At 67.5% G+C, this 114,167-nt stretch carries 103 protein-coding genes, 1 tRNA gene and 2 pseudogenes (2 of these 106 only partly in view); 56 read left to right on the forward strand and 50 right to left on the reverse strand.

The features are described from left to right. The 3 genes in view from V5F48_RS10700 to V5F48_RS10710 are tightly spaced (each overlapping or abutting the next) and all read right to left on the reverse strand, a layout consistent with a single transcriptional unit that may run on beyond the window. Window positions 1-94, reverse strand: partial view of a hypothetical protein gene (locus V5F48_RS10700; protein WP_394258690.1) — the start only. Its footprint begins 1,952 nt before the window's first position; the window shows 94 of its 2,046 coding nt (coding positions 1-94); its start codon is at window positions 92-94; its stop codon lies off the left edge, out of view. After that, window positions 94-555: a hypothetical protein gene (locus V5F48_RS10705; RefSeq protein ID WP_394258691.1), complete on the reverse strand. Its 462-nt coding sequence runs from the start codon at window positions 553-555 to the stop codon at window positions 94-96. The genes V5F48_RS10700 and V5F48_RS10705 overlap by 1 nt, the downstream gene beginning before the upstream one ends. Beyond that, window positions 524-757, reverse strand: a complete 234-nt coding sequence (locus tag V5F48_RS10710) for a hypothetical protein (protein ID WP_394258692.1) — start codon at window positions 755-757, stop codon at window positions 524-526. The genes V5F48_RS10705 and V5F48_RS10710 overlap by 32 nt, the downstream gene beginning before the upstream one ends. Window positions 758-889: 132 nt before the next feature. Between V5F48_RS10710 and V5F48_RS10715 the strand changes: the two genes are divergently transcribed. Together V5F48_RS10715 and V5F48_RS10720 are read left to right on the forward strand one after the other, a co-directional pair. Then, a complete protein-coding gene (locus V5F48_RS10715; protein ID WP_394258693.1) occupies window positions 890-1,186 on the forward strand; it encodes a type II toxin-antitoxin system RelE/ParE family toxin in 297 nt (98 codons plus the stop codon). 1 nt (window position 1,187) lies between these two features. Continuing rightward, on the forward strand, window positions 1,188-1,481 hold the full coding sequence (locus V5F48_RS10720; RefSeq protein ID WP_394258694.1) for an addiction module antidote protein: 294 nt from the start codon (window positions 1,188-1,190) through the stop codon (window positions 1,479-1,481). A gap of 83 nt (window positions 1,482-1,564) precedes the next feature. Here the strand turns inward: V5F48_RS10720 and V5F48_RS10725 are convergent, their stop codons facing one another. Further along, on the reverse strand, window positions 1,565-2,176 hold the full coding sequence (locus tag V5F48_RS10725) for a recombinase family protein (RefSeq protein WP_394258695.1): 612 nt from the start codon (window positions 2,174-2,176) through the stop codon (window positions 1,565-1,567). A 284-nt stretch (window positions 2,177-2,460) separates the two neighbouring features. On the opposite strand from V5F48_RS10725, the gene V5F48_RS10730 reads away from it, so the two are divergent. From V5F48_RS10730 to V5F48_RS10750, 5 genes are all read left to right on the forward strand, one after another. Further along, window positions 2,461-4,299 (forward strand): class I SAM-dependent DNA methyltransferase, encoded by a 1,839-nt coding sequence (locus tag V5F48_RS10730; protein WP_394258696.1) that lies wholly within the window; start codon window positions 2,461-2,463, stop codon window positions 4,297-4,299. Then, on the forward strand, window positions 4,292-5,509 hold the full coding sequence (locus V5F48_RS10735) for a restriction endonuclease subunit S (RefSeq protein ID WP_394258697.1): 1,218 nt from the start codon (window positions 4,292-4,294) through the stop codon (window positions 5,507-5,509). The genes V5F48_RS10730 and V5F48_RS10735 overlap by 8 nt, the downstream gene beginning before the upstream one ends. Then, complete coding sequence (locus tag V5F48_RS10740) at window positions 5,506-6,144, forward strand: hypothetical protein (RefSeq protein ID WP_394258698.1); 639 nt, start codon at window positions 5,506-5,508, stop codon at window positions 6,142-6,144. Before V5F48_RS10735 ends, V5F48_RS10740 begins: the two co-directional genes overlap by 4 nt. Next, window positions 6,144-9,353, forward strand: a complete 3,210-nt coding sequence (locus V5F48_RS10745) for a type I restriction endonuclease subunit R (RefSeq protein WP_394258699.1) — start codon at window positions 6,144-6,146, stop codon at window positions 9,351-9,353. Before V5F48_RS10740 ends, V5F48_RS10745 begins: the two co-directional genes overlap by 1 nt. 79 nt (window positions 9,354-9,432) lie before the next feature. Continuing rightward, window positions 9,433-9,612: a hypothetical protein gene (locus V5F48_RS10750; protein ID WP_394258700.1), complete on the forward strand. Its 180-nt coding sequence runs from the start codon at window positions 9,433-9,435 to the stop codon at window positions 9,610-9,612. Between the two features lie 231 nt (window positions 9,613-9,843). Here the strand turns inward: V5F48_RS10750 and V5F48_RS10755 are convergent, their stop codons facing one another. From V5F48_RS10755 to V5F48_RS10820, 14 genes are all read right to left on the reverse strand, one after another. After that, the gene (locus tag V5F48_RS10755; RefSeq protein WP_394258701.1) at window positions 9,844-11,052 is read right to left on the reverse strand and encodes a tyrosine-type recombinase/integrase; all 1,209 of its coding nucleotides are present in this window, start codon (window positions 11,050-11,052) and stop codon (window positions 9,844-9,846) included. 449 nt (window positions 11,053-11,501) lie between these two features. Next, window positions 11,502-13,754: a fibronectin type III domain-containing protein gene (locus V5F48_RS10760; protein WP_394258702.1), complete on the reverse strand. Its 2,253-nt coding sequence runs from the start codon at window positions 13,752-13,754 to the stop codon at window positions 11,502-11,504. Between the two features lie 395 nt (window positions 13,755-14,149). Then, window positions 14,150-14,872 (reverse strand): arsenical resistance protein ArsH, encoded by a 723-nt coding sequence (gene arsH / locus V5F48_RS10765; protein WP_394258703.1) that lies wholly within the window; start codon window positions 14,870-14,872, stop codon window positions 14,150-14,152. An 11-nt stretch (window positions 14,873-14,883) separates the two neighbouring features. Then, window positions 14,884-15,939, reverse strand: coding sequence for an ACR3 family arsenite efflux transporter (gene arsB, locus V5F48_RS10770; protein WP_394258704.1), 1,056 nt, complete (start codon window positions 15,937-15,939; stop codon window positions 14,884-14,886). 23 nt (window positions 15,940-15,962) lie between these two features. Continuing rightward, window positions 15,963-16,388, reverse strand: coding sequence for an arsenate reductase (glutaredoxin) (gene arsC, locus V5F48_RS10775; RefSeq protein ID WP_394109063.1), 426 nt, complete (start codon window positions 16,386-16,388; stop codon window positions 15,963-15,965). Window positions 16,389-16,396: 8 nt separating this feature from the next. Beyond that, window positions 16,397-16,939, reverse strand: a complete 543-nt coding sequence (locus V5F48_RS10780; RefSeq protein ID WP_394258705.1) for an arsenate reductase ArsC — start codon at window positions 16,937-16,939, stop codon at window positions 16,397-16,399. 34 nt (window positions 16,940-16,973) lie between these two features. Beyond that, window positions 16,974-17,333, reverse strand: a complete 360-nt coding sequence (locus tag V5F48_RS10785; protein WP_394258706.1) for an ArsR/SmtB family transcription factor — start codon at window positions 17,331-17,333, stop codon at window positions 16,974-16,976. A gap of 196 nt (window positions 17,334-17,529) precedes the next feature. After that, complete coding sequence (locus V5F48_RS10790; protein ID WP_394258707.1) at window positions 17,530-17,832, reverse strand: putative quinol monooxygenase; 303 nt, start codon at window positions 17,830-17,832, stop codon at window positions 17,530-17,532. A gap of 14 nt (window positions 17,833-17,846) precedes the next feature. Then, window positions 17,847-19,625 carry a BatD family protein gene (locus V5F48_RS10795; RefSeq protein WP_394258708.1) on the reverse strand — a complete coding sequence of 593 codons (1,779 nt, stop codon included), beginning with the start codon at window positions 19,623-19,625 and terminating at the stop codon, window positions 17,847-17,849. Further along, window positions 19,622-21,598, reverse strand: a complete 1,977-nt coding sequence (locus tag V5F48_RS10800) for a VWA domain-containing protein (RefSeq protein ID WP_394258709.1) — start codon at window positions 21,596-21,598, stop codon at window positions 19,622-19,624. Before V5F48_RS10800 ends, V5F48_RS10795 begins: the two co-directional genes overlap by 4 nt. Continuing rightward, window positions 21,598-22,635, reverse strand: coding sequence for a VWA domain-containing protein (locus tag V5F48_RS10805; RefSeq protein WP_394258710.1), 1,038 nt, complete (start codon window positions 22,633-22,635; stop codon window positions 21,598-21,600). The genes V5F48_RS10800 and V5F48_RS10805 overlap by 1 nt, the downstream gene beginning before the upstream one ends. Beyond that, a complete protein-coding gene (locus V5F48_RS10810) occupies window positions 22,632-23,219 on the reverse strand; it encodes a DUF4381 domain-containing protein (RefSeq protein WP_394258711.1) in 588 nt (195 codons plus the stop codon). Before V5F48_RS10810 ends, V5F48_RS10805 begins: the two co-directional genes overlap by 4 nt. After that, entirely contained in the window at window positions 23,216-24,163 is a 948-nt protein-coding gene (locus V5F48_RS10815) for a DUF58 domain-containing protein (RefSeq protein WP_394258712.1), read from the reverse strand. Before V5F48_RS10815 ends, V5F48_RS10810 begins: the two co-directional genes overlap by 4 nt. A gap of 44 nt (window positions 24,164-24,207) precedes the next feature. Then, window positions 24,208-25,128: an AAA family ATPase gene (locus tag V5F48_RS10820; RefSeq protein ID WP_282642789.1), complete on the reverse strand. Its 921-nt coding sequence runs from the start codon at window positions 25,126-25,128 to the stop codon at window positions 24,208-24,210. 362 nt (window positions 25,129-25,490) lie between these two features. Between V5F48_RS10820 and V5F48_RS10825 the strand changes: the two genes are divergently transcribed. From V5F48_RS10825 to V5F48_RS10850, 6 genes are all read left to right on the forward strand, one after another. Beyond that, window positions 25,491-26,138, forward strand: coding sequence for a DUF938 domain-containing protein (locus tag V5F48_RS10825; protein WP_394109055.1), 648 nt, complete (start codon window positions 25,491-25,493; stop codon window positions 26,136-26,138). Between the two features lie 111 nt (window positions 26,139-26,249). After that, complete coding sequence (locus tag V5F48_RS10830; RefSeq protein ID WP_394258713.1) at window positions 26,250-27,353, forward strand: flagellar motor protein MotA; 1,104 nt, start codon at window positions 26,250-26,252, stop codon at window positions 27,351-27,353. A gap of 68 nt (window positions 27,354-27,421) precedes the next feature. Further along, window positions 27,422-28,444, forward strand: a complete 1,023-nt coding sequence (locus tag V5F48_RS10835) for a peptidoglycan -binding protein (RefSeq protein ID WP_394258714.1) — start codon at window positions 27,422-27,424, stop codon at window positions 28,442-28,444. 23 nt (window positions 28,445-28,467) lie between these two features. Further along, window positions 28,468-28,695: a hypothetical protein gene (locus V5F48_RS10840; RefSeq protein ID WP_394258715.1), complete on the forward strand. Its 228-nt coding sequence runs from the start codon at window positions 28,468-28,470 to the stop codon at window positions 28,693-28,695. Then, entirely contained in the window at window positions 28,685-28,966 is a 282-nt protein-coding gene (locus V5F48_RS10845) for a type II toxin-antitoxin system RelE/ParE family toxin (RefSeq protein ID WP_394258716.1), read from the forward strand. Before V5F48_RS10840 ends, V5F48_RS10845 begins: the two co-directional genes overlap by 11 nt. Window positions 28,967-28,974: 8 nt before the next feature. Beyond that, complete coding sequence (locus tag V5F48_RS10850) at window positions 28,975-29,451, forward strand: GNAT family N-acetyltransferase (RefSeq protein ID WP_394258717.1); 477 nt, start codon at window positions 28,975-28,977, stop codon at window positions 29,449-29,451. Between the two features lie 39 nt (window positions 29,452-29,490). Here V5F48_RS10850 and V5F48_RS10855 read toward each other — a convergent pair whose 3' ends face one another. Then, complete coding sequence (locus tag V5F48_RS10855; RefSeq protein WP_394258718.1) at window positions 29,491-31,326, reverse strand: ABC transporter transmembrane domain-containing protein; 1,836 nt, start codon at window positions 31,324-31,326, stop codon at window positions 29,491-29,493. A 91-nt stretch (window positions 31,327-31,417) separates the two neighbouring features. On the opposite strand from V5F48_RS10855, the gene rpmE reads away from it, so the two are divergent. Then, window positions 31,418-31,642, forward strand: a complete 225-nt coding sequence (rpmE, locus tag V5F48_RS10860) for a 50S ribosomal protein L31 (protein WP_012112862.1) — start codon at window positions 31,418-31,420, stop codon at window positions 31,640-31,642. 108 nt (window positions 31,643-31,750) lie between these two features. Here the strand turns inward: rpmE and V5F48_RS10865 are convergent, their stop codons facing one another. Together V5F48_RS10865 and V5F48_RS10870 are read right to left on the reverse strand one after the other, a co-directional pair. Beyond that, window positions 31,751-32,164 carry a hypothetical protein gene (locus V5F48_RS10865; protein ID WP_394258719.1) on the reverse strand — a complete coding sequence of 138 codons (414 nt, stop codon included), beginning with the start codon at window positions 32,162-32,164 and terminating at the stop codon, window positions 31,751-31,753. Between the two features lie 302 nt (window positions 32,165-32,466). Further along, entirely contained in the window at window positions 32,467-32,649 is a 183-nt protein-coding gene (locus tag V5F48_RS10870; protein WP_394258720.1) for a DUF1192 domain-containing protein, read from the reverse strand. 282 nt (window positions 32,650-32,931) lie between these two features. Between V5F48_RS10870 and V5F48_RS10875 the strand changes: the two genes are divergently transcribed. Further along, window positions 32,932-33,942 carry an NAD(P)H-quinone oxidoreductase gene (locus V5F48_RS10875; protein WP_394258721.1) on the forward strand — a complete coding sequence of 337 codons (1,011 nt, stop codon included), beginning with the start codon at window positions 32,932-32,934 and terminating at the stop codon, window positions 33,940-33,942. 40 nt (window positions 33,943-33,982) lie between these two features. On the opposite strand, the gene V5F48_RS10880 is transcribed toward V5F48_RS10875, so the two are convergent. Next, window positions 33,983-34,234: a hypothetical protein gene (locus V5F48_RS10880; RefSeq protein WP_394258722.1), complete on the reverse strand. Its 252-nt coding sequence runs from the start codon at window positions 34,232-34,234 to the stop codon at window positions 33,983-33,985. A gap of 182 nt (window positions 34,235-34,416) precedes the next feature. On the opposite strand from V5F48_RS10880, the gene V5F48_RS10885 reads away from it, so the two are divergent. Beyond that, entirely contained in the window at window positions 34,417-35,856 is a 1,440-nt protein-coding gene (locus V5F48_RS10885) for an MFS transporter (protein WP_394258723.1), read from the forward strand. Here the strand turns inward: V5F48_RS10885 and V5F48_RS10890 are convergent. From V5F48_RS10890 to V5F48_RS10900, 3 genes are all read right to left on the reverse strand, one after another. Next, window positions 35,850-36,629: an RlmE family RNA methyltransferase gene (locus tag V5F48_RS10890; RefSeq protein ID WP_394258724.1), complete on the reverse strand. Its 780-nt coding sequence runs from the start codon at window positions 36,627-36,629 to the stop codon at window positions 35,850-35,852. The two genes, V5F48_RS10885 and V5F48_RS10890, sit on opposite strands and share 7 nt — an antisense overlap. Further along, window positions 36,626-37,972, reverse strand: a complete 1,347-nt coding sequence (locus V5F48_RS10895) for a Ppx/GppA phosphatase family protein (RefSeq protein ID WP_394258725.1) — start codon at window positions 37,970-37,972, stop codon at window positions 36,626-36,628. Before V5F48_RS10895 ends, V5F48_RS10890 begins: the two co-directional genes overlap by 4 nt. 147 nt (window positions 37,973-38,119) lie before the next feature. Beyond that, a complete protein-coding gene (locus V5F48_RS10900; protein ID WP_394258726.1) occupies window positions 38,120-38,869 on the reverse strand; it encodes a transaldolase family protein in 750 nt (249 codons plus the stop codon). Between the two features lie 272 nt (window positions 38,870-39,141). On the opposite strand from V5F48_RS10900, the gene V5F48_RS10905 reads away from it, so the two are divergent. After that, window positions 39,142-39,507 (forward strand): hypothetical protein, encoded by a 366-nt coding sequence (locus V5F48_RS10905; protein ID WP_138401642.1) that lies wholly within the window; start codon window positions 39,142-39,144, stop codon window positions 39,505-39,507. 33 nt (window positions 39,508-39,540) lie between these two features. Here V5F48_RS10905 and V5F48_RS10910 read toward each other — a convergent pair whose 3' ends face one another. The 8 genes from V5F48_RS10910 to V5F48_RS10945 all read right to left on the reverse strand — a co-directional run bounded on the left by V5F48_RS10910 (window position 39,541) and on the right by V5F48_RS10945 (window position 50,623). Then, window positions 39,541-40,014 (reverse strand): DUF2023 family protein, encoded by a 474-nt coding sequence (locus V5F48_RS10910; protein WP_394258727.1) that lies wholly within the window; start codon window positions 40,012-40,014, stop codon window positions 39,541-39,543. Beyond that, window positions 39,993-40,475, reverse strand: coding sequence for a flavodoxin FldA (gene fldA, locus V5F48_RS10915; RefSeq protein ID WP_138401643.1), 483 nt, complete (start codon window positions 40,473-40,475; stop codon window positions 39,993-39,995). The genes V5F48_RS10910 and fldA overlap by 22 nt, the downstream gene beginning before the upstream one ends. Before the next feature lie 410 nt (window positions 40,476-40,885). Beyond that, window positions 40,886-42,094, reverse strand: coding sequence for a sodium/glutamate symporter (gene gltS, locus V5F48_RS10920; RefSeq protein WP_394258728.1), 1,209 nt, complete (start codon window positions 42,092-42,094; stop codon window positions 40,886-40,888). A 171-nt stretch (window positions 42,095-42,265) separates the two neighbouring features. Next, on the reverse strand, window positions 42,266-43,729 hold the full coding sequence (locus V5F48_RS10925) for a GntP family permease (RefSeq protein WP_394258729.1): 1,464 nt from the start codon (window positions 43,727-43,729) through the stop codon (window positions 42,266-42,268). 3 nt (window positions 43,730-43,732) lie between these two features. Beyond that, the gene (locus V5F48_RS10930) at window positions 43,733-44,752 is read right to left on the reverse strand and encodes a patatin-like phospholipase family protein (RefSeq protein WP_394258730.1); all 1,020 of its coding nucleotides are present in this window, start codon (window positions 44,750-44,752) and stop codon (window positions 43,733-43,735) included. Between the two features lie 180 nt (window positions 44,753-44,932). Beyond that, window positions 44,933-47,965 carry an efflux RND transporter permease subunit gene (locus V5F48_RS10935; protein WP_394258815.1) on the reverse strand — a complete coding sequence of 1,011 codons (3,033 nt, stop codon included), beginning with the start codon at window positions 47,963-47,965 and terminating at the stop codon, window positions 44,933-44,935. Window positions 47,966-48,024: 59 nt separating this feature from the next. Then, window positions 48,025-49,104, reverse strand: coding sequence for an efflux RND transporter periplasmic adaptor subunit (locus V5F48_RS10940; protein ID WP_394109038.1), 1,080 nt, complete (start codon window positions 49,102-49,104; stop codon window positions 48,025-48,027). Window positions 49,105-49,288: 184 nt separating this feature from the next. Beyond that, the gene (locus V5F48_RS10945) at window positions 49,289-50,623 is read right to left on the reverse strand and encodes a sugar porter family MFS transporter (protein ID WP_394258731.1); all 1,335 of its coding nucleotides are present in this window, start codon (window positions 50,621-50,623) and stop codon (window positions 49,289-49,291) included. A gap of 158 nt (window positions 50,624-50,781) precedes the next feature. Here V5F48_RS10945 and V5F48_RS10950 point away from each other — a divergent pair, with 158 nt between their 5' ends. The 4 genes from V5F48_RS10950 to V5F48_RS10965 all read left to right on the forward strand — a co-directional run bounded on the left by V5F48_RS10950 (window position 50,782) and on the right by V5F48_RS10965 (window position 55,639). Next, on the forward strand, window positions 50,782-52,104 hold the full coding sequence (locus V5F48_RS10950; protein ID WP_394258732.1) for a DegT/DnrJ/EryC1/StrS family aminotransferase: 1,323 nt from the start codon (window positions 50,782-50,784) through the stop codon (window positions 52,102-52,104). Between the two features lie 173 nt (window positions 52,105-52,277). Next, window positions 52,278-53,648 (forward strand): sugar porter family MFS transporter, encoded by a 1,371-nt coding sequence (locus V5F48_RS10955; RefSeq protein WP_394258733.1) that lies wholly within the window; start codon window positions 52,278-52,280, stop codon window positions 53,646-53,648. A gap of 13 nt (window positions 53,649-53,661) precedes the next feature. Continuing rightward, on the forward strand, window positions 53,662-54,000 hold the full coding sequence (locus V5F48_RS10960) for a hypothetical protein (RefSeq protein ID WP_394258734.1): 339 nt from the start codon (window positions 53,662-53,664) through the stop codon (window positions 53,998-54,000). Further along, on the forward strand, window positions 53,993-55,639 hold the full coding sequence (locus V5F48_RS10965) for a GMC oxidoreductase (RefSeq protein WP_394258735.1): 1,647 nt from the start codon (window positions 53,993-53,995) through the stop codon (window positions 55,637-55,639). The genes V5F48_RS10960 and V5F48_RS10965 overlap by 8 nt, the downstream gene beginning before the upstream one ends. A gap of 60 nt (window positions 55,640-55,699) precedes the next feature. On the opposite strand, the gene V5F48_RS10970 is transcribed toward V5F48_RS10965, so the two are convergent. Both V5F48_RS10970 and V5F48_RS10975 read right to left on the reverse strand, forming a co-directional pair. Beyond that, on the reverse strand, window positions 55,700-56,020 hold the full coding sequence (locus V5F48_RS10970; protein ID WP_394258736.1) for a hypothetical protein: 321 nt from the start codon (window positions 56,018-56,020) through the stop codon (window positions 55,700-55,702). A gap of 174 nt (window positions 56,021-56,194) precedes the next feature. Beyond that, window positions 56,195-56,683, reverse strand: a complete 489-nt coding sequence (locus V5F48_RS10975; protein ID WP_394258737.1) for a VOC family protein — start codon at window positions 56,681-56,683, stop codon at window positions 56,195-56,197. 240 nt (window positions 56,684-56,923) lie between these two features. Between V5F48_RS10975 and V5F48_RS10980 the strand changes: the two genes are divergently transcribed. Both V5F48_RS10980 and V5F48_RS10985 read left to right on the forward strand, forming a co-directional pair. Beyond that, window positions 56,924-58,048 (forward strand): NAD(P)-dependent alcohol dehydrogenase, encoded by a 1,125-nt coding sequence (locus tag V5F48_RS10980; protein WP_394258738.1) that lies wholly within the window; start codon window positions 56,924-56,926, stop codon window positions 58,046-58,048. 56 nt (window positions 58,049-58,104) lie between these two features. Beyond that, a complete protein-coding gene (locus V5F48_RS10985) occupies window positions 58,105-59,739 on the forward strand; it encodes a bifunctional aminoglycoside phosphotransferase/ATP-binding protein (protein ID WP_394258739.1) in 1,635 nt (544 codons plus the stop codon). On the opposite strand, the gene V5F48_RS10990 is transcribed toward V5F48_RS10985, so the two are convergent. From V5F48_RS10990 to V5F48_RS11005, 4 genes are all read right to left on the reverse strand, one after another. Continuing rightward, window positions 59,693-60,091 (reverse strand): hypothetical protein, encoded by a 399-nt coding sequence (locus V5F48_RS10990; protein ID WP_394258740.1) that lies wholly within the window; start codon window positions 60,089-60,091, stop codon window positions 59,693-59,695. The genes V5F48_RS10985 and V5F48_RS10990 overlap by 47 nt on opposite strands. 102 nt (window positions 60,092-60,193) lie before the next feature. Beyond that, on the reverse strand, window positions 60,194-61,246 hold the full coding sequence (gene selD / locus V5F48_RS10995) for a selenide, water dikinase SelD (protein ID WP_394258741.1): 1,053 nt from the start codon (window positions 61,244-61,246) through the stop codon (window positions 60,194-60,196). Between the two features lie 208 nt (window positions 61,247-61,454). After that, complete coding sequence (locus V5F48_RS11000; protein WP_394258742.1) at window positions 61,455-62,570, reverse strand: transglutaminase-like domain-containing protein; 1,116 nt, start codon at window positions 62,568-62,570, stop codon at window positions 61,455-61,457. Window position 62,571: 1 nt separating this feature from the next. Beyond that, a complete protein-coding gene (locus V5F48_RS11005) occupies window positions 62,572-63,183 on the reverse strand; it encodes a TlpA family protein disulfide reductase (RefSeq protein WP_394258743.1) in 612 nt (203 codons plus the stop codon). Window positions 63,184-63,590: 407 nt separating this feature from the next. On the opposite strand from V5F48_RS11005, the gene fdnG reads away from it, so the two are divergent. From fdnG to V5F48_RS11055, 10 genes and pseudogenes are all read left to right on the forward strand, one after another. Beyond that, entirely contained in the window at window positions 63,591-66,677 is a 3,087-nt protein-coding gene (fdnG, locus tag V5F48_RS11010) for a formate dehydrogenase-N subunit alpha (protein WP_394258744.1), read from the forward strand. 18 nt (window positions 66,678-66,695) lie between these two features. After that, window positions 66,696-67,637, forward strand: a complete 942-nt coding sequence (fdxH, locus tag V5F48_RS11015) for a formate dehydrogenase subunit beta (RefSeq protein ID WP_394258745.1) — start codon at window positions 66,696-66,698, stop codon at window positions 67,635-67,637. Continuing rightward, a complete protein-coding gene (locus tag V5F48_RS11020) occupies window positions 67,634-68,341 on the forward strand; it encodes a formate dehydrogenase subunit gamma (protein WP_394258746.1) in 708 nt (235 codons plus the stop codon). Before fdxH ends, V5F48_RS11020 begins: the two co-directional genes overlap by 4 nt. Window positions 68,342-68,499: 158 nt before the next feature. Next, window positions 68,500-69,441, forward strand: a complete 942-nt coding sequence (gene fdhE / locus V5F48_RS11025; RefSeq protein ID WP_394258747.1) for a formate dehydrogenase accessory protein FdhE — start codon at window positions 68,500-68,502, stop codon at window positions 69,439-69,441. A 10-nt stretch (window positions 69,442-69,451) separates the two neighbouring features. Further along, a complete protein-coding gene (gene selA, locus V5F48_RS11030; protein WP_394258748.1) occupies window positions 69,452-70,912 on the forward strand; it encodes an L-seryl-tRNA(Sec) selenium transferase in 1,461 nt (486 codons plus the stop codon). 589 nt (window positions 70,913-71,501) lie between these two features. Further along, window positions 71,502-72,230: a tetratricopeptide repeat protein gene (locus V5F48_RS11035; protein WP_394258816.1), complete on the forward strand. Its 729-nt coding sequence runs from the start codon at window positions 71,502-71,504 to the stop codon at window positions 72,228-72,230. 1 nt (window position 72,231) lies between these two features. Further along, window positions 72,232-74,154, forward strand: a pseudogene (gene selB / locus V5F48_RS11040) (selenocysteine-specific translation elongation factor); the annotation flags it as partial. Window positions 74,155-74,247: 93 nt separating this feature from the next. Further along, window positions 74,248-74,343: transfer RNA gene (locus V5F48_RS11045), tRNA-Sec, on the forward strand. Window positions 74,344-74,372: 29 nt separating this feature from the next. Next, a complete protein-coding gene (locus V5F48_RS11050; protein ID WP_394258749.1) occupies window positions 74,373-74,876 on the forward strand; it encodes a hypothetical protein in 504 nt (167 codons plus the stop codon). A 19-nt stretch (window positions 74,877-74,895) separates the two neighbouring features. Then, complete coding sequence (locus tag V5F48_RS11055) at window positions 74,896-75,294, forward strand: hypothetical protein (protein ID WP_394258750.1); 399 nt, start codon at window positions 74,896-74,898, stop codon at window positions 75,292-75,294. Window positions 75,295-75,312: 18 nt separating this feature from the next. On the opposite strand, the gene V5F48_RS11060 is transcribed toward V5F48_RS11055, so the two are convergent. Continuing rightward, entirely contained in the window at window positions 75,313-76,014 is a 702-nt protein-coding gene (locus V5F48_RS11060; protein WP_394258751.1) for a M15 family metallopeptidase, read from the reverse strand. Window positions 76,015-76,270: 256 nt separating this feature from the next. Here V5F48_RS11060 and V5F48_RS11065 point away from each other — a divergent pair, with 256 nt between their 5' ends. Continuing rightward, the gene (locus V5F48_RS11065; protein WP_394109016.1) at window positions 76,271-77,035 is read left to right on the forward strand and encodes a sulfite exporter TauE/SafE family protein; all 765 of its coding nucleotides are present in this window, start codon (window positions 76,271-76,273) and stop codon (window positions 77,033-77,035) included. A gap of 120 nt (window positions 77,036-77,155) precedes the next feature. On the opposite strand, the gene V5F48_RS11070 is transcribed toward V5F48_RS11065, so the two are convergent. Beyond that, on the reverse strand, window positions 77,156-77,629 hold the full coding sequence (locus V5F48_RS11070; RefSeq protein WP_394258752.1) for a MarR family winged helix-turn-helix transcriptional regulator: 474 nt from the start codon (window positions 77,627-77,629) through the stop codon (window positions 77,156-77,158). 195 nt (window positions 77,630-77,824) lie between these two features. Between V5F48_RS11070 and V5F48_RS11075 the strand changes: the two genes are divergently transcribed. The 16 genes from V5F48_RS11075 (at window position 77,825) to V5F48_RS11150 (ending at window position 96,020) form a co-directional block, all read left to right on the forward strand. After that, window positions 77,825-79,102: an amidohydrolase/deacetylase family metallohydrolase gene (locus tag V5F48_RS11075; RefSeq protein ID WP_394258753.1), complete on the forward strand. Its 1,278-nt coding sequence runs from the start codon at window positions 77,825-77,827 to the stop codon at window positions 79,100-79,102. After that, the gene (locus V5F48_RS11080) at window positions 79,099-79,953 is read left to right on the forward strand and encodes an alpha/beta hydrolase (RefSeq protein ID WP_394258754.1); all 855 of its coding nucleotides are present in this window, start codon (window positions 79,099-79,101) and stop codon (window positions 79,951-79,953) included. Before V5F48_RS11075 ends, V5F48_RS11080 begins: the two co-directional genes overlap by 4 nt. Next, the gene (locus V5F48_RS11085) at window positions 79,950-82,307 is read left to right on the forward strand and encodes a xanthine dehydrogenase family protein molybdopterin-binding subunit (RefSeq protein ID WP_394258755.1); all 2,358 of its coding nucleotides are present in this window, start codon (window positions 79,950-79,952) and stop codon (window positions 82,305-82,307) included. Before V5F48_RS11080 ends, V5F48_RS11085 begins: the two co-directional genes overlap by 4 nt. Continuing rightward, window positions 82,304-83,167: an FAD binding domain-containing protein gene (locus V5F48_RS11090; RefSeq protein WP_394258756.1), complete on the forward strand. Its 864-nt coding sequence runs from the start codon at window positions 82,304-82,306 to the stop codon at window positions 83,165-83,167. The genes V5F48_RS11085 and V5F48_RS11090 overlap by 4 nt, the downstream gene beginning before the upstream one ends. Then, a complete protein-coding gene (locus V5F48_RS11095; protein WP_394258757.1) occupies window positions 83,164-84,375 on the forward strand; it encodes a xanthine dehydrogenase family Fe-S subunit in 1,212 nt (403 codons plus the stop codon). Before V5F48_RS11090 ends, V5F48_RS11095 begins: the two co-directional genes overlap by 4 nt. A gap of 32 nt (window positions 84,376-84,407) precedes the next feature. Next, entirely contained in the window at window positions 84,408-85,568 is a 1,161-nt protein-coding gene (locus V5F48_RS11100; RefSeq protein WP_394258758.1) for an ABC transporter substrate-binding protein, read from the forward strand. Window positions 85,569-85,736: 168 nt separating this feature from the next. Continuing rightward, the gene (locus V5F48_RS11105) at window positions 85,737-86,609 is read left to right on the forward strand and encodes a branched-chain amino acid ABC transporter permease (RefSeq protein WP_394258759.1); all 873 of its coding nucleotides are present in this window, start codon (window positions 85,737-85,739) and stop codon (window positions 86,607-86,609) included. Beyond that, on the forward strand, window positions 86,606-87,661 hold the full coding sequence (locus V5F48_RS11110; protein WP_394258760.1) for a branched-chain amino acid ABC transporter permease: 1,056 nt from the start codon (window positions 86,606-86,608) through the stop codon (window positions 87,659-87,661). The genes V5F48_RS11105 and V5F48_RS11110 overlap by 4 nt, the downstream gene beginning before the upstream one ends. Further along, on the forward strand, window positions 87,658-88,506 hold the full coding sequence (locus V5F48_RS11115; protein ID WP_394258761.1) for an ABC transporter ATP-binding protein: 849 nt from the start codon (window positions 87,658-87,660) through the stop codon (window positions 88,504-88,506). Before V5F48_RS11110 ends, V5F48_RS11115 begins: the two co-directional genes overlap by 4 nt. After that, the gene (locus V5F48_RS11120) at window positions 88,499-89,203 is read left to right on the forward strand and encodes an ABC transporter ATP-binding protein (RefSeq protein WP_394258762.1); all 705 of its coding nucleotides are present in this window, start codon (window positions 88,499-88,501) and stop codon (window positions 89,201-89,203) included. The genes V5F48_RS11115 and V5F48_RS11120 overlap by 8 nt, the downstream gene beginning before the upstream one ends. Window positions 89,204-89,333: 130 nt before the next feature. After that, window positions 89,334-91,691 carry an Orn/Lys/Arg family decarboxylase gene (locus tag V5F48_RS11125; protein WP_394258763.1) on the forward strand — a complete coding sequence of 786 codons (2,358 nt, stop codon included), beginning with the start codon at window positions 89,334-89,336 and terminating at the stop codon, window positions 91,689-91,691. Between the two features lie 33 nt (window positions 91,692-91,724). Continuing rightward, complete coding sequence (locus V5F48_RS11130) at window positions 91,725-92,285, forward strand: GNAT family N-acetyltransferase (protein WP_394258817.1); 561 nt, start codon at window positions 91,725-91,727, stop codon at window positions 92,283-92,285. 476 nt (window positions 92,286-92,761) lie between these two features. Then, window positions 92,762-93,574 (forward strand): amino acid kinase family protein, encoded by an 813-nt coding sequence (locus V5F48_RS11135; RefSeq protein WP_394258764.1) that lies wholly within the window; start codon window positions 92,762-92,764, stop codon window positions 93,572-93,574. 12 nt (window positions 93,575-93,586) lie between these two features. After that, complete coding sequence (locus V5F48_RS11140) at window positions 93,587-94,420, forward strand: amino acid kinase family protein (protein WP_394258765.1); 834 nt, start codon at window positions 93,587-93,589, stop codon at window positions 94,418-94,420. Between the two features lie 139 nt (window positions 94,421-94,559). Beyond that, entirely contained in the window at window positions 94,560-94,955 is a 396-nt protein-coding gene (locus tag V5F48_RS11145) for a hypothetical protein (protein ID WP_394258766.1), read from the forward strand. A gap of 258 nt (window positions 94,956-95,213) precedes the next feature. Further along, window positions 95,214-96,020: a response regulator gene (locus V5F48_RS11150; protein WP_394258767.1), complete on the forward strand. Its 807-nt coding sequence runs from the start codon at window positions 95,214-95,216 to the stop codon at window positions 96,018-96,020. Between the two features lie 123 nt (window positions 96,021-96,143). Here the strand turns inward: V5F48_RS11150 and V5F48_RS11155 are convergent, their stop codons facing one another. Both V5F48_RS11155 and V5F48_RS11160 read right to left on the reverse strand, forming a co-directional pair. Further along, the gene (locus V5F48_RS11155; protein WP_394108999.1) at window positions 96,144-96,635 is read right to left on the reverse strand and encodes a globin family protein; all 492 of its coding nucleotides are present in this window, start codon (window positions 96,633-96,635) and stop codon (window positions 96,144-96,146) included. Window positions 96,636-96,692: 57 nt separating this feature from the next. After that, a complete protein-coding gene (locus V5F48_RS11160) occupies window positions 96,693-98,777 on the reverse strand; it encodes a PAS domain S-box protein (protein WP_394258768.1) in 2,085 nt (694 codons plus the stop codon). 463 nt (window positions 98,778-99,240) lie between these two features. Here V5F48_RS11160 and V5F48_RS11165 point away from each other — a divergent pair, with 463 nt between their 5' ends. Continuing rightward, window positions 99,241-99,621 carry a response regulator gene (locus tag V5F48_RS11165; RefSeq protein ID WP_394258769.1) on the forward strand — a complete coding sequence of 127 codons (381 nt, stop codon included), beginning with the start codon at window positions 99,241-99,243 and terminating at the stop codon, window positions 99,619-99,621. Window positions 99,622-99,731: 110 nt separating this feature from the next. Here V5F48_RS11165 and V5F48_RS11170 read toward each other — a convergent pair whose 3' ends face one another. Both V5F48_RS11170 and V5F48_RS11175 read right to left on the reverse strand, forming a co-directional pair. Further along, window positions 99,732-99,908 carry a DUF3309 family protein gene (locus tag V5F48_RS11170; RefSeq protein ID WP_394108996.1) on the reverse strand — a complete coding sequence of 59 codons (177 nt, stop codon included), beginning with the start codon at window positions 99,906-99,908 and terminating at the stop codon, window positions 99,732-99,734. A 269-nt stretch (window positions 99,909-100,177) separates the two neighbouring features. Beyond that, window positions 100,178-104,542 (reverse strand): chemotaxis protein CheB, encoded by a 4,365-nt coding sequence (locus V5F48_RS11175; protein ID WP_394258770.1) that lies wholly within the window; start codon window positions 104,540-104,542, stop codon window positions 100,178-100,180. 679 nt (window positions 104,543-105,221) lie between these two features. Here V5F48_RS11175 and V5F48_RS11180 point away from each other — a divergent pair. After that, entirely contained in the window at window positions 105,222-105,923 is a 702-nt protein-coding gene (locus V5F48_RS11180; RefSeq protein ID WP_394258771.1) for a Crp/Fnr family transcriptional regulator, read from the forward strand. A 94-nt stretch (window positions 105,924-106,017) separates the two neighbouring features. Here the strand turns inward: V5F48_RS11180 and V5F48_RS11185 are convergent, their stop codons facing one another. The 3 genes from V5F48_RS11185 to V5F48_RS11195 all read right to left on the reverse strand — a co-directional run bounded on the left by V5F48_RS11185 (window position 106,018) and on the right by V5F48_RS11195 (window position 108,973). Next, window positions 106,018-107,787, reverse strand: a complete 1,770-nt coding sequence (locus V5F48_RS11185; protein ID WP_394258772.1) for a glycosyltransferase family protein — start codon at window positions 107,785-107,787, stop codon at window positions 106,018-106,020. Then, the gene (locus V5F48_RS11190) at window positions 107,672-108,541 is read right to left on the reverse strand and encodes a hypothetical protein (protein WP_394258773.1); all 870 of its coding nucleotides are present in this window, start codon (window positions 108,539-108,541) and stop codon (window positions 107,672-107,674) included. Before V5F48_RS11190 ends, V5F48_RS11185 begins: the two co-directional genes overlap by 116 nt. Window positions 108,542-108,640: 99 nt before the next feature. Further along, window positions 108,641-108,973 (reverse strand): hypothetical protein, encoded by a 333-nt coding sequence (locus V5F48_RS11195; RefSeq protein ID WP_394258774.1) that lies wholly within the window; start codon window positions 108,971-108,973, stop codon window positions 108,641-108,643. A gap of 409 nt (window positions 108,974-109,382) precedes the next feature. On the opposite strand from V5F48_RS11195, the pseudogene V5F48_RS11200 reads away from it, so the two are divergent. Together V5F48_RS11200 and V5F48_RS11205 are read left to right on the forward strand one after the other, a co-directional pair. Then, window positions 109,383-109,469 (forward strand): annotated as a pseudogene (locus tag V5F48_RS11200) (catalase); the annotation flags it as partial. A 61-nt stretch (window positions 109,470-109,530) separates the two neighbouring features. Then, the gene (locus V5F48_RS11205) at window positions 109,531-111,564 is read left to right on the forward strand and encodes a YgiQ family radical SAM protein (protein ID WP_394258775.1); all 2,034 of its coding nucleotides are present in this window, start codon (window positions 109,531-109,533) and stop codon (window positions 111,562-111,564) included. 23 nt (window positions 111,565-111,587) lie between these two features. Here V5F48_RS11205 and V5F48_RS11210 read toward each other — a convergent pair whose 3' ends face one another. Beyond that, window positions 111,588-112,751, reverse strand: coding sequence for an extracellular catalytic domain type 1 short-chain-length polyhydroxyalkanoate depolymerase (locus V5F48_RS11210; RefSeq protein WP_394258776.1), 1,164 nt, complete (start codon window positions 112,749-112,751; stop codon window positions 111,588-111,590). Window positions 112,752-112,964: 213 nt separating this feature from the next. Between V5F48_RS11210 and V5F48_RS11215 the strand changes: the two genes are divergently transcribed. Continuing rightward, window positions 112,965-113,390, forward strand: a complete 426-nt coding sequence (locus V5F48_RS11215) for a PAS domain-containing protein (RefSeq protein ID WP_394258777.1) — start codon at window positions 112,965-112,967, stop codon at window positions 113,388-113,390. Window positions 113,391-113,440: 50 nt separating this feature from the next. Next, on the forward strand, window positions 113,441-113,683 hold the full coding sequence (locus tag V5F48_RS11220; RefSeq protein WP_394258778.1) for a hypothetical protein: 243 nt from the start codon (window positions 113,441-113,443) through the stop codon (window positions 113,681-113,683). A 149-nt stretch (window positions 113,684-113,832) separates the two neighbouring features. Here V5F48_RS11220 and V5F48_RS11225 read toward each other — a convergent pair whose 3' ends face one another. After that, window positions 113,833-114,167, reverse strand: the 3' portion of a protein-coding gene (locus tag V5F48_RS11225; RefSeq protein WP_394258779.1) for a DUF1269 domain-containing protein. 151 nt of this gene lie beyond the right edge of the window; only the last 335 of its 486 coding nucleotides appear in the window; its start codon lies beyond the right edge, outside the window; the stop codon is at window positions 113,833-113,835.

Genomic DNA, 114,167 nt, shown 5'->3' on the forward strand with positions numbered 1-114,167 from the left:
GCTTGCGCTCGCGGTCTTCCTTCGAGGTCATCATCTTGTCCATGGTGGCAAAGCCGGTCATGAACGAACCAATTCCCAATCCGCCGCTGGCCATCACGCGTCCCCCTCAGTGTTGGTAGTGAGGGCGACGCTGGCCGTGGCCCCATTGAAAGCAGCTTTGATTTCCGCCATGCGCGCCAGAACATCGGGATGCAGCGCAGTCTCCACCGCGTCGCCGCGATCAATCGCACGGCGCAAGCGAGCAGCATTGGCCTCGATCTTGGATCGGCGCCGGTCGCCCTCCAGATCCGCAATGGCCATGAGCGCGATAGCCTGCACGTGGTGCAGGGCAGCGATCCGCTCCACATCAGCGTGTGAGGCGTCAGCTTCGGTGGCGCGGGATGTCGAGCGCAGGATGAAGATGTCCGCACCGCCCTCAGCGGCGGCGGCTTGCAGCGCGGAAAGGCGCCTGAAGGCCGTCAGCGGATCGAATACCGAAGGCTCGAACCCGATGAAGTAGCGGAGGATGAAGGCGGGAACCGGCTCAGCGCCGGGTGAAGACGGATTGCGGCGCATCGTGCGCTCCTGTGCGGTTGGCGGCGACCGGAGCATTGCCAACGGTCGTACCGTTCTTCTTCGTCAGCTCGAAACGCGTCCCATCCGGGAACTCGATGGCGAGACGCGCGTGGTGCCCCCCTGAAGTCCGGCGTTCGGCAAGCATCACCACGGCGTCGCCGATGCGGAGAACTTCGCCCATGTGGAGGGAAACGAGCTTCATGCGCCAACGATAGCGCGGCTCATAATATACTGCAATATCAAACAGTTATGAGGACAGGCGCGGACATTGGCGGACGACTGTGAACGTCCTCGGACGTTGACAAGCCGATCTTTTGTGAACTATAGTTTACACATGATCGAGGTGCGCCAGACCGACGAATTCATCGCCTGGATCAAAGCGCTTCGTGATGCCAATGCCCGAGCGCGGATCGTCAACCGTATGCGCCGCCTCGCTGCCGGCAATCCCGGCGATGTGAAGCCGATAGGCTCAGGCGTCAGTGAAATGCGGATCGACTACGGTCCCGGCTACCGGGTCTATTTCGTGCAACGCGGTGATGTTCTGGTGATCCTGCTGTGCGGCGGGGACAAGCGCACGCAGGAAAAGGACATCGCTATGGCCAAGGCGCTCGCCGAGGATCTGGAGGAATGACATGGCAACCAAGACCACCAAATTCGACGCGGCGGACTACATCGACACCACCGAGGATGTCATCGCCAACATCGAAGCCGCCTTCGAGGATGGCGACCCTACGGTCATCACCATGACGCTCGGCGACATCGCTCGCTCCAAGGGCATGACGGCGGTCGCGAAGGAGGCTGGCGTGACCCGCGAGGCGCTCTACAAGGCTCTGAGCGCTGATGGCGACCCGAAGCTGTCGACACTGCTGGGGGTGATGAAGGCGCTGGGCCTGCAGCTCACAGTGGTTCGGGGGCGGGCGGCATGAACAACACCGCCGCCGAGGAAGCCGTAGATGCTGCGGCCGTGCGCCGGTTCAAAGAGCAGGTCGCCAAGGGGGAGTAGGCGGCATCAAGCCGCCCGCCTCTTCGCCACCTTGGCGATGGTCGCGCGGCTGCATCCCGTCGCGGCCTGGATCTGCGACCAAGACACCCCCTTCTCCAGCATCGCGGTGATGCCGGCATTGCGTCCCACGTCCTCGGGGCGCCCGGTATAGCGGCCCTCGGCCTTCGCCCTGGTCTGCCCCTGTGCCTGACGGCGGCGCCGGTCCTCGTAATCCTTCCGGGCCACGGCAGCGAGCACGTCCAGCATCATGGCATTCACGGCCGCGAACATGCGCGAAGTGAATTCGTCGGCTGGTGCCGCCAGCATCCACGAGGTGGGCAGGTCGAGCGCCACGACGCGCACCTGCCGGGCGTCCAGCTCGGAGCGGAGGTGCTGCCAGTCGGCGGACGTGAGGCGGGACAGGCGATCCACCTGTTCGATCAGCAGCACGTCACCCGGCCGGCTATCGGCTAGCAGTCGGAACAGCTCCGGCCGCGCCAGCTTCGCGCCGCTCTCGTTCTCAACGTAAGTCGCCGCGATCCGCAGGCCCTTGTCGTTGGCGAAGGCCTCAAGATCGGCCCGAGCACGGGACGCATCCTGCTCATCAGTGGACGCTCTCAGATACAGGCGAACGAGCATGGATGCCCCCCGGACAGTTCACTTTGGATGGTTCATATATATCCAGTTCATTTTGAATGGTCAATAGGTGTTTAGTGAACCGCTCAAAGCGTGGTTCACTTTGGGCATACCCAAAGTGAACTCGATCGAGCAACTCCAGGCAATCCGCCGCATCTGAGGATAGGCCTCTCAGCGCAGGGGCGAACGAGTGGGCTCTTGCTCCTTCTACGGTGACGCTGAATATGGGCGAAGAGAGAGCTTTGAGTCGCTGCGGTGTAACGTGCGGTAGGATGGGGTGTGCGGCGATGGCGAGGCAGGTACTCAAGGATAAATTCACCGCCCTGCTTACAGAGCTGGGCGGGTCCGCTGGCAACGGACGCCTTCGGGAGGCGCTCGGGTGGGCGGAAGACACCTATGATGTCGTCAAGGCGGAGCTGATCGACGAGGGGGCCATTCTGCCCGGCCGGGGACGGGGCGGCTCGGTCCGGCTTGCGGACGCAACAGAGACGGAGGCGGAGGAGGCCCCCGCCGCGGTGGCCCCCGTCCCCGCAGCCCGGCCGAAGGCGCCCCGCGCGCCCACGAACGGCAACGGCAAGGGCGGCGATCTCGGCATCGAGGCGGAGCTGTTCAAGACCGCCGACAAGCTGCGCGGCAACATGGAGCCGTCGGACTACAAGCATGTCGCCCTCGGCCTCATCTTCCTGAAGCACATCTCGGACAGCTTCGAGGCCAAGCGCGCCGAGCTTCTGGCGGACTATCCAGAAGGCGCCGAGGACCGCGACGAATACGCCGCCGACAATGTGTTCTGGGTGCCGCCCGCGGCGCGCTGGTCTCACCTTCAGGCCAACGCCAAGCTGCCCGGCATCGGCAAGCTGATCGACGAGGCGATGCTCGCCATCGAGAAGGACAACGAGAACCTCAAGGGCGTTCTGCCCAAGGATTACGGCCGCCCCGCCCTCAACGCGGTGATGCTGGGCGAGCTGATCGACCTTGTCTCCAACATCGCCCTCGGGCAGGAGAAGGGCACGGCGCGCGACCTGCTGGGCCGGGTCTATGAATATTTCCTCGGCCAGTTCGCCGGCTCCGAGGGCAAGCGCGGCGGCGAGTTCTACACCCCGCGCTCGGTGGTGCGGGTGATGGTGGAGATGCTGGAGCCCTTCAAGGGGCGCATCTACGATCCCTGCTGCGGCTCGGGCGGCATGTTCGTGCAGTCGGAGCGCTTCGTGGAGGAGCACGGCGGGCGCATCGGCGACATCGCCATCTATGGGCAGGAGAGCAATTACACCACCTGGCGCCTCGCCAAGATGAACCTTGCGGTGCGCGGCATCGACGCCGACATCAAGTGGAACAATGACGGCAGCTTCCACAAGGATGAGCTGCGCGACCTGAAGGCGGACTTCATCCTCGCCAACCCGCCCTTCAACATCTCCGATTGGGGCGGCGACCGGCTCAAGGAGGATGCGCGCTGGCGCTATGGCGTGCCGCCCGCCGGCAATGCCAATTTCGCCTGGGTGCAGCATATCGTGCATCACCTCGCCCCGGCCGGGGTGGCAGGGGTGGTGCTGGCCAACGGCTCCATGTCCTCCACCCAGAATGGCGAGGGCGAGATTCGCCGGGCGCTGATCGAGGGGGTGAAGGGCGCGCCGGGCGTTGTGGATTGCATGGTGGCGCTGCCGGGGCAGCTCTTCTATTCCACCCAGATCCCCGCCTGCCTGTGGTTCCTGGCGCGCGACCGCTCCAACGGCATCGCCCGCAACGCCAAGCTGCGGGACCGGCGCGGCGAGGTGCTGTTCATCGATGCCCGCAAGCTCGGCCACATGGTGGACCGCACCCGCAAGGAACTCTCCGACGCCGACATCGAAAGGATCGCCCGCACCTACCACGCCTGGCGCGGCGAGGCCGACGCGGGGGCTTATGAAGACGTGCCCGGCTTCTGCAAGGCGGCGACGCTGGAGGAGATCAGGGCGCACGGATTTGTCCTGACGCCGGGGCGCTATGTAGGGGCAGCAGATGTCGAAGACGACAATCTACCATTTTCGGAGAAGTTCGCCGTTATGAGAGAAAAGCTCGAATCTCAGTTTGCAGCGGCGGACAAACTAACAATTGCAATCCGTGATCGGCTCTCTGAGGTCGCCAATGACTGATTGGCGAGACATAACGTTAGATCAGCTTGGTCGAGTTGTAACCGGAAAGACTCCGCCGACTGCCGATATTGAAAATTACGGTGGTACCATCCCATTCGTTACGCCATCCGACATGGACGGTCGCCGTTCAATCTCAGATACCTCACGCTGTCTGACAGAAAGAGGATTGCGTACAGTAGCCAATGCGAAAATCCCATCAGGGTCTGTAATGGTTTCATGCATCGGTTCAGATATGGGGAAGGCAGCAATCGCTCGGTCTGACTGCATTACTAATCAGCAAATTAATAGCATTGTTGTTAATGCTGACTTCGACCCATTATTCGTCTATTATAACCTAAGTGTTCGCAAGGAAGAGATCCGAAGCGCTGCGAGCGGATCAGCTCAACCGATTATGAATAAGTCGACCTTCGGGCGTATTCGCATTAGCGTCCCCGATAAGACGAAACAAACTGCTATCGCCTCCATCCTCGGCGCGCTAGATGACAAGATTGAACTCAACCGCCAGATGAACGAGACGCTGGAGGCGATGGCGCGGGCGATCTTCAAGGATTGGTTCGTCGATTTCGGCCCCACCCGCGCCAAGATAGAAGGCCGCGCACCCTACCTCGCCCCGGACATCTGGTCGCTGTTTCCCGACCGGCTGGATGAGGAGGGGAGGCCGGAGGGGTGGCAACATTGTCGCTTGTTGGATCTTTGCGAACTCAAGCGCGGTTATGACTTGCCGATTGCCCATAGAGGGGTGGGATCAGTTCCGATCATTTCCTCTTCCGGCCTTTCGGGCACACATAATCGATCGATGGCAAAGGCACCAGGCGTCGCAACAGGTCGATACGGCACGATCGGCGAAGTCTTCTTCATCGAAGAGGATTTTTGGCCGCTAAACACAGCGCTCTATGTCTGTGATTTCAAGGGATCGGCGCCGCGATTCATTTTTTATATTCTTGGATCTATCGATTTTATGATTTATTCCGATAAGGGAGCCGTTCCGGGGATAAATCGCAATCACTTACATGAGCACGTTGTCATCAGGCCCTCCCCCGAAGTTGAAATGCAATTTGCATCTATACTTGAACCCTTCTGGCAAAGACAACGTCTGAACAAGCTTGAAAATGCGTCACTCGCGGCCACCCGCGACCTCCTCCTCCCCATGCTCATGTCGGGCAAAATCCGGGTGAAGGACGCCGAGAAGCTCATCGAGGAGGTGGCATGATTTGGGATTTTTTGAAGAGCGGACCCTTCTGGGCGTTGATTGGCGTCATCGTCGGAAGTTTGCTTACGACCGTGAAAGACGTATTTCTCGATCGTCGAAATCAGACGCGCTTAGCGACCTACGCAGCGATCCGAATTGTTTGTGTTTTGGATCTCTTTACAGAAGGCTGCCTCAGCGTTGCGACCGACGGAGGAGAGGATCGGCCGCAACCTCACGGCCAAGCTGAGCGTGAACCCACCGTAGACGAGCCAGTCCTGGGGCCTTTTGCTAGTGACATCGATTGGAAATCACTCAGTCCAGAAATGGCTTATAAAATTCTTATCTTTCCCAGCAAAATTGATGAGGCAGAGCGATCAATACACTTTGCCTTTGATATGATTGGAGGGCCTCCGGATTATGCTGAAGGCTTTGAGGAGCGGCAGATTCAATATGCAGAGCTTGGCCTTGCCGCGATAGAAATCACAAATGAGCTCCGAGAAAGGTATAGTATAGCTCCTCTAAGCAATGAGAGTCCGGATTGGGGCCCAGCCAAGCGCCTTCCGGAGATCAAAAATAGAATCGATCAGTCACGTGAGGCTGAACGTCACCGGCGCGAAGCAATATTTGGCGAGCGCGCGAGCGCGGAGCTTAGTTGATGCCCTATCTCTCCGAAGCCGCCCTTGAACAGCTCGTGCTCCATCAGCTCGGAGCGCTCGGCTATGCCTGCGCTAGCGAGGCGGAGATCGGGCCGGACGGGACGGCGCCGGAGCGGGAGAGCAATTCCGACGTCCTCCTTCTCAAGCGCCTCGCCGCCGCCATCGACCGGCTCAACCCCATGATCCCCGCAGAAGCGCGGGGCGATGCCCTGCGCAAGGTGCTCGCCACCGAGATGCCGTCCCTCATCGAGGAGAACCGCCGTCTCAGCCGCCTGATGGTGGAGGGCGTTCCGGTGGAATATTATGCCGAGGACGGCACCATCCGCGGCGATACGGTGCGGCTGATCGATTTCGACACTGTGGACGCTAACGACTGGCTCGCCACCCGCCAGTTCCCCATCGTCGCGGGCGGCTTCAGCCGGCGGCCTGACGTGGTGGTGTTCGTCAACGGCCTGCCCCTCGGCGTCATCGAGCTGAAGGCGCCGGGCAGCGAGAATGCCACCCTCGCCGGCGCCTATACCCAGCTCCAGACCTACAAGGCGCAGATCCCCGCGCTGTTCCACACCAACGCCGTGCTCGTCACGTCCGACGGCCTTTCCGCCCGCATCGGCTCGCTCACCGCCGACCAGGAGCGCTTCATGCCCTGGCGCACCACGGACGGCGCCGCCATCGCCCCCAAGGGCCAGCCGGAACTTTCCGTGCTGATCGAAGGCGTGTTCGATCGCCGCCGCCTGCTCGATCTGGTGCGCGACTTCACCGTGTTCGGCGAAACCGGCTCTGGCCTCGCCAAGATCATCGCCGGCTATCACCAGTTCCACGCCGTCAAGCGCGCCGTCGCCTCCACCCTGCGCGCGCTGGCGCTGAACACGGGAAGCGAGCCCGACGGCTTCCACGAGGAGCCGGCCAAATACGGCCTTCCCGATGTTCAGGACCACGAGGCGGGCGACAAGCGCATCGGCGTCATCTGGCACACGCAGGGCTCCGGCAAGAGCCTGCTCATGGCCTTCTATGCCGGCCAGCTGGTGCGCCATCCCGGCATGGAGAACCCGACCATTGTCGTCGTCACCGACCGCAACGATCTCGACGAGCAGCTGTTCAACACCTTCGCTTTGTGCCGTGACCTGATCCGCCAGACGCCGGTGCGGGTGGACAGCCGCGAGGCGCTGCAAGCGGAGCTGCAACGCGCCTCCGGCGGCGTGATCTTCACCACCATCCAGAAATTCGCGCCCGGCATCGGCGAGACGAGCTACCCCAGCCTCACCACCCGCCGCAACGTGGTGGTGATCGCCGACGAGGCCCACCGCAGCCAATACGGCTTCGGCGCGCGGGTGGAGAAGTCCGGCGCCATGGCCTACGGCTTCGCCAAGCACCTGCGCGACGCACTGCCCAACGCCTCCTTCATCGGCTTCACCGGAACGCCCATCGAGAAGGACGACGTGAACACGCCGATGGTGTTCGGCGACTATATCGACATCTACGACATCTCCCGCGCGGTGGAGGACGGCGCCACGGTGCCGATCTATTACGAGAGCCGCCTCGCCCGCATCACGCTGCCGGAGGACGAGAAGCCTCGCATCGATGCCGAGATTGAGGAGCTGACTGAGGATCAGGCCGTCACCGAGCAGGAGGCCATCAAGCGCAAGTGGGCGACCATCGAAGCTCTCGTCGGCTCCCGCAAGCGACTGAAGATGGTCGCCGAGGATCTGGTGCAGCACTTGGAAAACCGCCTCGCCGCCCTCGATGGCAAGGCCATGGCGGTGTGCATGAGCCGGCGCATTTGCGTCGCGCTCTATGACGAGATCATCGCGCTTCGCCCGGCCTGGCACAGCGACGACGACGCGGCCGGCAAGATCAAGGTGGTGATGACCGGCTCGGCCTCCGATCCTCCCGACTGGCAGCAGCACATCGGCGGCAAGGCCCGGCGCGAAAAGCTCGCCTTGCGGGCGAAGGACGCGAACGATCCGCTCAAGCTGGTGATCGTGCGCGACATGTGGCTCACCGGCTTCGATGCTCCGTCCATGCACACCATGTATGTGGATAAGCCCATGAAGGGCCACGGCCTGATGCAGGCCATCGCCCGCGTGAACCGCGTGTTCCGCGACAAGCCCGCGGGCCTCGTTGTGGACTATATCGGCATCGCGCAGAACCTGAAGGCCGCGCTGGGCCAATATTCCGGCGCGGACCAGCGCCAGACCGGCATTAATGAGGCTGAAGCCGTCGCCGCCCTGCTTGAGGCTCATGAGGTCGTCGCGGCCATGTATCACGGCTTCGACTATCAGCGCGGCATCACCGGCACGCCCTATGAGCGTCTCGCCATGCTGGCCGAAGCCTTAGAATGGATCTTGGCGCGCCAGCAGGAGGCGGCAGCCCGCGTCACCAGCGAAGAGGACAAGAGGCGCGAGCATCGCCGCTATCAGGATGCGGTCCTCGCACTGTCAAAAGCCTTCGCCCTGGCCGCCGCCAGCGACGAGGCACGCGAGATCAGGGACGAGGTCGGCTTCTTCCAGGCGGTGCGCGCTGCACTCGTCAAGATGGCCGCGGTGGGCGGGGGTAGCGGCACGGGCCGCGAGTTCGCAATCCAGCAGATTCTCGACCGCGCGGTGGTCTCGACCGAGATCGTTGACATCCTCGGCGCCGCAGGGCTCCAGACGCCCGACATCTCGATCCTGTCGGACGCGTTTCTGGCCGAGGTGCAGCAGCTGGAGAAAAAGAACCTCGCCCTAGAGGCCCTGCGCAAGCTGCTGAACGATGAAATCCACTCGCGCACGCGGACGAACGTCGTCGAGACCAAGCGGTTCTCGGAACGCCTTGAAGCGGCAATCGCACGATACCATACGAATGCGGTCAGCACTGTGGAGGTGCTTCAGGAACTCATCGGCCTTGCCAGAGACGTGCGCGCTGCGCGCGAGCGCGGCGAGGAAGAAGGCTTGTCGCAGGACGAGATCGCCTTTTACGACGCGCTTTCGGAGAATGAGAGCGCCGTCGAGGTGATGGGCAATGATTCACTGAAAGTGATCGCCCATGAACTTCTCGTCGGATTGAAAGGGAGCGCATCGGTGGATTGGTCCCACCGGGATAGCGCGCGGGCGCGAATGCGGGTGTTGGTGAAGCGCATTCTCCGGAAGCATGGCTATCCACCCGACTTTCAGGACGACGCCGTGCAAACCGTGCTGCGCCAAGCCGAGGCATTGTCCGCGAGTTGGGCGTAGCAGGACTGGTGGGGCTCGCCTTCTTTCTAATCTCCGGAGCCCAACTTTCGGGGGTGTCCGGGCAGAGTCGGAGTAGATCATGGCCGAGCGATTTGAACGCCACCGCCAGCCTTGGACCCATGAGGAACTCGAAAAGCTCAAAGTGCTCGCCAAGAAGGGCATGGCACTCAAGGCGATCTCGAAAGCGATGACGCGCAGCGAGGAATCCATCAAAGACCGCGCGAAAATCGATGGTATCGGGATCGCCAAGCTCCGTTAGGCCCTGCTCACGGTACAGCCCCGAATGCGCGCCCCATGCCCCCCAGGCATTGGCTCTCACGGAGCGCCAAACCAATTTCTGGATTTTCTGGATTTCCAAGCATCCAGAAAGTGACACTCATAACGCATTGGAAATACTAAGATTCTTATTTTCTGGATTTTCTGATTTTCTGGCATAGAGACACATTTTTCTATAAGTAGTAGTATTATAGTATGGATATGCCTCTATGACCTATCCCACGGCCACTGCCTGGCAATGGGATGCCCATGCCATCATCAGCTCCCGGCGCTTCTCCAAGGCATCACCCCGGCGATAGGCCCGCTCTGTGGCATCCCCCACGACATGGGCAAGGGCGGCCTCGGCGATCTCCCGTGGGAAGCCCGTCTCCTCTGCGGCCCAGTCCCGGAAGGATGAGCGGAAGCCGTGGACGGTGATCTCCAGCTTCTGGCGGCGGAGCAGCATCTCCATGGCCATCCCGCTCAAGGGGCGGCCCTTCCGCTGCCCAGGGAAGATGTACGCCCCCTTGTCGTCATCCTCTGGGTGCAGGGCCTCCAGTGCCCTCAGGATCGCAATGGCGGGCGCCGTGAGAGGCACACGATGCTCACGGCCGGCCTTCATGCGAGCGGCCGGCACGGTCCATACCTCAGCCTTCAGATCGACCTCGCCCCACATCGCCCCCAGCACCTCACCCGACCGGGCGGCCGTCAGGATGGCGAACTCCAGCGCTCGCGCTGCCATGGCCTCTCGCATCCGCAGTTCGGTGAGGAAGGCTGGCACCTCGGCATAAGGCATGGCGGGGTGATGACCACGCTGGAGCTTCTGGCGCTTCGGCAGAAGGGTGTCGAGGTGGCCGCGCCAGCGGGCAGGGTTCTCCCCCGTGCGCAGCCCCTTGGCCTTGGCGGCATCCAGAACCCTTTCGATGCGACCTCGGAGCCGCGAGGCCGTTTCGTTCTTCTCCTGCCAGATGGGCTGAAGCACGGCGAGCACGTCATCAGTCGTGACCTCGCCCAGCTTCTTGTCGCGGATCTTCGCGCAGTAGGCCGGCCCGAGGGTCTGTTTCCACTGATAGACGTGCTTGTCGTTCCGGAACCCACCTTCGATGTTTTCGACGAGGGCATCCGCGAACGCGCCGAAGGAGGGAACCTCCTCAGCCTCCTTTTGGCGTGCCATGGAGGCTTTCCGGCTTTCCAGTGGGTCTTGCCGCTCTGCCGTGAGGCGACGGGCGTCCTCGGCCTTCTGACGAGCCTCAGCGAGCCCCACGTCCCTTGCCGAGCCCAGCCCCATCTCCCGGCGCTTCCCATCGCGGCGGAACATGAAGAGCCAGGCCTTGGTGCCGGTAGGGCCGACTTGGAGGTAGAGCCCACCACCGTCCGCATAGCGGCCCGGCTCCTTCAGGTTTGCCACGGTCCGTGCGGTGAGCCGGTTCGTTGCGCGTGCCACATACCCCTCCGATGGGAAGCCAACCCCACCGGGATCCTAAACATACTAACCCCACCTTCAACCCCACCGCAAAAGCCGGCTTTGGGCGGACGCTCTGGAATGGTCGCGGACAGGATGTAGGATAATTGATTGATAAACATGAAACTTAACGGACGGAGCCGGACGCTCACGGACGGGAGTTCGTCGGACCTCGGCTCCACCAGCCCGATCCACGATCGAACTGCATCCCATCCTGATCAGGACTGGCAGGAACAGACGCCCGGCGGACGCTCGGATAGCTTGCGATTTTAGGCTTCAGAGCAGTGTTCATGCCATCGGCCTCTCGTCTTCGACCGATGCCGCGTGGTTAGCGCTCACATGCCGCGCGGGCTCGGCCCATGGCCCATGAGACAAGCTCAATGGCCATTGCTGTCACACCATGGAAAAGCTGTCACACCATGGAAAAGCTGTCACACCATGGAAAAGACTTGGGCGAAGTCGTAATCCTGCTGGGCGACGCCGCTGTTGTTGTCGGTCAGGTGACCCACGTCGTCGCCATGGTCGCGCCCCAGGGACCACATGGCGATATAGGCGATGTGGTCGTTGCCCTCGGCATAGTCCACCAGCTGCTGGGCATCCTCCAGGGTGAAGACCTCGCCGGGAATGTCGTTCTGGCCGATCATGGGCGTGATCGCGACCTTGGCGTCGAGCCCCAGCTGCTGCAGCTGCGCGATGGTGGCCTCGGCCGCGTCGATGGCGTCCTGCCCCATGTCGCCGCTGTCGTAATAGTCGCCGTAGTTCATCACCATGATGTTGATGGTGTCGATGTCCACCCCGTCGGCCTTGGCCTGGGCCAGCAGGTCGAGCCCGTCCTGGGTCAGCCCCGTCGGCAGCACCGGCAGGGTGAAGGAGATCGAAAGGTCGGGGTTGGCCTGTTCCAGCGCCACCAGGGCCTCGTTGCGCAAGTGACTCGCCGCCGTGTTGGTCAGCGCGTCGGCCTCGATGTCGAAGTCGAGGGAGGTGACGTTGTACTTGTCGATCACCGATTGATAGGCGGCGGTCAGGTCCGCCACATTGGTGAAGGACAGCGCCGGTTCCTGGCCATAGCCGCCGCCGAAGGAGATGGTGACGTTCACGCCCATCTGCTGCAGCTGCTCCACCATGGAGGAGATGGTGGTGCCGTTGGCCAGCGTGTCGTCGTCGATGGAGCCGAGCCCGCCCCAGCCGATCTGGTCCGGTCCCGTGCCCAGCACGAAGGCGAGGGTGACCGAGGTCAGCCCCACATCCTCCACCGTCTGGACGAGGTTCTGGCTTTCGGGCAGCCACATCTCGAAATAGGGCGAGAAATACTGCTGGTCCGTGGCATCGGTGCCGGGGGCGTCGGTGGTTACCGCGATGGGCGTGGCCGCGGGGGAGGTGCCGGCCTCGTCGATGGCAACAACCGAGAATTGATAGGTGGTGTCCGCCACAAGGCCCGAGACCTTGAAGCTCAGGTCGGTGGTGGTGCCCACCAGCTCGCCGTCGCGATAGATGGCGTAGCCCGATACGGTGCCCACCCCCAGAACCTCCGCCGCGTCCCAGGTGAGGGTTGCCGAGGTCTCGGTGGTGGTCAGCAGGTGCAGGTCGTCGGGCGCGTCGGGGGCCACGGGCGTGAGATCGGCATAGCCGATGACGCTCCACACATGGCCGGTGCCCACGGCGCCGTGGTCGCTCGCAGGATCGGTGCCCAGCGTCCACCAATTGGCCTGGTAGACGAGGTGGCCGACGCTCACCTGATCGCCGGCCACATAGGCCTTGGCGTTCGTCCAGGCCGGCGCCTCGATGACGGTGAGGGCGCTGCCATCCGTCTCGCTCCCCTGCTCCGATCCGCTTGAGCCGGAGAGGAGCGTGGTCCATTCCTCGAGCACCACGGCGCTGCGCGCGGTGATGTTCGCCGTCGAAAGCGCCGCGAGGGTCACGCCCTCCAGCGTATAGCTCTGCTGCGCGGCGGGCATCAGGATCACCACCGAGCCGTTCACCTCGACGACGGAGAAGTCCTGCGGCGTCAGCCAGCCGAAATCGAGCTTGTCCGTGGCGGGATCGAAGGCCAGCACCGTCTGCGTGTTCCAGCTCCACGAGAGCGCCGTGGTGACGGCATCGCCGGTGCCGGTCGCGACCGTTCCGCGGCCCGCCGCCGGGCTCGCCAGCGCCTGGCTCCATTCGGCGAGCACGGCGCCGTCCTGGCTCGCGATGCTGGCCAACGAGAGCTGGGAGAGCGCCACGCCATCCAGGATGTAGGTCTGGCGCTCGGCGGCAAGGTAGATCACCACCGAGCCGTTGACCTCGGCAATGGAGAAGTCGGTCGCGGCAAGGCCGCTGAAATCAAGCTTGTCCGTGGCGGGATCGAAGCTCAGCACCGTGTCGGTGTCGCGCGCGAAGGCGAGCGTGGTGACGGTGCCGGCGGCTGGCGCGGTGGGGCTGCTGGCGGCGAGCGCGGCGCTCCATTCCGCGAAGACCGAGGCATCGAAGGCGCTGATGTTCACCAGCGAAAGATCAGAAAGACTGACGCCTTCGAGCGTGTAGCTGTGCGCATTGGCCGGAAGCGAGATGACCACCGAGCCGTTCACTTCGGAGATGGTGAAATCGTCTGCATTCAGCCAGCTGAAATCCAGGACATCCGCTGCGGGGTCGAATGTAACGACCTCATGCGCGCCCCATGACCATGTGATTGTTGTCGTTGCCATGTTGCCGTCCGCCCCGTCGGGAACACTACGGGATAGGGTGCACATGGCGAACGCGAGGGCAAGGGAAAGCTGCGCAATTCATCGCCGCATGGTCCTGTCAAACGCTGTATTCGCAATTTGCGAAATAGCGTTTTCTGGGTCATGCAGGGCATCTGGCCATCTTCAGGCGGTCCGGACAGGCGGGAAGACCGACTTTTTGCTGCGCAATGGCCGGGACGATGACATCCATGACCGCGCAGCACCCTGCATCCCGGTGGATCACACCCCGGCGGCAGCGGCTGATCCTGATCTCATCCCGAGCGGACCCGACAAGACCTTGAAACGCGCGCGTCAGGCGGCCCGTTCAGCGCGACCGCCAGAGCTGGCGCCGCGCCGGGCGCGACGATGATGCCCCGTCACCGCACCGCCGCGTCGAGCGCGAGGCGGGCGTCCAGCGCCTCGGCGGCTTCCTTGCGCTCGCTGTAGCGGTCGGTGAGATGGGGCGCCACGTCCCGGGTCAGCAGCGTGAACTTCACCAGCTCCTCCATCACGTCCACCACGCGGTCGTAATAGGGCGAGGGGTTCATCCGCCCCGCGGGATCGAACTCCGCATAGGCCTTGGCCACCGACGACTGGTTGGGGATGGTCAGCATGCGCATCCAGCGCCCCAGAATGCGCATCTGGTTGACCGCGTTGAAGGATTGGGAACCGCCGCAGACCTGCATCAGCGCCAGGGTGCGGCCCTGGGTGGGCCGGATGGCGCCGATGGCGAGCGGGATCCAGTCGATCTGCGCCTTCAATACCGCGCTCATGGCGCCGTGCCGCTCGGGGCTGCACCACACCTGCCCCTCGGACCACAGGGCCAGCTCGCGCAATTCCTGCACCTTGGGATGCTCCACCGGCGCCCCGTCCGGCAACGGCAGGTCGCGGGGGTCGAAGATGCGGGTTTCGGCGCCGAAGTGCTTGAGCAGCCGTTCGGCCTCCAGCGTCAAAAGGCGGCTGTAGGAGCGCTCCCGCAGCGAGCCGTAGAGCAGCAGGATGCGCGGCGGATGCCGGGACGGCGCGGCCGGCAGCAGCCGGTCGATGGAGGGGATGTGGAGGACGCGTGCGTCCACATTGGGCAGGATCTCGTCGCTCATGGTGTCCTGTGTCATGGCGTCTGGCGCGCGGGCTTGGCAGCCTGCCCCCCGCGCTCGTACCAGCCCTTGGAGCGGTTCACGATCCACACCACCGAGAGCATCACCGGCACCTCGATGAGCACGCCCACCACGGTGGCGAGCGCCGCCCCGGACTGGAAGCCGAACAGGCTGATGGCCGCCGCCACCGCCAGCTCGAAGAAGTTGGAGGCGCCGATGAGGGCGGACGGCCCCGCCACGCAATGTTCCTCTCCCGCCATGCGGTTGAGGATATAGGCGAGGCCCGAGTTGAAATAGACCTGGATCAGGATCGGCACCGCGAGAAGCGCAATCACCAGCGGCTGGGCGATGATCTGCTCACCCTGGAAGCCGAACAGCAGCACCAGCGTCGCCAGCAGCGCCACCAGCGAGACCGGGCCAAGGGTCGCCAGCACGCTCTCGAGCGCTTGCGGCCCGCCACGCGCCAGCAGGCTGCGACGCACCAGCTGGGCCACGATCACCGGAACGATGATGTAGAGCACCACCGACAGCACCAGCGTGCCCCACGGCACGGTGATGGCGGACAGCCCCAGCAGCAGGGCCACGATGGGGGCGAAGGCCACCACCATGATGGCATCGTTGAGCGCCACCTGGGACAGGGTGAAATGGGGCTCGCCCCGGGTCAGGTTCGACCACACGAACACCATGGCGGTGCAGGGCGCGGCGGCCAGGATGATGAGGCCGGCGATATAGCTGTCGATCTGGTCGGCCGGCAGCAGCGGCCGGAACAGCCAGCCGATGAACAGCCAGCCGAGCAGCGCCATGGAGAACGGCTTCACCGCCCAGTTCACCAGCAGCGTCACGCCGATGCCGCGCCAATGGCGCCCGACCTCGGTGAGGGCGGCGAAATCGATCCGCAGCAGCATGGGCACGATCATCAGCCAGATGAGCACCGCCACCGGAATATTGACGTTCGCCACCTCCACGGCGGCGATGGCCTGGAAGGCCGAGGGCGCCAGATGGCCCAGCGCGATGCCGGCGATGATGCACAGGCCGACCCACACGGTCAGGAACCGCTCGAAAATGGACATGATCGCAATCTCTCTGCCGGGCGTCAGCCGGCGGTGACAGGCAGGCCGGCGTCGTCCACCACACGCTCGCCGTCTTCCTTGGTGAAGGCACCCCGCTGGGGCGGCAAAAGGTCCAGCACCCGTTCGGACGGCCGGCACAGGCGCACGCCCTTGGGCGACACCACCAGCGGCCGGTTGATCAGGATAGGGTGAGCCATCATGGCGTCGAGCAGCGCGTCGTCGGTCAGCGCCGGATCGGCAAGGCCAAGCTCGGCGTAGGGCGTGCCCTTCTCCCGCAGGGCATCGCGCACCGTGAGGCCGGCGCGGGCGATGAGCTGCTGGAGCAGGGCACGGGCCGGCGGCGTCTTCAGATATTCGATCACATGCGGCTCGATGCCCGCGTTGCGGATCATGGCGAGGGTGTTGCGCGAGGTGCCGCAGGCGGGGTTGTGATAGATGATCACGTCCATGGCGGGCCTCACGCGACATCCTGCCGGGGCTGGGTTGCGCCGTCGAGCCGGCCGATCTCCCGCAGATGGGCGCCGAGGGTGAGCCGGTCGAGCTTCGCCATGGGCAGGGCGGTGAAGACCGAGATGCGGTTGCGCAGATAGCGGAAGGCGGCGACGAAGGCGGCCTCCTTCTGGATGTCGGTGCCCTCCACCGCGGCGGGGTCCGCGATGCCCCAATGGGCCGTCATGGGCTGGCCCGGCCAGAGCGGGCAGGCCTCGCCCGCGGCGTTGTCGCAGACGGTGAAGACGAAATCCATCACCGGTGCATCAGGGGCCGCGAACTCCGCCCAGCTCTTGGAGCGGAAGCCCTCGGCGGGATAGTCGAAGGCGCCCAGCACCTTCAGGGTGAAGGGGTTCACCTCGCCCTTGGGCTGGCTGCCGGCCGAAAAGGCGCGGAAGCGCCCGGCGCCATCCTTGGCCAGAATGCTCTCGGCGAGGATGGAGCGGGCGGAATTGCCGGTGCACAGAAACAGCACGTTGTAGACGTGCCCGGTGGCGGCGTCAGGCCTCATCGCTTCAGGCGTCATCGCTTCAGGCAACATCGCGTCAGGCATGGGGGTTCTCGTTCGGTTCGCAGGCGCAGGACAGGGCGGCAATGGCGGGGGCGCACACTTCGGGGTGGCCCTGGCAGCAGTCGCGCATCAGGAAGGCGACCAGCCCGGAGAGGGTCGGATAGACCGCGCTGTAGAGGATGGAGCGCCCCTCGCGCCGGGAGGCCACTAGCCCCGCCTGCTCCAGGTGGCTCAGATGAAACGACATGCGCGAGGACGAGGCCCCGTCCATGGCCGCGCCGATGGCGCCGGCGGGCAGGCCGTCCGGGCCGGCTTCCACCAGCAACCGGACGATGCGCAGCCGCGTCTCCTGGGAGAGGGCGCCAAAGGCGGCAAGGGCGCGGGCTTCATCCATTTCAATACCTCAAGATCAATTGAGATATTGATACAATGCGGCGCCGCTGGCAAGCGATTTGGTGCGGGGGGCGTGGCTCAATTCGAAAGGTCCCCTCTCCCGCATCGAAGCCGGATGTTTCCGGCCTGGGCTCTTGGAGAACCGAACTCGGCAACAGCCGAGTTGGGGCGGAAGGGTTCCAGAGCCTGCCCAGTCGCTATGCGCCGCGCAGTACGCCGAAACGCACCCTCTGCTCCGCGCGGATCAGGGCCGGAAAAGCATCGCGGAAACGGGCAAGGTGGGGCGTTTCCAGATGGGCGTCGAACGCGGCGCGATCGTCATAGACCTCGTAGAACACCACGGTGGAGGACCCCTCCAGCACAATCACCTCGAACTGCCGGCAGCCGGGCTCATCGGCCACCGAATGGGCGGCGTCATCGCGCGCAACGGCGAGGAAATCGTCGAGGCGGGCGGGCTCGACATCAAACTCCGCGATCACCACAAAAGGCGCCTTGGTCATGCTCTGCGGTCTCCTCAGGTTGCGCCCGGTCCGGCCGGATAGAGCGGCTGGAGGCCCCGGGCCTTGGCGGAGTTGCGCCCGCGCGCGGCGCGCCGTTCGGCGGCGAGCGCCTTGCGCAAGGCGCTCCCATCCCACCCCCCGACACCGCCCGCATACAGGTACTGGCTCAAGTCGCCCACCGCCTGCGCCATCTCGCGGGTGCGCGGCGCCGGTGCACCCATGCCGCCCATGCCGCCCATGGCACGACCGAGGACGAGCCAGGCGCGGTGGGCAGCGGCGGCATCATGGCTGCGACAGGCGGCATCGAGCGCCCGCGCCGCCGCCTCCACATCCAGGGGCGCCAGCGCCGGGCGCCCGGCCATGCGGCCACCACCGGCCACGACCGGACGGATGGCTCCGGGATGCAATGGGTCCGGCCGGGGCTCGGCCTCCGCCGGACGCCGCCGACGCCCGCTGTAATAGACGGTTCCCACCACCAGCACGACCACGACGAAAGCGGCCATCAGGTCGCGCCCGCTCCACCCGCCCTGCGCGCCATCGGCCACCGGCGATGGCGCCGGTGCGGCAACATGAGAAGCCGGCGCCCGCGCCGTACTGCCATCGGCAGACGCCGCCACGGTGAGGGTCACCGCCGGCAGGGTGGCCGTCTCGGCGCGGTTTGCCACCACGTTCCACCAGGGCACGGAGATGGCCGGCAGCGTCACCGTGCCGGCCCGTGTCGGAACCACGGAGACCCGCGTCTCCACCACGGCGCCCATACCGCCGTCCACGGATGAGGCCTCGGGCTTGCCCTCGTCGGCATATTGGCGCACGCCGTCCACCTCCGGCGCCGCCAGCGGCGGCAGCTGGCCCGGGCTCGCGCCCTTCACCTCCAGACGCAGGGTGCGCACCAGCGCGCCACCGACCTTGGCCTCGCCCGGCGGACGCGACCAGCTTTCCCGCAGCGTCACCGACCGGGCCGGCAGGAACCAGCCGGTAACGCCGGCGGGGCGTGGGCTGATCTCCACCTCCACCGGATTGGAAAAAACCGTGACCTGGCGGCCGGCATCAAACACGCCGCCGAGCCACGTCATGTCCGACCGGCCCAGCGTGCGGGCCTGCTCCTGCGCGCCCGGCGGCGACGTGGGGATCATGGCCTTGAGCGCCACCGAGGGGATCTGGATGGTTCCGGTGCGCTGGGGCCGCATGATGTAGCGCAGGTCCATCACGCGGTAGTTCTGCCGGCCGATGATGCGGGCAGAAGATTGCAGCTCCCCATCAGGAGTGAAGGAGGCGCCGTTGGCGGATGGCTCGGTGGACGACGCCTCCAGCGCACCGACGCGGTCAAACATGCGCACCGCCACCGGAATCTCGCTCTGCAGGAAGAACGGCGGGGTTGCTTGCACCTGGACTGCCAGGGCGATCGGCCCGTCGTCCGGTACCTCGATAGCAGCGATGTCCAGGTCGATGGGTGCGCTTGTCTCGCCGGCGAGGGACAGGGGCGGAATGGTGAGGCGACCGGCATGCTTGGCCATCAGCATCAGCCCCCATTCGTTCACCTCGACCCGTTGTCCGGCGACGGTCTCCACCCGGCTGATCTTGCGTCGGTCGAGAATCTCGAAGTCCTTCGTCAGCGGCGACACGTTCGGTGGTTCCAGGCTGTCGCGGCCGGCGAGGCTCAGAACCAGCTCGAAGGGTTCGCCCTGGTCGGTGGGCATACGCTCGATGCTCGCCTTGAAGGCGCCGGCGAAGAGCGGCGTCGCCGGCAACAGCACGGCGAGGAGCAAGACGAGGGCCAGAGCGCGGCGGATCATGGCTCGCCCTCCGCCGGAACGCTCACCGGCCCGCCAAAATAACGGGCGCGGATACGGGCACGCAGCAAGCTGCCCGGATCGTCCGGCACCTGCCGCAGTGCCTGCTCCCGATTCTGCTCGTCGTCCGCCGTGGAATTGACCACTGCCGTGCCGTCATTGCGGCTTGGGGGCGGCGGCGCGGCGGCCGCCGTCGGGGGCGGCGGGGACTGGGTGGGCGCGGCGGGCGGAGGCTCAAACGCCGTGTTCGCGTCGCCGCTGTCGGGGGGGGCGCCAGGCAGGCCCAACGGCAGCGGCGGTGGCAGCGACAGCGGCTGAGGCGCGAGGGGCTGCTGGGGCGGCGCACCGGCGATCGCGGAGGGCTTGCGCGGGGGCAGCGGCGCTGGCCTCTGTGGCGTTGCGGAGGTCGGCGGCGCTGCTGCGCCAGCCGCCTGCGGATCGGCCCTGGTCCCATCTGGCTTCGCAGCGGAAGGTTTGGTCGGATCGGGTTTCGCCGGATCAGACTTGGAAGGGTCCGCCTTGGACGGATCGGACTTGCTCGGATCTGGCTTGCTGGGATCGGATTTGCCGCCGGCATTCTGCTGGCCGCCGCCCCCACCGCCTCCGCCGGGCTTGCCCTTGTCGTCCTTTTTCTCGTCGTCCTTCTTCTTGCGGGCGTCGAGGATGGCCTGCACCAGATCCCGGTTGAACCTGGCGTCGGCGTCGGCGGGATCGGCCTTGAGGGCGGCGTCGTAGGCGGCGACGGCCTCCTCCAGCCGGTCGGAGCGGGCGAGGGCGTTTGCGCGATTATAGTCGGCGCCGGGAAGGCCCGTATAGGCCGCTGCCGCGCCCGCGTGATCGCCGGCCTTGTAGAGCGCGCCCGCCCGCCACGCCGGGTCCTCGAAGCGCTGGGCGGCAGCCCCATAGTCGCCCGCGCTGAAGGCGGAGGCGCCCTGCTGGTCCGGCCGCCACCACAGGTCGTCCCATGTTCCCGCCGCCGCCGGATGGGGCGCGAACACGGCCGGCAGGGCGGCGAGAAAGAGCACCGCGATCCACCCCCGGCGGAAAGCAAAAGGCGCCAGCAGCACGGCGATGACGAGCACGAACGGCCCCATGTCCGCCCACACATCCGCCGTGAAACCATCCTGTTCGATCGGCGGCGCCGTGGCGGAGTCGCTCGTCAGCGGCAGGGTGCTTTCCAGGTCGCTGTCGTCGGCGGTGAGGCGGGAGAAGGTGCCGCGCCCGGCAACCGCGAGGGCGGAGAGGCCCGCCGCATCCAAAGCCGGCGCCCCGTCCGCGCCGGAGGCCCCGACGCCGATCACATTGACCTTGAAGCCCGCCGCCGCCGCTGCCCTGGCCGCCGCCTGCGCCTTCGACGGGTCATCCCCCACACCGTCCGCCAGAATGAGGATGCGCCCGGAGGACGCGCCGGCACCCTTGAGAAGCTCCACCCCCTTCTCGATGGCGAGGTCGATGCGCGCCGGGCCGCCGCGCATCAAATTGGTGGCGAGGTCCGGCAGCATCTGGCCCACCAAGCGGGCATCCTGCGTGAGGGGCGCGGCGGTAAAAGGAATGTCGGCATAGACCACCAGCGCCACCTCGCCGCCGCGCATGCGCGACAGCACGTCCGCCACCTTGTAACGGGCGGCGGCAAGGCGGGTGGGGCTGGCGTCGCTGGCGCCCATGGAGCGGGTGAGGCTGAGCGCCACCACCACGGGTTCGAGCCGCCCGCCCGCCGGCTGCGGCAGCTTCTCCCATGTGGGCCCGGCCATGGCGAGGATGGCCGCGATCCAGCCCGCCAGCAGCAGCAGGATCGGCCAGCGGCCGGCCTGTCGTCCACCGGACGCGGCGAGATGGACGAGCAGATGGGGGTCCACCACCCGCGACCAGTCGTTTGCGCCCTGCCTGAGCCGGCGCCACAAAAGCGTTGCGAGCACAGCCGCAGGCAAAAGGGCCAGCAGCCATTCGGGCCGCAGCAAATGGAAGCTCGCCGGCATCAGGCGGGACCCTCCGCGCGCGCCAGCTCACCCCCGCCCGCGCGGCGGCGCAGGGGCAGATTCACCAGCAGCAGGGCCGAGAGGAGGAAGCTCAACAGCAGGGCCGCCCCGAGCGGCCAGTAGAACAGGGCGATGGTGGGGCGCACATATTGCGGGTCCCCCGCCACCGGCTCCAGCCGGTCGATATCGGCGTAGATGGCGGCGAGGCCCTTGTCGTTCCGGGCGCGGAAATACTGGCCGCCGGTCATCGCGGCGATCTTCTTCAGCGCGTTCTCGTCGAGGTCGCCGGACGAATTCAAGGCCATGCCGGGCTGAATGTCGATGGCATTGGTGTCGGCGCCAACGCCGATGGTGTGGATGCGCACATTCTCATTGGCCGCGATGGCCGCCGCCTCGATGGGATCAAGCACGCCGGAGGTATTGGCGCCGTCGGTGAGCAGGATCAGCACGCGATCCTTCGCCGACCGGTCGCGCAGGGTCTTCACCGCCAGGCCGATGGCGTCGCCGATGGAGGTTCTGCCCCCGGTCATGCCGATCGAGGCCTCGGCGAGGAGCTGGCGCACCACGGAGCGGTCTAGCGTCAGCGGCGCCTGCACATAGGCCCGCGTGCTGAACAGGATGAGGCCGATGCGGTCGCCGGTGCGACGGGCGATAAAGTCGTCCGCCACCCGTTTGACCACCTGGAGCCGGTTCGCCGGCACGCCGGACTGGGCCAGGTCCTGTGACGACATGGAGGCGGAGAGGTCCACCGCCAGCATCATCTCGCGCCCCTCCACGGGGATGGCGACGGGCGAGCCCACATAGACTGGCCGCGCGGCGGCGATGACCAGCAGGGTCCAGATGAAGGCGAGCGCCGCCAGCCGCAGGCGGCTGAAGCGGGGTCGGCCGTCGGTGACGAGGCCGGCGCGGGCCAGCTCGGCGAAGAACGGCAGGCGCAGGGCGCCGGCCCGCCGCTCCGGCGCGCGCGGCAGCAGCAGGCGGACGAGGAACGGCAGCGGCAGCAGCGCCAGCACGAAGGGCCATTGGAGCGTGATCATGAGCGCGCCCTGATCCAGCGCCGCACGGCGGTCACGAAGGCCTTGGGCGCGATCCCGGCATCGGGTGCGGCTGCGGGCGGGTAATAGGGTGCGCGGGCGAGGAAAGCGGCCTCGGCGACGCCGAAGCCCGCCTTGCCGGCCACCAGCACCCGCGTCCATGCCTCGCCCGTGAGGGCCGTGGCCGCATTCCCCGACTGGGCGCGCACGAGCCGGCGCAGCACCCCGGAGGCCGCCACGGCGATGGCCTGGGCATCGGGCAGGCCATCGCGCGCTCCCTCTTGCGCATCGGCCTGGGCCAGCGTCGCCTCGAACTCCTTCAAAGCCTTGTAGGCGAGGGTCTGCCGCCAGCGCCATTCGCGGATGGCGAGCACCAATCCCACCAGCAGGACCAGCCCCGCCAGCGCGTACCAGCCGGGCGCGGGCGGCCAGAACGGCACGTCCGGCGGCAGATGGATATCCCGCAGGCCGGCGAGCTGTTCCTCAAGCGAGGGGGCCGGGGCGTCGGGCAGCTTGAGGCCCGGCGTCAGGAAATCCGGTGTCGAGAAATCGGGCGCGAGGGGAGCGGGCGTCGCGGGAGACGTCATGCCAGCACCCGCCGCCCCGCCGACTGGAGCGGCCGCAGCCGCTCGGGGTGCAGCACATCCGCCGGATCGCTGCCGGTCTCAAGATCGAGGAAGGTCATGCCGCGTTCGCGGCAGATCCGCTCGACGCCGTCGTGGCGCACCGCAAAGCGCTGGGCATAGGCGTCCCGCAGCGCCGCGCGCTCCGCATCGAGCCGCGCCACCGCCACCCCGTCGGTGACTGGATAGAGGCCGGGGTCGGGCATCTGCGCCTCCAGCCGGTCGAACACGAACAGGCAGGTGACGTGGCTGTCCACCGCGAGCCGCTCCACCTCGCGCACCGCATGGGCGTCGAGATCGGCAAAGTCGGTGATGAGGAAGACCAGCGTGCCCGGCCGGGCCAGCGCACGCGTCCGCGCCAGGGCTTCCGCCAGCGTGGGCCCCGTCCCCTCCGGTCCCACCCGCTCGGCAGTGGCGTCGGCCACGGCGCGCACGAAATTCAAAATCCGCCGGCGGCTGCGCTCCGGCTGGAAGGCGCCGACGCCGGAGGGCGCCAGCACCACGCCGCCCACCCGGTCGCCGCCGGCGATGCCCACCCAGGCGAGGATGGCCGCCGCCTTGGCCGCCAGCACCGACTTGAAGCTGCCGCGCGTGCCGAAGCGCATGGCCCCGCGTGCGTCGGCAAGGATCAGGACCGGGCGCTCGCGCTCCTCCTGGAACAGCTTGGTATGGGTGCGCCCGGTGCGGGCGGTGACGCGCCAGTCGATGGTGCGCACATCGTCGCCGGGATGGTAGGCACGCACCTCGTCAAATTCCATGCCCCGGCCGCGGAAGGACGAGCGGTGGCCGCCGAACTGGTGGGTGCGCACCTTGCCGCCGGGCGCAAAGCCGCCGCCCCCGCGCGGGCGTACCGCCAGAAGCTCCGGCAGGCGGGCGACAATGCCCTTCAACGGATCCTTGTCCGACATCTCCCGTTCCGACATCTCCCGGTCCGACATGGCTGTCCGCGACCTCAGCCCACCGGCACCCGGGCGATGAGGAGATCGATGAAATCGTCGCTCGTCACCCCGTCCGCCTCGGCCTCGAAGGTCATGAGCACGCGGTGGCGCAGCACCGGCTTCAGCACGGCCTGCACGTCCTCCGGCACCACATAGTCGCGCTTGCGCCGCCAGGCGTGGGCGCGGGCGCAGCGGTCGAGGGAGATGGTGCCGCGCGGGCTCGCGCCGAAGCTCACCAGCCCTTCGAGGTCGGCGCCGTACAGCTCGGGATGGCGCGTCGCCTGCACCATCTGGAGCAGGTACTCCTCCACCGGCTCTGCCATATGCACGGCCGCCACCGCGCGCCGGGCGGCGAACACCACCTCCTGCGGCAGAGGCGGGCCGAAGTCCGGCGCCACGCCCCGCGCTTCGCCGCGCACCAGGCGCAGGATCTCGCGCTCGGCGGCGATATCGGGGAAATCGATGCGCACATGCAGCAGGAAGCGGTCGAGCTGGGCCTCGGGCAGGGGATAGGTGCCCTCCTGCTCGATGGGGTTCTGCGTCGCCATCACCATGAACAGGTCGTCGAGACGGTAGGTCTTGCCGCCGACCGTCACCTGCCGCTCGGCCATGGCCTCCAGCAGGGCCGACTGGACCTTGGCCGGGGCGCGGTTGATCTCGTCGGCAAGAATGAAATTGTGGAACAGCGGCCCCTTCTGGAACCGGAAGGTGCCGTCCTCGGGCCGGTAGATGTCGGTGCCGGTGAGGTCGGAGGGCAGAAGGTCCGGGGTGAACTGGATACGCTGGTCGCTCAGGTCGATGGCGCGGGCCAGCGCCTTGATGGCCTTGGTCTTGGCAAGGCCGGGCGCGCCCTCCACCAGGAGGTGGCCGTCGGCCAGCACGGCGATGAGCAGCAATTCCACAAAGGCCGGCTGGCCCAGGATGCAGGCGTTCATATAGGCGGCGAGATCGTCGAACGCCCGATCGAGCCCGGCACTCTCATGAGCCCCACGCTCATGAACGGCGCGATCCGCCACGGGGGGCCGCGCCCGGGCAAAGGCACCTTCCAGGAAACTGGCGTCACGGCTTGTCGTCATGAAAGAAGGGTTCCGGTCTCGCGCTGGCTTTGCTTCCTTATATCGCCGCGGCTGCACGATCGCACATTATCTCGGAGTCAATTTTCAGCCCGCGCGACGCCCCTGCGGCGGATGGAGCCATGACGCACGGTTGAGCCCGCGAGCCGCGCCCGCCAAGATGACGCCGACCCGCCCCGGCCCGACCGGCTCCGGGAGCCCCGACACAGCGGAGAATTCACACCTTGCCCGATCCGTCTTCCGACGCGCGCCGCTCCGCCCCGGCGGTTGCGCGCAACCGCGATCCCATCGCCGCCCAGCTTCTTCGCCTTCTGCCCGAGACCGGGCTGGTGCTGGAGATCGCCAGCGGCACCGGCGAGCACGCGGTGTATTTCGCCCGAAAGATGCCGCACCTCACCTGGCAGCCCTCCGACCCTTCGCCCGAGGCGCGGGCCTCCATCGCCGCCTGGATCGCGGCCGAAGGCCTTGCCAACGTGCGCGCGCCCCTCGCCCTGGACGCCGCCGCCGGCGAATGGCCGGTGGGGAAGCTGGACGCGGTGGTGTGCGTCAACATGATCCACATCAGCCCGTGGGAGGCCACCGAAGGCCTCATGCGCGGCGCCGGTGCCCGCCTGCCGCCGGACGGCGTGCTGTTCGCCTATGGTGCCTTCCGGCAGGACGGCGTGCCCACCGCCCCCAGCAACGAGGCCTTCGACGCCGACCTGAAGCGGCAGGACCCGCGCTTCGGCCTGCGCCACCTGGCCGACGTGGCCGCCTGCGCGGCGCGGAACGGCCTTGCCCTCGCCCGGGTGGTCGAGATGCCCTCGAACAACCTGTCGCTGGTATTCCGCAAGGTGATGGCGGTTTCGCCGGGCAGCGGCGCTGTGCCATAGTCGGGCACCGCGCGGCCAAAACCGGATTGGGGTGAGCCAGACTCACCGCGATCTGCTATCAGGGCCGGGTCGGATCTTCCGCTCGATGCTCCTTCCGCTCGAGGACCCTTCATGGCGCGCGTCGTCGATCCCTACATCAAGGTATCGTCCCCCCGGATCTTCCTGGTGCGGATGATCGTATTCCTGGCCCTGTGCGCGGCGCTCGCCGCCGTGCTGCACCGCCAGATCGTCAGCGCCTTCCTCAACAATCCGGGCCTCAACGGCGTCATCTTCGGGGTGCTCGCCGTGGGCATCATCCTCGCCATCCGGCAGGTGTCGCGGCTGTTTCCGGAGGTGGAATGGGTGAATTCCTTCCGCCTCTCCGATCCGGGGCTGGCGGTGGCGCGCCCGCCCACACTGCTCGCGCCCATGGCGGCGCTGCTGGGCGACCGGGTGGGCCGCATGTCCATCTCCCAGGCCACCATGCGCTCCATCCTCGATTCCATCGGCACCCGCCTCGACGAGAGCCGGGACATGGGGCGCTATCTCACCGGCCTGCTGGTGTTCCTTGGCCTGCTCGGCACCTTCTGGGGCCTGCTGGAAACCGTCTCCTCCATCGGCACGGTCATCAGCTCGCTGCAGGTGGGTCCTGATTCCGGCTCCATCTTCGAGGACATGAAGAGCGGCCTTGCCGCCCCCCTCGGCGGCATGGGCACGGCGTTCTCGTCCTCCCTGTTCGGCCTGGCGGGCTCGCTGGTGCTCGGCTTCCTCGACCTTCAGGCCGGGCAGGCGCAGACGCGCTTCTATACCGATCTGGAGGACTGGCTCTCCACCACCGTGCGCGACCTCGACCATGCGCCCCAAGTGGCGCCCCATGAAGCGCCGCGCGAGCGCGCGTTCGGCGCCGAGCGCGAGCCCGCCCGCCTGTCCGCGGCAGCGCAGCCCATTCCCGCCAGCCCGCCCCTCGCTTTGCCGCCGCCGCAGCCGGCGTTCGATACGGCGCCCCTGGTCTCCGCCATGGGACGGCTGGAAAAAACCATGGCGGAAGCCGGCTCCCAAAGGGTGACCACCGCCATGGCCCAGCTCGCCGAAAGCCTGCAGGGCCTCGTCACCCACATGCGCTCGGAACAGGCGCTGCTGAAGCAGATGGTCGAGGCGCAGGGGGTCCAGAACGAGGAACTCAAGCGGCTCATCCGGCGCCTGGAGGACGAGACCTCGGGCCGGGGCAAGGCATGAATTTCCGCGGCGGTCAGGCCGTGGGCGCCGGCGGGATCGAACGCGTGAGTGGAAACGGGAGCTGAGCCATGGCTTTGGGCAGACGCGGCCGCGACCGCCACATCGATTACTGGCCCGGCTTCGTGGACGCCCTGTCCACGCTGCTGCTGGTGTTCATCTTCCTGTTGTCCGTCTTCATGCTCACCCAGTTTTTCCTGACCCAGGAGATGTCGGGCAAGGACAATGTGATGCAGCGGCTGCAGGCGCAGATCCGCCAGTTGACCGAACTGCTGTCGCTGGAGCGCGCCACCGGCCAGACCACGGACGGCGAGCTTGCCACCCTGCGCGCCTCGCTGGAGGCCACCGAGAGCGAGCGCGACCGCCTCAAGGGCCAGCTTTCCACCGCCCCGGCCCCCACCGACGACGGCCGCACCCGGGCCCTCGCCCGCGAGGTGGACCTCCAGAAGGACGTGGCGGCCCGCGCCATCGCCCAGATCGAACTGCTCAACCAGCAGATTTCCGCCTTGCGCCGGCAGATGGCGGCGCTGGAGGAGGCCCTCAACGTCTCCGAGAAACGCGACGCGGAAAGCCAGACCAAGATCACCGACCTCGGCCGCCGGCTCAATGTGGCCCTGGCCCAGAGGGTGCAGGAGTTGACGCGCTTCCGCTCGGAATTCTTCGGCCGCCTGCGTGACATCCTCGGCAACCGGCCGGATGTGCGCGTGGTGGGCGACCGCTTCGTGTTCCAGTCGGAAGTGTTCTTCGACCGCGGCGCCGCCACCCCGCGCCCCGAGGCCCTGGCCGAACTGGACAAGCTGGCGGGCGCCATCCTCGATCTGGAAAAATCCATCCCGCCCGATATTTCATGGGCCCTGCGCATCGACGGGCACACGGACAACCGGCCCATCGCCACGCCGCAGTTTCCCTCCAACTGGGAATTGTCGGCGGCACGCGCCATCGCGGTGGTTCAGTACCTCATCTCGAAGGGGGTGAGCCCGCAGCACCTGATTGCCGCCGGCTTCGGCGAGTACCAGCCCATCGATGCTGCCGCCGCCACCGAGGACGCCCGCGCCCGCAACCGCCGCATCGAGCTGAAGCTGACGGAGCGGTGAGGGATTGTGCTAGGATTTGAGCCATGAACAAGCGGCTTGAAATCCTGGTGCAGCGGCTGAGCAAGTGGCCGGAGGATGCCCAGGCGGAGGCAGTGCGCCAGCTCGAACGCATCGAGCAGGAGCGGGTCGTTCCCGCTGATCTTTCTCCGGAGGAACACGCTGCGATCGATGCCGCCCTGGAAGACGTGGAAGCTGGCCGGCTTGCCACGGACGCTGAAGTGAAAGCCCTGTTTCGCCGCCATGGCGCATGAGCTGCGCTATTCCCGTCGCGCCCTCGACGATCTCGATGCGATTTTTACGCACATCACCCGCGACAGCCCCAACGGTGCCGCGACGGTCGTTCGCAGGATCCAGAACGCGGTCGATGCCTTGCGCGATTTCCCGTCGAGCGGGCGACCGACAGCGCGCAAGGATATCCGCCTTTTGACCGTTTCCGGTCTGCCGTTTCGGATCTTTTATCTTCTGCGGCCCAATGTGGTCATCATTCTCCATGTGCGCCACACGTCGCGCCGGCCACTCTGAATCACGCCATGCCCTACACCATCGCGCCCGCTTTGCCCGCCCATCGTCCCGCCATGGCGCAGCTGTGGGTGGAGAGCTGGGCGAAGACCCTGCCCGAGATCGATTTCGAGGCCCGCCGGCCGTGGCTGGAAAGCCATCTCGATGCGCTTGCGGCTGGGGGCGCGCTGATTCGGGTCGCCCTCGACGGGCAGGAGGACGGGGATCGGCGAGGGGATGGAGCCGTGGTGGGGTTCGTGGTCATTCATCCCGGCACCGGATATCTCGACCAGCTGGCCGTCGCCCCGCGCGTCTGGGGCCGGGGCGCGGCCGAGGCGCTGATGGACGAGGCGCGGCGGATCTCCCCTGCCCTCGTCGCCCTGGACGTGAACCAGGACAATCCCCGCGCGGTGCATTTCTACGAGAAGATGGGGCTCGCCATCGTCGCCGAGGGCGAGAACCCCATGTCCGGCCGCCGCACCTTCCGCATGGAATGGCGCGGCACCTGAGCGCTACCCTCTCGGCCCCGCTCAGGCGCCAGGCGCGCCTTAAGCCGCCGCGTTGAACTGCAGCTGGGCGAGCCGGGCGTAGAGGCCGCCCTTGGCCACCAGTTCGGCGTGGGTGCCCTCATCCACAATGCGGCCGGCCTCCATGACGAGAATGCGGTCGGCTTCCAGCACGGTGGCCAGCCGGTGGGCGATCACAAGCGTGGTGCGCCCCTCCATGGAGCGCTCCAGCGCGGTCTGCACCAGGGTCTCGCTTTCCGCGTCCAGCGCGCTCGTCGCCTCGTCGAGCAGCAGGATGGGGGCGGCCCGCAGGATGGCGCGGGCGATGACGATACGCTGGCGCTGGCCACCGGAGAGCGTCACCCCCCGCTCGCCCACCGGGGTGTCCCAGCCCTGCGGCAGGCGCGCCACGAACTCGTCCACCGCCGCCGCCTGTCCGGCGGCCTCCACCTCGGCGTCGGTGGCATCGGGGCGGCCCAGGCGGATGTTGGCGCGCACGGTATCGGCGAAGATGGCGACCTCCTGCGGCACCAGCGCGATCTGCCGGCGCACGTCCACCGGATCGGCGGTGCCGATGTCCATCTCGTCCAGCAGGATGCGCCCGGCCTGCGGATCGTAGAAGCGCTCCAGCAACTGGAACACGCTGCTCTTGCCGGCGCCGGACGGCCCCACCAGCGCCACCCGCTCGCCGGGCCGGACGGTAAAGGAGATGCCGTGCAGGGCGTTGTCGTCGGCGCGGGTGGGATAGGCGAAGGACACCTCGTCGAACCTGATGGCACCGGACAGCCGCGCCGGCAGCGCCACGGGATGGGCCGGAATGCGGACCTGCGGCTCCACCTTCAGCAGTTCGCCGATGCGCTCGGCAGCACCGGCGGCGGCGGAGACCTCGCCCCAGGTCTCGGACAGATTACCCAGCGAAGCGGCGGCCAGCACCGCATAAAGCACGAACTGGCTGAGCGCCCCCGAACTCATGGTGCCGGCGAGCACCGACTGGGCGCCCGCCCACAGCACCGCGACGATGCTGGCGGTGATGAGGAAGATGGCGACGCCGGTGAGCCAGGCCCGCGCCCGCGTCGCATCCTGCGCGGCGGTGAAGGCCTCTTCCACCGCCCCGTCGAAGCGCGCCCGCGCGGCGCCTTCCGCGCTGGAGGATTGCAGCGCCCGCATGCCGTTGAGCGCCTCGGCGGCATAGGCGGAGGCATCGGCCAGGGTGTCCTGGGCATGGCGGGTGCGCCGGCGCACCTTGCGGCCCGAGGCCACCAGCGGCAGCACGATGAGGGGGATGGCCACCAATACGAGGGCCGAGAGGCGCGGGCTGGTCACCACCATCATGGCGATGCCGCCCACGCACAGCACGAGGTTGCGCAAGGCGGTGGAGGCGGAGGCGCCCACCGCCGACTTGAGCTGGGTGGTGTCCGCCGTCAGCCGCGAGGTCAGCTCCCCGGAGCGGGCGGTATCGTAGAAGGCGCCGTCCAGAGTCACCAGACGGGCGAAGACGGCGGTACGCAGGTCCGACACCACTCGCTCGCCCAGCGTGGTCACGAGGTAATAGCGGGCGGCGGAGGCGGCAGCGAGCACCGCCGCGACCGCCACCAGCACGGCGAAATAGCGATCCACCAAAGCAGCATGGTCGGCGGCGAAGCCGAAATCGATCATGCGCCGCACCGCGAGCGGCAGCGCCAGCGTCGCCAGCGCCGCCACCAGGATGGCGACCAGCGCCGCCGCCACCCGGCCGCGATAGCGCGACAGGTAAGGGGCAAGGCCCCTCAGCGGTTTCAGGTTGGCCTTGCGGCGCCGGGAGGCTTCGCCTTCGGGCGCGTCGTTTTTCGGCGCGTTCTTGGGGGCAGTTGAGGTGTCGGCTTGTGTCAAAGCATGCACTCGGTTATAGACCCGCCACTTCCGTCAGGAACCGAAATTGACGCTGCCGGACCCCGGGAGGGCGTCGGCGTGGCGATAAAGGATTAAACCAATGAAGAGCGACATCCACCCCGATTACCACTTCATCAAGGTGGTGATGACGGACGGTTCCGAGTACACGACCCGGTCGACCTACGGCAAGGAGGGTGACACCCTTCAGCTCGATATTGACCCGCGCACCCATCCCGCGTGGACCGGCGGCACCCAGCAGCTGATGGACCGCGGCGGCCGCGTTTCCCGCTTCAAGAGCAAGTTCGGCGCCCTGCTGAAGGGCTGATCGGCACCCGCCGCGTTATCCGGCCCTGCGTATTTGCGTCGCAGGGCCTGACGGTGCGGCTTTGCCGTCCTGGCGCAGGGGAACCCTTGCGCCAACCAGTTCATCGCATCACCAGTTGAAGCCGCGGGCGATTGTGCCGCCGTCGCGGCTTTTTGCGTTGCGTGGTGTGCCGGCGGTCTCCATCGCCGCTGCCGCCTGAAGGCGCGCGGCGAGCATGCCGCAGAGCGTCGCGAGCTCCAGCGCCCCGATCCGGGCCGCCGCCGGCAGGCGTTCGACGAGCCCGGACGGCAAGGCCAGATGAAGCCGCTCCGCTTCACGCTGAACGCGGTCCGGCGCCATGTCCCCGTCGCTTAGCATATCGAGCATCAGCAGCGCCGAGGACGCATCCAGGACGAGCCGTCGCAGGGCGGCGGCGGCAGATGGGTCGAGCGCAGTCGAGGACAGGCGCGCCTGCGCGGAGGCAAGCCTCTCCATGCCGCTGCTGAAGATGGTGGTAGACGCCGCCCCGTCCCGGTCCCGCACTGCCGCACTCCTCACACAAGGGCGTGCATCAAGCGGAATGGGGCCGCGCGCGTAAAGGGGCCAAGCCGGCAAAGGGCTGGGGATATCGGGCACCCCGCGCAAAGAAGAGCCGCCTTGCGGCGGCTCCGAAGTCTGACAGGGAGAGTTGCCAGGTACTCGATCCAGGTACTTGAACCAGATACTCGGTCACATGTCCGGTCAGGTGTTGGGAGGAACGCTGCGGACAAGTGGAGTTTGGCAGGCAGGGATTAAGACCGTCTTAACGCGTCGCCTTTAGAAACCCTGCCCCCCGGTCATTGCCCCTACAATTTGAACGCGGCATCCGCCGCCGCCCGCGAGGCGAGCTTGGCTTCGAGCGCCGTCTCCAGGCGCGAGATATCCGCCTTGAGGTCGGCGATGCGTTGTTCGATCTCGTCCACCGACAGGCGCGAGATATCCGCCGCAATCAGCGGCGCGCGCGGCGGGGGCAAAGCGTCGTCATCCATTGGCATCTTGCATTGGCATCTTGCGCGCCCCTCCCTATTGTCGCCTCGCATGGCGGAACGGACTTCAGGTCCGAACCGCCTCCTCCTATTTTGCCCGTCCCCGCCTCGGTTGAAAGAGGCCGCACGCAACAGCCGCCTTGACGGGAAACCGGCCGGACCGGCCGGAGCATGTCTCGCCCCGCCGCGCCCCAAGGTCGTTGCCCCCAAGGTTATTGTCCAAAGGTCCTTGCCGAAAGGTCGCTCGCCTCAGGTGCCGCGCCGCCCGTTCTTCCGGAGCCGTCCATGTCGTCTGCTGCCCCATTACCTGAAACCATGACCGCCATCCTCATCTCCGCGCCCGGCGGGCCGGAAGTGCTGGTGCCCGGCAGCCGCCCGGTGCCCGCCCCCGCCCCCGGCGAGCTGCTGGTGAAGGTGGAGGCCGCCGGCATCAACCGGCCGGACGTGATGCAGCGCAAGGGCCTCTATCCGCCGCCCCCCGGCGCCTCCGACATTCCGGGCCTGGAGATCGCCGGCACCGTGGTGGCCCTCGGCGAAGGCGCGAGCCGCTTCAAGGTGGGCGACCGGGTGTGCGCCCTCGTCACCGGCGGCGGCTATGCGCAATATTGCACCACGAACGAGGCCACCGCCCTGCCCATCCCCGAGGGGCTCAGTGCGGCCGAGGCCGCGGCCCTGCCGGAAACCGCCTTCACCGTGTGGAGCAACATCTTCGAGCGGGGCCAGTTGAAGGCGGGCGAGACGCTGCTGCTGCACGGCGGGTCCAGCGGCATCGGCACCACGGCCATCCAGCTGGCCAAGGCCTTCGGCGCCCGGGTGGTGGTGACGGCGGGATCGGACGAGAAATGCGCCGCCTGCCTGAAGCTGGGCGCGGACCTGGCGGTGAACTACCGCACCCAGGATTTCGTGGCCGAGGTGAAGAGCTTCACCGCCGGCAAGGGCGCCAACGTGATTCTCGACATGATCGGCGGCCCCTACATCCAGAAGAATTACGAGGCCGCGGCCCAGGACGGGCGCATCGTGCAGATCGCCTTCCAGCAGGGCGCCAAGGCCGAGGTGGACTTCATGCGCCTCATGCTGAAGCGCCTGACTCACACCGGTTCCACCCTGCGCTCGCGCCCGGTGGCGGAGAAGGCGGCGCTGACCGCCGCCATCGTGGAGAAGGTGTTTCCGCTGATCGCGGCAGGTCAATACCGCCCGGTGATGGACGAGACCTTCCCGCTCAAGGACGCCGCATCCGCTCACGCCCGTATGGATGCGAGCGCGCATGTGGGCAAGATCGTCCTGACGGTGGACTGACGAACCCGTCGGAGGGGCAAAGGCGCGCGCCTTTCGCCCCTCAGGGCCGCCAATCGGCGGGCGGCGCGCCGCTGCGCTGGATCGCCTCGATCACCTCACGCTGACGGCGATCCGTGCGCTTCATGTGCACGGCGATGACCGCGTGGGCCGACGGCACCAGGAGCAGGGGCGGAAAGATCAGGCCGAGCAGGATGCACGGCACGATCATGATCAGGTTGATCAGGGCCGAAATCGGCTGTCCGTTCACCAGCAGGCCGAGCGGCGGAAGCAGAGCGGCGAGAATGTAGATCATGGTCGCGTCAGGCCCTCCTTAAAGGCCTCGGCATCCATATGGTGTGGCTGTGTGCGCCCGCAAGGCATCGTGAACGTCCGCTGCCGTAGCGGATGGTTGATCACGGCGTGCGGAGCCCCTATTGGAAACGCCCGGCGCGACGCGACGCTCTGCCCCGCAGGCGCGACCCCACGGAAATGCCCATGCCGCGCCACGCGCTGCCGCCGCAAGTTCTCATCCCCCTCATCGTCGCCTGCGCCCTGTTTATGGAACAGGTGGACGCGACCGTGATCGCCACCTCCCTGCCCGCCATCGCCGCCGACCTGAAGGAAGACCCGGTGGCGCTCAAGCTGGCGCTCACCTCCTATTTGCTCTCCCTCGCCGTCTTCATTCCGGCCAGCGGCTGGGCGGCGGATCGCTACGGGGCACGCACGGTTTTCCGGTCCGCCATCGTGATCTTCACCGTGGGCTCGATCCTGTGCGGGCTTTCCACCTCGCTCACCGACTTTGTGCTCTATCGCATCGTCCAGGGCATGGGCGGAGCCATGATGGTGCCGGTGGGGCGCCTGGTCATCCTGCGGTCGGTGCCGAAGACGGAACTGGTGTCCGCGCTGGCGTGGCTCACCATTCCGGCGCTGCTGGGGCCGGTGTTCGGGCCGCCGCTGGGGGGCTTCATCACCACCTATTTCGACTGGCGGCTGATCTTCTTCATCAACGTGCCCATCGGGGTTCTGGGGGTGTTCCTCGCCACCCGCTTCATCGAGAACGTGCGGGAAGAGGACGTGCCGCCGCTGGACCTGAAGGGCCTTGTCCTGTCCGGCATCGGCCTCGCCGGCCTCGTCTTCGGCTTCGCCGTGCTGGGGCAGGAACTGGTGCCGGTGTGGGCTGCCCTTGGGGTGGCCGGCGTCGGCGCGGTCGCCTTGTGGCTCTATGTGCGCCACGCGCGGGTCACCCCCCATGCGGTGCTGGACCTGAACCTGTTGCGGCATTCCTCGTTTCGCGCCGGCGTGGTGGGCGGCTCCCTGTTCCGCGTGGGCATCGGCGCCCTGCCCTTCCTGCTGCCGCTGATGCTCCAGCTGTCGTTCGGCCTGTCGCCCTTCGCCTCCGGCCTGCTCACCTTCGCCGCCTCGGCCGGCGCCCTCGTCATGAAATTCACCGCCGCGCCCCTGCTGCGGCGGCTCGGCTACAAGCGTGTACTTGTGGTCAATGCGGCCGTCGGTGCCGGCTTCATCGCCGTGAATGCGGCGTTCACGCCGTTCACACCCCATTGGGTGATCGTGATGGTGCTGCTGGCGGGCGGCTTCCTGCGCTCGCTCCAGTTCACCGCGCTCAATGCCCTGAGCTATGCGCAGGTGGAGCCGCAGGAGATGAGCCGGGCCACTTCCTTTGCCAGCGTGGCGCAGCAGGTATCATTGTCCTGCGGCGTGGCGCTGGCCGGCTTCGTGCTGGAGACCCTGCGCGCCGACCGGGGCGAGATGACGGTGACCCAAGGCGACTTCGCCGCCGCCTTCCTGGTGGTGGCGGTGGTCAGCCTCCTGAGCCTCGCCTATTTCGTCCGGTTGCCTAAAAATGCCGGCGCGGAACTCACCGGCCGCAAGCCCGACCTCGCCGACCCGCGCAGCGAGGTGGGACCCGATCACTGATCCCGGGGGGCCTCTCCCAAGGCAGCCTCGGGCGCGTCCGTCTCGGCATCTTCCGCTTGCGCCAAACCCGCCTCTGCCAGCACAGCATCACCCCGGAAGCCGGTGGCGAGCACGTAAAGCTCGGCCGAATCGGCGCGGCTCGCGGCCGGCTTCACATGGCGCACCTGCGTGAAGTCGCGCTTGAGATTGGCCAACAGCGTGGCTTCCATGCCGCCCTGGATCACCTTGGCGAGGAAGGTCCCGCCCGGCGCCAGCACCTGGCGGGCGAAATCCACGGCAAGCTCCACCAGGCCGACGATGCGCAGATGGTCGGTCTTCTTGTGGCCGGTGGCGTTGGCCGCCATATCGGACATGACGAGGTCGGCCTGTCCGCCCAGCATGGCCATGAGCCGCTCCGGCGCCTCGGGGGTCAGGAAATCCATCTGGGCGAATTCAACGCCGGGAATGGGCTCGATCTCCAGCAGGTCGATGGCGACGATCTTGCCCTGCCCGTCCTCCAGGCCGATCTTCTTCGCCGCCACCTGGCTCCAGCCGCCGGGGGCGGCGCCGAGATCCACGATGCGCATGCCGCGCTTCAACAGCCGCGCCTTCTCGTCCAGTTCGATGAGCTTGAACGCCGCGCGTGAGCGCCAGCCCTCGCGCTTGGCGCGGGCGACGTAGGGATCGTTGAGCTGGCGCTGCAGCCACTTCTGCGAGGACGTGGTGCGGCCGCGCGATTTTTTCACGCGCACTTTCAGGGGCCGGCCGTCGGGCCCGCGGGGTGGTGTGGTCACGCGCGTGCATCTCCGGGGGAGGTGCCGGCGGTGCGGTTGCGCCGCCAGGCGCCGTCTGCCCGCATCAACTGCACCAGCATGCCCTCGCGCAAGCCCCGGTCCGCCACCCGCAGGCGATCGGCGGGGAAAACCCGGCGCACCGCCTCCATGATGGCGCAGCCGGCCAGCACCAGGTCCGCCCGCTGGGCGCCGATGCAGGGATTGGCCACCCGCTCCTCAAACGACATGCACATGAGGCGTTCCACCACCTCACCGATGTGGCTGGCGCCGAGCCACGCGCCGTCCACCCGGGTGCGGTCGTAGCGGTCGAGGCCGAGATGGATGCCGGCCACCGTGGTCACGGTGCCGGAGGTGCCGAGCAGGTGCAGCCGGCCGGGGGCGCGCACGCCCCAGCTCTGGCGTACGCCGTCCAGCATGCCGCAGACCTCGTCCACCATGGCATGGAACACATCGGGCGATACCCGGACACCGCCATGCCGCTCGGACAGGGAAACCACGCCCACCGGCAGCGACACCCACGAGCGGATGCGGGCGCGCGGCGGCCCGTCATCCCCGGCCGAGCGCCGGCCGAGCCACACCACCTCGGTGGAGCCGCCGCCGATGTCGAACAGCACGGCGCCGTCGCAGGTGGGGTCCACCAGCGGAGCGCAGCCGGTGGCGGCGAGCCCCGCCTCGGTGCGGCGGTCCACCACTTCCAGTTGCAGGCCGGTGCGCTCTTCTACCCGCGCGCAGAATTCAGCGCCGTTATCGGCGGCGCGGCAGGCTTCAGTGGCGACGATGCGGGCGCGGGTGACGCCGCGCAGGTCCATCTTGCCTGCGCAGATCTCCAGCGCCGCCACGGCCCGGGTCATGGCCTCGTCGCACAGGCGGCCGGTGGCGGTCAGCCCCTCGCCGAGGCGGACGATGCGCGAAAACGCGTCCACCACCCGGAAGCTGCGGGCGGTGGGCCGCGCCACCAGCAAGCGGCAATTGTTGGTGCCAAGATCGATGGCGGCATAGACCGCGCCGGCGCTGCCGGCAGCATGATACGGCGCGGGATGCGCGCTGGCCGGCGCCTGATTCGCGGAAACCGGGGGAGCACAAAGGGGAAGCGGACCGGGAGCAGGGTTCTGGCCGGGAGAAGCAATCGGCTGGCGGGACGGCCCCTCTCCGGAAAATTCGGAGCCGGGAGAATCGGAGCCGCGAGAATCAGAGCAAGGAGAAGCGGAGCCGGCGGCCGAATCTGTGCCCGCAGCCGCAGGCCCCGTCGTCCCGCGGCGTGCATCCGTTACGCATTCCGTAACGGCACGCTCGCGGCAAGACTGCCCCGGACCCGCCCCGGGTCCGTGCGTCTCGTCCCTCATGTCCATCCCCTCGCCGCAAGGCGGAAACATGCGCTCAAGCCCGCCGCTGGGTCAGCGACCGGCTGCGCCTTGCGGCCATTTTAACAGCGCGCGCGATGTGTGCAATGCCGGGACCTGCCTCCAAAGAAGGCAATGCCCCGGAAAAGGTCACTCGGCGGCGGCGCGGCCCGTCAGGTCGAGGGTGAGGCCGGCGGCCAGCGCATCGGCGCGGAAGGCCTTCACCGCGTCGAGGGACAGCTCGGCGGCGGTGCGCGAGCCCATGGCCGGCAGCTTCTTCAGCACGTCGGCGGGGGCGGTGATGATGTGGCAGCCCATCTCATCGGCCTCGATCACGTTCCACACCTCGCGGGTGGAGGCCCAGATGACCTCCACGTTCTTCGTCTCGTTGGCGAGGGCCACCGCCCGCGAGATGGCGGGCTTGTAGTCGATGCCGAGGTCGGCGAGGCGGCCGGCGAACACCGAGATGATGGACGGCGCGCCGCCGGCCAGCGCCTTCACGCCCTCTTCCACCTGGGGCACGTCGAAGATGGCGGTGAGGTTCACCTTCACGCCGTCATTCACCAGATCGCGCACCAGATCGTAAAGCGTCTCGCCGCGCGTGGTGGAGACCGGCAGCTTGACGTGCACATGCTCGCCCCAGGTGGCGATGACACGGGCTTGGGCGCGCATTTCCGGGATGTCGTCGGAGAACACCTCGAACGAGATGTGCCGGTCCGGCACGGCGGCGACGAGATCGCGGGCATAGGCCTCGTAATCGGTGACGCCGGCCTTGCGCAGCAGAGACGGATTGGTGGTGAAGCCGGCGATGTGGGGCTGCTTGGCCATTTCCACGATCTGCGCCTTGTCGGCCCCGTCGGTGAACAGCTTCACCTTCAGGTCGCTGAGCTTCACGGACATGCTTTTACTCCCTTATCCCGTTTCGGCGCGCATCCTAGAGCAGCCGCCGATGCAGCCGCAATGCAGGCGGGGCGGATAATCGCCCGCCCGTGCGGCAGCGCGATGACGCAGCCGTCACCCCATCTCCCTGCCCCCTCCGCCCTGCCCCATCAACCCTCCATTAACCATGCGGGAAGGTTGGTCCGCCCGGCAACCTCCCGGAAAGGGGCATCCGGCATGCTGCCGTCCATCCGGGGTCCCGGGCTCAGGGTGTCAGACGGTGTGAGGCGGGGATGGTGGCGACGGACATGGTGGAGCGCATGGCGCGCGCGATGCACGCATTCTCCCGGCAGCGCTATCCCCTGCTGGAGCCGTGGGACGAGCTTTCGCCCGAGCGGCGGGCCTACCAGCGTCAGCTGGCCACCCACGCCCTCCAGGCCCTCACCCCCCACGACGTGATCGAGATCACCTCGCGCGCGGCGCCCGAGATCGTCGCCATCCCGGTGGAGCCGACCCCCTGGGCGCTCGCCGAATTGCAGGAAGCCGCCATCGCCGACAACGGCACCGCCATGGATGCGCGGCGCCGCTATCGCTCCTTCCTCGCCACCGCCTCCCTGCCGCTCGCCACCCGCTACGCCGAGAGCGAAGGCGCGCGCTGAGCCCCCGTAGATCAGGGGCGCCGGCGGTTGACCTTATTCGGCCGCAAGGGCCACCGCCTCCGGCTGGCCGCGCCCGGACCGGCTGAGGTAGCGCCGGCACTGCTGCTCCTTGTCGTAGCCCAGCAGGGTGCCGAGCATGAAATCCTCTTCCGCCGTCAGCGTGTTGAGCGGCCGCGTGACCACCGCCCGCGCCACCGCCACGAAGGCCGGACGGCCGAAGAAGACGTTCACCTTTCTCGGGCTCACCTCCTGCACGAAATGGTCGATGCCGTGCCGCCCCAGCCGCGCCAGCACCAGCGGCAGCTCGGCGCGACACAGCGTCATGAGGAAGAGGGCGCGCACGCCCCGCCCGTATTCGTAGACATGGTGCTGGAACAGCCGCATCACCGGCGCGGCGCAGCCCTCCGCGACCGCGGCAACCGGGGCCGGAGGCCACGCGGCCTCCCCGGCGACAAGCGCATCCCCGGGCGCGTCGATAAAGGGGCCTAGAGCAGCTTGCTGAGCCATGCCGTCACCCGTTTGTCGGTCAAGCCGGATTGCGTGTCGAGATCGAGGGCGAGGCCGACGAACTGGCCGTCCCGTTCCGCCGTGGACCCCACGTAGTCGTAGCCGGCCGTGTCGGTGAAGCCGACCACCACCGCACCCAGATCCGTCACCTCGTCATAAAGGATGCCGATGGCATCGACGAAGGAGGTGGGATAGCTCTCCTGATCCCCGGTGCCGAACAGCGCCACCTTCCTGCCCTTCAGGTTGGCACTGCGCAGCTTGTCGATGTTCTCTTCCCAGTCTGTCTGCAATGTTCCGTCGCCATAGGTGGGCGAACCCAGGATGAGCAGGTCGCTATTTTCGAAATCGGCCTTGGTCGCGGTCTTGATGTCCACCGAACGGCCCTGGCATTTCTTTGAAATCTTGGACGCGACCCCTTTCGTGGCTCCGCCATCGGAGCCGAAGATCACCGTGACAATCATGGACTTGTCTCTTTATGGATTGATTCAAATCTGGAAAGGGAATGCCAACCGCCGCGGGCATCCCAACGCGCAAGCAAATGCTAGCCACATGAAATTAACTCAACAACACAGGATATTCACGGATTGAATAATAATAAAATTCGTCGTACCCGTAAGCTGTATTGAAAATGCTCGATCGAGAATTATTATAAATCGACATTCAGTTTCGATTTGTTCTGAATTGAAAAAGGCGCAGGTCGAGCGGCCAGGTTTCGACGGGCCACGTTTCGACGGGTCCCCTGCCGACAGGCCACCTCCGGCCCCGCCGCGCGCGGCGCCTTCAGGGCTCAAAATGGCGCCAGCGTCCGAACGGTGTCGCGCGGCGATCCGTCCCGATCCGCCCAAGCTCTCGTGCCGTGAGCGGTCCGCGCTCAGCGCAGCATGAAGCCGATGACGAGGGCGTTGGCGATGTCGATGAAGAAGGCCGACACCAACGGCAGGATGATGAAGGCGATGGGCGCCGGCCCGTGGGTGCGCGTCACCGCCGTCATGTTGGCGATGGCGGTGGGCGTCGCCCCCAGGCTGATGCCGGTAAATCCCGCCGCCAGCACCGCCGCCTGATAATTGCGCCCCATGGCCGGGAACACCGCGAACAGGATGTAGAGCACCGCCACCAGCGTCTGCAGGCCGAGCACCACGGCCAGCGCCGGCCCGAGGCCCCCCAGCGTCCACAGCTGCATGCTCATGAGCGACATGGCGAGGAAGATCTTCAGCGACAGGTCGGAGATCAGCGCCAGCGCCGGGGTGCGCGCCGGCCACGCCATGCGCGGCATGGCATGGGGCAGCGTGTTGGTAATGATGATGGCCACCAGCAGGCACACCACGAACAGGGGCAGCTTGATGCCGGTCTGCTCCACCAGCCCTTCCAGCGAATAGGCGATCAGGATCACCACGTTCAACACCAGCAGCGCGCTCAGGATGTTGCGATAGGTCACCTTGCCCGCGTCCGGCCCCACGTCGTCGTCGGGCAGGCCCACCATCGGGGGCAGGATCTCGTCGCTGCGCAGCTTGAAGCGGTCGATGAGGATGCCCGCCACCGGCCCGCCCACGAGGCTGGCGATGACGAGGCCCAAAGTGGCGCTGGCGATGCCCACTTCCAGGGCGTTGGGCAGGCCGAAGCGCTCGGAGATCAACGGCGCCCAGGCGATGGTGGTGCCGTGCCCGCCGATGAGCGACACCGAGCCCAGCAGCGGCGCGATGCCGTCCGGCAGGCCCAGCGCCTTGGCCCCGCCGATAGCCACCACGTTCTGAAGGCCCAGATAGACCACGGTGAGCCCCAGCAGGATCAGCAGCGGCCGCCCGCCCAGGGCAAGGTCGGACAGCCGCGCATTGAGGCCGATGCCGGTGAAGAAATACAACAGCAGCATGTCGCGCGCGGCCAGATCGAACGAGATGGCGAGGCCGAGCACGCGATAGCACAAGAGCGTCACCACGGCGGCGAGCAGGCCGCCGGTGACCGCCTCGGGAATGTTCCAGCGGCGCAGCGGCCCGATCACGCCGTTGAGCCCGGCGCCGATGAAATAGACCACGATGGCGAGGGTGAAGGTGAGGAAGCCGGAGACCTCAAAGGTGGCTGGCATGTCTTCCCCCGCGATTCTGGCTGGTGTGGTGGTGTGATTGGATGACGGACGCGGCGGCCCTCCGGCCGCCGCTCAGATCCGCAGTGCGATCCCCCGCTCCCATGGGCGAAGAGCGCGCGCGGCGCGGAAAGTACAACGACTGCCGCCCGCGCGGGCGGCAGTTCACGCCCTTCAGAAGCTGCCGACCAGGGTGCCGAGCCCGATCACCACCACAAGGGCGATGAGCGCACCCACCACCGCCGCCATGACGATATCGAGGTAGCCTTCCTTATGGGTCACGCCGCACACCGACAGCAGCGTCACCACCGCGCCGTTGTGCGGCAGGCTGTCGAGGGTGCCGGAGCCGATGACGGCGACACGGTGCATCAGCGCCGGGTCCATGCCGATCTCGGCGGCGATCTTCATGTAGGTGGGTCCCAAAGCGTCGAGGGCGATGGTGAGGCCGCCGGAGGCCGAGCCGGTGAGCGCGGCGAGGATGTTGGTGGCCACCGCCAGCGACACCAGCGGCCCGCCCTCGATGGACAGCACCCAGTTGCGCACATCGGCGAAGGCCGGCAGCGAGGCGACGATGGCGCCGAAGCCGACGAGGCTCGCCACCGACAGGATGGGCAGCACCGACGCGTTGGCGCCCGCCGTCATGGTGGCGCGTAGCTCCGGCACGCTGCGGAAATTGATGGCGATCACCGTGATGATGGCGGCCGTCAGCGCCACGATCACCGACCACACCCCGCCCACCGCCGAGAGGCTGGTGCCGCCCCACTGGTCGGCGGCCAGGAAGGAGGTGTCCATGCGCGGCAGGATCGCGAACGACATCAGCAGGTTGACCACGATCACCACGACGATGGGCAGGGCCGCGAGGACAATGGGTGGATTCTTGGCGGCCTCGTCGCTCGAATGGATCTCGGAGGGGTCGAACGCGCCGGCCGTGGTGGCCCGCTCGCGTACGATGGGGTCGTCGGCGGCCAGCTCGGCGGATTCGTCGGGCGCCGCGATCAGCGCGCCGAAGCCCTCGCCCTTGGCCCGCGCCGCGTTCTCCCGCAGCTTCAGCCACCACATGCCGAAGCCCAGCATGACCAGCGAGGCGATGATGCCGAGGCCCGGCGCGGCGAACGGCGTGGTGCCGAAGAACGGCATGGGAATGGCGTTCTGGATGGAGGGCGTGCCGGGCATGGCCGACATGGTGAAGGTGGAGGTGCCGAGCGCGATGGCCGCCGGCATCAGCCGCCGCGGCACGCCGGAGGAGCGGAACAGGGCGACGCCCATGGGCGCGAGCACGAAGAAGGCCACGAACAGGCTGACGCCGCCATAGGTGACGATGGCGCCGGCCAGCACCACGGCGAGAATGGCCCGCTGCGACCCGAGCTTCTGGGTCATGGTGTTGGCAATGGAGGTGACCGAGCCGGAATCCTCCATGAGCTTGCCGAACAGCGCCCCGAGCAGGAACAGCGGGAAGAACTGCGCGACGAAATCCGCCGCGTTGCGCATGAAGGTCTGGGTCCAGCTCGCCAGCAGCGGCTCACCGGAAAAGGCGGCCGCGATCAGCCCGGCGATGGGGGCGAGGATGAGGATGCTGGAGCCCCGGAAGGCCAGGAAGATGAGGACGGCGAGGCCGACCAGGATGCCGATGAGACCCATGTGTCACACCCCTTCCAGCAGCACATCGAGATCGACGGAGGATTCAACGCCCAGCTTGTCGCCATAGCGCTCCAGGAACTCCGCACCCGCCTTGCGCCCCTCCTCCTTCAGCATGGACAGGAAGTCCCATTCCGCGTTGAGCTTGGAGGAGAAGCCGAGGGACGACATCAGCCGGTTCGGCACCATGTGGATGCGCATCTTGGCCCACTCGGCGCCCTCGGTGTTGCCGGGATCGGCCACCTTGCGCAGCAGGGCGATCATGCGCAGTTCCTTGAGCAGCACCGAGTTGAACGACACCTCGTTGAGCCGGTTCATGATCTCCGAGGCGGTCTTGGGCGTGCCGGGGCGCTCCACCGGGTTGATGGGGATCAGGATGGTGTCGTCGGAGCTCAGCTCGCGCACCAGCGGCGTCATGGTGGGATTGCCGGAATAGCCGCCGTCCCAATAGGCCTCGCCGTCGATCTCGATGGCCTGGAACATGGTGGGCAGGCAAGCGGAGGCCAGCAGCACGTCGGCCGAAATCTCTCCGTTGCGGAACACCCGGCCGCGCCCGGTGCGCACATTGGTGGCGGTGATGAACAGGCGGATGGGCGACGTCTTCAGCCGCTCGAAGTCGATGCTCTCGTCGAGGATCTTCTTCAGCGGGTTGAGGTTGCCGGGATTGAGGTCATAGGGCGAAAACAGGCGGGACATGATGTCCATACCCACGAACATGGGCGAGGTGTCGATGGTCCAGCGGCCGAGCATCCGGTCGAGCGGTCCGCGCTGGAACGGGCTGAAGCGGGCGGCCTCGGCCACCGTGCGCCAGTAGCGGTCGAGGGCGTCGCGGGCGCCCTGCGCCCCGCCGGCCGCAAAGCCGTCGGCCAGCACCGCGGCGTTCATGGCGCCGGCCGAGGTCCCGGAGATGCCGTCGATCTGGAGCCAGCTTTCCTCCAGCAGCCGATCGAGCACGCCCCAGGTGAAGGCGCCGTGGGAGCCGCCGCCCTGCAGGGCGAGGTCCACGAGAAGGGGGGAGCGGTCCATGGTCACGTCTCCAGTCGGTTTGCCCGCGCCCTCATGGGGCGGGCGCGCTTGCGAGGCTTGGCGTCCCCGTCCCGGGCGTCCAACGTGTTTTTATGGCGCGCGTTTCTTGTGGTTCGAACGCTTTGTCATCCGAATGCCTTGTCATGCCGGTGGGCCAAGCCCACGCATCAAGCCCGCGCGTCAGGCGCGGGCCGGCTTTGGCGTCGCGGTCGCGGCCACCTGCTCGGGACCCGTGTCCGGGCCGAACCAGGCGACATAGAGCGCCGGCAGGAAGATCAGGGTGAGCAGGGTGCCCACCAGCAGGCCGCCCATGATGGCGAAAGCCATGGGCCCCCAGAACACGGTGGGCGCGATGGGGATCATGCCCAGCACCGTGGACAGGGCGGTGAGCATGATGGGCCGGAAGCGGATGGAGGAGGCGTGCACCGCCGCATCCCACACCCTCTTGCCCGCGGCCCGCTCCGCCTCGATCTGGCCGATGAGGATCACCGCATTCTTGGTGATCATGCCGATCAGCGCCAGCACGCCGAGGATGGCCACGAAGCCCAAGGGCCGCCCCGAGGCGAGCAGCGCCGCCACCACGCCGATGAGGCCGAGCGGCGCCACCGACAGCACGATGACGAGGCGCTGGAAGCTCTTCAGCTCGAACATGAGCACCGAGAACATCAAGAGCAGCATCACCGGCACCACCGCCACCACGGAGGCGAGCGAGGCCGCGCTCTCCTCCACGGTGCCGCCAACGGTAATGGCGTAGCCCGGCGGCAGGGTCTGGCGCAGGGCGTCGATCTTGGGTTCAAGCTCGCTCACCACCCCTTCCGGCAGCACGCCGCGCCGCACGTCCGCCTGCACCGTCAGGGTCGGCACCCGGTCGCGGCGCCAGATGGCGGGATAGTCCTGGGCGTAGTCGAAGGTGGCGATCTGGCTGAGCGGCACCGTGCGCCCGCTGGGCAGCGGCACCTGGAGGGTGGAGAGTGTGGCCAGCGACACCCGCTCCTCGTCGGTGGCGCGGGCCACCACGTTGACGAGATAGATGTCGTCGCGCACCTGCGTCACCGCCTGCCCGGACAGCACGGTGTTGAGCACGCCGGCGAGCTGCGCCGTGGACAGGCCCAGCAGGCGCGCCTCGTCCTGGTCCACCTTGATGCGCACCTGCCGCGCCGGCTCGATCCAGTCGTAATTGACGGTCTCGGCCTTGGGGTTGGAGGCTATGACGGCGGCAAGGTCGAAGGCGATGGCGCGCACCTTCTCGATGTCCGGCCCCGAGACGCGATACTGCACCGGCCACCCCACCGGCGGACCCAGCTCCAGCGGCGAGACGCGCGCGACAAGCTGGGGGAAGTCCTCCGCCAGCACCTTCTCCAGCTTGAGCCGGAGGCGGTCGCGCCCGGCCACGTCCTTCGCCACGATCACCGTCTGGGCGAAGAAGTCGTTGGGCAGCTGCACGTCGAGGGGGAGATAGAAGCGGATAGCGCCGCGGCCCACATAGGTGGACCAGCGCTTCACGTCCGGGTCCTTGGCGAGCACGGCGTCGAACGTCTCCGCCACCTTCTCGCTGGCATAGATGGAGGCATTCTGCGGCGAGGCCAGGTCCACCAGCAGTTCCGGCCGGTCCGACGACGGGAAGAACTGCGAGGGAATGAGCGGCAGCGCCAGCACCGAGAGCGCGAACAGGCCGAGGGTGACGGCGATGGTCGCCCAGCGCAGCCGCAGGCAGAAGATGAGGAAGGCGCGGTAGAGCCCCATGACGCCCGTGGGCGGGGCATCGGGATCGGGCACCTTGTCCCTGGCCGGAGCCTTCAGGATCAACACCTGCATCAGCGGGGCGAACAGCACCGCCACGATCCACGACACCAAAAGCGCGATGGCCACCACGGCGAACAGGGTGAAGGTGTATTCGCCCGCCGAGCTGGCGGCGAAGCCCACCGGCACGAAGCCGGCGACCGTCACCAGCGTTCCCGCCAGCATGGCCCCCGCATAGGCCTTGAAGGCGTAGGCCGCCGCCGTCACCTTGTCGTCGCCGGCGGCGAGGCGGGTGAGGGTGGCGTCCGTGGTGGTCATGGCGTCGTCCACCATGAGCGCCAGGGCGATGATGAGGGCGCCCAGCGAAATGCGCTGCATGTCGATGTGGACGAGCTGCATCAGCGCGAACACGATGGCCAGCGTCAGCGGGATGGCGAGGGCCACGATGGCACCTGCCCGCACCCCCAGCGCGATGAACGACACCACGAGGATGATCGCCACCGCCTGCCACAGGCTTTCCATGAACTCGGCGATGGCGCTGTTCACCGTCACCGCCTGGTCCGCCACCAGATGCGCCTCGATGCCCACGGGCAGGTTGGCGATGAGGCGGTTCATGGTGGTGTCGATGGACTTGCCCATGGCGAGGATGTCGCCGCCGTCGCGCATGGCGATGGCAAGGCCGATGGCCGGCTTGCCGTTCACCCGGAACAGGGGCTGGGGCGGGTCCGCAAAGCCGCGGCGCACCGTGGCGATGTCGGCGAGGCGGATGAGCCGGCCGTTCACCACGAAGTTCACGTTGGCCACGTCCGCCTCCGAGGCGAAGGCGCCGGACACGCGGATGGAGATGTTCTCCGCCCCGGTCTGCACCTCGCCCGAGGGGCGCACGATGTTCTGGCTCTGCAGCGCCGACAGCACGGCCGTCCGGTCGATGCCGAGGCTGGCCAGCTCCCGCATGGAGAACTCGATGAAGATGCGCTCGTCCTGGGCGCCGAGGATCTCGATCTTGGAGACGTCCGGCACATGCAGCAGCTCGGAGCGCACGTCCTCCACATGGTCGCGCAGCTCGCGATGGGTGAAGCCGTCGGCGGTGAAGCCGTAGATGATGCCGAAGGTGTCGCCGAACTCGTCGTTGAAGAACGGCCCCACGATGCCCTGCGGCAGGGTGTGGCGGATATCGCCCACGCTCTTGCGCACATGATACCAGAGGTCCGGCACCTCGGCCGCCGTGGCGGAGCCCTTCAGGTGCACGAAGATGGTGGTGGTGCCGGGCTTGGTGTAGCTCTCCAGATAGTTGAGCTGGGGCACCTCCTGGAGCTTGCGCTCCAGCCGCTCGGTCACCTGCCGGAAGGTCTCGTCCAGGGTGGCGCCCGGCCAGTTGGCCTGCACCACCATGGTCTTGATGACGAAGGTCGGGTCTTCCGCCCGGCCCAGGTTCCTGAAGGCCATGATGCCGGCCACCACCGAGATGGCCATGAGATAGATGATGACCGAGCGGTGCTTCAGCGCCCAGGCGGAGAGGTTGAAGCCGCCGCTCACAGCTGCGTCCCCAGAAGGCGCACCTTCTGCCCCGGATGCAGCGCCTGAACGCCCGCCGTCACCACGATCTCGGAGGGCTTGAGCCCCTCGGCCACGCTCACGGTGGCGGGGCTGAAGCGCAGCACTTCCACCGTGCGCAGGGAGACGGTCTGCGCCTTGGGGTCCACCACCCACACCGCCGGCTTGTCATTGAAGCGGGTGAGCGCGCTGGCCGGGATCTCGATCACCGGGCCGGTATCCACCACCACGCGGCCGATGACTGTGGTGCCGAGCCGCAGGCCCTCCGGCGGGTCGATGAGGCCGACGCGCACGCGGAAGGTGCGGGTGACCGGATCCGCCTGGGGCGCCACTTCGCGCACCCGGCCGGTGGCCTTGACCGCGGGATCGCCCGAAAGGGTCACCTCCACCTCGGGATCGCCCGGCAGGGAGGTCAGGAGGGCGGCCGGCACCTCGAACACCGCGTCGCGCCCGTCGCGGCGCGCCACCTCGATCACCGGCTGGCCGGCCTGCACCACCTCGCCGGGCTCGGCCCGCCGCTGGGTGACGACGCCCGCCGAATCCGCCTTCAGCTCGGTGAAGCCGAGGCGATCCTGCGCCATCTGCAACCGCGCCTCGGTGTCCTCGACCTGGGAGCGGGCATTGAGGAAGGCCTGCTCGGCCTGCTCATACTGGGCGCGGGGGGTGAAGCCACGGGCGAGCAGCTGGCGCTGGCGCTCGTACTGGTTGCGGGTCTGGCTGAGATTGGCATTGGCGGCCGACAGCGCCGCCTGGGCCGAGCGCAGGGCGTTCTGCTCGTCCTGGGGATCGAGCCGCGCCAGCACCTGGCCGGGCTTCACCTGGTCGCCCACATTCACCAGACGCTCGATGATGCGCCCGCCGATGCGGAAGCCGTAGGTGGCCTCGTTCTGCGCCTCCACCTGGCCGGTGAGGGTCACCGCATCGCTGGCCGCGCGGCTGGTGGCGAGAATGGTGCGCACCGGGCGCGGCTCGGGCGCCTTCGCCTCCGGCGCCTCGCCGCATCCCGCCAGCAGCAGGGCCCCGCCCAGCGCCAGCGTCGGCATGCCCCACCGGCGCATTTTGACAGCGCCTGCGTTCGGCGCGCGATGCGTCACGTCGGCCACTGGACACTCCTCTTTCCGCACTGCAACCCCGCACCCCTATAGCGGAGGTCGCCGGACGCGACCAGAGCGCGCGGGTCCTGTTGGAGCAGGCGTGATGGCCCCGCTGGCGGCCCCGCGCACGCCGCCGGCGGGGGCGGATTCAGCTGCCGGCGCCGAGCTGCCGCAGCGGCCGTCCGTCGAGCACGTCGGCCTCGATCTCCTCCAGCCCCACCCGGCGCGTCTCCGGCACGAACAGCACCGCGACCACCAGCGACAGCACACAGACCACGAAGAAGATGCCGATGGTGCCCGCAAGGCCGATGCCCTGCACCACCGACAGGAAGGTGCCGGCGACAATGCCGTTGAACAGCCAGCTGGTGGCCGAGGCCACCGCGATGCCCCGCTCCCGGATGGCGGAGGGGAACAGCTCGGACATGAGCACGTAGGGCAAGGGGCCGAGGCTGAGGGCGAAGGCGACGATGTAGGCGCACAGCCCCGCCAGCGCCACCCACGGCCAGTCGGCCAGCGCCGCCACGATGACGGCGGCAAGGCTCGCCGCCATGGCCGCCGATCCGGCGATCAGCAGCGGCCGGCGGCCGAGCCGGTCCACCAGCGCCATGGCGGCGATGGTGGCGATGACATTGAACAGGCCGAGGCCGAAGGTGGCGGCCAGCGCCGCGGTGCCCGCCGGAAAGCCCAGCTCGGTGAAGATGTGCGGGGCATAATAGAGAATGCCGTCGATGCCGGAGAAGTTCTGCAGCACGAACAGCACGCTGCACAGCACCAGCACCGCCTTGGTGGCGCCGCGGCCGAGCACTTCGCGCCAGTTGGCCCCGTCCGGCGCGCGCTCCTCGCCCATCTCGGCGGCGATGCCCAGCGCCCGGGCTGCCGCGTCCGCACGCGCGCCCATGCCCCTGGCCCGGAGCCAGCGCGGGCTTTCCGGAAGCACCAGGACGATGGCCCCGCAGGCCACGGCGATCAGCACCCCGCCGCCCAGCATCTGCTGCCACGAGGCCCGGTCGATCAGGGCGAGCGGCACTGCATAGCCGGCGAGGATGCCGACGGTGATGGCGAGCTGGAACAGGGACACCACCGCCCCCCGGTGGCGCGCTGGCGTCACCTCGGCCGCATACATGGGCACCACCATGGACGAGAGGCCGACCCCGAGGCCGATGAGGATGCGGGCCGCCACCAGCATGCCCGGCCCGGGTGCAACGCCTTGTCCCAGCGGAATGAGAATATAGCCGGCAATGGCCAGCAAAGCGGCGAGCAGGCAGGCGGGACGCCGCCCGATTCGCGCCGACACCGGCGCGGCCGCGGCGGCCCCCACGAAGCAGCCGACCAGCAGGGAGGTCACCACCATCTCGGTGGCGCGGGTGGACAGGGCGAAAGCCTGCGCAATGGCCTCGACCACGCCGGCGATGGACGCTGTGCTGAAACCAAACAGAATGCCGAACAGCAGCACCAGACTGGCCGTGAGCAGCAGCGTCTTCATGGGGTCGCTCCGGAAGGTCCCCGGCCGGGGTGAGGTATCCCTTAGCCATCAAACGGAAAGGGCTTGTAAGCTGCGGCGAGGCTGGAGCATAAATACCGCAAAAATCCCGGCTCGACAGATTTCAATCGATAAATCCGGTAATCAGGGGAGAGCGCCACGTGACTGCCTCGGCCGCTGCGCACGAGCACGCCAATCGTCTGGCCATCGAGGGTGGGGAGCCGGTGCGCAAGGCGCCGCTGCCGTGGGAATTGCCCGGCGCCCACTGGATCGGCGACGAGGAGCTGGAGCTGGTCTCCCGCGTGGTGCGCGCCAAGAGCCCGTTCCGCTTCTACGGGCCGGACCTCCAGCACATGGTGGACACCCTCGAAAAGGAGTGGTGCGCCGCCTTCGGCCACAAGCACGCGCTCGGCGTGTCCTCCGGCACGGCGGCCCTCTCCATCGCCATGTCGGCGCTGGAGATCGGCCCCGGCGACGAGGTGCTGGTGCCCGGCTATCTCTGGGTGAGCTGCGTGAGCGCGGTGGTGCGCGCCGGCGCCATCCCGCGCCTCGTGGACGTGGACGACTGCTTCACCCTCGATCCCGCCGATGTGGAGCGCAAGATCGGCCCCCACACCCGCGCCGCGCTGATGGTGCACATGAGCGGGGCACCGGGGCGTGTGGCCGAGGTCGCCCGCATCTGCCGCGAGCGCGGCATCGGCCTCATCGAGGACTGCGCCCAGACCGCCGGCTCCAGCCAGAACGGCAAGGCCGTGGGCACCTTCGGCGACGTGGGCATCTTCTCCTTCCAGCTCAACAAGAACATGACCTCCGGCGACGGCGGCATGGTGGTGACCGAGCGCGACGACCTCTATCGCCGCATCGTGGCGCTGCACGACCTCGGCTACCCCCGCAACGCCCAGGGCCGGCTCGACACCTCGGACGAGACCTGCCAGCTGTGGGGCGTGGGCGCCCGCATGTCGGAACTCACCGGCGCCATGTGCCTGGCCCAGATGCGCAAGCTGCCGCTGATCACCGGCGCCATGCGCACCGCCAAGTGGCGCATCCGCGACGCGCTGGAGGGCACCCCCGGCCTCGGCTTCCGCACCATTCCCGACCCGGCGGGCGACACCGGCCCCTTCCTCATCATGACCCTGAAGGACGAGGCCACCGCCCGCCACTTCGTGGATGCCCTGCGCGCCGAAGGCATCGCCGGCCCGCCCGGGTCGCTGGCCTGCCTCACCATGCGGGAATGGGGCATGCACTGGTACTCGAACATTCCGAGCCTGGTGCACAAGCGGTCCGACAGCCGCGACGGCTTCCCCTGGACCCACCCCTTCAATGCGTTCGGGGCCGACTACAGCTATGCCGCCGGCGCCCTGCCCCATTGCGACGAGCTGAACGCCCGCGGCGCGCTGCTCACCATCGCCTCGACGCTGACCGCGCAGGACGTGGACGACATCATCACCGCCATGCGCAAGGTGGCGAAAGTGGTGCTGGTCTAAAGCATGCGCCGATCGGCTTGCGTCGCAAGCTGATCGGACAACGCGTTCTCTTTCTTGAATTTGGAGGGAGATTCACCGATCAGATTCAAGTCAATCTGATCGGATCGCGCTCCAAGCCCCGTTCGGGGTACCGCACAACAATCACCAGAAACCGCACTCCGGGAGGGGCGCCCATGATGTACCTCATCGCCGCCATAGCCGGCATCGCCGGGGCGCTGTTCGGCTTCGACGAAGGCGTCATCGCCGGCGCCCTCGCGCCGCTGCGCCGGGACCTCGGCATCGATCCCGTGGCCGAGGGCATGATGACGGCGGCGGTGCCGTTCGGCGCCTTCCTCGGCGCCATCGTCGCCGGCCGCCTCGCCTTGTCCCTGGGCCGGCGCCGGCTGCTGCTGGCCGCCGCCGTCCTGTTCGTGGTTGGCGCCCTCCTGAGCGCGTTCGCCTTCGGGCTGTGGACCCTCACCTTCGCCCGGCTGATCATCGGTCTCGGCGTCGGCGTCGCCGCCATGATGGCGCCGCTCTACATCTCCGAATGTGCGCCGGCGGCCCAGCGCGGCATGCTGGTCTCCATCTACCAGCTCGCCATCACCCTCGGCATCCTCGGCGCCTATGTGGTGGGCTACGCCTTCCACGAATCCTGGCGCTGGATGTTCGCCGTGGGCGCGGTGCCGGCCATCGCCCTGTTCGTGGGCATCTTCGGCCTGTCGGACACGCCGCGCTGGCTTGCCGTGCGCGGCCGCGAGGCCGAGGCCCGCGCAGCGCTGGCCCGCATGCGCGAGAAGCCGGAGAGCGATCCCGCGGTGAAGGCGGAATTCGCCGAGATCCGCGCCGGCGCGGTCCAGGACGAGACCCGCAAGGCGCGCCTCTCGGACCTGCTCACCCCGCGGGTGCGGCCGGCCCTCATCGTCGCCATGGGGCTGTTCCTGCTGCAGCAGCTCTCCGGCATCAACGCGGTGATCTATTACGCGCCCACCGTGTTCGAGCTGTCGGGCTTCGGCTCATCCACCACCCAGATCCTGGCCACCGCCGGCATCGGCGTGGTCAACGTGCTCATGACCATCGTCGGCATGATGCTCATCGACCGGCTGGGCCGCCGGCTGCTGCTGCTGATCGGCTTTGCCGGCACGGCGGTGGCGCTCGGCGTCATCGCCATCGGCGCCGCCACTGGCAGCGAGATGATGGGCAAGCTCGCCCTCGGCGGGCTGGTGCTCTACATCGCCTCCTTCGCCATCGCCATCGGGCCGCTACCCTGGGTGATGATGTCGGAAGTCTTCCCCCTCGACGTGCGGGCCCTGGGCATGAGCGTCGCCTCGCTGGTCAACTGGGGCTTCAACTTCCTGGTGGTGTTCAGCTTCCCGGTGCTGGTGGCGGAGTTCGGCCTGGCCGGCGTGTTCGGCCTCTATGCGGTGGTGTGCGTGGTCGGCCTCGCCTTCACCCAATGGCTGGTGCCCGAAACCTCCGGCGTCAGCCTGGAAGAGATCGAGCGCCACCTCGACAGCGGCCGGCCCCTGCGGGACCTCGGCCGCTTCACGCCCCGTGCCGCCTGAGGAGCGCCGAGCCATGGTCCCCCCTCCCGAAGCCGAAACCGTGAACTCCGCCGCGGCGCCGCTCGATTTCGAGCGGCTCGTGGCGGCGGTGCTGCCGCTGGACCACTACCACCGCGAGCTGGAACCCCTGCTGCCCGACCTGGTCCGGATCGTGGTGCTCAACGACCAGCTCAACGGCGCCTTCCGGCGCATCGCCGCGCGCGCCGGCTTCGCCGAGGGCGGCGACATCGAGCGCGCGCACCTGGGCGACGACGCGCCGGCGGTGCACACCTTCTTCGAATACGTTTATTTCGCCTCGCCGGCTTTCCTGAGCACGGTGGGCGAGTGGCCCCTGGGAGGCGTGCGTGGCTGAAGCGGCCCATTGCGATGTGATCGTCGTCGGCACCGGCGCCGGTGGCGGCATCCTCGCCTACGAACTCGCCAAGGCCGGGCTCAACGTGGTCTCCCTGGAGCAGGGCGGCCAGCTCGCCGACGACCATTTCAAGCGCGTCGACCCGCCGGGCAGCGCGCTGGACTTCGGCATCCGCTCCAACACCGTGTGGCCCGCCGAGCCCCACGACAGCCTGTTCGTCCACCCGTTGTTCGAGAAGGGCGAGGACGGCTCCACCGGCTGGCCGGAGGGCGGCTTCCGCCACTACCAGATCATCCAGGTGAACGGCCTGCAGAACCTGTGGAACGGCGTGAGCGTGCGCTTTTCCGAAAAGGATTTCGCCGACTGGCCGTTCCGCTACGCCGAGCTGGCGCCCCACTATGACGCGGTGGAGCGCCGCATCGTGGTGTGCGGCACCAAGGAGGACATCCCCGAGCTGCCCGACGGCATCTATGTGCCGCCCAAGCCCCTGCGGCCCGCCGACCAGATGATCATCGACGCGGTGAACGGCCTGGAGGAGCCCTACTCCCGCGCCATTCCCAACCGCAAGGCCATCGACACGAGGCCCGATAGCCCCAACGCCTGCGCCTCCACCGGCATCTGCACCTCCGGCTGCCCCACCGGCGCGGTCTACAAGTTCACCGCCCGCCTGCTGCCGGAGATCGCCAAGCTGCCGAACTACGAGCTGCGCACCGGGGCCAAGGTGGTGCGCCTGCTGCGCGAGCCCGGCACGCGGCGGGTCCTGGGCGTGGAATACCGCGACATGGCCACCGGCGAATCGCGCCTGCTCACCGCCGACAAGGTGGTGCTGGCCACCGGCGCGGTGGAAAGCCCGCGCATCCTGTTCAACTCGGCCGACGACGTGGCCCCGGAAGGCATGGGCAACGCCTTCGGCCAGCTCGGCCTGCGGCTGCAGGACAATCCCAAGTCCGTGCTGTCCACCTCCCTGTGGAAGCTGTGGGGCAGCGGGCGCGACTTCGACATCGGCTACGGCGACCTGCTCATCCTCCTGTCGCGCGGCACCCTGCCCGACGGGGAGGAATTCCCCTTCATCGGCCATGCCATCCACGGCGTGCCGGACGTGCCGCATTATCTGGTGGGCATGAAGCGCTTCCCGCCCTTCATGAAGGAGCGGCTCTCCCGCTTCATGTTCCACAGCTATGTGACGCTGGGCCTGTTCTGCGCCGGCGACCCCAACCCCGCCAACCGGGTGCGGCCGGCGGCCAGCTACGACCGCTTCGGCGTGCGCCATGTGACCGTGGACTTCTCCTCCTCCGCCAAGGCGGACAAGATGATCGACGCCATGGAAGCCTGGGGCCGCACAGTGCTGCGCCATGCCGGGGCGACCTCCATCTATCCGTCGCGGGACAATTCCGGCACCGGCATCCATTATGCCGGCACCACCGCCATCTCGGCGGACCCGAGCAAGGGCGTGGTGGACGCGAACCTCAAGTGCCACGACCTCGACAATGTCTATGTCTGCGACGGCGGCGTGGTGCCGGTGCTTCCCGACAAGCACCTCACCCTCACCATCATGGCCATGGCCCACCGCCTCGCCGGCCATCTGGTGGAAAAGGCCCGCTCCGGCGCGACGGTCACAGCCCAGCCGGCCCACGCCTGAGGCCCGCGCGGCCCTTGAACGTGACCACTCGGCATCGGTGGCAAACCGGTGCCGAAGGCCTTATGGCGTCGGCACAGCGCGGCTCATCACCGCCGAGATCAGCGCGTTGATGCGCCCGAACGCCGCGCGCGCCACCTCGTTGGCCCGCACCATGGCGTCGACCGCGGCTTCCTGGTCCTGATTGGTATGGGCGGCAAGGGCGGCCACAAGTTCGCTCTGGCCAATGGCGAGGTTGCGCAGGGCCAGCAGCAGATTGTCGAGATCGCCCTTGGTCAGCGTGAGCTGAAGCGGGGTGTCGTCGGCAAAGGTCTGCCAGCGCTCCAGCGCGGCGGGCGGAATCTGGGGCGTGTCGGTCGTGTCGGCCGCAGTGTCCTGAACCATGAAATCCTCGCATGAAAATGAAGACGCCAACAGCGTCCTGAAAAGACAGGAGCGTCTCGAAAAGAAAAGACCGGCCCATTAAGGCCGGCCTCAATCTACACCCGAACGCCCGGGCACACATCCTGGCCGGGCTCTGGCCGCGCGACCTGCGTTCCCCCGCCGCCTGATGACAACCTATCCCGCCGCCGCCTGCTCCAGCGCGGCGACGTCCAGCTTCACCATCTGGAACAGGGCCTCCATCACCCGCCGCGCCTTCGCAGGATCAGGATCGGACAGAAGCCGGGGCAAGACGCGCGGCACGATCTGCCAGGCGACGCCCCAGCGATCGCGCAGCCAGCCGCACTGCTCCTCCCGCCCCTCGGCGGTGAAGGCCGCCCACAGGCGGTCCACCTCCGCCTGGTCCTCGCAATCCACCTGGAAGGAGATGGCATGGGTGTGTTCCACCTTCTGCCCGCCATTCAGCGCGAGGAAGCGCTGGCCCGCGAGCGTGAAGGCCACCATCAGCGCCGAGCCCTCCGGCCCGGACGGCCCTTCGGCGGCGTTGCGGTACACGCTGTCGATGGCACTGTCCGGGAACAGCGACACGTAGAAGCGGGCGGCGTCTTCCGCGTCGCCGTCGAACCACAGGCAGGGTGAGATCTTCGGTGTCGAAATGGTAGCCATGGCGGCAATCCTCGCTGTGTCGTGCCTGAATGACGCGCGACGACCGGCCGGGCCGACAGCGCGGCCGGGTTTTTCCGCACCTCCGGCAGCCGCGCCGCGAAAGCGCCGGACACGGCGCGCACGCTTGCCCTGCGCGGTTGACCGGCATCAATGCCGTTCCGATCCCGTTGTCCTAACCAGTTACCACGGCACCGAAGCGTCCCCACGTTTCCCCACCGGGGACGGATAGGAAGGAACGCCATGACCGAGACCATCGAACGCCCCGGCTTTGTCGAGCGCAACCGCCCCGGCAAGGCGAAGATGAAGGCGGCCATCTTCGTGGAGAAGAACCGCATCGTCCTCGACGAAAAGCCCATCCCGGACGTGGGGCCGCTGGATGCCCTCATCCGCATCACCACGACCACCATCTGCGGCACGGATGTCCATATCCTCAAGGGCGAGTATCCGGTCGAGAAGGGCCTCACCATCGGCCACGAGCCGGTGGGCATCATCGAGAAGCTGGGCTCGGCGGTGGAAGGCTTCGCCGAAGGCCAGCGCGTCATTGCCGGCGCCATCACGCCATCGGGCTATTCCAACGCCTGCCTGTGCGGCTGCGCCTCGCAGGACGGCCCGCGCATGAAGCACGGCTTCAAGCCCATGGGCGGCTGGCGCTTCGGCAACACCATCGACGGCGCGCAGGCGGAATATCTCATCGTGCCCGACGCCATGACCAATCTCGCCCCGGTGCCGGAAGCCCTCGGCGACGAGCAGGTGCTCATGTGCCCGGACATCATGTCCACCGGCTTTGCCGGCGCCGAGAGCGGCAAGGTGCGCATCGGCGATACGGTGGCCGTGTTCGCGCAGGGTCCCATCGGCCTGTGCGCCACGGCGGGCGCCCGGCTGATGGGCGCGACCCGCATCATCGCCGTGGACCGGGTGGGCGAGCGCCTCAACGTCGCCCGCGCCATGGGGGCCGACGAGGTGGTGGACTTCTCCAAGGTGGACCCGGTGGAGGAGATCCTGCGCCTCACCGACGGGCGCGGCGTGGACGTGGCCATCGAGGCGCTCGGCCGGCAGGAGACCTTCGAGGCTGCCCTGCGCGTGCTGCGGCCCGGCGGCACCCTGTCTTCGCTGGGCGTCTACTCCAGCGACCTGAAGATCCCGCTGGATGCCTTCGCGGCGGGCCTCGGCGACAACAAGATCGTCACCTCCCTGTGCCCCGGCGGCAAGGAGCGCATGCGCCGCCTGATGGACGTGGTGGCCTCGGGCCGGGTGGATGCCCGCGCCCTCGTCACCCACCGCTTCAAGCTGGACGACATCGAAAAGGCCTATGACCTGTTCTCCCACCAGCGCGACGGCGTTCTCAAGGTGGCCATCACGCCTTAAGCTCTAGCCGCCCCGGCCCCGCGCCGGGGCAGCTTCCTTCCAGACTGGGACGATCCATGACGGCGCCGACGGATATGCCCGCACCGCCCGCCGCGCCCGGCCATGTGGTCGGCGACCAGAGTGCCGTCTTCGCCCTTTTGGAAGATCCCGCCACCCATGGGCTTTCCGAACCGGTGACGCGCATCGACACCCACGGGGCGGCGGTCTTCCTCGCCGGGCCCTTCGCCTACAAGGTGAAGCGGGCGGTCTTTTTCCCCTTCATGGATTTCTCGACCCTGGAGAAACGCCGCGCCGCCTGCCATGCGGAGGTGGAGATCAGCGGCCCCGGCGCGCCGGGGCTTTATCTCGGCGTGGTGCCCATCGTCCGCACGCCCCATGGCCTGGCGTTGGGGGGCGCGGGCGAGGTGGTGGAATGTGCCGTGAAGATGCGCCGCTTCGACACCAGCCTGACCCTGGACAGGGTGGCGGAGCGCGGCGACCTTTCGCCCGACCTCGTGAAGGCGCTGGCGGTGGCGGTTCTTGAAGCCCATGCGGCGGCGCCGGTGCGGCGCGGGTTCGACACGGCTTCCCGGCTGCGCGCCTATCTCGACGACAACACGAGGGAGTTTTCCGCCCGGCCGGAGCTGTTCCCGCCGCAGGAGGTGGCCCGGCTGGCGCGGCTTTCGGAAAATGCCCTGGCTTGCATCACGCCCCTGCTGAAAGCCCGCAGCGCCGCCGGCTTCGTCCGCCGCTGCCACGGCGACATGCATTTGCGCAACATCGTGCTGCTGGATGGCCGTCCGGTGCTGTTCGACGCCATCGAGTTCAACGACGACATCGCCACCTGCGACCTGCTCTACGACCTCGCCTTCCTCATCATGGACCTGTGGCAGCGGGGGCTTCGGGACGAGGCCAATGCGGTCTTCAACCGCTATCTGTGGGCGAGCGACGACGCGCAGCTGGACGGGCTCAAGGCCCTGCCCTTCTTCCTCAGCCTGCGGGCCGGCATCCGCGCCAAGGTGGAGGCGGCGGGGCTCGCGCATCAGCACGGGGAGCGGAAGGACGAGGCGGAGCGGCATGTGCGCGCCGCGTTCGCGCAGGCGCTGGCCTTTCTCGATCCCGGCCACGCGGAGACGGGCGCGCTGCCGCTCCTGAACGGCGCGACCCCGCCCGAGGCGCTGCCCGCCCACACCGCCCTTTGGGCCGTGGGCGGCCTCTCCGGCAGCGGCAAGAGCACATGGGCGGCAAAGATGGCACCCGCCCTCGGCCGCGCGCCCGGCGCGGTGATCCTGCGCAGCGACATCGAGCGCAAGCGCCTCGCCGGCACGGCGGAGACGGAAAAACTGCCGCCGGACGCCTACACCCCGGAGGCGACCCGGGAGGTCTACGCCCGCCTGCGGACGCTCGCGGCCCGGGTGCTCGCCACCGGCCACAGCGTGATCGTGGATGCCGTCCATGCCCGGCCGGACGAGCGCGATGCCATCGCTCAGGTGGCGCGGGCGGCCGGCGTGCCGTTCGCCGGCATCTGGCTGGACGCACCGGAAGGCGAGCTGATCCGGCGCGTGGAAGCCCGCTCGGGCGATGCTTCCGATGCCGACGCGGCCGTGGTGCGCCGGCAATTGTCCTATGATCTCGGCGCCATCGGCTGGACCCGCGCGCCCTCCCTCAGCACGGTGCCTTCGGCGGCTCCGCCTTCGGATCCGTCCCCGTGACCACCTCCGGCTGGCGGTCGGGCGAGGCGGGCGTTCCAGCCTGGGGCGTGGTGCCGATGAACGACCCACCCGTGCCGCCGGACCAGCCGGTGGAGCCTGACCCGCCCGGCTCGGTGCCGGAGGTCGCGCCCTGCGCCGGAGGTGTGGCCGCCGCGTGGGGCTGCTGATCGCACACCCCTTTTTCCGGCTCTGCGGCGCCCGCCGCCGCGGGCGAAGGCCCCGCCGAGGCCAGAACAAACATCACCGCCCCTACGAGGCCGGTGGCGAAAACCCGCGCGCCCGTGAGGGCGCCATGCGGGATGATCACGGGAGAGGCGCGCCGGAGCGCGGTGTGAAGTGCGTTCGAGGCCATGGCCGTTCTCCTTTCATCCAAGAGAACGTCTCGAAAAACCGCAGGGTTCCCGTCTTGTCCCTCAGGAAGGGTGGCCCGTGCCGAAGGCTCCAGCCGGCGGCCTCAATCCTCCACCACCACGCGCCCCGGCCCCGTCTCCACCGCGCCGATGCGGGCGGCGGCGGGATAGCCGGCGGCGATGATCTCCCCCAGCAGCCGGTCCGCTGCATCGGGGGCGCAGGCCACCAGCAGGCCGCCGGAGGTTTGCGGATCGGTGAGAAGGTGGCGTTGCCAGTCGGGGGTGCCCTCGGGCAAATCCACCTCGTGACCGTAGCTCGCCCAGTTGCGATGGGACGCACCGGTGACGAAGCCCTGCTGCACCAGATGCTCCACCTCGGACAGCCACGGCAGCGCCGCCCGCGACAGCCGCAGCGTGGCGCCGGAACCGCGGGCCATTTCCAGGCCGTGGCCGAGAATGCCGAAGCCGGTCACGTCGGTCATGGCGTGCACCGCCTCGTCCTGCGCCAGCGCGGTGCCGATGCGGTTGAGCTTCGTCACCGAGGCGAGCATCTCGTCATAGGCCGCCTTGCCCAGCGCCTCCTTCTTGAAGGCGGCGGAATAGACCCCCACCCCCAGCGCCTTGGTGAGGATCAGCGCGTCCCCCGGCCGGGCGGTGGAATTGCGGCGGATGCGCCCGCGCGGCGCCGAGCCGATCACCGCGAGGCCGTAGACCGGCTCCGGGCAGTCGATGGAATGCCCGCCGGCCACCGGAATGCCCGCCTGCGCGCAGATGGCCGCCCCGCCGCCGAGGATGGCGCGCACGGTGGCGATGTCCACCTTGCCCAGCGGCATGCCGAGGATGGCAAGCGCCATCAGCGGGGTGCCGCCCATGGCGTAGATGTCGGAGATGGCATTGGTGGCGGCGATGCGGCCGAAGTGGTCGGGATCGTCCACCATGGGCATGAAGAAGTCGGTGGTGGCGATGATCGCCGTCCCGCCGTCGAGATCCCACACGGCGGCATCGTCGCCGGTCTCGGTGCCCACCAGCAGGCGCTCGAACGGCCCGCCCTGCGCCTGCCCGGCCAGCAGGTCCTGCAGCACCGAGGGGGCAAGCTTGCAGCCGCAGCCGCCACCATGGGCAAGGCTGGTGAGGCGGACGGAAGGCACGTCGAGCATGGATGTCCGTTTCCTTGGCTGTCCGTTTCCGGAACACGCGCTCCGGTTATGGCCCGTCCGGCCAGGCTGTCACCTGACCGGACCTTGCCCTGATCCCGCCGGCGGGTACCCCCGCCGCTTCTGCCACGCCCCCAGGGGTCGTCACGGCCCGAAAGGTGTCACGACCCGGCATGGCGACGGGGGCATTCGCCCCGACCGGCGAGGATGGTCATACCGCGATTTCAGAGGCGCGGATGACGTACTTGAAACTGTCCGGGTCGAGGCAGTCGAGCAGCCCCGCCGCGTTCACCGCCTGCGGATACATGAGGAAGCCGAGGCGCGGGCCGGCAAAGCCCGGCAGCGCCACGTCGTGGGCCGTATTGAAAGCGAACCAGTTGCCCTCCCAGCCGCCGAACAGGGCCTTGCGGGCCGCCACCACCTTGGGATCGTCGAGGCCGAGCTTGCCCGGCGGCTCCTCCAGAACAACCTTGCGCACGTCGGCCGGGTCCATGGGCACCCAGCCGAAATCGGCGAGGAACACCTCGGCGCGGCAATGCTGGGCCTTGGTGACAATCTCGGAATTGGCGCCGAGGCTCTTGTAGCCAAAGCGCGAGGGCACCACCCGCAGGCCGTAGACGTCGCGGGCGGGAATGCCCTGCGCGCGCACCAGGCCCACGAACAGGGCATTGAGATCGGCGCACTTGCCGCCGATATCGCCGCTCTTGAGCAGCGCCGCGATGTCGCCGATGCCGCAGCCGCGCGTCGCCGGGTTGCGATAGGTGTTCTCGACGATCCACTCGAAGATGGCGCGCACCTTCTCCAGCTCGCCGCTCTTGCCGGCGACGATCTTGTCGGATGTCGCCTTCACGATGCCGTCGGTGGGAATGAGATCGGTCGATGCCGTGTTGCGCGCGCGGTCGGCGGCGGCGAGCGGGGCCGGCTTGCCGGGCCTGGTGAGGTCCACCGCCCAGTCGCGGCTGGTGGCGCGGCTGGTGAGGTCCACCCGCGGCGCCTTCTCGCCGTCCGCGAAGACGAGATGCAGCATGTCCGCCCCGGAATGGGGATCGCGCACCAGTTGGGCGGACCGGGCGTTGGTGGTCCAGCTGTTCTCCCCGGGCTTGAACCAGTCCGGATTGGCGAAGGAGGCCACCGGCAGCCACGCCTGAACCTGGCCCTCCGGCTTCAGGATCTCCACCGTGGTGACAATCTGGTAGCTGCGCCACTGGCCCACCGTGGGCGCGAAAATCTGCGGGGCGGGCGCCTGTTGGGCGAAGGCCGCGCGGGGCAGGACCCCGGCGGCGGCAGCGAGGGCACCAGCCTTCAGCAGGTCTCGTCTCGTGGTCATGTCACTGCTCCTCCTGGCTTTTATTGTGGTTTTCCGCAGGGCTGGAAAGGTCGCGCGGCGGGGCGCCCGCCCCTTGCAGCCCGGCGATGGCCATATCGGTGTCGGGGCTGTCCCATGCCGCCTCCCCCTCCGCCGCCAGCGCGATGCGGCCTTCGGCGATCACGAAACTGGCCGGCAGAAGGCTGACGCCGAAGGCGCGCGCGGCGGCGCGGTCGAGATCCATCAGCACCGGCCCCGGCGCCGGCTGATCGGCGAAGAAGCGCCGCACCCGGACCGGAACCTCGGCCACATCCACGAGCACCACGCTCACCTGCGGCGTGCGGGCGGCGAACCGCGCGAGGGCCGGCAGTTCGGTGCGGCATGGCGCGCACCAGGTGGCGAAGAAGTGCACCACCGTGACACCATGGGACTGGGCAAGGTCGAATCCCGGCCCGTCGAGGGCCTCCAGCCGCAGCGCGGGGGCGAGGGGCTGGCCGGCCACGGGACGAAGGGGCTGAAGCGCCTGTTGGGGCCCCGCCGCGGAGACATCCGCAGAGGCACCCGCCGGCAAAGCGGCGATGGCCAGAAGCGCGCGACAGGCCGCGCTCAGGGCCGCGCGCGCTGCGTCACGCACGAAACCGGCTGTGCCCTGATCTTTCGGGGGGAAAGATGAAACACGCTGTGAGCCCCGCCACGCGGGAGCGGACATGATTTTCACCCCGGCAATCTGGATCAGGTGGCGCGGCTGGTCAACGCTCAAGTCCGTGAACTCAGGCCGCTCCCTTGCCCGCACCCTGGCCATTGCCCCTGAAATTTCGAGATCACACGGTGTTTCTATCCAAAACTTGCTTTTCTATTGCATCGCAACATAAGCGCCTGCGGAAAATCTGGTGGAAACACAGGAAGTTGTCCCTGCGTTAATTGACATCTTTCCAGTTCCAAAATAGCGTCCCAAAGTGTGGAATAAGGTATCGGGCAGCCTCCGGGGGCTGCCGTCAACGGTCCCCGGTTCGGGGCTCACTGGGTCGGAGGTTTCCTTCGATGAACATGGAGCTTTCGCGCCGCCAGTTTCTGAAAACGGCGGGCGCGGGCGTGGCTGGAACAACCCTTGGGGCGATGGGCTTCGGCGCCATCGAGGAGGCCTACGCCTCCACCATCAAGCCGTTCCGCCTCGTCAACACCACGGAAGTGCGCAACACCTGCACCTATTGCTCGGTGGCCTGCGGCATCCTGATCTTTTCCAAGGGCAACCTTGCGAAGGGGGAGAAGGCCGACATCACCCACATCGAGGGTGACAGCGACCATCCCACCAATCGCGGCACGCTCTGCCCCAAGGGCGCGGCCCTGCTCGACATCGTCAAGTCCGAGACGCGCCTCCAGTATCCGATGATCCGGCGCGCGGGATCCGACACGTTCGAGCGCATCTCCTGGGACGAGGCGCTCGACAAGATCGCGCGCGCGTTCAAGGACGACCGCGACGCCAACTTCATCGCCAAGAACAAGGACGGCGTGACCGTGAACCGGTGGACCACCACCGGCTTCCTGGCCGCCTCGGCGACGACCAACGAAACCGCCTGGTGCACGTACAAGACGGTGCGTTCGCTCGGCATGCTGGTGTTCGACAACCAGGCGCGGGTTTGACACGGCCCCACGGTGTCCAGTTTGGGCCCAACTTTTGGCCGTGGCGCGATGACCAATTCGTGGACCGATATCCGGAACACGGACCTCGTCATCATCATGGGCGGCAATGCCGCTGAAGCGCACCCGTGTGGATTCAAATGGGTGACGGAGGCGAAAGCCACCCGTGGCGCCAAGCTCATCGTCGTGGACCCGCGCTTCACGCGCTCGGCCGCGGTGGCGGATTATTACGCCCCGATCCGGCAAGGCTCGGACATCGCGTTCCTCAACGGCGTCATCAATTATTGCATCGCCAACGACAAGGTGCAGTGGGACTATGTGAAGGCGTTCACCAACGCCAGCTACATCGTCAAGGAGGGCTTCGCCTACAGCGACGGCCTGTTCACCGGCTACGACGCGGAGAAGCGCGACTACAACCGCTCCACCTGGGACTATGACATCGGCCCCGACGGCTATGCGGTGGTGGACGACACCCTCCAGCATCCGCGCTGCGTGTGGAACCTGTTGAAGGCCCACGTGGCCCAGTACACGCCCGAACTCGTGGAGCGCATCACCGGCACGCCCAAGGACAAGTTCCTGAAGGTGGCGTCCATGATCGCGGAGTGCTCGTCCAAGACCAAGACGATGACCTCCATGTATGCGCTCGGCTGGACCCAGCATTCCAAGGGATCGCAGAACATCCGCACCATGGCGATGCTGCAGCTGATCCTCGGGAATATCGGCGTGCGCGGCGGCGGCATGAATGCGTTGCGCGGGCATTCCAACATCCAGGGGCTGACCGACGTCGGGCTCATGTCCAACATGATCCCCGGCTATCTCACCCTGCCCACGGAGCGGGAACCCGACTTCAACGCCTATATGTCCACCCGCGGCTTCAAGCCGCTGCGTCCCAACCAGATGAGCTACTGGCAGAACTACAGGAAGTTCTTCGTCAGTTTCCAGAAGGCCATGTGGGGCGACGCCGCCACCGCGGAGAACAACTGGGCGTTCGACTACCTGCCGAAACTCGACGTGCCGGCCTACGACATCCTGCGCGCCTTCGAGCTGATGAAGCAGGGCAAGATGAACAACTACGTCTGCCAGGGCTTCAACCCCCTGCAGGCCTTCCCCAACAAGGCCAAGCTCGCCGAGGCGCTCGCCAAGCTCAAGCTGCTCGTGGTCATAGACCCGCTCCAGACCGAGACCGCCCGCTTCTGGGAAAACCACGGCGTCTACAATCCGGCGGACACCGCCAGGATCCAGACCGAAGTGATCCAGCTGCCCACCACCTGCTTCGCGGAGGACGAGGGGTCGCTGGTCAATTCCGGGCGGTGGATCCAGTGGCACTGGCCGGCGGGCTCGCCTCCGGGCGAGGCGCGGACGGACGCCGCCATCATGTCCGGCATCCACCTGCGGCTGAAGGAACTGTATCGCAAGGAAGGCGGCGCCTTCCCCGATCCGATCCTCAACCTCACATGGGCCTACAAGGACCCGCACGAGCCCACGCCCGTCGAGCTCACCAAGGAGCTCAGCGGCTCGGTGCTGAAAGACGTGCTGGACCCCAACGATCCCACCAAGAAGGTGCTGGAGGCCGGCAAGCAGGTGGCCACCTTCGGTGTCCTGCGCGACGACGGCTCCACCGCGGCGGGCTGCTGGATCTATTCCGGCAGCTACACCGAGGCCGGCAACATGATGGCCCGCCGGGACAATTCCGATCCCGACGCCACCGGCGCCTACCTGAAATGGTCGTTCGCCTGGCCGGCGAACCGGCGCATCCTTTATAATCGCGCTTCCTGCGATATCGACGGCAAGCCGTGGGACCCCACGCGCAAGCTGATCGAGTGGGACGGGGCGAAATGGACCGGCTACGACGTGCCGGACATCGCGCCCACCGCCAAGCCGCAGGATGTGGGACCCTTCATCATGAATCCGGAAGGCGTCTCGCGCCTGTTCGCCCGGGGCATGATGCGGGAAGGCCCGTTCCCGGTGCATTACGAGCCGTTCGAGAGCCCGGTCGCCAACCTCATCGCCCCCAAGATCCGGGGCAATCCGGTGGCGCGCGTGTTCAAGGACGACTTCGCCCAGTTCGCCGACGTGGCCTCGAAGGAGTTCCCCTATGCGGCGACCTCCTACCGCCTGACCGAGCATTTCCACTACTGGACCAAGAACAACCACGTGAATGCGGTGCTCCAGCCCGAATTCTTCGTGGAAATCTCCGAGGAACTGGCCAAGGAGAAATCGATCCAGAATGCCGGCTGGGTGCGGGTGTGGTCGAAGCGCGGCTCGGTCTTCGCCAAGGCCTATGTCACCAAGCGCATCCGTCCGCTCATGGTGGACGGCAAGCCGGTGCACATCGTCGGCATCCCCATCCACTGGGGCTTCGTCGGCGCGGCGAAGAAGGGCTTCCCGGCCAACGTGCTCACCCCGTTCGTGGGTGACGCGAACATCGAGACGCCCGAGTTCAAGGCGTTCCTCGTCAACATCGAGCCCTCCACCGGGCCGGTGGCGTAAGGAGAAGGAGAACCAGCCATGTTTCCTCCGATCCCCAACCCTCCGGTCACCGCCACCCCGGCGAAGTTCGGCGAAGGCGACCTCATCCGGCGCTCGGCCTCCAACCTGCGGGTGCCGGTGGAGTTCAAGGAGCCGGTGGCCAAGCTCATCGACGTGTCGAAGTGCATCGGCTGCAAGGCCTGCCAGGCGGCGTGCCTTGAATGGAACGAGCTCCATGAGGAGATCGGCACCTTCAACGGCTCCTATACCAACCCGCCGGACCTGACCGAGAACTCGCTCACGCTCATGCGCTTCACCGAGTGGGTGAACCCCGAGACCGACAATTTCGAATGGCTCATCCGCAAGGACGGCTGCATGCATTGCGCCGATCCGGGCTGCCTGAAGGCTTGCCCGGCGCCCGGCGCCATCGTGCAATATTCCAACGGCATCGTGGACTTCGACCACGACAAGTGCATCGGCTGCGGCTATTGCGTGAAGGGTTGCCCCTTCAACATTCCCCGCATCTCCAAGACCGACCACAAGGCCTACAAGTGCACCTTGTGCTCCGACCGCGTGGCCGTGGGCCAGGGGCCGGCCTGCCAGAAGGCGTGCCCCACCCAGGCCATCGTGTTCGGCACCAAGACGCAGATGAAGGAATGGGCCGAAGGGCGCATCGCGGATCTGAAATCCCGCGGCTACAAGAATGCGGGCCTCTATGATCCGCCGGGCGTGGGCGGGACCCACGTCATGTATGTGCTCCAGCACGCCGACCAGCCCTCCCTCTATGCGGGCCTGCCGGACAATCCGCGCATCAGCCGCATCGTGGAAGCCTGGAAGGGCGTCACCAAATATGTCGGTCTCGGCGTCATGGGCTTCGCCGCCGTCGCCGGCGCCCTGCACTATCTGGTGGCCGGCGCCAACAAGGTGACGCCGGAAGACGAGGCCAACGCCGAGAAGCTGACCGGGGGAGGCCGTTCATGAGCGCACCCTATGATGTGGAATCCGGCGACGCGGTCCATCCCGGCCGCCCGGTGCAGGTGGATCGCTACACGCTGGGCGCCCGCATCAACCACTGGATCACGGCCATCAGCCTGATCCTTTTGGCGATCTCGGGCCTCGCCCTGTTCCACCCCAGCCTGTTCTTCCTCACCGGCCTGTTCGGCGGGGGACAGATGACGCGCACCCTCCATCCCTGGATCGGGGTGGTGCTGTTCTTCTCCTTCACCGGCATGTTCTTCCGCTTCTGGAAGGCCAACCTGTGGAAAAGCGAGGACGGCACCTGGATGCGGCGCATCCGCGATGTCATCGCCGGACACGAGGAGAAACTGCCCGAGCTGGGCAAGTACAATGCCGGCCAGAAGCTGGTGTTCTGGGGCATGTCGTTCCTGATCATCGTGCTCATCGCTTCCGGCGTGGTGATCTGGAACGCTTATTTCTCCACTTTCACCAGCATCGGGCAGCAGCGGGTCGCCTTGCTGGTGCATTCGGTGGCGGCGGTGGCGATCATTTGCGTGTGGATCATCCACGTTTATGCCGCCATCTGGGTGAAGGGGACCATCAGCGCCATGACGCGCGGGCAGGTCACCGGCGGCTGGGCCTGGCGGCACCACCGCAAATGGCTCCGTGAGCTGGTCTCCCGCAAGCCCCCCGGCAACTCGGGCACGCGGGGGACTCCCGCGGAATAGGGGCAGGCGTATAATGCAAGCCCGGCTGCGACCTCGCGCGGCCGGGCCGTTAGAGCTTTTTGACGCGTTTTCGTCATGCGAACCGGTATCCCCTTCGCCCGAAAACGCTCTTGCAAAAAACGCTCTTGCACGTGACCCGTGAGGTTCGTGAGGCTTAAATGGTGCGTTCGTCCGGTCCGTTCTCCACCGCTCCCGGCCCTGTCATGCCCGACCCCTCGGTGCTGGAAGGGGTCACCGCGCCGGCCTTTGCCCACCTGCCGGACCCGGCACCCCTGTTCGCCCGCCGCGCCGAGCGCTTCAGCCGCCTGGCGCAGGGCCACCCCCTCGGCGCCTATCTCGCCTTCCTGGCCCACATCGCCCGCGCCCAGCATGGGGCGGCGGAACGCGCGCCCGCGCCCGAGCCGCCCGATGCGGAAGCGGTGGAACGCGCCCGGACCCATGAGATGCCGCCTCTGGACCGCAGCCACTTCACCGCGGATGCGGCATTTGAATCCATCTTCGACCGGCTTTTGTCCCAGGCCCGCGCCATCGAGAAGCCGGAGCCGGCCGAGGCCGCGCTTGCCCGGGTGCTGGCCGGCTCGGACGCGGAGCGTGGCGAGATGATCCGCAACGTCCTCGCCGATGCCATTCCGGTGGAAGCCTTGGCCGAGCATCTTTATGTGGCGGCGGCGCTTCAGGTGCATTTCGCCCGCCGCGCCGCCCAGCTCGACGCCACGCGCCTGGTGCCGGTGGGCGACGGAATCTGCCCCGCCTGCGGCGGCCCCCCGGTGGCCAGCGTGGTGGTGGACTGGCCGGCGGCCCACGGCGCGCGTTACTGCGCCTGCTCCCTGTGCGGCACCTTGTGGAACTTCGTGCGGGTGCGCTGCACCGCGTGCGGCTCCACCGGGGGCATCGCCTATCAGGAGGTGGAAGGCGGCGACGGCTCCATCAAGGCCGAGACCTGCGACACCTGCCACTCCTATGCCAAGGTGCTCTACCTCGCGAAGGACCCGGATCTCGATCCCGTCGCCGACGACGTGGCCAGCCTTGGCCTCGACCTCAAGCAGAAGGAGGGGCCCTACCGGCGTTCCACCTTCAACCCGTTCCTGCTCGGCTATTGAGGGGACGGCCATGCCAGTTGTGCCAGCGCACGCCGCAGCGCCCCCGGTCGCCCGCCCCGAGGCCATTCCGCCTGCGCCCTTGCGGGAGCTGCCCTCCGTCGATGCGGTACTGAAGGCCGAGTTGGCCCGCGCCGCCGTGGAGCGCCACGGCCGGCAAGCCACCACTGCCGCGGTGCGCGCCGCCCTCGATGAGCGCCGGGCCGCCCTGCGCGCCGGCGCCGGCGGCCCGGCGACGCCGCAGGAGATCGCCGCCGCCGCCCTCGCCCGGCTGGACGCAGCCGCGGCCCCCAGCCTCAGGCCGGTGTTCAACCTCACCGGCACGGTGCTGCACACCAATCTGGGCCGCGCCATCTTCGCCGAGGAGGCGGTGGAAGCGGCGGTGCGGGCCATGCGCAGCGCGGTCGCCCTGGAATACGACCTCGACGGCGGCAAGCGCGGGGAGCGCGACGACCATGTGCGCGGCCTCGTCTGCGAGCTGACAGGGGCGGAGGATGCCACCCTCGTCAACAACAACGCCGCCGCCGTCCTGCTGGTGCTGAATACCCTGTCGCAGGGCCGGCCGGCCATCGTCTCGCGCGGGGAGCTGATCGAGATCGGCGGCGCCTTCCGCATGCCGGAGATCATGCGCCGGGCAGGCGCGGAGCTGGACGAGGTGGGCACCACCAACCGCACCCACGCCCGCGACTATCGCGACGCCATCCGCCCCGAGACCGGGGTGATCCTGAAGGTACACACCTCCAATTACCGCATCGAGGGCTTCACCACGGAGGTATCGCCGCGCGAGCTTGCTGGGATCGCGCAGGCTGGCGGGGTGCCCCTCGTCAACGACCTCGGCTCCGGCACGCTGGCGGACCTCAGCCGCTACGGCCTCGTCCATGAGCCCACGGTGCGCGAGGCGGTGGCCGAAGGGGCGGACATCGTCACCTTTTCCGGCGACAAGCTGCTGGGCGGCCCGCAGGCGGGCTTTATCGTGGGGCGGCGCGACCTCATCGCCCGGATCAACAAGAACCCCATGAAGCGGGCGCTGCGGCTGGACAAGGTGCGCCTTGCGGCCATTGAGGCGACGCTGCGCCTCTACCGCGACCCCGATCGCCTCGCCGAGCGCCTGCCCACACTTCGATACCTCACCCGCAGGCTGGACGATATGGCCGCCCAGGCCGCCCGCCTCAAGCCCGCCATGGCCGCCGTCCTCGGAGCCTGCTTTACCGTTGGCGTTACAGCATGTCGCAGCCAGATCGGCTCCGGCGCCTTGCCACTGGAGACGCTGGAAGGGGCGGGCCTTGCCATTCGCAGCCGCGACGACAGCGGCGGCGCCCTCAACCGGCTCGCCGATCTCTTGCGCCGCCTGCCGGTTCCGGTCATCGGACGGATTGACGATAACGCTCTTGTGCTCGATTTGAGATGCCTTGAAGACGAAGCGGCGTTTCTTGCGTCCGTGACCGCTTTGGAGGGGGCTCATGAGCTGGCTTGACCGACTGAAGGGCAAGGGGGTACCGGGCGAGCCGGCGGCGGGCCCCGATGATCCGCCCCGCGTGCGCCCCTTCCCCGCCCGCCCGCAGCGCCCGGCCGAGGAAACGCCCCCGTCCGCGGCGGCGGATGACCTCGACGCCCTCTTGAGCGACATCGCCTCCGGCCTGTCGGGCAGCCGCGTCGCGAGCCCGGCAGCCGAGCCGGAAAGCGTGGTCCATCGCCGGCCGCGGCTTGATGAGCGTGAGCCTGCAGCGCAGGATATGGAGCCGGTACCGCCGCAGGCCCCGCCCCGCGAAGCGCCTGCCCGGGAAGCGCCTGCCCGGGAAGCGCCTGCCCGCGAAACGCCTGCCTTCCGCGCCCCGCCGGCGCGGGAACCCGAGGTGCGGACCCGCCCCGAAGCCATCTTCGACGAAGCGGAGTTCGAGCGGAGCCTCGCTGCGGAGACCTTCGGCGAGCAGCCCGCCTTTGACCAGCCCGCCCCGCAGGATATGGACGCAGAGCTCCCGCGCGCCGAAGCACTGCCCGAACCGGAGCCGGAGCCGGAGCCGGAGCCCGAGGCCCCCGTGGACCCCCGCACGCCGGAGGCGCAGATGGCGGCCGCCCTCGCCGCAGCTACCGTCGGGGAATACGAAACCGCCCTGTCCATCTGGGAGCCGCTGGCCCGCACCGGAAATGCCCGGGCGCAGAACAATATCGGCGCCTGCTTCATCGACGGTCTGGGCGTGGACAAGGACCTGGACCTCGCCCGCCGCTGGCTGGAACTCTCCGCCGAGAGCGGCGACCCGGTGGGCCGGCGCAACCTCGCCACCCTTCACTTCAAGGGCGAGGGCGTCACCCAGGACTATGGGCGGGCCGCAGCGCTCTACCTCGCCGCCGCCGAAGACGGCGATGGCCCGGCCCAGGACATGCTGAGCTGGATGCTGCTGGAAGGCGATGTCATCCCCACCGATCCCGTCGAGGCGCGGCGCTGGGCGCTGGCCGCGGCGGACCAGGGCATCGCTTCCTCCATGACGCGGCTCGGCATGATCGCCCACAATGCCCTCGGCATGGAGCGCGATGCGGTGGAGGCCGCCCGCTGGTGGCGCAAGGGCGCCGAGGCCGGCGACGCGGACGGCCAGGCCATGCTCGGCGCGGCCTGCCACATGGGTGCGGGCGTGGCACGCGACCGCGTCGCCGCCTTCGCCTGGCTGCTGCGCGCCCGCGCCGGCAAGAGCGCGCTTGCGGACCGCTTCTTCGATGCCGTGCGCGCCACGCTGACGCCGGAGGAGGAATCCGCCGCCCAGCGTCGCGCCGCCATCCCGCTGGGGGAGCTGCCCTGACGTGATCATCGGCACGGCCGGACATATCGACCATGGCAAGACCACGCTGGTGCGTGCCCTCACCGGTGTCGATACCGACCGGCTGAAGGAGGAGAAGGCGCGGGGCATCTCCATCGACCTCGGCTTCGCCTACCTGCCCGTGGGCGAGGGGGTGGGGAGCGAGGGCGCGCAGCAAGAGGACCCGCGACAGGAAGAAGCGCCCCCTCTGGTGCTCGGCTTCGTGGATGTGCCGGGACACGAGAAATTCGTGCACACCATGCTGTCGGGGGCCAGCGGCATCGATTTCGCCCTGCTGGTGGTGGCCGCCGACGACGGGGTGATGCCCCAGACCCGCGAGCACCTCGCCATCCTGGACCTCCTCGGCATCACCCAAGGCATCGTCGCCCTCACCAAGGCCGACCTTGTGGATGCGGACCGCCGTACCGCGGTCGAGGCGGAGATCACCGCCCTGCTGGCCCCCACCGCCCTTGCCGGCGCCCCCATCCATGCGGTTTCCGCCACCACGGGCGAGGGCATCGCCGGCTTGCGCGACGCCCTCGCGGCAGCCGCGCGGCGCCTCGGGCAGCGGGCGGCGGGCGGGCGCTTCCGCCTCGCGGTGGACCGCAGCTTCACCCTTGCCGGGGCGGGTACGGTGGTGACCGGAACGGTCCTGTCCGGAACCGTCCGCGTCGGCGACCGGGTGGTGGTCAGCCCGTCCGGCCTGGCGGCCCGCGTGCGCTCCATAAGGGCGCAGGACCGGGTGGCGGAGGCCGGCGTCGCCGGCGACCGCTGCGGCCTCAACCTGGCCGGCGAGGACATCAGCAAAAGCGCCATCGCCCGCGGTGACGTGGTGCTCGATCCGGCGCTGCACGCGCCCGCCGACCATATCGACGCCGAACTCACGGTACTGGCCAGCGAGAAACGTCCCCTGGCCCAGTGGCTTCCCGTGCGCCTGCATCATGCCGCCCGGGAGGTGGGGGCGCGGCTGGTGCTGCTCACGGATCCCATCCCCCCCGGTGCGTCGGCCAAGGTGCAGCTGGTGCTGGAGGAACCCATCGCTGCGGCGGTGGGCGACCGCTTCGTCATCCGCGATACCTCGGCCCAGCGCACCATCGGCGGCGGGCGCTTCCTCGATCTGCGCGGGCCGAAGCGCAAGCGGCGCACACCCGAGCGGCTGCTCCAGCTCACCGCCCTCGCCGAGCGCGATCCAGGAACCGCGCTTGCGGGATTGCTGGCCGCTGCGCCCTATTTCACGGATCTGTCCACCTTCGCCCGCGACCACGTCCTGACCACCGACGAGACGGAGGCGCTCGCCGACCGTCTCGGCTTCGTGCGGCTCGCGGCCGGCGAGGCGACGCTCGCCGTGGCCGACGACCGCTTCGCCGACTTCACGCGCCAGCTGGTGGCGGCCCTGGAGGCCTTCCACGCCGAAAATCCCGACCTGCCGGGCATGGGCCGCGAGCGGCTGCGCCTGCTGCTGGTGCCGCGCCTGCCCCCACCCGCCTTCCTCAGTGCCTTGGAAAGCCAAGGTAATACGGTGAAACGCGAGGGCGCCTGGGTGCGCCGGGCCGGCTTCGAGGTGCGCCTTTCCGCCGCCGACGAGGCCCTGTGGGGCCGCATCGCCCCGCTCATCGGTGGCACCGAGCGCTTCCGCCCGCCACGGGTGCGCGACCTTGCCGGCCTCCTCGGCGCGGCCGAACCGGAGGTGCGCCGCCTCATGAAGCTCGCCGGCCGCATGGGACGCGTGGACGAGGTGGCCCACGACCATTTCTTCCTGCGTCCGGTGGTGGCCGAGATGGTGAAAATCCTCGCCCGCCTCTCCGGGGAGCGCATGAAGGAGGAATTCACCGCCGCCCAGTTCCGCGACGAGGTGTCCAACGGGCGCAAGGTGGCGATCCAGATCCTCGACTTCTTCGACCGCCACGGCGTCACCCTGCGCCGGGGCGATCTGCGCCGCATCAATCCGTTCCGGCTGGACCTCTTCGCCGGCTCGGGAAATGATGCATCTGCAAGCGATTCGCCGGCGCCGCCCGCGCAGGGAAGAGAAGCGTCCCTGGTGGGGCGTCCGGACTTCAAATCCGGGAGGGGCCGCGAGCCGGTCCCTGGTGGGTTCGACTCCCACTCTCTTCCGCCAGATCCCCGAACCGCCCTTGGGAAAGCCAAATGACGCAGGAGCTTGAACAGGGCACCCCCGAGACGGCAGCTGCCCCACCCTCTCCCGCCGCGCCCTCCCCCGCGCGCGCGGCGTTCCTCACCCGCCTCGACGTGGCCAAGCATGACGCCGGCGTGGCGGAGACCGACTTCCGCCGCGAGGCCGCCTTGCGCATCGAACAGCTGGCCGCGGCCCGCGCCCATGCCTGGCGGCGCGCCGACCTCGTGGCTGCGCTGGTCGCCGCCGTGGACGCCACCGAAGATGCCGAGATGGCCGTGGCCGCCGGGCAGGCGCTGCTGCGCACCCGGCTCGGCTGGACCTCCGACAGCGACGCGCGCACCGAGGTGCTCACCCGCTTTGCCGCCGTTGCCCTGGCCCTCAGCGAGGCGGATGCCGGTGGCGATCCCGCGGCCGCCCTCGCCGCCTTCGAGGACTGGTACCTTGAGACCCGGCAGAGTCCCTTCTGGTACCTGTTCGAGCACTATCTGACCGACACGCCCCTGGTGGACTACTGAGCGTGCGGGCATCACCAAGATGAAGACCGGCAAGACGAAGACCCGCAAAGCCACCGACTTCGACCGCTGGCTGTCCGCCACCTATGGCGAGAACGGCAGCTTCACCGCCCTCGTGGTGCTGGTGCGCATCGCCGAGCCGCAGGTGCTGCCGCTCGCCTCCACCTTCCTCAATATCGTCGGGGACGAGGTGAGCTGGGCCGAGGTCGCGGCCTTGTTCGCCGGCGCCCGGCAGGCCTGGGACGGCGTCGCGTTCTTCGCCCAGCTTGATGCCGACGGCCCGCTGGAGAATGGCGAGGCGCGCGGGCGCCTGCGGGCGCTGGAGCAGCGGCTCGACGCCGACCGGCTGGTGATCAATGAGGGCGATTTCTTCGATGCCCAGGGCCGGCGGCTGAAGGTGGAGGAAATCTCCCCGAACTGAGGTGGTGCGCCGCGCCGCCTATTCGATGGGGAAATCGAAATAGGTGTCCGGGAAAGGCTCGGCCTTCAGGGTGAAGTGCCACCATTCCTTGTCGAACGGCTGGAAGCCGTGCCGCGCCATGAGGCCGGCGAGCCGGTCGCGGTTCGCCTTCTGCGCCTTGGTGACCGCATCCGAAGCCGGCCACGAGCGCGGGCTGAACAGGTCGAAGGGCGTGCCCATGTCGAGGTCGGCGCCGGTGGCGCGATCCACCAGCGTCAGGTCCAGGGTGGAGCCGCGCGAATGGCCGGAGCGGGCGGCGATATAGCCTTCGGCGAACAGGTCCTTCTTGTCCACGTCGGGATAGAAGGTGGCCTTGGTGCGGGTGTCGGCCAGGTCGCTCGCCCAGCGGGCGAAGTGCGCCACCGCGCGGGCGGGGCGATAGCAGTCGAACAGGCGCAGGCCCAGTCCGCCGGCCTTCGCCTCCGCGGCCACCGCAGCCAGCGCCTCGGCGGCGGGCCGGGTGAGGAAGCAGCGCGCGGCGGTGTAGCCGTCCACCCGCGTGCCGACGAAATTGTCCGCACCGAAATAGCGCACATCCAGCACGGCGTCCGGCACCACGGTGGCCACGTCCACGAACAGGGCCGGACGGTCGGTGCGGGCATCGGCCGCCAGCGGCAGGCCGGCGATGCTCAGGGCAAGGGCAGCGGGCTTCACCAGTCGGTCCATCAGGAAAGAGGGCATGGTCGGGGGTCGCAGGGAATGTTGCGCGCGATCATATGGCCGTCCTGCACCGAAGAAAACCGGTGCGGAGCGTCGCTCGCGTCCCAGTTCGGAACGAAGCGCCGTCGGCCCCTTCCCCCGCAAGCGGGGGGGGTCATAGCGCTCTCGGTCCCAAACCCTGCCGCCCGGACCCGGCACCCCGCCACCTGCGGACCGGTACTCTGGCGGAAACGGCCGGACAGGGGTATCCCTCCCCGCGTCAGCGGGAGTCTCGTGCGTGATCGTCGATCCTGGGTTCTATCTGGCGGCGGTGCCGGCGACGATCCTGGTGGGCCTGTCGAAGGGCGGCTTCACCGGCCTCTCGGTCCTCGCCCAGCCCATCCTGGCGCTGGCCATGTCGCCCATCCAGGCCGCCGCGATCCTCCTGCCCGTGCTCATCGTGCAGGACGTGGTGAGCCTTCAAGCCTACTGGCGTCGCTGGAGCGTGGCCGAGCTGCGCCGCACGCTGCCGGCCGCGGTGGTGGGCATCGTCGTCGGCTATCTGCTGGCGGCATCGGTTTCCGATCAGGCGGTGGCCCTGGGTATCGGGCTGCTCTCCATCGCCGAAGCCGGCCGCCATGTGCTGTCGAAGGGGCTGTCGAAGGGGCTCAAGCGCCCCGCAGGCGAGGCCGGGCCGGCCTCAGCAGCGGTGTGGAGCGCGGTGTCGGGCTTCGTCAGCATGATCGCCAATGCCGGCGGCCCACCCATGATGATCTACCTGCTGCGCCGGCCCCGCCTCTCGCCCGAGCAGTTCGCGGCGACAACAGCGGCCTTCTTCTCGGTGGTCAACTGGGTGAAGGTGCCCTTCTTTCTCGCCCTCGGGCAGATCACGGGCGCCAACCTCGCCACCTCGGCCGTGCTGCTGCCGGTGGCGGTGATCGCCACCATTGCCGGCGTGCAACTCGTGCGACGCGTGCCCGCCGACCGCTTCTTCGGCATCATCTACCTCATCCTCGCCGCGGTCGGCGCGAAGCTCGTCCATGACGGCCTGCCCGGCTTCTGAATCCGAGGACCGGCGAGCCAACTTGGGCGCCGGGTCGATGACCGGGGCCATGGGCATGCGCCGGCCAACCGCCTGCCCACGCCCTGGGCGCCTGCTCTTTGGCCCCTCGCATGCCTATAATTAGAGCAGATCGAAAGCGCTCTGCCGTCCGCCGTGTGTGGATATAATTTTCTTCATGATTTCAATGAATTGCATCCGCTCGTCGGGGCTGAGCATCTCCACGGTGGCAGCGTGGGCCTTCCGGGCCATGGCTTCCATCTCGTCCAGCAGGCGGCGCCCGTCCGGCGTCAACGCGCAACTCTGCGACCGGCGGTCGGTGGCCGAGGTCCCGCGCCGCACCAACCCCCGTGTTTCCAGGCGCTTGAGAGCGCCGGTGGTGGTGGTGCGATCCAGCGCCACCATGCGCGAGAGGGTGGTCTGGTCCGCCGCCTCCCGCCCCGCGAGGGCGGACAGAAGGCTGTATTGCACCGGCGTCACGCCAAACGGGGCGCACAGCTCAGAAAACAGGCTGACATGGATCTGGTGCACCCGCCGGGCGAGGAAGCCGGGGCGATCGGACAAGGGCCAACCCTCGCCCTCCGGGCTCTCCGGCATTGCTTTGGATAGGCCTGATTTTGCTTGAGATTTCGTCACACTGGCGATCCCTTCCGGCGCTCCGGCCGGCCCGATTTTTGATTCAGATCAAATTCTGGCACATGCCATGCATAACCAAAATACGAAGCATACTTCGCTTTTTTAATGCGGCCGCGCCACCGCGCAGAGACCGCGCACACTTGGACGGAGATCCTGATGGCTGACCCTGCGGGCTACGATATCCTCCTCAAGGGCGGCCACGTCATCTGCCCCGCCTCCGGTATCGACGGCACCTATGACGTCGCGGTGCGCGACGGGCTCATCGCGGAGGTGGCGCAGACCATCCTGCCGTCGAGCGCGGGGGAGACCATCGACGTCTCCGGCAAGCTGGTGCTGCCGGGCATGATCGACACCCACGGCCACGTCTACCAGTACGTCACCGGACGCTTCGGCCTGAATCCGGACATGGTGGGCGTGCATTCGGGCGTCACCACCGTCATCGACCAGGGCGGTCCCTCCTGCATGACCCTGCCGGGCTTTCGCAAATTCATCGCGGAACCGTCCGACACCCGGATCTATGCTTTCCTCTCGGCCTATCTGGTGGGCGGGCTGGAAGGCCATTACTACCCGAACCTGTACAGTCCCGAAGGTGTTGATATCGACGCCACCGTGCGGTCGGCCATCGCCAACCGCGACCTGGTGCGCGGCATCAAGGGTCATGCGGAAATCGGCGGCTTCGCCCGTTGGGGCATCAAGGTGATGGAGATGGCGGCGGAGATCGCCCGCCGCGCCGAGCTGCCGCTCTACGTCCATTTCGGCACCCTCTGGGGCCTGCCCGAAAGCGGCGCCAACGGCGAGGATGCCGACACCATCCTGGAGCGCGTCATCCCGCTGCTGAAGGAAGGCGACGTGCTGGCCCATCCCTTCACCCGCCATCCCGGCGGCTTCGTGAACCAGCAGGGCGAGGTCCACCACGTCATCCGCGCCGCCCTCGACCGCGGCCTCAAGGTGGATGTGGGCCACGGCAGCCACTTTTCCTATCGGCTTGCAAAGAAAGCCATTTCGGCCGGCGTGGTTCCGCACACGCTGGGCGCCGACATGCACGGCTACAACACCCATGTGCCGCCCCCCGCCGGCACTCCGGCCGAGCACCATGACGACGAGAACCACCCCTTCAAGGGCCAGGCCCGCTTCAGCCTGACCCAGGCCATGAGCTCCATGATGGCGCTTGGCCTGTCGCTTCAAGACGTGGTGCCCATGGTCACCACCAACCCGGCGCGGATGCTCGGCCTCGCCGACCGCCTCGGCGCGCTGAAGGTGGGCACTGTGGCCGACATCTCGGTGCTGGACGACCATCGCGGCCGCTTCGTGCTGCGCGACAACGAGGATACGCGGGTGATCGCCGAGCGCCTGCTGACCCCCGCCTTCTGCCTGCGCGCCGGCAAGCGCTTCGACGCCGACGCCCCCATCCTGCCCCAGGCGGTGGCGGCGTGAGCGCGGCCGCCGCTCCGGCCCCGCAGGAGGTCTGGGATACCCTGTCCCAGGCCGAGCGGGACGCCGCCTACAACAACAACGCCGCGGTGCCCGACAGCGCGGCGTGGGTGGAAGCCCGCGACCTTGCGGCGGCAGGTTTCCGCGCCACGGCGCACGCCCATCTCGACATCCCCTATGGCCCCGGCGCGCGGCAGAAGCTGGACCTCTATCCCGGCCGCGCGGGCGCGCCGTGCCTGGTCTTCATCCATGGCGGCTACTGGCAGCGCAACACCCGCGAGGCCTTCGCCCATTATGCGCAGGGCCTTTTGGCCCATGGCTGGTCGGTGGCCCTGCCCGGCTACACGCTGGCGCCCGAGGCGCGCCTCGGCCAGATCGTGGCGGAGATCGGCGCGGCGCTCGACCTTATCGCCCGCGATGGCGCGGCCTATGGCATCACCGGGCCGCTGGTGGTTTCAGGCTGGTCCGCCGGCGCACAGCTGGCGGTGATGAAGCTGGATCATCCGGCGGTCGCCGCCGGGCTTGCGGTCTCCGGTGTCTATGAGCTGGCGCCGCTCCGCGACACTTTCCTGAATGGCCCGCTCGACCTGTCGGACGCGGACATCGCAGCCTGTTCGCCGCTGCGCCTCCCCCCCTCCCTGAAGCCGCTGGCCATCGCCTACGGCACGGACGAACTGCCGGCGCTGGTGCATGACTCCCGCGCGCTTGCCGCCCAGCGGGTAGCGGCCCACGCGCCGGGCGCGCTCCTGCCCATTCCCGGCGCCAACCACTTCTCCATCCTCGACGAATTGCGCCGCCCCGAGGGCCGGCTGGTGCGCGCCGCCCTCGACCTGATGACGGGAGGCGGCGCATGAGCGAGACCCACATGCACGAGGGCGTCGGCGCCCGTCTGCCGCGAAAGGAAGACGACCGGCTGATGCGCGGGCGCGGCCAGTTCATCGCCGACATCCGCATGACCGGCATGCAGGACGTGGCGTTCGTCCGCAGCCCGCTCGCCCATGCGCGCATCCGTGCCATCCATGTGCCGGACGACCTGAAGGGCCGCGTCTTCACCGCCGCCGACCTCGACGGGGTCAAGCCCATCCGCGCCGTCTCCGGCCTGCCGGGCTTCAAGGTTTCGGAACAGCCGGTGCTGGCCACCGGCAAGGTCCGTCAGGTGGGCGAGCTGATCGCCATGTGCGTCGCCGACACCCGCGCCGAGGCCGAGGACATGGCCGCGCGGGTGGAGCTGGACCTCGAGGAACTGCCCGCCCTGCACGACATGCTGGAGGCGAAGAAGCCCGGCGCGACCCTCGTGCACGAGCACTGGGGCGACAACGTCTTCCTCGAAAGCCTGGTGAACATCAACATCGAGGCCGCCTTCGACGCGCCGGTGAAGGTCTCACGCACCATTTCCACCGCGCGCCAGTGCATGGCCCCCATCGAGGGGCGCGGCACCGTGATCCATTTCGATCATCGCTGCGACCAGCTGGTGGTCCACACCGCCAGCCAGATGCCGCACATCGTGCGCTCGGGCCTTTCCGAATGCCTCGCCATGGAAGAGGGCCAGATCCGCATCGTCTCCCCCGATGTGGGCGGCGGCTTCGGCTACAAGGCCATCCTCCTAGCGGAGGAGGTCTGCCTCGGCTGGCTGGCGCAGAAGCTGCGCCGGCCGGTGCGCTGGCTGGAGGATCGGCGCGAGCACCTCACCGCCAACGCCAATTGCCGCGAGCACCATTACGAGATCACGCTCTATGCCGAGCGCGACGGCCGGCTTCGCGGCATCGACTGCGAGGCGAGCGTGGATAGCGGCGCCTATTCCGCCTATCCCTTCTCCGCCTGCCTTGAGGCCGCGCAGGTGGCGAGCATCCTGCCGGGCCCCTACGACTTTCCCGCCTATCGCTGCCGCACCTGGTCGGTGGCCACCAACAAGTGTCCCATCCTGCCCTATCGCGGCGTGGCGCGCACCGGCGTGTGCTTCGCCCTGGAAGTGGCGCTCGACGCGCTGGCGGCGGAGCTGGGCCTTGCCCCCGAGGTGGTGCGGCTGAAGAATCTCGTGCGGCCCGAGCAGATGCCGTTCGACAACATCACCAACAAGCATTTCGACAGCGGCGACTATCCGCAGGCGCTCCACCGCGCTCTCAATGCCATCAAGGTCGATACCGTGCGGGCGCGCCAGGCGGCGGCCGAGGCGGATGGCCGGCGCATCGGCCTTGGCTTCTCCATCTATTGCGAGCAGGCGGCCCACGGCACCTCGGTCTATTCCGGCTGGGGCATTCCCATGGTGCCGGGCCACGAGCAGGCCGGCGCGCGCCTCACCCCCGACGGCGGGCTGGAATTGCGCATCGGCGCCCATTCCCACGGCCAGGGGCTGGAGACGACGCTCGCCCAGGTCGCGCACGAAATCCTCGGCATTCCCGTCGCCCGCACCCGGCTGGTGCATGGCGACACGGCCATGACGCCCTATTCCACCGGCAGCTGGGGCTCGCGGGTGATGGTGATGGCCGGCGGGGCGGTGGCCACCGCCTGCACCGAGCTTGGCGAACGCGTCCGGCGCATCGGCGCCCACATGCTGCAGGCGTCCGTGGATCAGGTGCGGCTCGAGAACGGTCGCGTGGTCGGACCCGCCGGGGACGTCACCGTCAGCCAGGTCGCCCATACCTGGTACCGCCGCCCGCAGGACCTGCCGGCGGATGTGGACCCCCACGGGCTGGAAGTAACCGCCGGCTACAAGCCCGTGCGCGACAGCGGCACCTTCAGCTATGCCGCCCATGCGGTGGTGGTGGCGGTGGATCCCGAGCTGGGCGAGGTGGAAATCCTCGACTACGCCATCGTGGAAGACGGCGGCACGCTGGTGAACCCCATGGTGGTGGACGGCCAGATCCTCGGCGGCCTCGCCCAGGGCATCGGCACCGCGCTTTATGAAGAAATGCCGTTCGACACCTCCGGCCAGCCCTTGGCCTCGACGCTGGCGGACTATCTCTTGCCCGGCGCGCCGGAAGTGCCCCTGCCCTTCATCGGCCACATGGCAACGCCCTCGCCCTATACCCGCTTCGGGGTGAAGGGCATCGGCGAAGGCGGGGCCATCGCGCCGCCGGCGGCCATCGCCAATGCCATCAACGACGCCCTGCGCCCGCTGGGGTGCGAGATGCTGCGCGCGCCCGTCACGCCCCGGCGCATCGTCGAGGCGGTGCTTAAGGCCCGCGCCAACAGCAGGAGCGCCGCATGAAGCCCGCGCCCTTCCGCCTGGAGCGTCCGAGCGATATCGCCGGCGCCACGGCCCTCCTCGCCACCGGCGGCGACGGGGCAAAAGCCATGGCCGGCGCCCAGTCCCTCGGCCCCATGCTCAACCTGCGCCTCGCCACGCCCGATCTGGTCGTGGACCTCACCGGCATCGACGCCCTGCGCACGGCGCGCGAGGAGCCGGGCCACATGGTCTATGGCGCCCTCGTCACCCACGCGGACGTGGAAGACGAGCGCGTGCCGGACGTGGGCGCGCACATCCTGCGCCGGGTGGCGGGCGGCATCGCCTATCGCGCCGTGCGCAATCGCGGCACGCTGGGTGGGAGCCTTGCCCATGCCGACCCCGCCGCCGACTGGGTGAATGCCCTCTCCGCCCTCGGCGCGCAGGTGGAGATCGCCGGCCCCGCCGGCCTCCGCAACCTCGCCCTGGGGGCCTTTCTCACCGGCGCCCTTTCGACCGCGCTGGAGGCGGGCGAGATCCTCGTCGCCGTGCGGGTGCCCAAGGTGCCCGCCTCCGCCCGCTTCGGCTATGTGAAGCACTGCCGGAAGGTGGGCGAGTTCGCCCACGCCATCGGCGCCGTGCTGGTGGACCCTGTTGCGGGAACCGGCCGCGCGCTGATGGGCGCCATCGACGCCCCGCCCCTCGTCTTCCCCGACGCCGGGGTGCTGTTCGGCGGCCGCATCGACGCCGGCTTTGCCGCCCGCTTCGACGCAACGGCCGCCAACGCCGCACTCACCGCCGCCGGGATGGATGATGCGGTGGACCGCCACATCCATGTGGAAGTGCTGCGCCGCGCCGCAGTTCAGGCAGCTAACCTCTTCACCGAGACGCGGAGCGCTGCATGAACGCCCTGCCCCGGCCGGAAGGCATCTCCATTGGCGCCTCGCCCATGATCACCCTCACCCTCAACGGCCGTCCCGTCGCGACCCAAGCGGAGGCGCGCACCAATCTCGCCGATCTGGTGCGCGATACGCTGAACCTCACCGGCACCCACCTCGGCTGCGAGCACGGGGTGTGCGGCGCCTGCACCATCCTCGTGGACGGCGAGCCGGCCCGCGCCTGCCTCTCGTTCGCCGCCGCGTGCCAGGGCGCGGACGTGGTCACCATCGAGGGGCTCGACGATGATGCGGTGACCGCCGAGCTGCGCGCCGCCTTCAATCGCGAGCACGCCTTGCAATGCGGCTTCTGCACCCCGGGCATGCTGGTCTCGGCCCGCGACCTGGTGCTGCGCCTGCCCGAGCCGGACGAGACGCGCATCCGCCTCGGCCTTGCCGGCAACCTCTGTCGCTGCACGGGCTATGCCGGCATCGTCAAGGCGGTCGCCTCCGTCATCGCCGCGCGGCGGGCGCAGGGCATCGGCCCGGTCACGGCCGAACGCCGGCTCGGGCCGGTGGGCGCGCGAGCCGGCGGGGCGACCGCCATCGCCGTTCCACTGGCGAGCCTCGCCACACTCTCAGCGCCGTCGGCCACCGCGCCCGTCCTCGCCGAAAACTTCACCCCCGCCCACAGCTTCGAGCAGAGCTTCGAGGTGCCCTTCCCGCCCGCCGACGTGTTCGCCTTCTTCGGCCGGATCGAGGAGGTGGCGGCCTGCCTGCCCGGCGCGGTCATCGATGCCATGCCGGCCGCCGATCTCGTGGAAGGCGGCATGCGGGTTAAGCTCGGCCCCATCGGCACCACCTTCCGCGGCCGCGCCCGCATCAGCCGCCATGAGGCCACCGCCAGCGGCATCATCCACGGCGCCGGTGCGGACGGGCGCTCGCGCACGGAAGGCGAGATCCGCTATAGCGTCGAGCCCGGTCCGGCGGCCGGCTCGGCCCGGGTGGCGCTCACCGTGGGCTACACACTGAAGGGCCCGCTCGCCCAGTTCGGCCGGCCGGGCCTGGTGCGGGAGGTGGCGGGCCGGCTCATCGCCGACTTCGCCGCCAATCTTGAGGCCCGCCTTTCCGGCGCGCCGGCAGCGGCAGGTCCCGGCCTCAACCCGCTCAAGCTTCTCGCAGCCCTGATTTCGCAACGCCTCGGCGCCCTGTGGCGCCGCATCCGCCCCGCTTCCTGACCCTGACTGCCCCTTCGAGACTGGAGACCATCATGATGATTTCGCGCAGGACGACACTCGCGGCCCTCGGCCTCAGCCTCCTCGCCGGCACGGCGCTGGCCGCCGACACCATCAAGATCGGCGTCAACGAGCCCCTCACCGGCGCCTTCGCGGCCTCCGGCACCTATGTGGTGAACGGCGCCAGGATCGCCGCCGACGAGATCAACGCCAAGGGCGGCGTGCTCGGCAAGAAGATCGAGCTCATCATCGAGGACAACAAGAGCAACCCCACCGAAGCCGCCTCGGTGGCGGAAAAGCTCATCACCTCCGACAAGGTGCCGGTGCTGATGGGCTCCTGGGGCTCCAGCCTGACGCTGGCCACCATGCCGAAGCTGGAGGAATACCAGGTGCCCATGCTGGTGGAGACCTCCTCCTCCGGCAAGATCACCACCTCCGGCAACCCTTTCATCTTCCGCATCTCGCCGCCGTCCTCGGTGGAGGCCGACGCGTTCGAGCCCATCGCCAAGAAGCTCGGGCTGAAGAAGGTGGACTTCCTCGTCATCAACAACGATTGGGGCCGCGGCGCCGCCGCCGACTTCTCCAAGATGCTGAAGGCCAACGGCGTCGAGGTCGGCCTCACCGAGACCATGGACCAGTCCGCCCAGGACATGAGCGCCCAGCTCGCCAAGCTGAAGGCCTCGGATGCCGACACCATCATGGTGACCAGCGCCGTCGACCAGCTGACCCTGCTGTTCAAGCAGATGGCGGCGCTGGGCCTGAAGAAGCGCGTCATCACCACCGGCGGCTCGCAGAACCCGGACCAGATCATCGCCCAGGCGGGACCTGCCGCCGACAACACCATGCACCTCACCACCTTCCTGCCCTGGTGGCCGGAGAAGACCCCGAACCCCGAGGCCACCGCCTATTTCCTCGGCGAGTGGAAGAAGCGCGGCTTCGCGTTTGCCGGCGCCACCGAGAGCTTCCGCGGCTATGACGGCATCCGCACCGTGGCGGCGGCCATCGCGGCCGGCGGCGGCACCGATTCCGCCTCTATCCAGAAGGGCTTCTGGAAGGTGGACATGGTGGGCCTCAACGGCCCCATCAAGTTCGCCAAGAACGGCCCGGCCGGCAAGGAAAGCGGCCAGTCGAAGCCCAACGTCTACCTGATCGAGATCACCGACGGGAAGGTGAAGCAGGTTCAGCTCGGCGGCTGATGCCCGCCCTCTGCCACTGGTTCCCCCGCCGTCGCGCGGGGGCGCCGGGGTGAGGGAGCGGGCGCATTCAATGCCCTGATTAAGCACGCTTCCCTCACCCCGCTCCCAGCTCCGCGCTTCCACGGCCCGCAAGGCCGCACCGCACCGAATGCCAGACGGACAGGCCAGATGGACCAATTGCTGCAACATATCCTGAATGCGCTGGTGCTGGGTGGCACCTATGCGCTGCTGGGCATCGGCCTCACCCTGATCTTCGGCATCATGAACGTGGTAAATTTCACCCACGGCGCGCTCTATACGTTCGGCGGCTATGCCATGTACCTGGCCGCCGTCGCGCTCGGCCTCAACTTCTTCGTCGCGCTGCCGGTGGCCCTGGTGGCGGGCCTGCTGCTGGGGGCGTTCATCGAATTCACGCTGCTGCGGCCGCTGCGCCGCTCCGACATCGACACCACCATGCTGGTGATGATCGGCGCCGGCATCATCATGCAGTCGGGCACCCTGTGGATCTTTGGCGGCGTCGCCAAGGCGGTGCCGACCCCGTTCCCCGCGCAGCCGCTGGTCATCGGGCCGGTGTCGCTGTCCTACGTGAACCTGTTCGTGCTGGGCGCAGCCATCGCCCTCATCGCCATTACCTATTTCACCATCAACGGCACCAGGCTCGGCCGCGCCATGCGCGCCACCTTCCAGGATCACGACACCGCCGCCCTCATGGGGGTCAACGTCTCCTTCATCTACACCGCCACCTTCGCCATCGGCTCGGCGCTGGCGGCGGCGGCGGGCGCGCTGCTCGGGCCGGTCTATGTGGTGACCCCGCAGATGGGCGAGCTGGCGGCGGTGAAGGCCTTCGCCATCGTCATCCTCGGCGGGCTCGGCTCCATCTCCGGGGCGACCATCGGCGGCTTCATCCTCGCCTTCGCGGAGGAGCTGGGCGCCGGCTACATCTCGTCCGGCTATCGCGACGCCATGGGCTTCCTCATCATCATCGCGGTGCTGCTGGTGAAGCCCACCGGCCTGTTCGCCCGCGCGGAGCGGATCGGATGACGCGCCTCATCGCCCCCCTCTTCCTCGTCGCCTTCGCCCTGGTCCCGCTCGGGCTGAAGGACCCCTACCTGCTCAACGCCCTGATCATCACCGGCATCCTCACCATCTGCGCCATGAGCCTGAACCTGCTGCTCGGCTTCACCGGCCAGCTCAGCCTCGGGCACGTGGCCTTCTTCGGCATCGGCGCCTATGTGAGCGCGCTCACCGCGCTGGGCTTCGACGCGAGCCTGCCGTTCGGCCTGCGGGTGACCCACGAGGGCGGGTCGCCGCTCATGGGCTTCGTGCTGGCCATCGGGCTCACCGGGCTCTGCGGCTATCTCATCGGCCGACTGTCGTTCCGGGTGCGGGGCGCCTATTTCGTCATCGTCACCATCTCGTTCGCCGAGGTGGTGCGGCTGGTGGCGCTGAACTGGGTGGAGCTGACGCAAGGCCCGCTCGCCCTGACCGCCATCCCCAACATGGTGCTGCCGGTGCCAGGCCTCGGCGACGTGGCGCTGCGCTCCAAGATGCAGAACTACTACCTGGTACTCGCGGTGGCGGCGGTGAGCTATCTCGTCGTCGCCCGGCTGGTGGCCTCGCGCTTCGGCCGCGCCATGCGCGGGCTGAAGGAGAACGAATCCCTCGCCCTCTCCCTCGGCATCAACGCCACCCGCACGCTCACGGTGGCCGCCACCGTCTCCGCCGCCATGGCGGGGGCGGCGGGCAGCCTCTATGCCCATTACATCCGCATCATCGATCCGGATGTGTTTTTGTTCTCCTACACCGTCACCATGGTCATCATGGTGGTGTCGGGCGGCAAGGGCACGCTGGCCGGGCCGCTGGTGGGCGGCATCCTCTTCGGCCTGCTGCCGGTGGCGCTGCGGCCCGTGATGGCGCCGGAAGCGCAGTGGATCGTCTACGGCGCCATCCTCATCGCCATCCTGTTCCTGATGCCGCGCGGCATCGTGCCGGCGCTGGAGAGCCTCGCCCTCCGCCGCCGGCCGGCGGCGGCCGAGACCGAAAGCGCGGCCAAGAACGCGGCCACACCCGCCGAAGCGGGAGCGAACCCATGAGCACGCTTATGAGCACGCCCAAAAACCCGCTTATGAGCCATCCTGCGGGCAACGCCATTCTCAGCGTGGAGCACGTGGGCATGCGGTTCGGCGGCCTCACCGCCATCGCCGACCTGCATTTCGACGTGCAGGAAGGCGAAATCCTGAGCCTCATCGGCCCCAACGGCGCCGGCAAGACCACCGCCTTCAACATCATGACCGGCTTCCTGAAGCCCACCCAGGGGCGGGTGCTGTTCCGCGGCCAGGACCTCTCCAAGACCCGGCCCAACGAAATCGCCCGGCTGGGCCTTGCCCGCACCTTCCAGCGCACCAGCGTGTTCGCCGACGACACGGTGCGCGACAACGTGCTGATCGGCCTGCACCGCCACGGCGACGTGGCGCTCCTCGACCGCCTGTTCCCCACCCCGCGCGGCCGGCGCGCGGAAGCCGCGGTGCGCGAGCGGGCGGATGCCATCCTCGACCTCGTGGGCCTTGCCGCCCGCGCCGACGAGAAGGCGGGATCGCTGTCCTATGGCGAGCAGCGCCTGGTGGGCTTCGCGCTGGCGCTGGCGGTGGAGCCGAAAATGCTGCTGCTGGACGAGCCGGTCTCCGGCATGAACGCCTCCGAAACCCAGGGCTTCGTGCGCCTCATCCGCGAGGTGCGGGACGCGGGCGTCACCATCCTGCTGGTGGAGCACGACATGCCCATGGTCATGGAAGTCTCCGACCGCATCGTCTGCCTCAACTACGGCCGGCTCATCGCGGAAGGCCCGCCGGCGGCGATCCGCGCCGATCCCAAGGTGATCGAAGCCTATCTCGGCAAGAGCGCGGCGAAGCTGGAGCACAAGGAGCCGTCCCATGCTTGAGATTTCCGATCTCGTCTGCGGCTACGGGCAGGTGGCGGCGCTGAAGGGCATCTCGCTCACCGTCGGCCAGGGCCAGCTGGTGGCGCTGGTGGGGGCCAACGGCGCGGGGAAATCCACCACCCTGCGCTCCATCTCCGGCCTCGTGCCGGCGCGCGCCGGCGCCATCCGGCTGGAGGGCATCGACGTGACCCGCGCAGGCCCGCAAGCCATGCTGCGCCTGGGCGTCGCCCATTGCCCCGAAGGCCGCCGGGTGTTCCCGCACATGAGCGTGGCCGACAACCTCGCCATGGGCGCCTATCTGCGCCCGAGCGATGCCGCCCTCAGGGAAGACTACGCGCGCATCTACACCACCTTCCCGCGCCTTGCCGAGCGGCGCGCGCAGATGGCGGGCACCCTCTCCGGCGGCGAGCAGCAGATGCTGGCCATCGGCCGGGCGCTCATGTCCCGTCCCCGCCTCGTGCTGTTCGACGAGCCCTCGCTGGGACTGGCACCCAACATCGTGGAGCAGATGTTCGCCATCATCGGCGCCATCCGCGATGCCGGCACCACCGTGCTGCTCGTGGAGCAGAACGCCTTCGCGGCGCTGGAATTGTGCGACCACGCCTATCTGCTGGAGGCAGGCCGCATCGTGAAATCCGGCACCGGCGCGGCGCTGATCGACGATCCCCACGTGCGGGCGGCCTATCTCGGCAGCTGATCCCTGACCGGCGGACGGCGCAGCTCCCGCAGGGGCCGGTGCGACGCCGCGCGGAGGATGATCACAGTTTTGTCGCGGGCTTGTCATGGAAGGAGTCGACATCTCCCGCCGGATCAGATCGGGTGCCCCCATGGACTATTTCAAGCGCTTCAATTTCCTGTTCGCGACCCCGGTGTTCGACGCCGAGGACCTGGAGGGCGCCCGCTACAACCAGATTGTCGCCGAGATCGAGCGCTCCGGATTCGAGGTGGTGAAGGCCCGCAACCTGGAAGACGCCGAGATCGCCGTGCAGACCGACGCCGCCATCGGCTGCATGCTGGTGGACTGGGGCAAGAAGGGGCTGGAGGGCAAGACCGCCTCCCTCATCAACCTGATGCGCCGGCGCGGCCTCGACTTCCCCATCATCCTGCTGATCCGCCGCAAGCGCTTCGAGGACGTGCCGGTGGAGGTGCTGGACTTCATCGACGGCTACGTCTTCCTCTCCGAGGAGACCCCCGCCTTCATCGCCAAGAACCTCATCAGCCGGCTGAAGCAATATGCCGAGACGCTGAAGACGCCGTTCTTCGGCGCGCTGGTGGATTATGCCGAGGAAGGCAACCAGCTGTGGACCTGCCCCGGCCACAACGGCGGCGTGTTCTATTCCCGCAGCCCCATCGGCCGGGTGTTCATGGAGCATCTGGGCGAGGCGGTGTTCCGCGACGACCTCGACAATTCCGTGCTCGACCTCGGCGACCTTTTGACCCATGAGGGCCCGGCGCTGGCGGCGCAGAAGGAGGCGGCGAAGATCTTCGGCGCCGAGAAGACCTATTTCGTGCTCAACGGCACCTCCACCTCCAACAAGGTGGCGCTTTCCGCCCTCGTCACCGACGGCGACCTGGTGCTCTTCGACCGCAACAACCACAAGGCCGCCCACCACGGCGCGCTGATGATCTCCGGCGGCATCCCGGTCTATGTGCCCACCGTGCGCAATGCCTACGGCCTCATCGGCCCCATGGACTTCGCGGCGCTGGACGAGACCGCCCTGCGCGAGCGCATCCGCACCCATCCCCTGGTGAAGGACCCGGACGCGTGGCAGAAGCCGCGCCCGTTCCGCGTGGCGGTGGTGGAGCAGTGCACCTATGACGGCACCATCCACAATGCCGAGATGATCCTGAAGGCCATCGGGCACCTGACCGACTACATCCTGTTCGACGAGGCGTGGGCGGGCTTCATGAAGTTCCACCCGCTCTATGCCGGGCGCTTCGCCATGGGCCTGGCCGACCTCGGCCCCGACGCGCCGGGCATCATCGCCACCCAGTCCACCCACAAGCAGCTGGCAAGCTTCTCGCAGGCCTCCCAGATCCACATGAAGGACCGGCACATCACCGGCCAGAAGCGGCGGGTGGAGCACCGCCGCTTCAACGAGAGCTTCATGCAGCATGCCTCCACCTCGCCCTTCTATCCCCTGTTCGCCTCCCTCGACGTGGGCGCGCAGATGATGAAGGGCCGTTCGGGCGAAGTGCTGTGGGACGACACGATCCGGCTCGGCATCGAGCTGCGCAAGAAGATCCGCGCGGTGCGCCGCGAGTTCGAGGAAAAGGAGCAGCGCCCCGAGCGGCGCTGGTTCTTCGAGCCGTTCGTGCCCGACCGGGTCGCCATTCCCGACGTGTCGAGCCCCGGCGCGGTGCATGACGTGCCGTGGGAAAGCGTCGCCACCGACCAGCTCGCCAGCAACCCGGCCTTCTGGCACCTCACCCCCGGCGCGTCCTGGCACGGCTTCGAGGGCATGGCGGCGGGCTTCGCCATGACCGACCCCAACAAGCTCACCTTGCTGACCCCCGGCTTCGACCGCGCCACGGGGGCCTATTCCGAACACGGCATCCCGGCGCCGGTGGTGGCGCAATATCTGCGCGAGAATCGCATCGTCGCCGAGAAGAACGACCTGAACTCCCTGCTGTTCCTGCTCACCCCCGGGGTCGAGGCGTCAAAGGCGGGCACCCTCATCTCCGGCCTCGTCGCCTTCAAGAAGCTGCATGATGAGAATGCGCTGCTGGAAGACGCCATTCCGGAATTCTTCCGCCGCCGGCCGGCCCGCTATGGCGGCGTGCGGCTGCGCGACCTGTGCGGGGAAATGCACCGCTTCTTCCGCTCAGCCAATGTCAGCGCGCTCCAGGCCATGCAGTTCTCGGCCGCGCACCTGCCGGACATCGCCCTGTCGCCCCACGACGCGGCCCGCTGCCTGGTACGCAACGACGTGGACTACCTGCCCATCGACGCCATCGCCGGGCGCATCGCGACGACGCCATTCGTGGTCTATCCGCCGGGCATCGCCACCATCGTGCCGGGCGAGCGGCTGACCGAGCGGGCCAAGCCCATGATCGACTATCTCAAGATGTTCGAATCGAGCTTCAACACCTTCCCCGGCTTCGACGTGGAGATCCAGGGCGTCTATCGCGAGACGGATGCATCCGGCCGCGTGCGGCTCCATACTTACGTGGTCGCGGAATAGAGTGAGGCAGGCTTGGGAGTGTCGGTGTCGTCCATGGAGCAGGAGCAAGCTGTCGTCGTCCGCCCGTCGCGGGAAGCGGACGTGGAGGCCATGCTGGCGATCTATCGCCGCCATATCCGCCGCGGCGTCGAGGAAGGCGTGGACGACGGCGACACGCCGCAGCCGGATGACCTGCGCGAGCGCCGCAAGAACCTGAAGAGCCGCCGCTTCCCCCACCTCGTCGCCACCCGCGGCGACGCGGTGGTGGGCTATGCCTATGTGGTGCTGTTCCGCAAGCGGCCGGCCTACCGCTACAGCGTCAAGCACTCGATCTACGTGCACCACGAGCATCTCGGCGAAGGCATCGGCCGCCACCTCATGCGCGGGCTGATCGATGCCTGCGCGGCGGCCGGCTTTCGCCAGATGATCGGCTATATCGATGCCGACAACACCGCCTCGCTCACCCTGCACGAGAAGTTCGGCTTCGTGCGCGTGGGGCTGCTGCCGGGGGTCGCCTATCGCTACGGCCGCTGGTCGGACAGCGTGATGGTGCAGCGCTCGCTCGGCCCCGGCGCCACCACCCCGCCGCCGCCGCTGCCGCTCTCCACCCGCTGACGCTCTCCACCCACTGACGCCACAGGAGCGGATGTGGGCGCACCCGCGCCCGCACCTTCCAGCCGCATGAACATGCGCCTCATACAGGCACCGCTCCACAGCCCATCCCGGAGCGAGAAATGTCCGTAAAGCTGACCCGACCGACAAGACCGGTTACGTATTGACCGCGTAACCACGTCTTCCATAAAAAACTTCTATTATTTTCGATTTTGCTTCTGATATAGATAATATATTCTTATGATTATATAATCTTCATTCTAATTTCGACATAAAATACCAAAACAAAGCACTATGCACAACCGAGCATCACCGGGCGATGATTAAAATCCATCGGCATTGGCTTTTTTGTGCATTCTGTGTCGTTTTTTCCCGACGCCGTAAAAGCTACGCGATTATCGCATATTGCCGGGTTGCCCCACCGGGCGTATCGAAGCCTTCGAATAAAAATAATACATAGAACAACGAAAGGCATTGCCATGGCCCATACGACGGCGGAGCTCGACGCGCTCCTCGCGCAGCGATCGCTGACTGACACGCAGCTTCTGGCCGCGGCGGAAACGTCCGCGAATTTCCGCATCCTGCCGGACGCAACCGTCATCAAGATCGGCGGCCAAAGCGTCATCGACCGCGGCCGCGCGGCGGTCTACCCGCTGGTGGACGAGATCGTCGCCGCCCGCAAGGCCCACAAGCTGCTGATCGGAACCGGCGCCGGCACCCGCGCCCGCCACCTCTATTCCATCGCCGCGGAGCTCAACCTGCCGGCCGGCGTGCTGTCGCAGCTGGGCGCCTCGGTGGCCAACCAGAATGCCGAGATGCTGGGCCAGCTGCTGGCGAAGCACGGCATCTCCAAGGTGGACGGCGCCGGGCTCTCCGCCGTGCCGCTCTATCTGGCCGAGGTGCACGCCGTGGTCTTCGCCGGCATGCCGCCCTATTCGCTGTGGACCCGCCCCGCCGCCGAAGGCGTCATCCCGCCTTACCGCACCGACGCCGGATGCTTCCTGCTGGCCGAGCAGTTCGGCTGCAAGCAGATGATCTACGTGAAGGACGAGAACGGCCTCTACACCGCCAACCCGAAGACGGACAAGGGCGCCACCTTCATCCCCAGGATCTCGGTGGACGAGATGAAGGCGCGGGACCTTGCCGACTCGATCCTCGAATTCCCCATGCTCGACCTGCTCAAGAAGGCCCGCCATGTCCGCGAGGTCCAGGTCGTGAACGGCCTCGTCCCGGGCAACCTGACCCGCGCGCTCGCCGGCGAGCATGTCGGCACCATCATCACCGCGAGCTGAAGAAGAACGGCCATGTCTGACACCACCAACGACATCAAGCACGTCGCCTCGCCGCTCGCGCGCCAGACCCTCCTCGACGGCCAGCTCACCCGCCCCGTGGCCGGCGTCAAGCCCATCCGGCTTTTGCCCTGGCTGCAGGTGGTGAAGATCGGCGGCCGCGCCATCATGGACCGCGGGCCGTCGGCCATCCTTCCTATCGTCGACGAGATCCGCAAGCTGCTGCCCGAGCATCGCCTGCTCATCCTCACCGGCGCCGGCATCCGCGCCCGCCACCTCTACGGCGTCGGCCTCGACCTCGGCCTGCCGGTGGGCTCGCTCGCCCCGCTCGCCGCCAGCGAGGCCGGCCAGAACGGCCATATCCTCGCCTCGCTGCTGGCCCCGGAAGGCGTCTCCTACGTGGAGCACCCGACCATCGCCAGCCAGCTCGCCATCCATCTTTCCGCCGCCCGCGCGGTGGTGGGCAGCGCCTTCCCGCCCTATCACCACCACGAATTCCCGGGCTCGCGCATCCCGGCCCACCGGGCCGACACCGGCGCCTTCCTGCTCGCCGATGCGCTGGGCGCGGCGGGCCTGACCATCGTGGAGGACGTGGACGGCGTCTATAGTTCCGACCCGAACGGCCCCGACGGCGCGGCGGCGAAGTTCCTGCCCGAGGTCAGCGCCGCCGACCTTACCGCCGGCGAGGGCACCCTGCCCTTCGACCGCGCGCTCCTCGAAGTGATGGCCACCGCCCGCCACATCGAACGGGTGCAGGTGGTGAACGGCCTGGTGCCGGGCCGCCTCACCTGCGCCCTGCGTGGCGAGCACGTGGGCACCATCGTCCACACCGGCGCCCGCCGGAACTGAGCCACCTCGGGCTGCGCCATCAGTCCTCCGGGAGGGGCTGATGGCGGGCTGGGGTTGCGTCGGCGACCAGCCCGGCACGAAAAACGCCGGAAACACAGAGGTGCTAGCGTCCCGGCTTTACTGGAGCTGGGAGCACCCGATGACGATGTTAACGCCGCTGACCCGCCGACCGCACAACGGGCGGACCGCACGCCGTCTTCTCGGCACCCTCGTTGTGGCCGGGGCGCTCGCCGGCATGGCGGCAAGCGCCGGTGCCGAGCAAGGCGTGAGCCTCTTCAAGATCATCACCGTGCGCGACGAGATCGTGGTGGGGGTGGGACCGCAGGACGCCGCAGCCCTCGGCGGCAGCGATGTCACGGCGGTCGGGCGCGCCCTCAAGGGCGGCGGCGAGCTGACCATCTGGCAATATGTGGTACGCAAGGCGCCGGACGGCGAACTGGAGCAGGCGCCGGCGCGCCGCATCAGCATCATCGGCAACGACAGCCTCAGGGTGGAGCCCTATGCCACTCCGCTGCGGGTGATCGCCCCGAAATGAGGCGCGGCATCGGCTCCAATCAGGTCACCAATTGCAGCTGACGGGGCAAGGGGTCGCCCCCCGGCCTGCCCCTTGGCGATTCCATCCGGGTCCCGGTCCGAACTAATATCAACGGCCGATGAGCTTTTTCGTCGGCTGTTGTATAAGCCCGCGCGGCGCTTGAGCGACACGCTCTCGGCACGGTGAACAACCGGGCCGTTGGTATAAAGTACGCGTCCTGCGGGCATCTGTGAGGGGGAGCGCTTCCGGCGCGTGAGCATGGCGGGGCAATCGGCGAGCGGGGAGACCGGCTGGCGCATCATCGTGGTGGACGACGAGGAAGCGCTGCGCGAGACGGTGTCAGACTATCTATCCGGCCAGGGCTTCCGCGTGCGCTCAGCGGCGAGCGGGCGCGCGCTCGACGCGCTTCTGGCCGCCGAGCCGGCCGACCTCCTCCTCCTGGACGTCCACATGCCGGGGGAGGACGGCATCAGCCTCGCCCGCCGCATCCGCGTCGCCGCCGCAACGCCCATCATCATGTTGACCGCGGCCGACGACATCGTGGACCGGGTGGCGGGCCTCGAAGTCGGCGCCGACGATTATGTGCTCAAGCCCTTCGACCTGCGCGAGCTGAAGGCCCGCATCCGCGCCGTGATGCGCCGCTACACCGCGCCCCGACCCACCGCGCCCCCGTACACCGCGCCCCCAAACACCGCGCCCTTGCCGACGCAGCCGCCGACGGCGAACCGCGCCATGCCCACACCTGCGGAGATGGTGCCGTGCGGCGTCGTCTTCCTGGACATGGAGGCCCACTGCCTCGTCAAGCGGGACGGCACGCGGGAGATGCTCACCGCCATGGAGTTCGACCTGCTGCGGGTGTTCCTGCAGAACCCCAACCGCGTCCTCACCCGCAACCGGCTGCTGGACCTCGCCCACGACCGGGACAACGAGCCCTTCGACCGCAGCATCGATGTGCGGGTGACGCGGCTGCGCAAGAAAATCGAAGCTGACCCGGCCAAGCCCCAGGCCATCAAGACGGTGCGGGGCGTCGGCTACCTGTTCGTGCCCGGCACCCGGGGCCCATGACGACAGGGGCCCATGACGACAGGGGCCCATGACGACGCCTCCGGCTGGAGCTCCCTGAACGGGAGGCTCCGGCCGGAGGATCGCACACGGAACGGCGGTGCGGGGGATGCCGCCGTTCGCGTTTCAGAGCGTGCCCGCGGAGGCGGGACGCGAAAAGATGGTGCTGGCCCCCTCGCCCTCGGCGGCGACGCCATGGACGGCGGCAGCGCGATGGGCGGCGGCGATCATCACGCCGGCCACGGCCTCATAGGCATCGGACCAGGCCCGCCGCAGGTCCATGGAAAAGCGGCGGCCGAAATAGAGCGACAGGGTCTCGATCAGGGCCGCGCCCACCGTCGCGTAATGCGCGTCACGCACGCCATAGTGGAGATGGCGCACGGCCAGCTGCTCCAGCATCGGAACCACCTTGTCCAGGCTCCGCAGCGAGGTGACGACAAGACCCAGCGCGGCGAAGAGCTTCTCGCCCTGCCCCGTCATGTCCGTATCTCCGAACAGCCGCTTCAGCGCCGGATCATGCACGAACAGCCGCTCGTAAAAGAGTACCGACGCCGCATCCCGATGCACGGAAACCTCGGCGAAGCTGGCTTCAAGGAGCGCGATCTGGTCGTCCTGCATGGCCGTCCTTTGCGGTGAACGAGGCGCACTCTGACTGGCCTGTGTTGCTGCAGGCGGTCAGCTCTCTGTCCGCCGTGTTTCAAGTGTTTCAGGCGGCGGGGCCGCATCGCCGATAAGGGCGCCGAGGAAGGCGCGCACATCGGTCGGGGTGAACGGCTTTTCGATGAGCGGGCAGCCCGAGCGGGCCAGGAAGCGCCCGGCCGATGGCCCCAGGGTGTCGCCGGAAATGAAGCCGATGCGTGATGCAAGGTCGGGCCGATGGGTGAGCAGCCAGTTGTAGAGGCTGGGGCCATCGCCATCGGGCATGCGGATGTCGCACAGGATGCCGACCACATCGGCAGTCGCCCCGGCTGGCACGGCGTGGGCCAGCAGCGCCTGCGCCTCCCGGCCGCTGTGCGCCACCATGGCCGCATAGCCTATGCCTTCGGCGATCTCCGCGAGCAGCCCGGCAATGTCCGGCTCGTCGTCGATGATGAGCACCGATCCCAGATGCACGCCTTCGTCCCGCACGTCCTCCTGCAGACCGGGCGGCGGCGCTTCGGCGGCGACCTCCTCCAGCGGCAGCTGGATGGTGAACTGGGCGCCACCGTCCGGCCCCGCACCCAGCTCCAGCGTGCCGCCATGGGCCTCGATCAGCCCGCGCGAGACGGCAAGGCCGATGCCGGTGCCCACGCCCTGGGGCTTGGTGGTGAAAAACGGATCGAAGATGCGCGAGCGGATATTCTCCGCAATGCCGGGGCCGTTGTCGGCGACCTTGATCATGACGGCTCCGCGGTCCGTGTCGGAAGCCACCGAAACGGTGACGCGCCGGTCCCCCGCCGTTTCCTCCAGCGCCTGCTGGGCATTGACCAGCAGGTTGAGCAGCACCTGGTGGATCTGGCCCGCGTCAAGCATCAGGCGCGGCAGGCCGGGCTCGATGGTGAGGACCACCTTCACCCCCGAGGCCCGCATGTTGTAGCCCAGCAGCTCGACGGCCTCGCGCGCCACGTCCGCAAGATTGGTGGCCCGGCGCTCCGCCTCGCGCTGGCGCGCCATGTCGAGGAAGCTGCGGACGATCCGGGCACAGCGGTGCGCCGCCGTCTCGATGCGGTCGCAGCGCTGCACCACCTTCTCAAGGCTGGGCAGGCCCCCGGATCGTACATTGGCCTCCTTCAGCACCTGCTCGCGCAGCAGCATGGTCTGGCCGGTGACCACCGACAGCGGGTTGTTGAGCTCGTGGGCGACGCCGGCGAGCAGCGAGCCCAGCGCCGCAAGCTTCTCCTTCTGATGGAGCGCGTTGCGCTGCCGCTTGATCTCCTCCTCGGCCCGCTTGGTGGCGCGCAGGTCGCGCATGTGCGCGGCAAAAAGCCGGCGCTCGCCGCGGGTCACGTCGGTAATGGCAAGCTCGATGGGGATGCGCGTGCCGTCGGCAAGCAGCGCGGGCAGTTCCAGCCGCTGGCCGATCACGCGGGTGATGCCGGAGGCGAGGTAGGACCGCATGCCCGCCAAATGGGCAGCGTGGAATTCCGGCGGTATCACCAGTTCGGCGATGGAGCGGCCGATGGCCTCCTCCTTCCGGTAGCCGAAGATCTGCTCGGCGGCCGGGTTGAAATCCACCACGATGCCCTCATCGTCCACCACCACGATGCCGTCGAGGGCAGTGCCGACGATGGCCGCGTGATAGGCCTCGGCTTCCATCTGCGCCTGGGTGCGCCGGACGATCTCCATCTCCTGGCGCTTCATGTCGGTCAGGTCCCGACCGACGCCGAAGCAGCCGACCACCGGGCCGGTGAGGTCCACCCGGTAGGGCGAGATCACCTCCTCAAGGTATCTCTTGCCGAGGCGGCCGTAATCCACCCAGGCCACCCGGCGCACCAGCTCGCCGCCGAAGACGCGCTCCATGAGCGGGGCGTAGGATGCGAACACGATGGGTTCGAGGAAGTCCTGCACGGGCCGGTCGATCACCTCATCGCGGCCACGCCCGATGAAGTCGATGAACTCCTGGTTGGCAAACCGGCAGATGCCGCCGCTGTCCAGCAGCACCGCGCGGCCGGGGATGGACTGGAACAGCGCCGTGAACAGGCCGAGGTCGGAAAGCCGGACGAGGCTGGCATTGTCGCCGCCGTCCGGTGCAATCTCCGGCGTATCCAGAGGCGATGTCATCGCGTCCTCCTGTCCCCGTTCCTGCCCCCGTTCCTGTCCCCGTCGTCCCGCATCCACCCTCGTGCGGCACCACCGGCTGGGCTTGTGCGACGGGGATGGGCGCGGCCCCGCTTTGGCTTGGGTGATAGGGCACCATTGTTTCAGCCCGGTTTCAACCCGGCCGTCGATGCCACGCGCCGGCCGCTCCGGCCGCGGCTCCAATCCGATATATCGTTTTGTCGGAAGTCTTCAGACCGAAGGCTCCATCGCCACACGGGAGGTTGGTGCCCGCCGCGCGGGGTTCGGCCTCGGTCAGGACCGGGGCCGTCGGCATGAGTAGTTTCCGACCCTGCTCTTGCGCCGGTCCAGTGCGCTAACGTGGGTGTGGTGCGGTTCCCCCGCCGCGGCATACCGCGATCGCGCCCTGCCGGCGGCGGCGTTCTGTCGCCGGCAAGCATCCCCATATCGCCGCAGGACATAGAGCATGGCTCTTCGGATCCTCATCGTCGAAGACGACTTCATGATCGGGATCCATCTCGCAGAGATGCTTGAAGGGATGGGTTATGAGGTCTGCTCCGTCGAAGCGACCGAAGCCGATGCGGTCGCAGCTGCCGAGCGCTGCAGGCCGGACCTCATGATCGTGGACGCCTGGTTGCGAGATGGCAGCGGCATTGCGGCGGTCGCAACCATATGTCGAAGCAGGCCGGTGCCCCACGTCTTCGTCAGCGGAGATGCCGCAAGCGTCAGGGCTGTCCTGCCGGCGGCAATCGTTGTTGAGAAGCCGTTTCGGGAGGACGTGCTTGCGCGCGTCATTCAGCGCATGGTCGACGACATGGCCGCGCCGCGCGATCGCGGGCCCGACTGACCCAATCATGATGACGCAACGACGACCACCGCGCCCGCCCAGGGCGCGGCACCATCAGCCCCTGCGGCGACACCGGCCGGACTGACGCGATCCGGCGCGGCGGACGCGGTTCAGATGCGACCGAGATTCAACCCCTGAAGTCCACCCACCAGCCACAGCACGATGAGGATGAGCAGCACAAGGCCAAGCACGCCGCCCAGCCCGCGACCACCGTAGCGATTGAAGCCGTAATAGCCTCCGCCACCGAACAGCAAGATCAGAACCACGATAAGAAGTATTGTTCCCACGTTCCGGCCTCCTCGAATAAGATAGCGACTGTCGCCGATCTTCAGTCCCGCCCCCTGGGCACCCCAAAACGTCTGATGCGGAAGTCGTCGCGCCGTCCCAGGCGGCAAGCAGTCCTGCCACGCAGGATCGCAACACCACATTCATTCTAGCCGGTCGAGCGCGAGGCGGCAGGCTCGGAAACTACTCATACCAACGGCCCCGACAGGTTGCGCTCCACAGCGGTTCCGGCAGCAGACGGAACCGGGCGCCGCGCAAGAGCAGGTCGACCTCAGGCGAATGGCGCTCCGGTCCCCGTCCAGGTCGCGGCAAGCGCGAGGCGGGCCAATGCGGGGAGGGATTTCGCGCCGGTCTTCTTCATGATTGCCGCGCGGTGGTTCTCGACCGTGCGCTGGCTGATGCCGAGGTCGATTGCGATGTTCTTGCTGGGGTGGCCGGCCAGCACCAGGTCGAGAACCTCCCGCTGGCGCGGCGTGAGTGACCCCAGATGCTCCGCTGCGGCGGCATGCCAGACAGGCCGGGTGTCTGCGTCCCGTGCCTGCTCCAGCGCCTGCGCGACACAGCCGAGCAGTTCGCTGCGCCCGACCGGCTTCTCGATGAAGTCGAACGCGCCGGCCTTCATGGCCTGAACGGCCATCCGCACATCGCTGTTTCCGGTGATCATGACGGCAGGCAGGCCATGGCCTGCCTCATGCAGCCGTTGCAGCAGTTCCAGGCCCTTCATGCCGGGCAGGTAGGCATCGATGAGCAGGCAGCCCCCGCGGCCCGGGTGATAGGCATCGAGAAAGGCTTCGCAGCTGTCGTAATCCTCGACCACTCGGCCGTCCTCTTCCAGCAGGGCGCGCATGCCCTGCCGGACGTGGTCGTCATCGTCGACAATGAAGATGACCGGCACCGCCGCAGGCCCGGTGGCTTCCGAGGGCCGAGCGTCCGGCACCAGGGCCGATGGATGATCGGAAAGCAGCTCCCGGATGATGCGCGTCAGTTCCTCCGCCTTCACCGGCTTGTTGAGCTGCAGGCAGTCGTGGGCGGCAATGTCGCGCAGCGCGCCCGTCGAAATGTCGCCGGTCACGATCACCACCGGGATCCGGCTGCGCAGCCGGGCACGCAGCCGAGCCGCGGCTTCAAGGCCGGTCATGCCGTTGGGCAGGTTGTAGTCGGCGAGGATGAGGTCGGGCCGGATGGCGCTGCGTTCCACCAGCCCGAGCGCGAGGTCGCCATCGCGGGCGGCGGTCACCCCGTGCCCCTCGCCGATGAGGAGGAGTTCGAGCAGGGAGCGGACGTCGGGATCGTCCTCGATCACCAGGATCTCGGCCTTCCGGCCGGCCGGTTCGGTGATCGGGCCGGCGACGCCCCCCGGCAAGGCCGCGTCGTGACGCCCGGATCGGCCGTGCGAGAGCTTGACGTCCACCGAGAACACCGAACCATGGCCGGGACGCGAGCGCACCGAAACAGGATGATCGAGCAGCTGGCCGAGCCGCTGCACGATGGAGAGGCCGAGGCCGAGCCCGAGGTTGCGTTCGCGGGCCGCGTTGTGGAGCTGGTGGTATTCATCGAAGATCGCACGCAGCTCCGTATCGGGAATGCCGATTCCGGTGTCCCACACCTCGATGCGCAGCCACGCTCCATGCCGGCGGCACCCCACCAGCACGCGGCCGCGCGGGGTGTATTTCAAGGCGTTCGAGATCAGGTTCCGGACCATCTGCTCCAGCAGGCGCGGGTCGCTTTCCACCCAGAGCCCGCACGGGATCACGCGCAGGGTCAGCTTCTTGGCGCGGGCGTGATAGGTCAGTTCCTCCCGCATCCGGTCGAGCAGATCATTGACCGGGAAGCCGACCACATTCGCCTGGATGGTCCCGGCCTCGATCTGGTTGATGTCCAGCAGCGCATTCAGCATGCCCGACATGGCGCTGATGGTTTCATCGAGACGCTTGACCAGCCGCTCCGCCTTCTCCCCCTCCGCCGCCTTCGCCAGGAGGCCCTGCAGCAGGACCAGCGACTGCAGCGGCTGGCGCAAATCATGGCTTGCGGCGGCGAGGAAGCGCGACTTGGCGCTGTTGGCCAGTTCCGCATCCCGCTTCGCCACCTCCAGCGCATCGGCGGCCCGCCGGCGCTCGGTGATGTCGGTGAAGGTGATGACGACACCGTCCACCCCGCCGTCCGGGGTGCGATAGGGCAGGATGCGGCGGACGTACCACGCCCCGTCGCGGGTCTCGGTCTCCCGCTCATGCGCCGGCTGGCCCGCCAGCACCGCCTGGATGTCCGGCATCAGTGTCCCGTCGGCGGCGAGCGAGTTGAGGTCCGAGAGCGGCCGTCCCACATCGCTCGGGATGACGCTGAACAGCGACCGGGTCGCGGGCGTGAAGAAGCGGATCTTCAGCTGGGTGTCGAGGAACAGGGTCGCCACGTCGGTGCTGTAGAGCACGTTCTGCAGATCGCTCGATGTGGTGCGCTGGCGCTCCAGGGTTTCCTGGAGCTGGCCGTTGAGCGCTGTCAGTTCCTCATTGAGAGACTGCAACTCTTCCTTGGAGGCCAGCAGCTCCTCGTTGGTGGACTGGAATTCCTCGTTGACGGAACGTGCCTCCTCGTTGACCGCCCTCTGCTCCTCGCTGGAAAGCTCCAGATTGCGGATGGCGCTCTCAAGTTCGGTTCGCGTGGAGTCAAGCTCGCGCTCCAGTTCGGTCACACGCGAAAGCTCATGCTCGGTCTTCGGCCGATCCGTCCGGCCAGGCGAGACAGCGGGGGCATCAAGAAAACAGACCAGCAGCAGGTCCTCGCCCTGGCTCTGGACCGGATGCACCGCAATGCTGAAGGCAAGGGGCTTGCCGTCCCGCTTCGTCCGGCCGCCCTCCACCACGACGCGCCTGTTGTCCTGGGACGCCCGCTGAATCGCCGCCCTGAGCTTGGTGCGCACGCCCTCCCGCGCCATGGAGAGCAGATCGTGGGCCGGATGGCCCGGCGCCAGCCTGAGATAGGCATCCGTGGATCCCAGGTAATAAAGGCACTCGTACGAACGGTTGATCAGAACCGCCGCGGGCGCGTACGCCTCCAGAATCAGGCGCCGGCTGAGTTCCGCCAGCGTCACCTGGCGCGACGATGACGACACCTTTTCAGGACGATGGGGCAGGCTCACGCCATCCGATGAGCCAAGCGGGAAGCGCAGATCGCCCGGCCGGCGCTGGCCGGTGTGCCGGTAGAGACGTGCAGACTTGGAGACAACCTCGAACCGGGCAGCAGCGTTCCCGACCTCTTCCGATGTTCCCAAAAGAAGGAGCCCGCCTTCGAGCAGCGCGAAATGGAACAGCGAAACGACCTTGGCCTGTGCCTCGGCGCCAAGATAGATCAGGAGGTTGCGGCACGAAATCAGGTCGAGGCGCGAGAATGGCGGGTCTTCCAGCACATTCTGCACGGTGAAAACCACAGCGGAGCGCAGGTCCGGCACAACCCTGAAGCCATGCTCCTCCTTCGTGAAGAAGCGTTCGAGCCGCTCGGGCGACACGGCGGATTCGATGGTCGGAGGGAAGAAGCCCTCCCGCGCCAGGGCGACGGCATCCGGATCGATATCCGATGCAAAGACCTGCAGCCGGACGTGGCGCTTGTCTGCGGCAATCGCCTCGCTGACGAGCATGGCCAGGGAATAGGCTTCCTCGCCGGTGCTGCACCCCGGGACCCAGATGCGCAGCGGGCGGCCGAGGGGATGATTACGCACCAGGTCGGGAACGATCTTCTCGGCGAGATACTCGAACACCTTGGGATCGCGGAAGAAGCTGGTGACGTTGATGAGCAGGTCCTTGGCCAGGAGATCGAGCTCCGCTGGATTGTGCCGCACCAGTTCGAGATAGCGGTCCATGTCGTCGACGCCCATGGACGCCAGGGCCATGCGCCGCTCGGTCCGCCGCTGCAGCGTCCCGGGCTTGTACAGGGTGAAGTCGAACGCCGTGCCCGCCCGCAGGAGGTCGATGATCTGCGCCAGAGCAGTATCTTCCGGCGCGTCGGCCGGATCCTGGATGCGCGTCAGCAGCGCCTCGGGGATTTTCTCCAGCGGCAGCACAAGATCCACCGCGCCGGCGGCGATCGCGCTGCGCGGCATGCCGTCGTAATCCGCCTCCTCCGGGTCCTGGGCGACAGTGAAGCCGCCCTTTTCCTTCAACGCCTTGAGGCCAAAGGTGCCATCCGCCCCGGTCCCGGAGAGGATCACGCCGATGGCACCGGCGCCGTATTCGGCCGCCAGCGATTTCAGCAGGAAATCGAACGGGAGGCGCGCGCCATGCGGCGCTTCGGGCGCGGACAGGCGCAACTGGTCGCCGGCGACGGACAGATAGAATGCGGGCGGGATGATATAAAGGTGGTCCGGCTCGATCAGCAGGCCGTCCGCAGCCTGCCGCACCACCATCGAAGTGTGGGTGGCCAGCAGATCCGCCATCATGCTTTCATGGGTGGGATCAAGATGCAGGATCAGGATGAGCGCCATGCCGTGACCGTCGGGCAGGGCCGCGAGCAGCCTTTTGCAGGCCTCCAGGCCTCCAGCCGACGCCCCCACGCCGACAACGGTCAGGTCTCGTGGCCTGCAGACCACGTCCGGCTCAATCAGGTCCGGCTGGATCAGGTCTGTCTCAATCAGGTCTGGCGCCAACACGATCGGCCGCCTCAAGCGAGCCGAACCCCTTCTCGCCGCACGGGCGGGCAGCTTTGGCATTTGCTCTGACCTGATCGGCTCACAAGATATGCTCGCGATGACATATTATTTTCTAGCACATCAACGTTCACAATGGCAGCAAATCGGATAAACTCATTGACTCTCATCAAACGGATCGATTCCGATGGCTTCGCCAAGGCGGCGAGCGCGGGGGACTGAGCGAAACCCTCGCGGCGCCGACAGACGTGCAACGTCACCCCAATACCTCGACATTCAGCGCCGCATTTCAGGACCAAGGTCTCCCGGCCTTTGGGACATTCGCGCCCATTTTGCAGCCCGCACCATGATAACGATTTTCGGGCGTGATCGGGCCGTCGAATCGGCCGCTGCTCAACAATGAGTCCAGCTTCAACCTACCGCCAAGGTAGAGTTACACTGCCTCTTGACTGCTTGATCGCGCCCAAAATCAGATCACCTATCAATCAAGGTGGGTCGACGCTTGACGCAAAATAATACATTCTACCCTCAGAAGCCTTATGCTCCACCGAATCACCCGTCTGCCGCGGAAGCTCAAACAGCGATCGAGGAAGCACCGAATTTAACTTCGATGTGCTAAAATTAATACCCTTCAAAAAACACGATCGAGACGTATAAATTTGATCGAAGAGAGCGATGCGATATGAAAAATGCGACCAAAATATCATTTGATGTGGCTGAATTTCTTTCGAAAATCGGGGATGGTCGCAGCATAAACTCGTATCAGAAAGCGAGTGTTGTTTTTGTGCAGGGATCACCGGCGGACTCCGTCTTCTACATCCAAAGCGGAAAAGTGAAGATCGCCGTCGTATCGGAACAGGGGCGGGAAGCCGTTGTGGCCATTCTCGGAGCAGGAGACTTTTTCGGCGAAGGATGCCTCGCGGGGCAGTTGCTCCGCATGGCGACCGTCACGACAATGGCAGCATCGGTCATATTACGCCTGGAAAAGCAATCCATTGTTCGCATTCTGAAAGATGAGCCTGAATTTTCCAGCCTATTCATATCACATCTTTTGTCTAGAAACATCCGAATTGAAGAAGACCTCATCGATCAATTGTTCAATTCAAGCGAAAAACGCCTTGCCAGACTTCTTTTAATTTTGGCAAATTTCGGGAAAGATGAAAAGCCAGAGCCCATCTTCGCCAAAATCAGCCACGAGACCCTGGCGGAGATGATCGGAACGACGCGCTCTCGGGTCAGCTTTTTCATGAACAAATTCCGCAAGCTCGGATTTATTGAATACAATGGAACTATTGAGGTGCACAAATCTCTTTTAAATGTCGTACTCCTTGATAATCCCCATATAAGAGATCGCCATTTCAGAGAAGAAGAAACAGATGAATAGAATATATATTATGTACTACACATAATTAAGAATGATTATATCATAAAAATGAACATGGAAAATAGCATTATAAACGGCAGCTATACTCAAGTTTTCAGATAGGGCGAATCGCCGCTCCGGGATGAACCTCAGCCGCGTTTTCCAATCCCGACGCCCCATGCGGCAGGCTTTCAGCCCCCTGTGGCCAGGGTGTCACGCTCTCCAGCAGATATCTGACCTGCTTAATTTCGCCCGCAATGGGGGGATTACCCGCCTCGCCGCGCACGATATAGCCGTAGACCTGCCGATTATCCAGATATTGCGGGATGCAAAGCCTGCGTGCGCTTTCGGAGAATACCACGTACGGATGGCGCGCGGTCCCATCCTCGCAGGAGAGGCCCTCCAGCACATCGGTGCGGACAAGATAGCAGCCGTTGACAACCGGCTGTTCCAGAATCCCGCGCACCTGACGGCCGAGGACCAGAGAATAGAGATCGCAAGCCTGGTAGTATCCGTTCGCATCAATCTGCGAATGATAGTTTGAATAGGGATCGGCCGGCTCCACCGAGCGCAGGAAGGGAGCGACAATCGGCAGATCGAGCGCCACCAGTTCCCGCAGCGTGCAGGGCCGGACAAAGTGGCCGATGTCGGCGATGAAGCTGAAATCGCAAGCCTTTTCCATGGCGCGGCCCAGGCTGGCGTTGCGGATCTGCCCGAGAATCCGCGCCCGTTCCATGCGCTGCTCATGGGCCCCGAGCGGACTGATGCGCGCCTCCACATCGTCGCATTCAAACTCCACTCCGGCATAGAGTTCGCCGTTCCGTTCGACCCATTCGCGCAGGAGACGCTCGCTTCCATCCGTGCTGCCGCAGGTATGGATATGAAGCACAATGGCCGATTTCGGATAGTCCAGCGCCTCGATGCGCTCCAGATACAGGGGCAGAAGCGCCTCCTTCTGGTCCGCAAGGATGGCGACGAGCACGCGCGGCACCCCTTCCAGGCGGGACCGGAGCGGCCGCGGCGGCCGCAGGGCGTGCTGCTCGGCAAGGCTTTCGGTGCCGCGGCCGCCCCAATCGGGATCCTTCGGCAATCCCTCGCTTGCGAGCCGGGCATTTTCCACCACCCGCGCCATGTCTGCGGCCGAAAGCTTCGCTGTGGCGAGAATCTTCAGGCTTGCATCGAGGCTGTCCCGCTTACGCCCGCAATGATACGCATTGACGGAAAATTCGTCCAACAGCCCGTTTTCGTAAATCCATGATTCGACGAACAAACCTCCTGTCGGCAAAGGGATCGTCAATCCCCGCCGGGCGATGTCATAGCCCTCCTGGTGGCGCCCCTTATGGCGGCAGAACCGGCTGGCATTGTGCAGGGCTTCGGCGCGCGTGGGCAGCGCATCGCTGGCGCGAAGGTAGGCGTCGATGACCTCCCGCTCCGGGCGTCCAAGCTGCTCCTTCAGCTGCGCAGCCGCATAAAGGCTGATGAAGACCTCCTCCTGCCAGAACCCAAGTTCAGCCCGGAGCAGGTAGTTCTCCAATGCCTTCTCCCGATCCGCGCAATCACGGTAACTTTGCGCCAGGTAGAATCGGTAGCGTGCGAGCATGAATGGATTTGTCTCAATCTGTAGCGCGGCTTCCAGAACCGCCACATCACGCCGATATGTTTTCGGATCCTTGCGGCGCGCGCCGTCATTGTTGCGCCGCATCGTGATGGCCGACAGCCGCCCGTGCGGGGCAGCCCCCTCGCAGGTGAGGTATTCGTGCAGCACCCCTTCATAGCGCCATGGCAGCGCGCTGCGCACCAATTGCGGGCGCTGGTAGACGATGGTGGCGTCGTTGATCGTAACCCGTTTCTCCGATACCGGTGGCGCCGGTCGCACCCGTTTCACCGGTGGCACCCGTGACGCCGGTTGCTCCGGTCGCACCGGTTTCACCAGTAGCGCCAGTGGCACCCGTTTCTCCGATACCCGTGGCGCCGGTCGCGCCCGTGGCGCCGGTCGCACCTGTTTCACCGGTGGCACCCGTGGCACCCGTGGCACCCGTGGCGCCGGTCGCTCCCGTTTCTCCAATACCGGTGGCGCCGGTCGCGCCCGTTTCACCGGTGGCACCCGTGACGCCGGTTGCTCCGGTCGCACCTGTTTCACCAGTAGCGCCCGTGGCACCCGTTGCGCCGGTCGCACCCGTTTCTCCGATACCGGTGGCGCCGGTCGCGCCCGTGGCGCCGGTCGCACCTGTTTCACCGGTGGCACCAGTGACGCCTGTTGCGCCGGTCGCTCCCGTTTCACCGGTGGCACCCGTGACGCCCGTGGCGCCGGTCGCACCTGTTTCACCCGTGGCGCCCGTGGCGCCGACTGGCGTGACTTCAGTGACAGTATAAATACCGTTGAGGGAAGGATCGACCCCTAGGGTCTGAACCGTTCCGGCCTGATTGTACACGACCACATTTGCCGGATCAAAGCCATCCGGCAGGTAGATGAGAGCGGAGTAGGACGCCAGCCCGACATTGGGGCCATCCTGAGCATCGTTCGCGGCAGTCGTATTGGATGCGCTTCCCAAAAGCGTAAATGTTCCGGCATTGTTGTAGTATATGAACATAGTCGTTCCGGAAACGTCACGACCCTGCACTTGAACTAGCTCGCTCATGGCGTTGACTCCTTTTGTGTTCCATCATTATTTGCCAGACGTCACACGCCAACATTGAGCTAACGTTGATGGTATCCGCCGATGGCCGATGTGGGAAACTCACGCCGCAGGAGCGGCGGAAGCAGAGATCGCTGCAGGCCGATAGCCCACGCCGGGCGAACATTGCATTATGCTGATATCCGGCAGAATGCTTTTGCCATCCTTATCGTGTGTTACAACGATACTGGAAGCGGAACAGTCAGGCGGAAGCATAAATACGACGCAAAACTGCCCAACCCGGATTCCGGGGGGCGCACCACTGGCGGCGGTGACCACATGTCCCGATCCCACGAGAATACGGTTCTCCTGATCATGAACACGACACCAGACAAATACGATATTTGCGCTGTCGTGGGGATCGAGACCCGACACTCGGTAAAATGTGCCCTTCATTTTGGAAACCTCCGTGATGTTGTCGCGAATAACGCTCGTTTCACGTCGTCTGATCGCATTCGCAATACACGCTGGACGATAGAGTGCAGATCGCGAAAGCGTCCGATGCGACGACAGCTTTCGGGCCTGGAAGCGTCCTATTTAGACAACGCTAGGCCTCTTCCTTACGATTTCTGTGCAGATTTGCTCACACGGAGAGAAAGTAGATATATATTTGCGCATGGCGGTAGCATTTACCCGCGCACGCATTTTGCGAAACTCGCGAGACCAGCGGACATGCCAGATTGCACCGGTGAATACCTCCAGCTGCTCCGGAGATACCAATGATCCTTGAGCTTGGCTGGTCCCTGAGCTTGGCTGGTCCCTGAGCTTGGCTGGTCCCTGAGCCTGGCTGGTCCTTGAGCCTGGCTCCACCGCTGCGGGCTCCAACGGCTCGTTCGACCTTGCCCGCGACGTGCGCGGATTAGCGGTGAAGGTCCATACCAAGGAGGGCAACTTGAACGCGACGACCTGCCGTGAGTTGAATTCGCTGCAGTGGAGCCTTATGCGTGGACGCCATGGACACCCGAGCCGACGCCGCAAAGCCCTTGAGTTCCCTGCCCTGCCACCGGCCCCAGGACGGCACGGCAGCGCCGTTCCTGCCCATGAGCCGCGCCGAGATGACGGCGCTCGGCTGGGACGCCTGCGACATCGTGCTGGTGACCGGCGACGCCTATGTGGATCATCCAAGCTTCGGCATGGCCATCATCGGCAGGCTGCTTGAAGCCCAGGGCTTCCGGGTCGGCATCATCGCGCAGCCCGACTGGCAGTCGGCGGAGCCGTTCAAGGCGCTGGGCAAGCCGGCCCTGTTCTTCGGTGTCACCGGCGGCAACATGGATTCCATGGTCAACCGCTACACGGCGGACCGCCGGCTGCGCCACGACGACGCCTATACCCCCGGCGGTGAGGGCGGCCGGCGGCCGGATCGCTGCACCATCGTCTACACGCAACGCTGCCGCGAGGCATTCAAGGATGTGCCGATCGTGCTCGGCGGTATCGAGGCATCCCTGCGCCGCATCGCACATTTCGACTATTGGTCCGAGAAGGTGCGCCGCTCGATCCTGGCGGACGCCAAGGCGGATCTGCTCGTCTACGGCAACGCCGAGCGCGCCATCGTGGAGGTGGCGAACCGCCTCGCCGCCGGTGAGGCGCCGCGGGATATCAACGATGTCCGCGGCGTCGCGCTGTTCCGCAGGGTGCCCGAGACCTTCACCGAGCTCCACGCCGATGATCTCGACTCCGCCGATGAGGGGGCGGCCCGTCGACCCGGCGATGTGGTCATCCGGCTGCCGGCCTATGAGCAGGTGGAAGAGGACAAGGAAGCCTATGCCCGCGCCTCGCGCGTGCTGCACCGGGAGGCCAATCCCGGCAATGCGCGACCGCTGGTCCAGCGTCACGGCGACCGCGACCTGTGGCTGAACCCGCCGCCGATCCCGCTGACCAGCGCCGAGATGGACGCGGTCTACGACCTGCCCTACGCCCGCGCGCCGCATCCCTCCTACGGCGATGCGAAGATCCCGGCCTGGGACATGATCAAGTTCTCGGTGACCATCATGCGCGGCTGCTTCGGCGGCTGCACCTTCTGCTCCATCACCGAGCACGAGGGCCGCATCATCCAGAACCGCTCGGAGGGCTCGATCCTGCGCGAGATCGAGCAGATCCGGGACCGGACACCGGGGTTCACGGGCGTAATCTCGGACATCGGCGGGCCAACCGCCAACATGTACCGGATGGCCTGCAAGGATCCCAAGATCGAGGCGGCGTGCCGGCTGCCGTCCTGCGTCTTTCCCGACATCTGCCCGAACCTGAACACCTCGCACGACGAGCTGATCCGGCTCTATCGCAAGGTGCGCGAGGTGGAGGGCGTCAAGAAGGTGATGGTCGCCTCCGGCGTGCGCTATGACCTAGCGGTGAAGAGCCCCGAATATATCAAGGAGCTGGTGAGCCATCACGTCGGCGGCTATCTGAAGATCGCGCCTGAACACACCGAGCGCGGCCCGCTCGAAAAGATGATGAAGCCGGGCATCGGCACCTATGACCGCTTCAAGGAGATGTTCGACGCCGCGGTGAAGCAGGCCGGCAAGAAATATTACCTCATTCCGTATTTCATCGCGGCGCATCCGGGCACGACCGACGAGGATATGATGAACCTCGCGCTCTGGCTCAAGAAGAACCGCTATCGCGCCGATCAGGTGCAGACATTCCTGCCGTCTCCCATGGCCACGGCCACGGCCATGTACCATACCGGTATCAATCCGCTCCGCGGCGTGCGGCACGGGGGGAGCGACACGGTGGTGACTGCCAAGGGCCTTCGGCAGCGCCGGCTACACAAGGCGTTCCTGCGCTACCACGATCCCGAAAACTGGCCGCTGCTGCGCGAGGCGCTGAAGCAGATGGGCCGCGCCGATCTGATCGGCGGGCGCCCCGACCAACTCGTGCCGGCTCACCAGCCGCCCGGCACAGGCAAGGCCGCCGGCACGCGGCGCCCCGTGCGCGGCACCGGCGGGACGCAGCGCTTCACCACCAAGGGCGTGCCTCTGCGCACCAAGTGAACGGTCACACGCGGGAGGATGCCCTACCGCATCAATCCGGCCGCGCGAAGGGCAGTCTCGATGGTCTTCTGGACCCCAAAGACATCTGGCATGGACTGCGTCGTGCGCGGGTCGAGGGGATGCGCCTCATCCAGCGGACGATCGGTGCCGAAGGTGCGGACGGCCGGCACCGACACGGCGGTCGGCTGCTCCTGTACGGGCAACGGCACCGAGCCCGCGACCGCTGGCTCCTGCGCGCTCGCTATGCCCCAGAACCGGGCGATCTCCCGCGTGGACGAGATTCCCACGTCGAGCATGTAGGGCCCTGCCACGCCCAGATCCGCGCTCAGCGGCGTGCCGTGGCCCATGGCCGCGATGGTATTCAGCTCGATCACGGCTTCTCCCTGGGTGTTGGCCCAGATGCGCCGTGAGTGCCCGCCGGACTGATCCGACTGCGTCGGGAGTTCATCCAGATCCTGCGCGCTCCGCCACTGCGCGGCGATCGTTTCGGCGTTGGAAGGGACGACGGTCATATCGGCCGATCCGTGCCAGATGGCGATTTTCGGCCAGGGTCCGGGATGAGCGGATGCCTCGCGCACCAGCGACCCGAGCGCCTCGTCGGACACCGAACCGGCGCCGCGCATGAGATCGAACGCCTCCGGCACCGTCGTCGCAAGGCCAAAGGGGAGCCCCGCGATGATGCCGCCGCCGGCAAAGACTTCGGGATAGGTCGCGAGCATGGCCGCGGCCATTGCGCCCCCTGCGGACAGGCCGGTGATGAAGATCCGGCTCCGGTCGAGCCCGTGGGTTTCGACCATCGTCTCGATCATCTGGCGCACGGAAAGCACCTCGCCTGCATCGCGCCGCGTATCGTGGGGCACGAACCAGTTGAAGCACAGGTTGGGATTGTTGCCGCCGTGCTGCTCCGGGTAGAGCAGCGCAAAACCTGCCTCGTCGGCCAGTTGCGACCAGCCGGACCGATGGTCATATGCCGCCGCAGTCTGGCTGCAGCCATGCAGCACGACGACCAGCGGCGCACCCTGCGGGAGATTGGGGGGAAGGTAGAAGCGCGACGTCAACCCGCCCGGATTTGATCCGAATCCGGTGAGGGTGGAGAGCCGATCGGGCGCATGCTCACCGGGAAGGTGAGCGCCGTGCTGCCTGCGCAATGCGGCGAGACGAGCGATAGTGTCAGACATTGTACGCATGGGAGCCATCCTTATGGTGGTGCCCGGGGATTAGACAGCCAACTCACCAACGCGCTGGCGACGGCTTGGTTGCTGCAGTGCAGCAATTATGCACCAACCACCGGTGTGGCGATAGGCCCAGAGCACGCGCCGATCAGATTGCATCGCAATCCGATCGGATAACGCGTTCTGTATCTTAGGGTTAGAGGGCGATCCGATCGGGTCGCGCGCCATATGACCGAGCGGTTCACGGCGGAGGAGCGCTTCGAGCGGACTTTCAATGCAAACCCTGCCCCCGCCATCATCTGCCGCCTGTCGGACCTGCGCTATGTCAAGGTGAACCAGGGCTTCCTGGAAATGACCGGCTATGTCCGCGAGGACATCATCGGCCGCTCCACCTATGAGGTCGACGTGCTGGAAGGCGCGGCAAATAAGGAAGCGGCCATCGCCAGCCTGCGCGAAGGACGAACCATCCCACAGACGGAAGCAACGCTGCGCCTTCCGGACGGCAGCGCCCAGTCCGTCATGGTTGCCGGTCAGCCCATCGAGCTCGGCAAAGAAAACTGCATGCTCTTCACCTTCATGGATATGGGGCCGCGCAAGAAGGCGGAAGACGCCCTGCGCCAGAGCGAGGAGCGTTCGCCCGCTCCTTCCGCCTGACACCCGTCCCGACCCTCCTCTCCACGCTTGACGGCCTCCGGTTGCTTGACGTGAACGATGCCTTCGTCTCGGTGCTCGGCTACACCGAGGAGGAGGCGGTGGGCCGTACCGGTCCGGAGCTTCCCATCTGGGTGAGTGCCCTGCCCGCCGGCTTCGGCATCGATGGCGGCCAAGGTCTCGGCATGCGGCTGATCCGCTCCGTGCTCGGCCAGTTCGGTGGGGTGATGTCGGTGACGCCGGGGTCCGGCGCCACCTTTGTGATCGAAATGCCGCGTCGGTCCTCGGCGATGTAGGGCCACATCGCAAGGCGCGCCTCGTCCGCATTCCGCGAGGGGTCACACGGCCTACGGCATCTTGCCCTTGGCCAACGCCCGGAGCGCGATCCGGGCAAATGCGCGACCTGCCCGGTGAGCCGCCCTTGAACTTAAGGAGAGTGCAGGCGCTATGCGCCCTTGAGGGCGGCCTGGAGCTTCTCTTCCTGCTCGGTGGAGAGGCTGGTCTGGAGCACGGTGCCACCGAACTTGGCCATGTCGGCGACCACCTTGTCCGCAGTCACCTTGCCGACGAGAACGCAAAGCGCGGCCTGGTTGGGGCCGAGTGCCGAGCTGGCCTGCTTGATGAAGTCGTCATTGATGCCCACGTCGGTGAATTTTCCGGCGAGGGCGCCGGCACCGGCGCCGATGGCCATGCCCAGCAGCGGGTTCAGGAAGATCAGCCCGACGAGGCCGCCCCAAAGACCGCCGGACGCCGCGCCTGCGAGAGTCGTATTCACCAGCT

The organism is Xanthobacter autotrophicus ATCC 700552 (assembly GCF_043194565.1).
GTDB lineage: Bacteria > Pseudomonadota > Alphaproteobacteria > Rhizobiales > Xanthobacteraceae > Xanthobacter > Xanthobacter autotrophicus_F.

Coding starts and splice junctions, on each gene's coding strand:
- V5F48_RS10790 (WP_394258707.1), bottom strand. CDS start 17,832: ATGACCAAGGCGCCTTTTGTGGTGATCGCGGAGTTTGATGTCGAGCCC.
- V5F48_RS11075 (WP_394258753.1), top strand. CDS start 77,825: ATGGCTGACCCTGCGGGCTACGATATCCTCCTCAAGGGCGGCCACGTC.
- V5F48_RS11035 (WP_394258816.1), top strand. CDS start 71,502: ATGGCGGCCGCCCTCGCCGCAGCTACCGTCGGGGAATACGAAACCGCC.
- V5F48_RS11135 (WP_394258764.1), top strand. CDS start 92,762: ATGGCCCATACGACGGCGGAGCTCGACGCGCTCCTCGCGCAGCGATCG.
- V5F48_RS10710 (WP_394258692.1), bottom strand. CDS start 757: ATGAAGCTCGTTTCCCTCCACATGGGCGAAGTTCTCCGCATCGGCGAC.
- V5F48_RS10910 (WP_394258727.1), bottom strand. CDS start 40,014: ATGGCTCAGCAAGCTGCTCTAGGCCCCTTTATCGACGCGCCCGGGGAT.
- V5F48_RS10935 (WP_394258815.1), bottom strand. CDS start 47,965: ATGGCCATCTCGGTGGTGGCCGGCATCATGGCCTTCAGGAACCTGGGC.
- V5F48_RS11210 (WP_394258776.1), bottom strand. CDS start 112,751: ATGCGTACAATGTCTGACACTATCGCTCGTCTCGCCGCATTGCGCAGG.
- V5F48_RS10975 (WP_394258737.1), bottom strand. CDS start 56,683: ATGGCTACCATTTCGACACCGAAGATCTCACCCTGCCTGTGGTTCGAC.
- V5F48_RS11110 (WP_394258760.1), top strand. CDS start 86,606: ATGACGCGCCTCATCGCCCCCCTCTTCCTCGTCGCCTTCGCCCTGGTC.
- V5F48_RS11100 (WP_394258758.1), top strand. CDS start 84,408: ATGATGATTTCGCGCAGGACGACACTCGCGGCCCTCGGCCTCAGCCTC.
- fdxH (WP_394258745.1), top strand. CDS start 66,696: ATGTTTCCTCCGATCCCCAACCCTCCGGTCACCGCCACCCCGGCGAAG.
- V5F48_RS11180 (WP_394258771.1), top strand. CDS start 105,222: ATGAAAAATGCGACCAAAATATCATTTGATGTGGCTGAATTTCTTTCG.
- V5F48_RS10955 (WP_394258733.1), top strand. CDS start 52,278: ATGATGTACCTCATCGCCGCCATAGCCGGCATCGCCGGGGCGCTGTTC.
- V5F48_RS10740 (WP_394258698.1), top strand. CDS start 5,506: ATGATTTGGGATTTTTTGAAGAGCGGACCCTTCTGGGCGTTGATTGGC.
- V5F48_RS10895 (WP_394258725.1), bottom strand. CDS start 37,972: ATGAGGGACGAGACGCACGGACCCGGGGCGGGTCCGGGGCAGTCTTGC.
- V5F48_RS10880 (WP_394258722.1), bottom strand. CDS start 34,234: ATGATCTACATTCTCGCCGCTCTGCTTCCGCCGCTCGGCCTGCTGGTG.
- V5F48_RS10985 (WP_394258739.1), top strand. CDS start 58,105: ATGACGGCGCCGACGGATATGCCCGCACCGCCCGCCGCGCCCGGCCAT.
- V5F48_RS10795 (WP_394258708.1), bottom strand. CDS start 19,625: ATGATCCGCCGCGCTCTGGCCCTCGTCTTGCTCCTCGCCGTGCTGTTG.
- V5F48_RS10735 (WP_394258697.1), top strand. CDS start 4,292: ATGACTGATTGGCGAGACATAACGTTAGATCAGCTTGGTCGAGTTGTA.
- V5F48_RS10840 (WP_394258715.1), top strand. CDS start 28,468: ATGAACAAGCGGCTTGAAATCCTGGTGCAGCGGCTGAGCAAGTGGCCG.
- V5F48_RS10980 (WP_394258738.1), top strand. CDS start 56,924: ATGACCGAGACCATCGAACGCCCCGGCTTTGTCGAGCGCAACCGCCCC.
- V5F48_RS10850 (WP_394258717.1), top strand. CDS start 28,975: ATGCCCTACACCATCGCGCCCGCTTTGCCCGCCCATCGTCCCGCCATG.
- V5F48_RS10750 (WP_394258700.1), top strand. CDS start 9,433: ATGGCCGAGCGATTTGAACGCCACCGCCAGCCTTGGACCCATGAGGAA.
- V5F48_RS11120 (WP_394258762.1), top strand. CDS start 88,499: ATGCTTGAGATTTCCGATCTCGTCTGCGGCTACGGGCAGGTGGCGGCG.
- V5F48_RS10800 (WP_394258709.1), bottom strand. CDS start 21,598: ATGCCGGCGAGCTTCCATTTGCTGCGGCCCGAATGGCTGCTGGCCCTT.
- V5F48_RS10730 (WP_394258696.1), top strand. CDS start 2,461: ATGGCGAGGCAGGTACTCAAGGATAAATTCACCGCCCTGCTTACAGAG.
- V5F48_RS10815 (WP_394258712.1), bottom strand. CDS start 24,163: ATGTCGGACAAGGATCCGTTGAAGGGCATTGTCGCCCGCCTGCCGGAG.
- V5F48_RS11070 (WP_394258752.1), bottom strand. CDS start 77,629: ATGCCGGAGAGCCCGGAGGGCGAGGGTTGGCCCTTGTCCGATCGCCCC.
- V5F48_RS10715 (WP_394258693.1), top strand. CDS start 890: ATGATCGAGGTGCGCCAGACCGACGAATTCATCGCCTGGATCAAAGCG.
- V5F48_RS10835 (WP_394258714.1), top strand. CDS start 27,422: ATGGCTTTGGGCAGACGCGGCCGCGACCGCCACATCGATTACTGGCCC.
- V5F48_RS10830 (WP_394258713.1), top strand. CDS start 26,250: ATGGCGCGCGTCGTCGATCCCTACATCAAGGTATCGTCCCCCCGGATC.
- V5F48_RS11130 (WP_394258817.1), top strand. CDS start 91,725: ATGGAGCAGGAGCAAGCTGTCGTCGTCCGCCCGTCGCGGGAAGCGGAC.
- V5F48_RS11190 (WP_394258773.1), bottom strand. CDS start 108,541: ATGAGCGAGCTAGTTCAAGTGCAGGGTCGTGACGTTTCCGGAACGACT.
- V5F48_RS10725 (WP_394258695.1), bottom strand. CDS start 2,176: ATGCTCGTTCGCCTGTATCTGAGAGCGTCCACTGATGAGCAGGATGCG.
- V5F48_RS10760 (WP_394258702.1), bottom strand. CDS start 13,754: ATGGCAACGACAACAATCACATGGTCATGGGGCGCGCATGAGGTCGTT.
- V5F48_RS11000 (WP_394258742.1), bottom strand. CDS start 62,570: ATGACCACGAGACGAGACCTGCTGAAGGCTGGTGCCCTCGCTGCCGCC.
- V5F48_RS11150 (WP_394258767.1), top strand. CDS start 95,214: ATGGCGGGGCAATCGGCGAGCGGGGAGACCGGCTGGCGCATCATCGTG.
- V5F48_RS10945 (WP_394258731.1), bottom strand. CDS start 50,623: ATGAAGACGCTGCTGCTCACGGCCAGTCTGGTGCTGCTGTTCGGCATT.
- V5F48_RS10940 (WP_394109038.1), bottom strand. CDS start 49,104: ATGCGCCGGTGGGGCATGCCGACGCTGGCGCTGGGCGGGGCCCTGCTG.
- V5F48_RS11095 (WP_394258757.1), top strand. CDS start 83,164: ATGAACGCCCTGCCCCGGCCGGAAGGCATCTCCATTGGCGCCTCGCCC.
- V5F48_RS11195 (WP_394258774.1), bottom strand. CDS start 108,973: ATGAAGGGCACATTTTACCGAGTGTCGGGTCTCGATCCCCACGACAGC.
- V5F48_RS10845 (WP_394258716.1), top strand. CDS start 28,685: ATGGCGCATGAGCTGCGCTATTCCCGTCGCGCCCTCGACGATCTCGAT.
- V5F48_RS10870 (WP_394258720.1), bottom strand. CDS start 32,649: ATGGATGACGACGCTTTGCCCCCGCCGCGCGCGCCGCTGATTGCGGCG.
- V5F48_RS11090 (WP_394258756.1), top strand. CDS start 82,304: ATGAAGCCCGCGCCCTTCCGCCTGGAGCGTCCGAGCGATATCGCCGGC.
- V5F48_RS10810 (WP_394258711.1), bottom strand. CDS start 23,219: ATGACGTCTCCCGCGACGCCCGCTCCCCTCGCGCCCGATTTCTCGACA.
- V5F48_RS11145 (WP_394258766.1), top strand. CDS start 94,560: ATGACGATGTTAACGCCGCTGACCCGCCGACCGCACAACGGGCGGACC.
- V5F48_RS10905 (WP_138401642.1), top strand. CDS start 39,142: ATGGTGGCGACGGACATGGTGGAGCGCATGGCGCGCGCGATGCACGCA.
- V5F48_RS11020 (WP_394258746.1), top strand. CDS start 67,634: ATGAGCGCACCCTATGATGTGGAATCCGGCGACGCGGTCCATCCCGGC.
- V5F48_RS10745 (WP_394258699.1), top strand. CDS start 6,144: ATGCCCTATCTCTCCGAAGCCGCCCTTGAACAGCTCGTGCTCCATCAG.
- V5F48_RS11055 (WP_394258750.1), top strand. CDS start 74,896: ATGAAGACCGGCAAGACGAAGACCCGCAAAGCCACCGACTTCGACCGC.
- V5F48_RS10705 (WP_394258691.1), bottom strand. CDS start 555: ATGCGCCGCAATCCGTCTTCACCCGGCGCTGAGCCGGTTCCCGCCTTC.
- arsC (WP_394109063.1), bottom strand. CDS start 16,388: ATGGACGTGATCATCTATCACAACCCCGCCTGCGGCACCTCGCGCAAC.
- V5F48_RS11215 (WP_394258777.1), top strand. CDS start 112,965: ATGACCGAGCGGTTCACGGCGGAGGAGCGCTTCGAGCGGACTTTCAAT.
- V5F48_RS10885 (WP_394258723.1), top strand. CDS start 34,417: ATGCCGCGCCACGCGCTGCCGCCGCAAGTTCTCATCCCCCTCATCGTC.
- V5F48_RS11125 (WP_394258763.1), top strand. CDS start 89,334: ATGGACTATTTCAAGCGCTTCAATTTCCTGTTCGCGACCCCGGTGTTC.
- V5F48_RS11140 (WP_394258765.1), top strand. CDS start 93,587: ATGTCTGACACCACCAACGACATCAAGCACGTCGCCTCGCCGCTCGCG.
- V5F48_RS10960 (WP_394258734.1), top strand. CDS start 53,662: ATGGTCCCCCCTCCCGAAGCCGAAACCGTGAACTCCGCCGCGGCGCCG.
- V5F48_RS10900 (WP_394258726.1), bottom strand. CDS start 38,869: ATGTCCGTGAAGCTCAGCGACCTGAAGGTGAAGCTGTTCACCGACGGG.
- fldA (WP_138401643.1), bottom strand. CDS start 40,475: ATGATTGTCACGGTGATCTTCGGCTCCGATGGCGGAGCCACGAAAGGG.
- V5F48_RS11160 (WP_394258768.1), bottom strand. CDS start 98,777: ATGACATCGCCTCTGGATACGCCGGAGATTGCACCGGACGGCGGCGAC.
- V5F48_RS11205 (WP_394258775.1), top strand. CDS start 109,531: ATGGACACCCGAGCCGACGCCGCAAAGCCCTTGAGTTCCCTGCCCTGC.
- fdhE (WP_394258747.1), top strand. CDS start 68,500: ATGGTGCGTTCGTCCGGTCCGTTCTCCACCGCTCCCGGCCCTGTCATG.
- rpmE (WP_012112862.1), top strand. CDS start 31,418: ATGAAGAGCGACATCCACCCCGATTACCACTTCATCAAGGTGGTGATG.
- V5F48_RS10925 (WP_394258729.1), bottom strand. CDS start 43,729: ATGGGTCTCATCGGCATCCTGGTCGGCCTCGCCGTCCTCATCTTCCTG.
- V5F48_RS10875 (WP_394258721.1), top strand. CDS start 32,932: ATGTCGTCTGCTGCCCCATTACCTGAAACCATGACCGCCATCCTCATC.
- selA (WP_394258748.1), top strand. CDS start 69,452: ATGCCAGTTGTGCCAGCGCACGCCGCAGCGCCCCCGGTCGCCCGCCCC.
- V5F48_RS11060 (WP_394258751.1), bottom strand. CDS start 76,014: ATGCCCTCTTTCCTGATGGACCGACTGGTGAAGCCCGCTGCCCTTGCC.
- V5F48_RS11085 (WP_394258755.1), top strand. CDS start 79,950: ATGAGCGAGACCCACATGCACGAGGGCGTCGGCGCCCGTCTGCCGCGA.
- V5F48_RS11165 (WP_394258769.1), top strand. CDS start 99,241: ATGGCTCTTCGGATCCTCATCGTCGAAGACGACTTCATGATCGGGATC.
- V5F48_RS11050 (WP_394258749.1), top strand. CDS start 74,373: ATGACGCAGGAGCTTGAACAGGGCACCCCCGAGACGGCAGCTGCCCCA.
- V5F48_RS10780 (WP_394258705.1), bottom strand. CDS start 16,939: ATGAGGCCTGACGCCGCCACCGGGCACGTCTACAACGTGCTGTTTCTG.
- V5F48_RS10785 (WP_394258706.1), bottom strand. CDS start 17,333: ATGGATGAAGCCCGCGCCCTTGCCGCCTTTGGCGCCCTCTCCCAGGAG.
- V5F48_RS10990 (WP_394258740.1), bottom strand. CDS start 60,091: ATGGCCTCGAACGCACTTCACACCGCGCTCCGGCGCGCCTCTCCCGTG.
- gltS (WP_394258728.1), bottom strand. CDS start 42,094: ATGCCAGCCACCTTTGAGGTCTCCGGCTTCCTCACCTTCACCCTCGCC.
- V5F48_RS10805 (WP_394258710.1), bottom strand. CDS start 22,635: ATGATCACGCTCCAATGGCCCTTCGTGCTGGCGCTGCTGCCGCTGCCG.
- V5F48_RS11155 (WP_394108999.1), bottom strand. CDS start 96,635: ATGCAGGACGACCAGATCGCGCTCCTTGAAGCCAGCTTCGCCGAGGTT.
- V5F48_RS11115 (WP_394258761.1), top strand. CDS start 87,658: ATGAGCACGCTTATGAGCACGCCCAAAAACCCGCTTATGAGCCATCCT.
- V5F48_RS10820 (WP_282642789.1), bottom strand. CDS start 25,128: ATGAACGCCTGCATCCTGGGCCAGCCGGCCTTTGTGGAATTGCTGCTC.
- V5F48_RS10720 (WP_394258694.1), top strand. CDS start 1,188: ATGGCAACCAAGACCACCAAATTCGACGCGGCGGACTACATCGACACC.
- V5F48_RS11105 (WP_394258759.1), top strand. CDS start 85,737: ATGGACCAATTGCTGCAACATATCCTGAATGCGCTGGTGCTGGGTGGC.
- selD (WP_394258741.1), bottom strand. CDS start 61,246: ATGCTCGACGTGCCTTCCGTCCGCCTCACCAGCCTTGCCCATGGTGGC.
- arsB (WP_394258704.1), bottom strand. CDS start 15,939: ATGTCCATTTTCGAGCGGTTCCTGACCGTGTGGGTCGGCCTGTGCATC.
- V5F48_RS10930 (WP_394258730.1), bottom strand. CDS start 44,752: ATGGACCGCTCCCCCCTTCTCGTGGACCTCGCCCTGCAGGGCGGCGGC.
- V5F48_RS10970 (WP_394258736.1), bottom strand. CDS start 56,020: ATGGTTCAGGACACTGCGGCCGACACGACCGACACGCCCCAGATTCCG.
- arsH (WP_394258703.1), bottom strand. CDS start 14,872: ATGAGCGACGAGATCCTGCCCAATGTGGACGCACGCGTCCTCCACATC.